Origin of the sequence: Agarivorans sp. QJM3NY_33 (assembly GCF_050870865.2) — a bacterium.
Taxonomy (GTDB): domain Bacteria; phylum Pseudomonadota; class Gammaproteobacteria; order Enterobacterales; family Celerinatantimonadaceae; genus Agarivorans.
Map to the genome: position 1 here is coordinate 1,932,571 of NZ_CP194039.2, position 115,343 is coordinate 2,047,913.

112 protein-coding genes, 1 tRNA gene, 1 pseudogene and 1 riboswitch (2 of these 115 only partly in view) are annotated in these 115,343 nt (G+C 43.0%); of the genes and pseudogenes, 79 read left to right on the plus strand and 35 right to left on the minus strand.

The genetic code is table 11. The features are described 5' to 3' along the window. The 27 genes and pseudogenes from ACRRSY_RS08770 to ACRRSY_RS08900 form a co-directional block, all read left to right on the plus strand. Window positions 1-939, plus strand: the 3' portion of a protein-coding gene (locus ACRRSY_RS08770) for an SLC13 family permease (protein WP_432462960.1). Its footprint begins 792 nt before the window's first position; 939 of the gene's 1,731 nt are visible here — the last part of the coding sequence; its start codon lies off the left edge, out of view; it ends in the stop codon at window positions 937-939. 116 nt (window positions 940-1,055) lie between these two features. Further along, window positions 1,056-1,661: an adenylyl-sulfate kinase gene (gene cysC / locus ACRRSY_RS08775; protein WP_432462961.1), complete on the plus strand. Its 606-nt coding sequence runs from the start codon at window positions 1,056-1,058 to the stop codon at window positions 1,659-1,661. A 159-nt stretch (window positions 1,662-1,820) separates the two neighbouring features. Beyond that, window positions 1,821-2,792, plus strand: a complete 972-nt coding sequence (locus ACRRSY_RS08780; RefSeq protein WP_432462962.1) for a DHH family phosphoesterase — start codon at window positions 1,821-1,823, stop codon at window positions 2,790-2,792. Window positions 2,793-3,061: 269 nt separating this feature from the next. Then, window positions 3,062-3,577, plus strand: coding sequence for an outer membrane beta-barrel protein (locus tag ACRRSY_RS08785; protein ID WP_432464713.1), 516 nt, complete (start codon window positions 3,062-3,064; stop codon window positions 3,575-3,577). Between the two features lie 15 nt (window positions 3,578-3,592). Next, window positions 3,593-4,093 (plus strand): transcription/translation regulatory transformer protein RfaH, encoded by a 501-nt coding sequence (rfaH, locus tag ACRRSY_RS08790; protein ID WP_432462963.1) that lies wholly within the window; start codon window positions 3,593-3,595, stop codon window positions 4,091-4,093. Window positions 4,094-4,352: 259 nt separating this feature from the next. Next, the gene (locus ACRRSY_RS08795; protein ID WP_432462964.1) at window positions 4,353-7,013 is read left to right on the plus strand and encodes an SLBB domain-containing protein; all 2,661 of its coding nucleotides are present in this window, start codon (window positions 4,353-4,355) and stop codon (window positions 7,011-7,013) included. Between the two features lie 75 nt (window positions 7,014-7,088). Further along, a complete protein-coding gene (locus tag ACRRSY_RS08800; protein ID WP_432462965.1) occupies window positions 7,089-8,084 on the plus strand; it encodes a Wzz/FepE/Etk N-terminal domain-containing protein in 996 nt (331 codons plus the stop codon). Window positions 8,085-8,255: 171 nt separating this feature from the next. Beyond that, on the plus strand, window positions 8,256-9,326 hold the full coding sequence (gene rfbB, locus ACRRSY_RS08805) for a dTDP-glucose 4,6-dehydratase (RefSeq protein WP_432462966.1): 1,071 nt from the start codon (window positions 8,256-8,258) through the stop codon (window positions 9,324-9,326). Continuing rightward, window positions 9,327-10,217, plus strand: coding sequence for a glucose-1-phosphate thymidylyltransferase RfbA (rfbA, locus tag ACRRSY_RS08810; RefSeq protein ID WP_432462967.1), 891 nt, complete (start codon window positions 9,327-9,329; stop codon window positions 10,215-10,217). Then, on the plus strand, window positions 10,217-11,098 hold the full coding sequence (gene rfbD / locus ACRRSY_RS08815; RefSeq protein ID WP_432462968.1) for a dTDP-4-dehydrorhamnose reductase: 882 nt from the start codon (window positions 10,217-10,219) through the stop codon (window positions 11,096-11,098). Before rfbA ends, rfbD begins: the two co-directional genes overlap by 1 nt. Window positions 11,099-11,101: 3 nt before the next feature. Then, window positions 11,102-11,647 carry a dTDP-4-dehydrorhamnose 3,5-epimerase gene (gene rfbC / locus ACRRSY_RS08820; RefSeq protein WP_432462969.1) on the plus strand — a complete coding sequence of 182 codons (546 nt, stop codon included), beginning with the start codon at window positions 11,102-11,104 and terminating at the stop codon, window positions 11,645-11,647. 9 nt (window positions 11,648-11,656) lie between these two features. Then, window positions 11,657-12,064 (plus strand): sugar 3,4-ketoisomerase, encoded by a 408-nt coding sequence (locus ACRRSY_RS08825; protein WP_432462970.1) that lies wholly within the window; start codon window positions 11,657-11,659, stop codon window positions 12,062-12,064. Further along, on the plus strand, window positions 12,057-12,581 hold the full coding sequence (locus tag ACRRSY_RS08830) for a GNAT family N-acetyltransferase (protein WP_432462971.1): 525 nt from the start codon (window positions 12,057-12,059) through the stop codon (window positions 12,579-12,581). Before ACRRSY_RS08825 ends, ACRRSY_RS08830 begins: the two co-directional genes overlap by 8 nt. Beyond that, complete coding sequence (locus ACRRSY_RS08835; RefSeq protein WP_432462972.1) at window positions 12,578-13,684, plus strand: DegT/DnrJ/EryC1/StrS family aminotransferase; 1,107 nt, start codon at window positions 12,578-12,580, stop codon at window positions 13,682-13,684. Before ACRRSY_RS08830 ends, ACRRSY_RS08835 begins: the two co-directional genes overlap by 4 nt. Window positions 13,685-13,707: 23 nt before the next feature. Further along, on the plus strand, window positions 13,708-14,931 hold the full coding sequence (locus ACRRSY_RS08840) for an O-antigen translocase (protein ID WP_432462973.1): 1,224 nt from the start codon (window positions 13,708-13,710) through the stop codon (window positions 14,929-14,931). Continuing rightward, window positions 14,931-15,791, plus strand: coding sequence for a glycosyltransferase (locus ACRRSY_RS08845; RefSeq protein WP_432462974.1), 861 nt, complete (start codon window positions 14,931-14,933; stop codon window positions 15,789-15,791). The genes ACRRSY_RS08840 and ACRRSY_RS08845 overlap by 1 nt, the downstream gene beginning before the upstream one ends. A gap of 229 nt (window positions 15,792-16,020) precedes the next feature. Further along, window positions 16,021-16,693 (plus strand): annotated as a pseudogene (locus ACRRSY_RS08850) (ISAs1 family transposase); the annotation flags it as partial. A 262-nt stretch (window positions 16,694-16,955) separates the two neighbouring features. After that, window positions 16,956-18,254 (plus strand): hypothetical protein, encoded by a 1,299-nt coding sequence (locus tag ACRRSY_RS08855; RefSeq protein WP_432462975.1) that lies wholly within the window; start codon window positions 16,956-16,958, stop codon window positions 18,252-18,254. Continuing rightward, on the plus strand, window positions 18,247-19,170 hold the full coding sequence (locus tag ACRRSY_RS08860; protein ID WP_432462976.1) for a glycosyltransferase: 924 nt from the start codon (window positions 18,247-18,249) through the stop codon (window positions 19,168-19,170). The genes ACRRSY_RS08855 and ACRRSY_RS08860 overlap by 8 nt, the downstream gene beginning before the upstream one ends. Next, entirely contained in the window at window positions 19,163-20,362 is a 1,200-nt protein-coding gene (locus ACRRSY_RS08865) for a glycosyltransferase (protein WP_432462977.1), read from the plus strand. Before ACRRSY_RS08860 ends, ACRRSY_RS08865 begins: the two co-directional genes overlap by 8 nt. Beyond that, window positions 20,340-20,873: an acyltransferase gene (locus tag ACRRSY_RS08870; RefSeq protein ID WP_439033352.1), complete on the plus strand. Its 534-nt coding sequence runs from the start codon at window positions 20,340-20,342 to the stop codon at window positions 20,871-20,873. Before ACRRSY_RS08865 ends, ACRRSY_RS08870 begins: the two co-directional genes overlap by 23 nt. After that, window positions 20,873-21,730 carry an ATP-grasp fold amidoligase family protein gene (locus tag ACRRSY_RS08875; protein WP_432462979.1) on the plus strand — a complete coding sequence of 286 codons (858 nt, stop codon included), beginning with the start codon at window positions 20,873-20,875 and terminating at the stop codon, window positions 21,728-21,730. The genes ACRRSY_RS08870 and ACRRSY_RS08875 overlap by 1 nt, the downstream gene beginning before the upstream one ends. A gap of 42 nt (window positions 21,731-21,772) precedes the next feature. Further along, a complete protein-coding gene (locus ACRRSY_RS08880; RefSeq protein WP_432462980.1) occupies window positions 21,773-22,558 on the plus strand; it encodes a glycosyltransferase family 2 protein in 786 nt (261 codons plus the stop codon). A gap of 2 nt (window positions 22,559-22,560) precedes the next feature. Beyond that, window positions 22,561-23,481, plus strand: a complete 921-nt coding sequence (locus ACRRSY_RS08885; protein ID WP_432462981.1) for an NAD-dependent epimerase/dehydratase family protein — start codon at window positions 22,561-22,563, stop codon at window positions 23,479-23,481. Between the two features lie 6 nt (window positions 23,482-23,487). Then, window positions 23,488-24,054 (plus strand): sugar transferase, encoded by a 567-nt coding sequence (locus ACRRSY_RS08890; RefSeq protein ID WP_432462982.1) that lies wholly within the window; start codon window positions 23,488-23,490, stop codon window positions 24,052-24,054. A gap of 181 nt (window positions 24,055-24,235) precedes the next feature. After that, the gene (locus tag ACRRSY_RS08895) at window positions 24,236-26,185 is read left to right on the plus strand and encodes a polysaccharide biosynthesis protein (protein WP_432462983.1); all 1,950 of its coding nucleotides are present in this window, start codon (window positions 24,236-24,238) and stop codon (window positions 26,183-26,185) included. A 161-nt stretch (window positions 26,186-26,346) separates the two neighbouring features. After that, a complete protein-coding gene (locus ACRRSY_RS08900; protein WP_432462984.1) occupies window positions 26,347-27,513 on the plus strand; it encodes a nucleotide sugar dehydrogenase in 1,167 nt (388 codons plus the stop codon). A gap of 74 nt (window positions 27,514-27,587) precedes the next feature. Here ACRRSY_RS08900 and ACRRSY_RS08905 read toward each other — a convergent pair whose 3' ends face one another. From ACRRSY_RS08905 to ACRRSY_RS08915, 3 genes are read right to left on the minus strand one after another with little or no spacing between them, the layout of a single operon-like run. Continuing rightward, window positions 27,588-29,738 (minus strand): YjbH domain-containing protein, encoded by a 2,151-nt coding sequence (locus ACRRSY_RS08905; RefSeq protein ID WP_432462985.1) that lies wholly within the window; start codon window positions 29,736-29,738, stop codon window positions 27,588-27,590. Next, on the minus strand, window positions 29,731-30,639 hold the full coding sequence (locus ACRRSY_RS08910; RefSeq protein ID WP_432462986.1) for a capsule biosynthesis GfcC family protein: 909 nt from the start codon (window positions 30,637-30,639) through the stop codon (window positions 29,731-29,733). The genes ACRRSY_RS08905 and ACRRSY_RS08910 overlap by 8 nt, the downstream gene beginning before the upstream one ends. Before the next feature lie 33 nt (window positions 30,640-30,672). Then, the gene (locus ACRRSY_RS08915) at window positions 30,673-31,341 is read right to left on the minus strand and encodes a YjbF family lipoprotein (RefSeq protein WP_432462987.1); all 669 of its coding nucleotides are present in this window, start codon (window positions 31,339-31,341) and stop codon (window positions 30,673-30,675) included. Between the two features lie 407 nt (window positions 31,342-31,748). Here ACRRSY_RS08915 and ppiC point away from each other — a divergent pair, with 407 nt between their 5' ends. After that, entirely contained in the window at window positions 31,749-32,027 is a 279-nt protein-coding gene (gene ppiC, locus ACRRSY_RS08920; protein ID WP_432462988.1) for a peptidylprolyl isomerase PpiC, read from the plus strand. A gap of 92 nt (window positions 32,028-32,119) precedes the next feature. Further along, window positions 32,120-32,491 carry an AAA family ATPase gene (locus ACRRSY_RS08925; RefSeq protein ID WP_432453549.1) on the plus strand — a complete coding sequence of 124 codons (372 nt, stop codon included), beginning with the start codon at window positions 32,120-32,122 and terminating at the stop codon, window positions 32,489-32,491. Between the two features lie 73 nt (window positions 32,492-32,564). On the opposite strand, the gene ACRRSY_RS08930 is transcribed toward ACRRSY_RS08925, so the two are convergent. After that, window positions 32,565-34,346, minus strand: a complete 1,782-nt coding sequence (locus tag ACRRSY_RS08930) for an AMP-dependent synthetase/ligase (RefSeq protein WP_432462989.1) — start codon at window positions 34,344-34,346, stop codon at window positions 32,565-32,567. 698 nt (window positions 34,347-35,044) lie between these two features. Between ACRRSY_RS08930 and galE (ACRRSY_RS08935) the strand changes: the two genes are divergently transcribed. From galE (ACRRSY_RS08935) to galK, 3 genes are read left to right on the plus strand one after another with little or no spacing between them, the layout of a single operon-like run. Next, window positions 35,045-36,064: a UDP-glucose 4-epimerase GalE gene (gene galE / locus ACRRSY_RS08935; protein ID WP_432462990.1), complete on the plus strand. Its 1,020-nt coding sequence runs from the start codon at window positions 35,045-35,047 to the stop codon at window positions 36,062-36,064. Window positions 36,065-36,118: 54 nt separating this feature from the next. Next, on the plus strand, window positions 36,119-37,201 hold the full coding sequence (locus ACRRSY_RS08940) for a UDP-glucose--hexose-1-phosphate uridylyltransferase (protein ID WP_432462991.1): 1,083 nt from the start codon (window positions 36,119-36,121) through the stop codon (window positions 37,199-37,201). Next, window positions 37,194-38,363: a galactokinase gene (galK, locus tag ACRRSY_RS08945; protein ID WP_432462992.1), complete on the plus strand. Its 1,170-nt coding sequence runs from the start codon at window positions 37,194-37,196 to the stop codon at window positions 38,361-38,363. The genes ACRRSY_RS08940 and galK overlap by 8 nt, the downstream gene beginning before the upstream one ends. Window positions 38,364-38,551: 188 nt before the next feature. On the opposite strand, the gene ACRRSY_RS08950 is transcribed toward galK, so the two are convergent. Continuing rightward, window positions 38,552-38,627: transfer RNA gene (locus ACRRSY_RS08950), tRNA-Arg, on the minus strand. Window positions 38,628-38,985: 358 nt separating this feature from the next. Next, window positions 38,986-40,128, minus strand: a complete 1,143-nt coding sequence (locus tag ACRRSY_RS08955) for a flagellar assembly protein T N-terminal domain-containing protein (RefSeq protein WP_432453544.1) — start codon at window positions 40,126-40,128, stop codon at window positions 38,986-38,988. A 105-nt stretch (window positions 40,129-40,233) separates the two neighbouring features. On the opposite strand from ACRRSY_RS08955, the gene ACRRSY_RS08960 reads away from it, so the two are divergent. From ACRRSY_RS08960 to ACRRSY_RS08970, 3 genes are read left to right on the plus strand one after another with little or no spacing between them, the layout of a single operon-like run. Beyond that, window positions 40,234-40,818: a FlgO family outer membrane protein gene (locus tag ACRRSY_RS08960; RefSeq protein ID WP_432453543.1), complete on the plus strand. Its 585-nt coding sequence runs from the start codon at window positions 40,234-40,236 to the stop codon at window positions 40,816-40,818. After that, on the plus strand, window positions 40,799-41,275 hold the full coding sequence (locus tag ACRRSY_RS08965; RefSeq protein WP_432453542.1) for an LPP20 family lipoprotein: 477 nt from the start codon (window positions 40,799-40,801) through the stop codon (window positions 41,273-41,275). The genes ACRRSY_RS08960 and ACRRSY_RS08965 overlap by 20 nt, the downstream gene beginning before the upstream one ends. A 58-nt stretch (window positions 41,276-41,333) precedes the next feature. Further along, a complete protein-coding gene (locus ACRRSY_RS08970) occupies window positions 41,334-42,080 on the plus strand; it encodes a FlgO family outer membrane protein (protein ID WP_432462993.1) in 747 nt (248 codons plus the stop codon). A 760-nt stretch (window positions 42,081-42,840) separates the two neighbouring features. Here the strand turns inward: ACRRSY_RS08970 and flgN are convergent. The 3 genes from flgN to flgA form a co-directional block, all read right to left on the minus strand. Continuing rightward, entirely contained in the window at window positions 42,841-43,260 is a 420-nt protein-coding gene (flgN, locus tag ACRRSY_RS08975; protein ID WP_432453540.1) for a flagellar export chaperone FlgN, read from the minus strand. Between the two features lie 7 nt (window positions 43,261-43,267). Beyond that, a complete protein-coding gene (flgM, locus tag ACRRSY_RS08980; protein WP_432453539.1) occupies window positions 43,268-43,591 on the minus strand; it encodes a flagellar biosynthesis anti-sigma factor FlgM in 324 nt (107 codons plus the stop codon). A gap of 76 nt (window positions 43,592-43,667) precedes the next feature. Further along, window positions 43,668-44,348, minus strand: a complete 681-nt coding sequence (flgA, locus tag ACRRSY_RS08985) for a flagellar basal body P-ring formation chaperone FlgA (RefSeq protein ID WP_432462994.1) — start codon at window positions 44,346-44,348, stop codon at window positions 43,668-43,670. Between the two features lie 174 nt (window positions 44,349-44,522). Here flgA and ACRRSY_RS08990 point away from each other — a divergent pair, with 174 nt between their 5' ends. From ACRRSY_RS08990 to ACRRSY_RS09090, 21 genes are all read left to right on the plus strand, one after another. Beyond that, window positions 44,523-45,434: a chemotaxis protein CheV gene (locus ACRRSY_RS08990; protein ID WP_432462995.1), complete on the plus strand. Its 912-nt coding sequence runs from the start codon at window positions 44,523-44,525 to the stop codon at window positions 45,432-45,434. Between the two features lie 18 nt (window positions 45,435-45,452). After that, window positions 45,453-46,277 (plus strand): CheR family methyltransferase, encoded by an 825-nt coding sequence (locus tag ACRRSY_RS08995; RefSeq protein ID WP_432462996.1) that lies wholly within the window; start codon window positions 45,453-45,455, stop codon window positions 46,275-46,277. Window positions 46,278-46,459: 182 nt separating this feature from the next. Beyond that, a complete protein-coding gene (gene flgB / locus ACRRSY_RS09000; RefSeq protein ID WP_432453535.1) occupies window positions 46,460-46,858 on the plus strand; it encodes a flagellar basal body rod protein FlgB in 399 nt (132 codons plus the stop codon). Beyond that, on the plus strand, window positions 46,858-47,277 hold the full coding sequence (gene flgC / locus ACRRSY_RS09005; protein WP_432453534.1) for a flagellar basal body rod protein FlgC: 420 nt from the start codon (window positions 46,858-46,860) through the stop codon (window positions 47,275-47,277). Before flgB ends, flgC begins: the two co-directional genes overlap by 1 nt. A gap of 10 nt (window positions 47,278-47,287) precedes the next feature. Further along, on the plus strand, window positions 47,288-47,959 hold the full coding sequence (locus ACRRSY_RS09010; RefSeq protein WP_432453533.1) for a flagellar hook assembly protein FlgD: 672 nt from the start codon (window positions 47,288-47,290) through the stop codon (window positions 47,957-47,959). A gap of 30 nt (window positions 47,960-47,989) precedes the next feature. Beyond that, a complete protein-coding gene (gene flgE / locus ACRRSY_RS09015) occupies window positions 47,990-49,327 on the plus strand; it encodes a flagellar hook protein FlgE (protein ID WP_432453532.1) in 1,338 nt (445 codons plus the stop codon). Window positions 49,328-49,483: 156 nt separating this feature from the next. After that, on the plus strand, window positions 49,484-50,230 hold the full coding sequence (gene flgF / locus ACRRSY_RS09020) for a flagellar basal-body rod protein FlgF (protein WP_432462997.1): 747 nt from the start codon (window positions 49,484-49,486) through the stop codon (window positions 50,228-50,230). 16 nt (window positions 50,231-50,246) lie between these two features. After that, complete coding sequence (gene flgG, locus ACRRSY_RS09025; protein ID WP_432453530.1) at window positions 50,247-51,035, plus strand: flagellar basal-body rod protein FlgG; 789 nt, start codon at window positions 50,247-50,249, stop codon at window positions 51,033-51,035. Between the two features lie 26 nt (window positions 51,036-51,061). Next, a complete protein-coding gene (gene flgH / locus ACRRSY_RS09030) occupies window positions 51,062-51,736 on the plus strand; it encodes a flagellar basal body L-ring protein FlgH (RefSeq protein WP_432453529.1) in 675 nt (224 codons plus the stop codon). 26 nt (window positions 51,737-51,762) lie between these two features. Next, window positions 51,763-52,863 (plus strand): flagellar basal body P-ring protein FlgI, encoded by a 1,101-nt coding sequence (locus ACRRSY_RS09035; RefSeq protein ID WP_432462998.1) that lies wholly within the window; start codon window positions 51,763-51,765, stop codon window positions 52,861-52,863. Window positions 52,864-52,865: 2 nt separating this feature from the next. Then, the gene (gene flgJ / locus ACRRSY_RS09040) at window positions 52,866-53,876 is read left to right on the plus strand and encodes a flagellar assembly peptidoglycan hydrolase FlgJ (RefSeq protein ID WP_432462999.1); all 1,011 of its coding nucleotides are present in this window, start codon (window positions 52,866-52,868) and stop codon (window positions 53,874-53,876) included. 5 nt (window positions 53,877-53,881) lie between these two features. Beyond that, on the plus strand, window positions 53,882-55,855 hold the full coding sequence (gene flgK, locus ACRRSY_RS09045; protein ID WP_432463000.1) for a flagellar hook-associated protein FlgK: 1,974 nt from the start codon (window positions 53,882-53,884) through the stop codon (window positions 55,853-55,855). Window positions 55,856-55,861: 6 nt separating this feature from the next. Further along, entirely contained in the window at window positions 55,862-57,073 is a 1,212-nt protein-coding gene (flgL, locus tag ACRRSY_RS09050; RefSeq protein ID WP_432463001.1) for a flagellar hook-associated protein FlgL, read from the plus strand. Between the two features lie 283 nt (window positions 57,074-57,356). Next, on the plus strand, window positions 57,357-58,172 hold the full coding sequence (locus ACRRSY_RS09055) for a flagellin N-terminal helical domain-containing protein (RefSeq protein WP_432463002.1): 816 nt from the start codon (window positions 57,357-57,359) through the stop codon (window positions 58,170-58,172). Between the two features lie 566 nt (window positions 58,173-58,738). Then, complete coding sequence (locus ACRRSY_RS09060; protein WP_432463003.1) at window positions 58,739-59,545, plus strand: flagellin N-terminal helical domain-containing protein; 807 nt, start codon at window positions 58,739-58,741, stop codon at window positions 59,543-59,545. Window positions 59,546-59,630: 85 nt separating this feature from the next. Beyond that, entirely contained in the window at window positions 59,631-60,053 is a 423-nt protein-coding gene (locus tag ACRRSY_RS09065) for a flagellar protein FlaG (RefSeq protein ID WP_432463004.1), read from the plus strand. A gap of 21 nt (window positions 60,054-60,074) precedes the next feature. Next, window positions 60,075-61,538 (plus strand): flagellar filament capping protein FliD, encoded by a 1,464-nt coding sequence (fliD, locus tag ACRRSY_RS09070; RefSeq protein WP_432463005.1) that lies wholly within the window; start codon window positions 60,075-60,077, stop codon window positions 61,536-61,538. Window positions 61,539-61,540: 2 nt separating this feature from the next. Beyond that, window positions 61,541-61,948 (plus strand): flagellar export chaperone FliS, encoded by a 408-nt coding sequence (gene fliS / locus ACRRSY_RS09075; protein WP_432463006.1) that lies wholly within the window; start codon window positions 61,541-61,543, stop codon window positions 61,946-61,948. An 8-nt stretch (window positions 61,949-61,956) separates the two neighbouring features. Then, window positions 61,957-62,268, plus strand: a complete 312-nt coding sequence (locus ACRRSY_RS09080) for a hypothetical protein (protein ID WP_432463007.1) — start codon at window positions 61,957-61,959, stop codon at window positions 62,266-62,268. Between the two features lie 14 nt (window positions 62,269-62,282). Then, entirely contained in the window at window positions 62,283-65,159 is a 2,877-nt protein-coding gene (locus ACRRSY_RS09085; protein WP_432463008.1) for a motility associated factor glycosyltransferase family protein, read from the plus strand. Between the two features lie 100 nt (window positions 65,160-65,259). Next, entirely contained in the window at window positions 65,260-66,147 is an 888-nt protein-coding gene (locus tag ACRRSY_RS09090) for an IS982 family transposase (protein WP_432463009.1), read from the plus strand. A gap of 123 nt (window positions 66,148-66,270) precedes the next feature. On the opposite strand, the gene ACRRSY_RS09095 is transcribed toward ACRRSY_RS09090, so the two are convergent. Then, window positions 66,271-67,284, minus strand: a complete 1,014-nt coding sequence (locus tag ACRRSY_RS09095; RefSeq protein WP_432463010.1) for a hypothetical protein — start codon at window positions 67,282-67,284, stop codon at window positions 66,271-66,273. A 28-nt stretch (window positions 67,285-67,312) separates the two neighbouring features. Continuing rightward, window positions 67,313-67,708: a hypothetical protein gene (locus tag ACRRSY_RS09100; RefSeq protein WP_432463011.1), complete on the minus strand. Its 396-nt coding sequence runs from the start codon at window positions 67,706-67,708 to the stop codon at window positions 67,313-67,315. A gap of 244 nt (window positions 67,709-67,952) precedes the next feature. Between ACRRSY_RS09100 and pseI the strand changes: the two genes are divergently transcribed. The 8 genes from pseI to ACRRSY_RS09140 are packed head-to-tail and all read left to right on the plus strand — an operon-like array spanning window position 67,953 to window position 75,025. Next, window positions 67,953-69,008 (plus strand): pseudaminic acid synthase, encoded by a 1,056-nt coding sequence (gene pseI / locus ACRRSY_RS09105; RefSeq protein WP_432463012.1) that lies wholly within the window; start codon window positions 67,953-67,955, stop codon window positions 69,006-69,008. Beyond that, window positions 69,009-69,992 (plus strand): UDP-2,4-diacetamido-2,4,6-trideoxy-beta-L-altropyranose hydrolase, encoded by a 984-nt coding sequence (gene pseG, locus ACRRSY_RS09110; protein ID WP_432463013.1) that lies wholly within the window; start codon window positions 69,009-69,011, stop codon window positions 69,990-69,992. After that, window positions 69,986-70,504 (plus strand): GNAT family N-acetyltransferase, encoded by a 519-nt coding sequence (locus ACRRSY_RS09115; RefSeq protein WP_432463014.1) that lies wholly within the window; start codon window positions 69,986-69,988, stop codon window positions 70,502-70,504. Before pseG ends, ACRRSY_RS09115 begins: the two co-directional genes overlap by 7 nt. Before the next feature lie 4 nt (window positions 70,505-70,508). Then, the gene (locus ACRRSY_RS09120; RefSeq protein ID WP_432463015.1) at window positions 70,509-70,754 is read left to right on the plus strand and encodes an acyl carrier protein; all 246 of its coding nucleotides are present in this window, start codon (window positions 70,509-70,511) and stop codon (window positions 70,752-70,754) included. Next, on the plus strand, window positions 70,751-71,491 hold the full coding sequence (locus ACRRSY_RS09125; RefSeq protein WP_432463016.1) for an SDR family NAD(P)-dependent oxidoreductase: 741 nt from the start codon (window positions 70,751-70,753) through the stop codon (window positions 71,489-71,491). Before ACRRSY_RS09120 ends, ACRRSY_RS09125 begins: the two co-directional genes overlap by 4 nt. After that, window positions 71,488-72,837: an AMP-binding protein gene (locus tag ACRRSY_RS09130; protein ID WP_432463017.1), complete on the plus strand. Its 1,350-nt coding sequence runs from the start codon at window positions 71,488-71,490 to the stop codon at window positions 72,835-72,837. Before ACRRSY_RS09125 ends, ACRRSY_RS09130 begins: the two co-directional genes overlap by 4 nt. Continuing rightward, window positions 72,834-73,895, plus strand: a complete 1,062-nt coding sequence (locus ACRRSY_RS09135; RefSeq protein WP_432463018.1) for a LuxE/PaaK family acyltransferase — start codon at window positions 72,834-72,836, stop codon at window positions 73,893-73,895. Before ACRRSY_RS09130 ends, ACRRSY_RS09135 begins: the two co-directional genes overlap by 4 nt. Next, complete coding sequence (locus tag ACRRSY_RS09140; protein ID WP_432463019.1) at window positions 73,874-75,025, plus strand: acyl-CoA reductase; 1,152 nt, start codon at window positions 73,874-73,876, stop codon at window positions 75,023-75,025. The genes ACRRSY_RS09135 and ACRRSY_RS09140 overlap by 22 nt, the downstream gene beginning before the upstream one ends. A 399-nt stretch (window positions 75,026-75,424) precedes the next feature. Here the strand turns inward: ACRRSY_RS09140 and ACRRSY_RS09145 are convergent, their stop codons facing one another. Both ACRRSY_RS09145 and ACRRSY_RS09150 read right to left on the minus strand, forming a co-directional pair. Next, on the minus strand, window positions 75,425-75,694 hold the full coding sequence (locus tag ACRRSY_RS09145; protein WP_432463020.1) for a radical SAM protein: 270 nt from the start codon (window positions 75,692-75,694) through the stop codon (window positions 75,425-75,427). Window positions 75,695-75,776: 82 nt separating this feature from the next. After that, the gene (locus ACRRSY_RS09150) at window positions 75,777-77,114 is read right to left on the minus strand and encodes a radical SAM protein (RefSeq protein ID WP_432463021.1); all 1,338 of its coding nucleotides are present in this window, start codon (window positions 77,112-77,114) and stop codon (window positions 75,777-75,779) included. Between the two features lie 176 nt (window positions 77,115-77,290). Between ACRRSY_RS09150 and ACRRSY_RS09155 the strand changes: the two genes are divergently transcribed. After that, window positions 77,291-78,844: a sulfatase-like hydrolase/transferase gene (locus ACRRSY_RS09155; RefSeq protein ID WP_439033353.1), complete on the plus strand. Its 1,554-nt coding sequence runs from the start codon at window positions 77,291-77,293 to the stop codon at window positions 78,842-78,844. Here the strand turns inward: ACRRSY_RS09155 and ACRRSY_RS09160 are convergent. The 11 genes from ACRRSY_RS09160 to pseB all read right to left on the minus strand — a co-directional run bounded on the left by ACRRSY_RS09160 (window position 78,841) and on the right by pseB (window position 91,004). Further along, on the minus strand, window positions 78,841-79,950 hold the full coding sequence (locus ACRRSY_RS09160) for a glycosyltransferase (protein WP_432463022.1): 1,110 nt from the start codon (window positions 79,948-79,950) through the stop codon (window positions 78,841-78,843). The genes ACRRSY_RS09155 and ACRRSY_RS09160 overlap by 4 nt on opposite strands. A gap of 16 nt (window positions 79,951-79,966) precedes the next feature. Beyond that, window positions 79,967-81,541 carry a CDP-glycerol glycerophosphotransferase family protein gene (locus ACRRSY_RS09165; protein ID WP_432463023.1) on the minus strand — a complete coding sequence of 525 codons (1,575 nt, stop codon included), beginning with the start codon at window positions 81,539-81,541 and terminating at the stop codon, window positions 79,967-79,969. After that, a complete protein-coding gene (locus ACRRSY_RS09170; protein WP_432463024.1) occupies window positions 81,534-83,099 on the minus strand; it encodes a CDP-glycerol glycerophosphotransferase family protein in 1,566 nt (521 codons plus the stop codon). Before ACRRSY_RS09170 ends, ACRRSY_RS09165 begins: the two co-directional genes overlap by 8 nt. After that, on the minus strand, window positions 83,092-83,838 hold the full coding sequence (locus ACRRSY_RS09175) for a sugar phosphate nucleotidyltransferase (RefSeq protein WP_432463025.1): 747 nt from the start codon (window positions 83,836-83,838) through the stop codon (window positions 83,092-83,094). The genes ACRRSY_RS09170 and ACRRSY_RS09175 overlap by 8 nt, the downstream gene beginning before the upstream one ends. Further along, a complete protein-coding gene (locus ACRRSY_RS09180; protein ID WP_432463026.1) occupies window positions 83,820-84,440 on the minus strand; it encodes a gamma-glutamyl-gamma-aminobutyrate hydrolase family protein in 621 nt (206 codons plus the stop codon). The genes ACRRSY_RS09175 and ACRRSY_RS09180 overlap by 19 nt, the downstream gene beginning before the upstream one ends. Continuing rightward, on the minus strand, window positions 84,437-86,770 hold the full coding sequence (locus ACRRSY_RS09185; protein WP_432463027.1) for a PEP-utilizing enzyme: 2,334 nt from the start codon (window positions 86,768-86,770) through the stop codon (window positions 84,437-84,439). The genes ACRRSY_RS09180 and ACRRSY_RS09185 overlap by 4 nt, the downstream gene beginning before the upstream one ends. Then, on the minus strand, window positions 86,760-87,290 hold the full coding sequence (locus tag ACRRSY_RS09190; RefSeq protein ID WP_432463028.1) for an adenylyl-sulfate kinase: 531 nt from the start codon (window positions 87,288-87,290) through the stop codon (window positions 86,760-86,762). The genes ACRRSY_RS09185 and ACRRSY_RS09190 overlap by 11 nt, the downstream gene beginning before the upstream one ends. 48 nt (window positions 87,291-87,338) lie before the next feature. Next, complete coding sequence (locus ACRRSY_RS09195; protein WP_432463029.1) at window positions 87,339-88,088, minus strand: class I SAM-dependent methyltransferase; 750 nt, start codon at window positions 88,086-88,088, stop codon at window positions 87,339-87,341. A 68-nt stretch (window positions 88,089-88,156) separates the two neighbouring features. Next, entirely contained in the window at window positions 88,157-88,864 is a 708-nt protein-coding gene (gene pseF, locus ACRRSY_RS09200) for a pseudaminic acid cytidylyltransferase (protein ID WP_432463030.1), read from the minus strand. After that, window positions 88,857-90,014: a UDP-4-amino-4,6-dideoxy-N-acetyl-beta-L-altrosamine transaminase gene (gene pseC / locus ACRRSY_RS09205; RefSeq protein ID WP_432463031.1), complete on the minus strand. Its 1,158-nt coding sequence runs from the start codon at window positions 90,012-90,014 to the stop codon at window positions 88,857-88,859. Before pseC ends, pseF begins: the two co-directional genes overlap by 8 nt. Window positions 90,015-90,017: 3 nt before the next feature. Then, the gene (pseB, locus tag ACRRSY_RS09210; protein WP_432463032.1) at window positions 90,018-91,004 is read right to left on the minus strand and encodes a UDP-N-acetylglucosamine 4,6-dehydratase (inverting); all 987 of its coding nucleotides are present in this window, start codon (window positions 91,002-91,004) and stop codon (window positions 90,018-90,020) included. Between the two features lie 329 nt (window positions 91,005-91,333). Between pseB and ACRRSY_RS09215 the strand changes: the two genes are divergently transcribed. From ACRRSY_RS09215 to ACRRSY_RS09225, 3 genes are all read left to right on the plus strand, one after another. Beyond that, window positions 91,334-92,812: a sigma-54 dependent transcriptional regulator gene (locus ACRRSY_RS09215; protein WP_432463033.1), complete on the plus strand. Its 1,479-nt coding sequence runs from the start codon at window positions 91,334-91,336 to the stop codon at window positions 92,810-92,812. Between the two features lie 101 nt (window positions 92,813-92,913). Then, window positions 92,914-93,957 carry a sensor histidine kinase gene (locus tag ACRRSY_RS09220; protein ID WP_432463034.1) on the plus strand — a complete coding sequence of 348 codons (1,044 nt, stop codon included), beginning with the start codon at window positions 92,914-92,916 and terminating at the stop codon, window positions 93,955-93,957. 1 nt (window position 93,958) lies between these two features. Further along, window positions 93,959-95,293: a sigma-54-dependent transcriptional regulator gene (locus tag ACRRSY_RS09225; RefSeq protein WP_432463035.1), complete on the plus strand. Its 1,335-nt coding sequence runs from the start codon at window positions 93,959-93,961 to the stop codon at window positions 95,291-95,293. A gap of 65 nt (window positions 95,294-95,358) precedes the next feature. Here ACRRSY_RS09225 and ACRRSY_RS09230 read toward each other — a convergent pair whose 3' ends face one another. After that, window positions 95,359-95,550, minus strand: coding sequence for a PEP-CTERM sorting domain-containing protein (locus tag ACRRSY_RS09230; protein ID WP_432463036.1), 192 nt, complete (start codon window positions 95,548-95,550; stop codon window positions 95,359-95,361). A gap of 664 nt (window positions 95,551-96,214) precedes the next feature. On the opposite strand from ACRRSY_RS09230, the gene cmk reads away from it, so the two are divergent. The 6 genes from cmk to pyrF all read left to right on the plus strand — a co-directional run bounded on the left by cmk (window position 96,215) and on the right by pyrF (window position 101,325). Further along, entirely contained in the window at window positions 96,215-96,895 is a 681-nt protein-coding gene (cmk, locus tag ACRRSY_RS09235; protein WP_432459177.1) for a (d)CMP kinase, read from the plus strand. A 105-nt stretch (window positions 96,896-97,000) separates the two neighbouring features. Next, on the plus strand, window positions 97,001-98,674 hold the full coding sequence (rpsA, locus tag ACRRSY_RS09240) for a 30S ribosomal protein S1 (protein ID WP_432456190.1): 1,674 nt from the start codon (window positions 97,001-97,003) through the stop codon (window positions 98,672-98,674). A gap of 109 nt (window positions 98,675-98,783) precedes the next feature. After that, window positions 98,784-99,068 (plus strand): integration host factor subunit beta, encoded by a 285-nt coding sequence (locus ACRRSY_RS09245; RefSeq protein WP_432453502.1) that lies wholly within the window; start codon window positions 98,784-98,786, stop codon window positions 99,066-99,068. A gap of 93 nt (window positions 99,069-99,161) precedes the next feature. Beyond that, complete coding sequence (locus ACRRSY_RS09250) at window positions 99,162-99,452, plus strand: LapA family protein (protein WP_432453501.1); 291 nt, start codon at window positions 99,162-99,164, stop codon at window positions 99,450-99,452. Then, window positions 99,452-100,621: a lipopolysaccharide assembly protein LapB gene (gene lapB, locus ACRRSY_RS09255; protein WP_432453500.1), complete on the plus strand. Its 1,170-nt coding sequence runs from the start codon at window positions 99,452-99,454 to the stop codon at window positions 100,619-100,621. Before ACRRSY_RS09250 ends, lapB begins: the two co-directional genes overlap by 1 nt. A 5-nt stretch (window positions 100,622-100,626) precedes the next feature. After that, window positions 100,627-101,325, plus strand: coding sequence for an orotidine-5'-phosphate decarboxylase (gene pyrF / locus ACRRSY_RS09260; protein ID WP_432463037.1), 699 nt, complete (start codon window positions 100,627-100,629; stop codon window positions 101,323-101,325). Here the strand turns inward: pyrF and rrtA are convergent. Both rrtA and queC read right to left on the minus strand, forming a co-directional pair. Beyond that, the gene (gene rrtA, locus ACRRSY_RS09265; protein ID WP_432453498.1) at window positions 101,314-101,889 is read right to left on the minus strand and encodes a rhombosortase; all 576 of its coding nucleotides are present in this window, start codon (window positions 101,887-101,889) and stop codon (window positions 101,314-101,316) included. The genes pyrF and rrtA overlap by 12 nt on opposite strands. Window positions 101,890-101,928: 39 nt before the next feature. Next, complete coding sequence (gene queC, locus ACRRSY_RS09270; protein WP_432453497.1) at window positions 101,929-102,591, minus strand: 7-cyano-7-deazaguanine synthase QueC; 663 nt, start codon at window positions 102,589-102,591, stop codon at window positions 101,929-101,931. Between the two features lie 66 nt (window positions 102,592-102,657). On the opposite strand from queC, the gene queE reads away from it, so the two are divergent. Together queE and galE (ACRRSY_RS09280) are read left to right on the plus strand one after the other, a co-directional pair. Then, on the plus strand, window positions 102,658-103,332 hold the full coding sequence (queE, locus tag ACRRSY_RS09275; RefSeq protein WP_432453496.1) for a 7-carboxy-7-deazaguanine synthase QueE: 675 nt from the start codon (window positions 102,658-102,660) through the stop codon (window positions 103,330-103,332). Between the two features lie 54 nt (window positions 103,333-103,386). Beyond that, entirely contained in the window at window positions 103,387-104,400 is a 1,014-nt protein-coding gene (galE, locus tag ACRRSY_RS09280) for a UDP-glucose 4-epimerase GalE (protein ID WP_432463038.1), read from the plus strand. A 44-nt stretch (window positions 104,401-104,444) separates the two neighbouring features. Here galE (ACRRSY_RS09280) and ACRRSY_RS09285 read toward each other — a convergent pair whose 3' ends face one another. Next, window positions 104,445-104,852 carry an H-NS family histone-like protein gene (locus tag ACRRSY_RS09285; RefSeq protein ID WP_432453494.1) on the minus strand — a complete coding sequence of 136 codons (408 nt, stop codon included), beginning with the start codon at window positions 104,850-104,852 and terminating at the stop codon, window positions 104,445-104,447. Between the two features lie 178 nt (window positions 104,853-105,030). Next, window positions 105,031-105,202: riboswitch (Lysine riboswitch) on the plus strand. A gap of 59 nt (window positions 105,203-105,261) precedes the next feature. Here ACRRSY_RS09285 and ACRRSY_RS09290 point away from each other — a divergent pair. Then, window positions 105,262-106,830, plus strand: a complete 1,569-nt coding sequence (locus ACRRSY_RS09290; protein WP_432463039.1) for a Na+/H+ antiporter NhaC family protein — start codon at window positions 105,262-105,264, stop codon at window positions 106,828-106,830. A 43-nt stretch (window positions 106,831-106,873) separates the two neighbouring features. Continuing rightward, window positions 106,874-107,458 (plus strand): thymidine kinase, encoded by a 585-nt coding sequence (locus ACRRSY_RS09295; protein WP_432453492.1) that lies wholly within the window; start codon window positions 106,874-106,876, stop codon window positions 107,456-107,458. 21 nt (window positions 107,459-107,479) lie between these two features. Here ACRRSY_RS09295 and ACRRSY_RS09300 read toward each other — a convergent pair whose 3' ends face one another. The 4 genes from ACRRSY_RS09300 to ACRRSY_RS09315 form a co-directional block, all read right to left on the minus strand. Beyond that, window positions 107,480-107,860 carry a MerR family transcriptional regulator gene (locus ACRRSY_RS09300; RefSeq protein WP_432453491.1) on the minus strand — a complete coding sequence of 127 codons (381 nt, stop codon included), beginning with the start codon at window positions 107,858-107,860 and terminating at the stop codon, window positions 107,480-107,482. Window positions 107,861-107,960: 100 nt separating this feature from the next. Further along, window positions 107,961-109,217, minus strand: coding sequence for an outer membrane protein transport protein (locus ACRRSY_RS09305; RefSeq protein WP_432453490.1), 1,257 nt, complete (start codon window positions 109,215-109,217; stop codon window positions 107,961-107,963). 442 nt (window positions 109,218-109,659) lie between these two features. Next, window positions 109,660-110,379 carry a DUF3379 domain-containing protein gene (locus ACRRSY_RS09310; RefSeq protein ID WP_432453489.1) on the minus strand — a complete coding sequence of 240 codons (720 nt, stop codon included), beginning with the start codon at window positions 110,377-110,379 and terminating at the stop codon, window positions 109,660-109,662. Continuing rightward, entirely contained in the window at window positions 110,372-110,938 is a 567-nt protein-coding gene (locus tag ACRRSY_RS09315) for a sigma-70 family RNA polymerase sigma factor (protein WP_432453488.1), read from the minus strand. Before ACRRSY_RS09315 ends, ACRRSY_RS09310 begins: the two co-directional genes overlap by 8 nt. A gap of 142 nt (window positions 110,939-111,080) precedes the next feature. On the opposite strand from ACRRSY_RS09315, the gene ACRRSY_RS09320 reads away from it, so the two are divergent. Further along, on the plus strand, window positions 111,081-111,365 hold the full coding sequence (locus ACRRSY_RS09320; protein ID WP_432453487.1) for a YfcZ/YiiS family protein: 285 nt from the start codon (window positions 111,081-111,083) through the stop codon (window positions 111,363-111,365). Window positions 111,366-111,372: 7 nt separating this feature from the next. Here the strand turns inward: ACRRSY_RS09320 and ACRRSY_RS09325 are convergent, their stop codons facing one another. The 3 genes in view from ACRRSY_RS09325 to ACRRSY_RS09335 are tightly spaced (each overlapping or abutting the next) and all read right to left on the minus strand, a layout consistent with a single transcriptional unit that may run on beyond the window. After that, the gene (locus tag ACRRSY_RS09325; protein WP_432463040.1) at window positions 111,373-112,983 is read right to left on the minus strand and encodes a BatD family protein; all 1,611 of its coding nucleotides are present in this window, start codon (window positions 112,981-112,983) and stop codon (window positions 111,373-111,375) included. Beyond that, window positions 112,984-114,828, minus strand: coding sequence for a VWA domain-containing protein (locus tag ACRRSY_RS09330; protein WP_432463041.1), 1,845 nt, complete (start codon window positions 114,826-114,828; stop codon window positions 112,984-112,986). After that, on the minus strand, window positions 114,828-115,343 hold the 3' portion of the coding sequence (locus ACRRSY_RS09335; RefSeq protein ID WP_432463042.1) for a VWA domain-containing protein. It continues 489 nt past the right edge of the window; 516 of the gene's 1,005 nt are visible here — the last part of the coding sequence; its start codon lies beyond the right edge, outside the window; its stop codon occupies window positions 114,828-114,830. The genes ACRRSY_RS09330 and ACRRSY_RS09335 overlap by 1 nt, the downstream gene beginning before the upstream one ends.

A 115,343-nucleotide genomic window follows, 5' to 3' on the forward strand; every position in this document is an offset into this window, starting at 1 on the left:
AGCGGTGATGTTACTAAAGTCATGCAATTGAATCAGTTTTCGGGGCTACAAACTTTCGCTGATTCAAATGGTTTATTGGGAACAAATCTAACCGAAGTAGTGATTCGACCTGAGAGTATCTTAGTGGGTAAAAGCCTAAAAAAAATGGGTTTTCGCGCTCTTTTTGATGCAGCTGTCGTGGCAATCAAACGCGATGGCGAACAAGTGTCTGGCAAGCTAGGCGAGTTAGTGCTGCAAGCCGGGGATTTTTTAGTGCTGGCAGTGGGAGACGATTTTAAATCTCGGACCAATTTAACTAAGAATTTTATTGTGGTTAGCGGTGTTGAACCGGACACACGGCTCAATGGTTGGTCTGAACTAATTGCCATTGCAGGCTTTGCTATCGCCGTCGTCGCAGCTGCAGTTGGTGTGCTGAGCCTATTTAAGGCAATGGTATTGTTACTCGGCGGTTTATTATTTTTCCGATGTCTAACCCCAAGCGAGATTGTTCGGCGTTTTCCCAAAGACATATGGCTTATTGTTGCTTCTGCGCTGACTTTGTCACAAGCTTTGTATAATGTAGGTCTAGTCGCTTTACTTACCGATAGTTTTGGTCAAATTTTAAGCCCGCAGTGGGTGATGGTGACCCTAATGATTATGTATCTACTCACCTGGCTTTTTACCGAATTAGTGACCAATAATGCAGCTGCTGCGCTAATGTTTCCGGTGGCTTATGGTGTCGCAAATGCAATTGGTGCGAATCCAATGACTTTTATTATGACCGTTGCCTTTGCTGCTAGTGCGAGTTTTATCAGCCCTTACGGCTATCAAACTAACCTAATGGTGTATAACGCTGGGCGTTATAATTTAAAAGACTTTGTAAAATTGGGCTTACCGGTGGCGATTGTTTATGCTGTGGTTGTGATTAGTTTAGTGCCACTATTGTTCCCTTTGCACTAGCTGGTTAAAGAGTAAAACGCTTTAGTGGTGACACGGAATGAGTAATCTTAAAGCGTAACTCATCACTGACCGGAGAGCTTCCCCACTCGGGTTTTGTTTAATATTTTGAGGTTATTATGAATAATAAAAGTGAAAATGTAGTTTGGCATCATCACAGCGTAAGCCGAGATTTACGGAGCACTCAAAAAGGACATAAGCCATGCGTGCTTTGGTTCACCGGTTTAAGTGGCTCAGGTAAATCTACTGTTGCAAATGAGGTCGATTACTTATTGCATCAGCGAGGTGTTCATACTTATGTACTTGACGGGGATAATGTTCGCCACGGTTTAAATGGTGACTTAGGTTTCTCAGATAAGGATCGGGTAGAAAATATTCGCCGAATTGGGGAAGTTGCAAAGCTGTTTGTTGATGCCGGTATTGTTGTTTCAACTGCATTTATCTCACCATTTAAAGTGGACCGGAGTATGGTTCGCAAGCAGCTCACGGAAGGTGAGTTTTTTGAAGTGTTTATTGATACGCCGATCGAAGTCTGTGAGTCGCGAGACCCAAAAGGTCTTTATAAAAAGGCTCGTGCGGGTGAGATTAAAAACTTTACTGGAATTAGTTCTGCCTATGAGGCCCCAGAGCAAGCCGATGTGCATGTAAAAACTGAGGGTAAAACGATTGAAGAATGTGCAGCGGTGGTCATTCAGGCCTTGCTAAAAGCAGGTATTATTGCCTAGAGGCTATCGAACAATGTGAAGGCTTGTCATGCTTCGAGCCGCTGTTTCCTTCGCCCTCGGTGATTAAAAGGACTTTAATTCTAACCAGAGTTTAACGGTAAAGCTTAATCGCTACCTTCTATTCGCTTGCGAAACGGCTAACTTAAGAAGAGGTTTGTTGTGAGATACATTGATATTTTTAACGGCGATGCTGATGGTATTTTGGCGTTGTTGCAATTGCGTTTAGCCGATCCCCAGCAAAGTTTGTTGGTCACCGGAGTGAAGCGGGATAATCAGTTAGCGCTTAAGCCGCAATATCGACAAGGAGATATTGTCACGGTTCTTGACCTGTCTTTAGAAAAAAATATTAATGGGGTGAATCGAGCTCTCGCCGCTGGTGCGACTGTTCATTATATCGATCACCATCGCTCTGGAAATATTCCACGCCATGATTCGTTAACCACGAATATCGATACGAGTGTCGATGTGTGTACTGCGTTATTGATTGATCAGCAACTGAAAGGTCGATTCCATCTGTGGGCGATTACCGCAGCTTATGGTGATAATCTGGTTAATGTAGCGGAGGGCTTGGCACTGGCTCAAGGTTTAAGTGTTCCGCAGAGAATCCAGTTAAAAGAGTTAGGAGTGTTAATTAATTATAATAGTTACGGGCATGCTATTGCTGATTTGCATATTGCACCTGCCGATCTGTATCAAGCCTTGCTAGCTTACCATTCTCCCTTTGATGCAATTGCCGATTCTGACTCTCCATATCATCGTTTAAAGATCGCCTATGCTGAAGATATGCAACAAGCCCAACTCGCCGAGGTTTATTATCAGAGCGATATTTTAAAAGTTGTTCAGTTGCCTGATCAAGCATGGGCGCGACGGGTGAGTGGGGTATTAGGAAATGATTTGGCAAATGGCGATCCTGAGCGGGCGCATATCGTACTGAGTCAAATCTGTGACGGTAATTTTATGGTGAGTCTCAGGGCGCCGCAAAATAATAAGCAGGGGGCAAGTCACATATGTAGCCAGTTTAAGACGGGTGGTGGGAGAGAAGGTGCGGCGGGGATTAATTGCTTAGCCCCCAACAGCATAGAAGCATTACTCGCCATCACTGAACAGTTTTATACGGAGCGAAATTGTTAAATAACTAACCGTATTATTGGTTTTTATTAACAGCTTATTTATAAATAATTTTGAGCAATAAATTTATTTAATCAATTTGTAAATAAAAAACGTTCGTTTTCAAACTCCCTGTCTACTATAACCATTTGATTTTTATTGTTTATTTTATCTTCTTAATTAGTATTACAGTTTTTGTTGATTTTTACTGGGACTCTTCGCTACTTTTTCCCTCGATTTACTGTGATATACTTGCGACGATTTTAACTTGGGTTTAGGGAACGTTCTCGGTGATGTGTTTAAAAAAAATGCTTTGTTTAGTTGTTGTTAGTGTTAGCTTTTTTTTCAGCGCAGTGGCAAATGCGAGCTATTACGGTGGTGCGATATTAAGTTATTCTTCAGCGGAATATACTTCAGCAGCAGAGGCGCAGACGGCCGACGGTAATCCGTTTATTTTACAAGCTCAACTGGGACGATTTTTTAATGATTATATCGGCTTGGAAGGTCGCTATGGTTTATCGACAGGGCGTTCTGACGGCATATCAATTGATAGTCTAGCTTCTTTATTAGTAAGAGCGAATCTACCAGTGTCAGAGCAAACGGCTATGTACGCATTGTTAGGTGCTTCCTCCGCGAAACTAAATCAACAAAATGTTGGCAGCAGTACCGAAAGCGGTACTAGTTTTGGTTTAGGCGTACATTACGCATTTGACTCGTCGCGCGCGATGACGATTGAATACCTCAGTAGTTTGAATAAAGATAAAACTAAGGTTTCGGGACTAAGCTTAGTCTTTCAGTACCGTTTCTAAATTTTAGATATGAATATGCTACAAGCCACTTGGTATCTACTTTATTGTAAAGCAGGCCAAGAGGCTCGCGCGCAATTCCACCTCGCTAATCAAGCTTGCGTTTCGTATTGTCCTTACATCTCGGTAAAGCGCATTATTCAAGGAAAACCTAAGCTAAAACAAGAAGCTTTGTTTCCTAGCTATTTGTTTGTGCAACTGAATGCCGAAAGTAATTTTAACGCGGTGCGTTCAACTCGAGGTGTGATTGATTTTGTGAAGATAGGATCAAGCTATCAAACAGTTTCTGATGACTTAATTGCGCAGATAGGAAAGCGTGTGAGCGAAGATTGCCAGCCCTCACGAGAAACCGCATTCCAGTGTGGGGAAAAAGTAAAGGTTCAAGATGGAGCTTTTCAATCACTTGAAGCTATTTACCAGAGAGCTGATGGTTTAGAACGATCGGTACTGCTGGTTCGTTTATTAAATCGGCAAACGACTATGCTGGTTAACAATAATGAGATTTGTCGCGCCGGTTAAATTCGCGTTGTTAAAATGTAAGTTTGTGTGGATGGCAAATTGGGGGCCGAAACTTAAGGGCGGTAGCGTGTTTAATTCGAGTCCTCATTGGGAGGCTAATATTTTAATTAATGCATTTGGTTGCTCAAAATACAGCCATATGAATAGCTTTGTAAGTTTACGTAAGCAGTACAGTTGAAGTAATATGTGCCTAGTTAATATTAACGTTTTAATTTGATTGAAACTCCGCAACCTAGTTTGATAAAGAGAACATAACGGAATGAAATTTGGACTAAGAAGTCTTATCGCGATCTGCTTGCTAGCTTGTTCACAGAATGTCTTCGCTGTAAATGTTAGCCCAGAACAAATGCAAATGCTTAAGACACTTCCTGCAGAGCAACAAGCGGCACTAGCGAAACAATATGGGGTGGATGTTTCTCAACTTAATTCTTCAAATGGGATTGAGGATGAGGCTTTGGCTGCGCCAAAGCTTTCAGAAAAGCGGAATAGTGAAGAAGCAGCGGAACAAAACATAGCGAAAAAGAATAGTGCAGGCCAAGTTGAAGAGTTACAGCGCTTTGGTTTAGATGTATTTGCTACACAACCCGCAACGTTTGCGCCACTCAGTAATGTTCCGGTCACTGACAATTATCGCCTCGGGCCGGGAGACACTTTAGTTGTTCAGCTCTTTGGTAAAGAAAATAACAAATTTGAATTTAGGGTTAATCGTTATGGCTCAATTAGCTTTCCCGAATTGGGCCCTGTTAATATCGCGGGCTTAACTTTCTCTGAGGCGAAAGACTTACTAAGTCAAACTATTTCTGAGAAGAAGATTGGGGTTCGCAGCAGTATTACCATGGGTGAACTGCGCAGCATCGAAGTTTTTGTACTCGGTGAGGCCTATCAGCCGGGGAAATACTTAGTGAGCTCTCTGTCCACGATGACGCATGCGCTATACGCGAGTGGTGGGGTAAACGGTAAAGGTAGTTTAAGAGATATTCGTTTACTGCGAGACGGAAAGTTAGTCAATCGTTTGGATGTTTATGACTTGCTGATTAATGGAGATACCTCCGATGACTTGCAGCTTCGCTCTGGTGATGTGATCTTTATCGCCCCTTTGGGCCCTACTGCGAGTATTGATGGCGAAGTGGTTCGGCCTGCAATTTATGAGCTAAATGACCATGAAACGGTTAAAGATCTGGTGTCGATGGCGGGAGGATATACAACCAAAGCCTATAAAAACTCAGTGAGTTTTGAGCGGATCACCAATGATGGATTAATTGATTTAAATACTCTCGATTTAAACAATCAAACAGATTTGGCCAAACGGCTGAAGAATGGCGATTTTTTGAAGGTAGAGGCCATTGTAAAACACACCAAAAATTACATCGCGGTGAAAGGTAATGTGGTTCGTGAAGGGCGCTATCAGTGGCGAGCTGGCATCAAAGTCTCTGACTTATTCCCGAGTATACATCGCAGTTTGTATCAAAGTAGTGACCTTAACTATGCCTTGGTGGTAAGACGTAATCCAGATCAAACCATCAAGGTGCTACAAATCAATTTAGGTCAGGCAATTACTAATAAACAGTCGCAAGATAATATTCAACTTAACGCCGAAGATGAAATATTGGTCTTCACTAAGCATGATTTGGCTAAGTTTGACGAGGCTTTCGCCGTCGTGACCAAGGACAAGGATGTTTTGTCAGTCGATGCTGCAGAAATGAATGCAAAAGTTGAAGAGACTGAACAGCAACAGAACAAAACCGTTGGTGATATTCAAGGGGACGAAGAGTATAACTTTGAGCGCGCATCTGAGTTAACGCGTATCCCAGTAGAGCAAATTAAAAAGGCATTTGCCTCAACCCGAGAAAAATTACTTGCGCCAGTGTTGACCTTGCTGCAAAGCCAGTCCTCTTTGGGTGACGACGCTCATCTAGTTGAAATTTTTGGTGAAGTTAAATTTCCTGGGGTTTATCCGATCACGGATAAAAATACGATTCGGGACTTAATTACTGCTGCTGGTGGCTTGAATAATGGTGCCTATGCTGAGCATAGTGAGCTTTCTCGTACCGTGGTTCGTGATGGTCAAGCTCAAGTAAATGTATTGCGTTTAAATCTGAATGATGCCTTACAAAATAATCCCGAAGATAATTTGGTGTTGAAGTCGCGCGACCGACTTAACGTACTGGCGATCCCCAATTTACGTAAACAACGAACAGTGAACATACAGGGGGAAGTGCGTTTTCCTGGAACATACGTGATTAAACGTGGTGAGACTTTGGGGGCGGTGATTAAGCGAGCGGGTGGTTTGACCGATTACGCACATGAAGATGGTGCAGTATTTACTCGCGAAGCGCTACGTTTACGTGAGCAGAAACAGATTGATGCCTATGCTGAGACAATTCGTCAAGAGGTGGCTAAAAAGAGTTTAAGGCAAAGGAGCCCCAGTAGTTTTTCTGCATCGGCCCCCCCTTCCGAACAGTTAGCGCTGATTGAGGAGATGAGTACCACTAAAGCCTTGGGGCGAATGGTGGTTGATTTACCGGCTATTTTAAATAACGATGCTTCGAAAGATTTTATGTTGGAAGATCAAGATTTACTTTATGTGCCGCAATATCGTAATACAGTCACGATTATGGGCGAAGTGCAGATCTCGACATCTTATTTGTTGGATGAGAAATATACATATAAAGATTATATTAATTTCGCTGGCGGGACCAAGAAACAAGCCGATGAAGATCGCGTGTTTGTGGTAAAAGCGAACGGAGCAGTATATAAGCCGGAGTCAGGCTTCTGGTTTAAAAATAACTCTCAAGACCTACAGCCAGGAGATACCATTGTGGTGCCGATTGATACCGATTACCGCGATGCTTTAAGTATGTGGACTGCGGTCACTCAAATTATGTATCAAATTGGTGTAGCGGTTAACGTCCTTAAGTAACTGGACCTTATTTCGGCCTTGGGCTTGCGCTAAGGCTATTTGTTTTATGAAAAATTATCGGTATTTGATTCAACTATGAAAAGCAGTGCGCCACAACAACATCAGCAGCGGTTTCCAGATTATCCGCCTCAATTTCAGTTACCAGAAGATGATGAGATCGATTTACGGGAGTTATTTGCTGTTATTTGGCGTGGCAAATGGCTCATTTTAGTCTGCACCATGCTTTTTGCGGTGGCAGCAGTCATTTTTGCAATTAATCAACCCAATATTTATCGTGCGAACGCCTTGTTGGCGGCGACCAATCAAGAAAATAATAAGCTTAATAGTATGGCTTCGCAGTTTGGTGGTTTGGCTTCTTTAGCAGGGATAAATCTTGGTAGTGCAGGTGGCACTGACCAAACAACACTGGCTATTGAAGTGTTGAAATCCAGGCAGTTCTTTAGCGAATTTGTTAATAAATATCATATAAAACCACAGTTGATGGCAGCATTATCGTGGGATCCTATTAGTGGACAGCTGGATTTGGATCCTGAACTGTATGATGCAGACTCAAAGACCTGGGTGCGCGAGGTAAAGCTTCCGCAACAGCCCGAACCATCGATGCAAGAAAGTCATGAGTTTTTTTTGAAAGAGGTGTTGAGCGTTTCGACAGACAAAGAAACGGGACTAGTTACCCTTGCAGCTGAGCATATTTCGCCAGTTGTTGCCCAGCAGTGGGTGAGTTGGTTAATTGAAGATATTAACCAAGTGGTGAAACAACGTGCTCGTCAAGAAACCATGGCAAATATTAATTATTTAAAAGAGCAGCTGGAAAAAACTTCGGTTGCCCAGATGCAGAGTGTATTTTATCAACTGATTGAAGAACAAACGAAAACCTTAATGTTGGCCGAGGCCAATGAGGACTTTGTGTTTAAAGTGATAGACCCACCAGTGGTTGCAGAAAAAAAAGTAAAACCTAAGCGGGCGTTGATTTGTGTTTTGGGCACTCTGTTGGGCGGAATGCTTGGGTTCGTGGTAGTTTTGATTCGCTTTGCTTTTAAACAGCAGGACACCTCTATACAAGCTCATTAGGTAGAATTAGCATTGTTGTAAGAACCTTATGATTTAGTCGAAGTTAATAAGACTTAATTTAATAAGGTGTGCTTCAAGCGGTATGGCCGCCAAGGCCTTAAGCAATTCTATTTGAATCATCACCGTAAATTTAGAATAGACGGTCAGGAATAAGGGAAAGAGCAGTATTTTATGAAAATTTTCGTTACTGGCGGCGCGGGCTTTATCGGTTCAGCGGTTATTCGTCATATTATTAAAAATACCACTGACAGCGTTGTTAATTTGGACAAACTTACTTACGCAGGGAATTTGGAGTCCTTGAGTGAAGTAGAAAATGACCAGCGTTACGTATTCGAGCAAGTGGATATTTGTAACCGTACCGAACTGGATCGAGTATTTACAGAACAACAACCCGATATGGTGATGCACTTGGCTGCAGAATCGCATGTCGATCGTTCTATTGATGGGCCAGCAACATTTATTGAAACCAATATTGTTGGAACGTATACCTTACTTGAAACCGCTCGCTGTTACTGGAACAAGCTTGATAGCGAACGGAAAGACACGTTCCGTTTTCATCATATATCCACAGATGAAGTATATGGTGACCTAGAAGGTACAGACGATTTGTTTACTGAAGATACGTCCTACGAGCCTTCAAGTCCATATTCAGCCTCCAAAGCCTCAAGTGACCATTTAGTGCGCGCATGGTTACGTACCTACGGTTTACCAACCATAGTGACTAACTGCTCTAACAATTACGGCCCATATCACTTTCCGGAAAAGCTGATCCCACTTGTAATTCTTAATGCTCTGGAAGGTAAAGATCTTCCAATCTATGGCAAAGGCGATCAGGTCCGCGATTGGCTATTTGTAGAAGATCACGCACGCGCGCTCTACAAAGTAGTGACAGAGGGTAAGGTTGGAGAAACTTACAACATCGGTGGCCATAATGAAAAAGCCAACATCGATGTGGTTAAAACCATCTGCTCAATTCTGGAAGAGCTTACACCAATTAAACATTCAAAACTCAATATTCAAAACTACGAAAGTTTAATTACTTTCGTCAAAGACCGCCCCGGCCACGATGTGCGCTATGCCATTGATGCCAGCAAAATAGCCCAAGAGCTGGGCTGGAAGCCAGAAGAGACATTTGAATCAGGCATTCGCAAAACGGTTGAATGGTATTTAAGTAATCAAGAATGGTGGTCTCGTGTACAGGACGGTTCTTATGCCGGAGAACGCTTAGGAACAGGTGCATAAATGAAAGGGATTGTTTTAGCGGGAGGCTCAGGCTCGCGGCTTTATCCATTAACGTGCGGTGTGTCTAAACAGCTTTTGCCTGTTTATGACAAGCCGATGATATTTTATCCAGTTGCAACTCTGATGTTGGCGGGTATTCGTGATATTTTGATTATCACTACACCAGAAGATAATCAAGGTTTCAAGCGCTTGCTGGGCGACGGTTCTGATTTTGGTATTAATATCGAATATGCGATTCAACCTAGTCCTGATGGTTTAGCACAAGCATTTATCATTGGGGAAGAGTTTATTGGCGATGACAGCGTGTGCTTAGTGTTGGGCGACAATATTTTTTATGGGCAGTCCTTTGGTAAGCAGCTAAATAGTGCGGCAAAATTGGCCGCTCGAGGTATTGCGACTGTTTTTGGTTATCAGGTTAAAGACCCTGAGCGCTTCGGGGTGGTTGAGTTTGACGATAATATGCAAGCAATCTCAATAGAAGAGAAGCCTGCACATCCTAAATCCAATTACGCTGTGACCGGTTTGTATTTCTATGATAACCGCGTGGTTGAAATGGCAAAGATTATCAAGCCATCCTCACGAGGGGAGTTAGAGATTACCACTCTAAATGAAATGTATCTAAATGATAAATCCTTGCGCGTAGAGTTGCTTGGGCGTGGTTTTGCTTGGTTAGACACAGGTACTCATGAAAGCCTTCATGAGGCTTCTTCATTTGTGCAAACCATCGAGAATGTACAGGGCTTGAAAGTTGCCTGCTTAGAAGAAGTGGCATGGCGTAATGGTTGGCTTTCTAGTAAAAATGTACTTGCTCGTGCAGAGACTATGATGAAAAACGAATATGGACAGTATTTGTATCGTTTGGTCAAAGAAAAGCTAAACAAGGAAGGGTAATGCGAGTTTTAATTACTGGTGGGCGAGGTCAAGTTGGATGTTGCCTAACAGAGCAACTATCAACCAATAAAAATCATGTAGTTTTATCAGTTGATAAAGATGAGCTTGATATAACAAACCAAGACGCAGTCAACACAATTGTTAAAGAGTTTTTACCAGCGATCATTATTAACGCTGCTGCACATACTGCAGTAGATAAAGCGGAAGAAGAGGTTGAACTTTCTTACGCAATTAATCGCGATGGTCCGAAGTTTTTAGCTGAAGCCGCCCAGGAGCTAGGGGCGGCCATTTTACATATATCTACGGATTATGTTTTTGAAGGTAATAAAAGCGATGAGTACTTCGAAACAGATATAACTAATCCTCAAGGTGTTTACGGAGCCAGTAAGCTTGCTGGCGAAGAAGCAGCTGCCTTAGCCTGCGAAAAACACATTATTCTTCGCACTGCATGGGTGTTTGGTGAACATGGCAATAATTTTGTCAAAACCATGCTGCGCTTAGGAGCTACTCATGATGAGTTAAGCATAGTAGGTGATCAATTTGGTGGCCCTACTTATGCTGGGGACATTGCAAAAGTGCTGATTGAAATTGCCAACTGTATATCAAAGGATGAAATAGTTGAGTACGGTGTGTATCACTATTCGGGTTTACCTCATGCCAGCTGGTACCAATTCGCTGATGTTATTTTTGACTCAGCGGTTACGCAAGGCGTACTAACAAAGAAGCCTTGCTTGACGAATATAACAACATCACAATACCCAACACCCGCAAAACGACCTAGCAACTCGCGAATGAGCACTCAAAAAATCTCAGATGCATTTACCTTAGAAGCGAGTGACTGGAAAGCCGCATTAACTAATATTAAAGCATTCACGGAATAACATATGAAAGTTATTAATACCAAAATTCCAGATGTAAAAATTATTGAACCAAAAGTATTTGGTGATGAACGTGGTTTCTTTATGGAAACTTGGAACCAAAAGCAGTTCGAAGAATTAGTGACTGGTAAGCCAACGAAATTTGTACAAGATAATCATTCAAAATCCAAAAAGGGAATTTTGCGTGGGCTTCACTACCAAACGGAAAATACGCAAGGTAAGTTAGTCCGTGTGGTGTCTGGAGAAGTTTTTGATGTAGCTGTTGATATTCGCAAAGGTTCTCCTACTCTTGGGCAATGGGTGGGTGAGTATCTTTCCTCTGAAAACAAACGCCAACTTTGGATTCCTGAAGGGTTTGCTCATGGATTTTATGTTACTAGCGATGAAGCAGAGTTTGTATATAAATGTACTGATTACTATAATCCAAGGGTTGAAAGAGTCATTTTATGGTGCGATGAAACGTTAGCAATAGATTGGCCAGTTTTTAGTGAGCCGTTATTATCCAATAAAGATATGATGGGTATTAAATTTAACTGTGATGTTAATTTATAAGTAGATTAAATGAGCCTAATTAATTTAATTAAGTTTGATATTCTTGGTGATTCACGTGGTAGTTTAATATCACTAGAACAGTATAATAATATACCTTTTGATATAAAAAGAATTTATTATATTTTTGATACTCAGTCTAATATCTCAAGAGGCTTTCATGCTCATTATAATTTAGAGCAAGTTGCTATCTGTCTGAAAGGTAATGTCACGTTTTTAATTGATGATGGAAAAGATAAAGAGAAAGTGACTTTATCATCACCAGATATTGGTTTGCATATAAAAGGGCTTAAATGGCGAGAGATGCATGATTTTTCAGAAGACTGTGTGCTAATCGTTGTTGCGAGTGAGTTATATGATGAAGCTGATTATATTCGAGATTACACTAATTTTTTAGAGTTGGTAAGTAATAATGCTTAAAGGAAAGACTATACAACTTCGCCTTGTTCAAGAAGAAGATGCTGAGTTTATTAATGAACTCCGAGGTGATGAAAAATATAATACATATCTGTCGAAGTCTGACATAAGTGTAGAAAGTCAAAAGATATGGATAAGGGCTTATAAAAAGCAAGAGCAACTACAGAAACAGTTTTATTTTATTATTGAACGATATGATGGAACAAAGTGTGGAACAGTTCGACTTTATGATTTTAAGACTAATTCTTTCTGTTGGGGTAGTTGGATTCTAAATCATGAAAAAACACGTTATGCAGCTTTAGAAAGTGCGCTTCTTGTTTATGAATTTGGCTTTGAAAATTTGGGGTTCGAAAAATGTCATTTTGATGTTCGAAAAAATAATCATGCAGTAAACAAGTTCCATGAAAAATTTGGGGCGCGATGTATCGGCGAGACTGATTCAGATTATTTATATGAAATATATCCAGAAGATATTAAATCAATGGAAATTAGGTATGGAAAGATATTGGGCAAACAATGAGAGTTAATTTTTTAGATTTGAAGCGTATTAATGCTCAGTACCAAGATGATTTGAAACAAGCATGCAGTCGTGTCATTGATTCTGGATGGTACATTATGGGTAATGAACTTAGCCAATTTGAGTCCGAATTTGCAGAGTATTGTGGGACAAAACATGCTGTAGGTGTGGCCAATGGCTTAGATGCGCTAATTTTAGTTCTTCGTGCTTGGAAGGAAATGGGTAAACTTGTAGATGGTGATGAAGTTATCGTTCCTGCTAACACATACATTGCGAGCATTCTGGCCATTACTGAAAATAGATTAACGCCAGTATTGGTTGAGCCAGATCCAAATACTTATAACCTGACCAAAGAAGGTATAGAAGAGGTAATCACTTCCAGAACCAAAGCAATATTGCCTGTGCACCTTTATGGCCTAATATCGCCAATGCCTGAAATTATGCAAATAGCAAAAGATCACAGTTTGTTGGTATTGGAAGATTGTGCCCAATCTCACGGTGCAATGATTGATGGAAAGAAATCAGGTGATTGGGGGGATGCTGCAGGCTTTAGCTTTTACCCTGGGAAAAACCTTGGTGCATTAGGTGACGCAGGCGCAATTACGACTAATGATGATGGGCTCGCACAGACACTGAAAGCACTGCGTAATTATGGTTCACATAAAAAGTATGAAAATTTATACCAAGGCATAAATAGCCGCCTAGACGAAATTCAAGCGGCTATGTTGAGAGTGAAACTTAAGTACTTGGATGTAGAAACTTCTCGTCGACAGGCAATTTCTAAACGTTATAGAGATGAGATTAATAACTCATTAGTTGTATTGCCAAAAGTTGAAAGCGAAGCAGCACACGTTTGGCATTTGTTTGTAGTGCGTTGCGAGCTGCGAGAGTCACTACAAAATTGGCTTTCTCACTATGGTGTACAAACGCTGATTCACTATCCTATACCACCACATAAACAAGCTGCTTACAATGAATTGAACCATCAATCAAAGCCGATTACTGAAATGATCCACCAACAGGTAATATCACTTCCACTAGATCCATCCATGAGCGATGAGGCCGTTACGAAAGTTATTCAACTAGTTAATAAGTTCAAGGTGTGAAGCGATTACTCAAAGTCACAGCTATGACAGGGTTATTAACCCTGATTAAAATGGCAATGGGTTTTGTTATCGCGAAAGTGGTAGCAATTTATACAGGCCCAACAGGTATGGCGATGTTGGGTCAAGTGCAAAGTATGGTAGGAAGCTTAAACGGGATCATTAACGCACCCGTAGGTAGCGGTGTCGTGCGCTTTACCGCAGAGCACAAAGATAATGGTTTTGCCGCTTGTACGCCGTGGTGGCGGGCGTCACTTCAGTGGATGATGATCATTTCTGCGATTGCTATACCTACAGGGTTACTACTTGCTGATAATATTGCAGTGTGGTTATTTCAAGACTCTACATTAGCATGGGTAGTAATGGCAACTGTTTGTGTGTTGCCATTATCCGCTATTGGCACGTTATGTAATTCGGTGATTAATGGTCAGCAGTTATATCGCCGTTATGTTGGTCTTGGAATGCTCTCAGCATTGCTATCTGGTTGTATAATGTTGTTAATGATTGCCATGTATAACATACAAGGTGCTTTATTGGCAGCATCTGTTCAGTCCGCTTTAATTGGCCTCGTGATGTTAATTGTCAATTTAAGGCAGCCTTGGTTGAGGTTATCTTTTTGGTGGGGGGAAACTGACACAAAGGCACGTAAAGCGATCGGTGGCTATATGTTGATGGCTATTACTAGCGCATTAACTGTACCAGTGTCATTAATATTAGTTCGAAATATTTTAATTGCCCAAGTAGGTTGGGATGCTACAGGGCAGTGGCAAGCGGTATGGAAGATCTCCGAAGTGTATTTAGGAGTGATTACAATGGCACTCGGTACTTATTACTTGCCGCGTTTATCTTCGCTAAAAGGCGTGGATGCTATTGTTAATGAAATAAATAAAACGACGCGTATTATCATTCCAATTGTTGCTACTATGGCTTTGGGTGTATATTTATTGCGCGATATCGCTATTTCTTTGTTATTTACCGAGGCATTTAGAAGTGCACGTGATCTTTTTGCTATTCAGTTAATAGGCGATGTTATTAAGATTACTGGTTGGTTATATGCCTACCCGATGCTTTCTCGTGGCGCAACAAAGTGGTTTGTGCTTAGCGAAGTGTTCTTTTCTGTTACTTTTATTGGCCTTACATACTTTTTTGTTCAGGATTTTGGTGTGATTGGAGCTAATTTGGCATATATGATGAACTATATTTTATATTTTGTGTTTGTTTTTGTGTTTGTAAGAAAGTTTTCTGAATAATGACTATAAAAAAAATATCCATTATATCGCTTACATACAATAATTGGCGTTTGCTTGAAAAGGCAATAAAATCTGTATCGACTCAAAAAATTGATGAAAGATATAAGATAGAATATATCATATCAGATGATGGAACAGAAGATTTTAATTATGAGCATGTAAAGAAGATTTTGGAGTCGACATTATTAAAATTTAATATTATTGTGAATGAGAGTAACATTGGTACTGTAGCCTCTTTTAATAATGCGATTAAGCATGCTGAAGGTGATATTATAATCCCTCTTTCTGCAGATGATGAGTTTTATGATGAATACGTTGTAAATGAAATTATCAATGCATTTGAAAATAAAGATATGGATATTATTACTACTTTAAGAGTGCCTGTTATTAATGAAGTTGAACTTCAAGCGATACCTAGCAAAGAAAAAGTCAAGTTATTCAATAGTTCTGAGAAACTCTTAAGAGAACTTTTGTTTTCAAATAATATTATTTCAGGGGCATCAACTTATTACCGGCGTAGTGTCTTTACAAAAATTGGTTTTTTTGATGAGAAATATCGTTTACTAGAAGATTACCCTTTTTATATCAAAGCTTTAATTCTTGGTGTTAATATTGATTTCTTGAATATTAAGTCTATTAAATATGGTGTGAATGGGGTAAGTTCAAATAATGTTGTTAACCCTGCGCTAAGAGAGGATTATAAAAAATTAAACCTATATATTCTCAATCTCCCCCTTATTAATATTATTGATTTTAGGGGGGTTTCATTTAAAAAAATTATGACAAGAAAAGAACGATATAAAAACGCTTGGAAGTATCCAGACCAATTGTTTTTGATGTTATTAAAAAAGTGGTCATGATTTATCCTAACCGATAGGAGATCATGAAAATCTCTATGGAGCAGGCCTGATTGAAGGTCTCTGTTCACACCAGGAAACATTTCATGAATATGCTTATTTCTAAAGGTATTGTGGCGTATTGAGTTCTCAATTTTCGAGCTTCACTAGTTAGCGTTATCACATACCCGCCAATCATGGCGTTCCGTAAACATCGACCATAGGAATGATGGGAATGATAAGTGTGATTTGATTACAGAAATGCTTTATTGAATGGATGAAAGACTGCTGTGAGTTGGCCAAAGGAGAAGTGGTTGCCATCGACGGTAAAACGATGAGGGGCTCTTACGATGATTCTCGCGGTCTCGGTGCTATCCATATGGTCAACGCGTTTGCCACTGAAAATGGCGTGAGCCTTGGACAGCAAAAAGTGTATCTGAAATCGAATGAGATCACTGCCATTCCAAAGCGACTTGAATTGCTTGATATATCGTGACTGTTTAGTCACGATTGATGCGATGAGCTGTCAAAAAAATTGCACAAAAGATACTTGATAGTGACGCGGACTATCTTTTAGCAGTTAAAGGTAAGCTTCAATAAGGCAAGAAGACGAGGTAGTGAAAGAGTCAGAAGTGGTGGTGAAATACTACATCAGCTCGAGTGATTTAAATGCTAAGGAATGGTTAAATGCAACGCGTTCACATTGGTTGGTCGAGTCGATGTATTGGTCCCTAGATTCGGCATTTGGTGAAGGTGCTTGCCGAAAACGTGCGGAAGAGAGTGCAGAAAATTTCACAAGGATCAGGCAGATGTGTTTAAACATGCTTAAGTGTGAAACAACTTTGAGAGCGAGTATTAAGCATAAAAGAGCGATATGTGCGATGGATTCTGAGTACCTTTTGAAGGTGCTGGCAAGCCTTTATTGACGGGGATGTTCATGATTTTTTCGTTAAGAGAAAATCGCGACAACGAACACCTTTCTTTAGTCCTTGCGGAGCAAGGGGCTTTGTAATCTTGGTAATTTTTCCCGGTGCTCATATCCTTCAACAAAGAATATTTCAATATGATATTACCAAAGTTATTGATTCGCTGATATACAAAAACTACAGATGACTGTAGTTGTTGAATCCTGTATCTTTTAGTTAAATGTACATATTAAATATCGTAGATATTTTTATTAGAGATTTTATGTTTAAAACTGATTTTGCAATATTTTATGCGGTTAATTTTGAATCAGCGATAATATGCTTAGTGATTTCATATTTATTATTCGGGTTGTTAGTGTATAGACAAATATACAGTGTATTTGATCCGGCCTTTTTCTTTTTTATATTATCCGCAAGTGGTTACTCTGTAGTCATGCTTCTTTGGCATAAAGAAAAAATATCTGATTATTATTTCTTCTGCTTTATGATTAGTCAGGTTCTGTTCTATTTAGGGTGGAATATTTTTAGCCCAAGGTGGAAGAAACAAATAAATAGAAAAATCAGAATTGATTCTTTTTCCATCGTGTTGTATTACATTAGTTCTACTTTATTTATTTTGCTTCAATCCTATGTATATAAGATTATGGGGTTTCCAATATTTATGGATTCTAGGTTAGATGCTTTTTCTTCTGGTGGAGGTATTGGTATACTAGACCGTATTATATTTGTGTCATCTATATTTAGTTTCAGTTTTGCCGCATTTAGACTGGTATATTTAAAAGGATGGCGATTCTTTGATGTTATTATATTGATTTTCTTTATGTTTACTAAAATCGTCAGTGGCTCAAAGCTGAGTGTTTTAGAGGCGGTTTTTTTAATAGGCTTAATACTTATGTTTCATTCTAGAAGTGTAATGAATAAAAGTATTGAAGTTCGGGTTCAAGGTAAGCTGTATTTCTTTGTTCTATTATCTATACCGATTGCTTTAGTTGTAACCTATATTCAACAATCTTCAATGTCAGAGCAGCCTCTTGGAGTAGGTATTTTAATAGGTAAATTACTACTTAGGTTTGTAAATACAGGAGATATATTCTATCTTGCTTGGGTTGATGATTATCTTCGTTATATACCAGATAGAGCTGGTTTTTTTGCATTATTCTCAGATTCATTAGGTGCAGCTAGATTGGTCCCTAGAAGTGATTTACCTCAGCACCTAGGGTTTTCCGTAATGCTTGCTCACACATCAACAGAAAACACTATAGGGCCTAACGCGAGGTTTAATGTTTTTGGTCTACATTATTTTGGTGTGCTCGGACTGTTTATCTACTCACTAATTTTAGGTGTATTAGTTGGTTATTTAAGAAATAGAGTTAGATATAGATTGCCATTTACTACGTCCAGTCTAATGTTATACACACTTTTAGCTTATATTGCCCTTTATATAGAACAGGATTTTAGTAGTATGGCCTTGAAGTACTTTTTAAATCTTGCGATTTTTAGTTTCTTGCTTTTTCCATTTGTTTATTTAGTTTCTCGATATAGGAAAGACACTTATGTCTAATATTGCTATTTTAATGTCTACTTATAATGGCCAAAGATTTTTAAAACAACAAATAGACTCTGTTCTTGCTCAGTGTGATGTAAACGTCACTTTATTTGTTAGAGACGATGGTTCTTCAGATAACACTAAAGTTATTTTGAAAAGTTATAATAATAACTTCGAAAATGTTAACGTGATATTTGGAGGCAATGTTGGAGTGGCAAGGAGTTTTATAGATTTAACTGTACATGTTTATAAGAACTTTGCTCCTTTTGATTATTATTCATTTTGTGACCAAGATGATTTTTGGTTACCTTCAAAGTTGAAATCAGTAAACGAAATAATGATTAACGCATGGCCATGTTTAGCTGTTAGTCGATTTTATGTTTCTAATGAAAAGTTAATGGTATTGAAAAAATCAACATTAACAAATAAATTTGAGCTTGGTAATCTCATCGTTGAAGGTCAAGTTCCTGGTTGTGCGATGCATTTTAATTATTCATTGTTAGAAATATATGTTAATGTAGTTTCAACGCCGGAAGGAAAAAATACATACATACATGATTATTTATTGTTAATTATTGCATCATTAAAAGGAAGGGTAATCATCACAGATTCCGAAGAAATGCATTATCGTCAACACGATAATAATGTTATCGGGTCAACTTACGGGGGTGTATCTAGAATGAAAAAATACCTTAAGTATATTAAAGGTATAAAATATCAAAGAACATTCGTTGATGAAGCTAAAATGTTAGTTTATCTGCTTGATGGAGCTAATGAATCAAAAGAATTATGTTTGGCTATTGATGCTGGTGGTAACTTTTTGGAAAGACTAAATTGTGCAAAATCAGGATTGCTATTCAAAAGAAGTATACTTTCCAATATCGTTTTTAAAATATTGATTATTGTCGGGGTGTATAAGAAGTATGACTAAGAATATAGTGGCTTTTTGTGGTGAAACCTTTTTTAAGGGTGAGTTTAATAAAAATACTTATGTTGCTAAGCCAACTTCTGCCGCATTCTTACAGGACATATTTGGCCAGAATAATATATATGTAGTATCGCCTTTTACAGATGAAGTATTAAGTGGGGGGATAAGTTCAGTTGTTGATGAAAGTTTTTTTTATGAAGCGCCATATTACTCTTCAACTAAAGACTTTTTTGTAAAGTTATTGTTAAAGCCAAGTTTCTATCGAGAGTTCGTCTCCTTCTGTGACGAGATTATCAGTATTCATAAAGGTAGTTACTTTTGGGTTAGAACGCCTTCAATTGGTAGCATTTTTTTTGGTTTGCGTGTGCTCCAGCATGATCAGACACTCCTTCATCATATGTGTGCTGACGCTTCTAGTACGTGGAAGGACGCGAAGTACAAAGGACTGAATAAGCTACTGGCATATATTACATCACGCTATCTTCGCTTTTTGTTGGCGAGGATATGTTCCCATCCTAATGCGATTAATTTTTGTACGGGTGATGTGCTGGAAAACTTCAGTAGAAAATACTCTGCTAAAACACATCAATTTGTTGATGTAATGGTTAAAAGCGTGGATGTATCTGGACTTAAGCCTTACCAAAAGATGCCTGGTAAATTAAACCTATTATTCGTTGGTCGCATGGTTGATGATAAAGGTATCTTTGATCTGATTAAAGTTCTCAAGCAGTTGAAAGAGAATGTGAGCCTAACGTTTGTTGGCGATGGTCCGGACCTTGAAAAAGCTAAGCTGCTATCGGATAGCGAAGGTCTTTCAGACGTTATTACTTTTACTGGGCAATTGCCTCACAGTGAATTAGCGGCTGTGTTTCATAAATCAGACTTGATCACAGTGCCTTCCAACAATAACTATGAAGGTTTTCCACGAGTAATAATGGAAGCGTGGTCATTTCATAAGCCTGTAATTGTATCGAATGTAGGGGGAATCAATGCTTTCGTCAAAGATGGAGAAAATGGAATTATTATTCAGCCTGGTCAGGTTGACCAACTTCGACAAGCATTAGTCGAGTGCCTAAACGACGAAAATTACGAACGAATTTGTGAGGGTGCAAAAAAAATTGCTGATAAGTCTTTTCAGGCTTATTGGATTCATATGCTTAAAGATAAACTTGGTGGCTATGATGTTTCTGCATAAGTTTGGCTTGTTTTATTCATGGTTAGTTTGGGCTGTGACTTTTTTCTTGCCCGATATTGCTGTTTTTATGAGATGCCGGGGTTGGCTGTACGCTCGAGTTATGAAAAAATCTGGGCGTAATTTCCAAGTGTCTAGTGGTGCGAGATTATACAGCATCAAAAGACTATCTGTAGGCGATGATGTTTTTATTGCAACTAATGTGGTTGTGAATGCAGGTACAGATATCATATTAGGTTCTCAAGTGATGCTAGGTATTGGTGCAATATTGGTTTCGGGAAATCATACGCTTTGTAATGGTTCATATCGGTTTGGACAAATGGCTCGAAGTCCCATAGCGGTTGGTTTTGGTTCTTGGATTGGTGCTAATTCAACATTAGTAGCTGGTGCTTCTATACCTCCGAGTACATTGATTGGTGCTAATTCAGTAGTTACAAAGCCTTTACAATTTAGTGGGACCTATTGTGGAGCACCTGCTAAATTGATTAAAAAAAATGATGTAGGAACATTGTGATGGGGAAGCTTGTAAATAATGCGCTGATTTTCCTCTCGATAGTGATGCCTCTTAAGTTACGAATCTATATATTTTTCCTTTACAAACATCGTTATCCGGTAAGCTTTAGCTCTCCTACCACTTGGAGCGAAAAGATCCAGTGTAGAAAACTAACGTTAGGTGTGTCAGACAGTATCTTAGCGGACAAATTTGAAGTCCGAAAATACGTCGAGGATAAAGTTGGTTCACACATCCTAATTCCTCTTTTGGGCGTATATGATCAGTTGACAGAAGATGACTTGCAATCGCTGCCCTGTGACGCTGTTATTAAAACTACTCATGGTAGTGGGGCTCAGCATATTCATTTCTTGTCGAAAGGTTGTGATTTCGATGCAGTCATCTCAAAATTCAGGGCTGCTCTTAACGATTCTTATCGAGGTTCTTTTTTTGGAGAAACTCATTACGATATGATTCATCGACGGGTTATAGCAGAGAAGAAACTTGATTTCGGTGGTGATTCTCCACCAGACTTTAAATTTCATGTGTTTAAAAATAAAGAAACTACTACTTGGATCCTTCAAGTGGATTTTGACAGGTTTACTGACCACAAGCGTAACTACTATGATACTGAGTTAAATTTGTTGGATTTAAAAGTTATTTACGAAAATGGTAGTTTTGATTTACCTGAAGCTAATGTGATTGTTAAAATGGCTGATATTGCTATCAAGCTCAATGATACTAACTGTTACTCTCGAGTTGATCTTTATCTTCATGAAGGTCAAATATTTTTCGGAGAGATAACTCTTACACCTGGAAGTGGTTTTGAGCGCTTTAGTAATAAATCTTACGACGTTGCCTTAGGAAAACTTTGGCAATAGTTTAGGCAACAAGAGCTTTAGAAAGATAGAAATTTGTAAAATATGAATGTTGAAACAACGATAATTACTCCAATTTTTAATGCCGAAGATTTTTTGGAAGAAACATTAGAATCTATTCGACTACAAACGTATCAACAATGGGAGGCTTTGTTAATTAATGATTGTTCAACGGATAGCTCTTTATCTATCGCACAGAGCTTTGTCGAGAAAGATAGTCGATTTAGAATTATAAATAGAGTGGAGGGAGGTGGCGCCGCTAAGGCTCGTAATGACGGTATTCGAGAGGCTCAAGGTCGCTTTATTGCCTTCTTAGATAGTGATGACGTTTGGTTGCCTAACAAGTTGCAAGAACAGCTAGATTTTATGAAGTTTAATGATATAGCTTTTTCATTTTCATCTTATCAGTTTTTAACTGAAGAGGGTCAGGTAACTACCACAGTTAGGGCACCAAAGGAAGTTACTTATTCTAAGCTACTGAAAGGAAATGTTATTGCCTGTCTAACAGCTATTTATGATACAAACAAGCTGGGAAAGGTATTAATGCCGGATATTCGTAAGCGCCAGGATTTTGGGCTTTGGTTGAAAATCACCAAAATGGGTATTAAAGGTTATGGCTTGCAAAAGCCTTTAGCTTATTATCGTTTGAGAAAAGGTAGTATTTCTTCGGCTAAATTTAATACAATGCTTTACACTTGGAGTTTATATCGAAATATTGAAAAACTATCTATAATTCACTCGCTTTATTACATAAGCAACCATTTAATAGGTGCGACATTTAAGCGAGCTAAAAATAGCCTTTTTAAGGCCGCTGAAGTTAAGGTTCGTTAATTATGAATACTTTAGTTACTGGAGCTAGTGGCTTTATAGGACGCACATTGCTTTCCCAGCTTTCTAATGAGAAGGTTACGGGGTTGGCTAGAGGGCCTAAGGCGTGCTCTTCTGCTGTTAATTGGGTTTCTTTTGACCTTGAGGAGCTGCTAGAAGGTAAAACGATCCATGGTGAGTATGACACCGTAGTTCACTTGGCAGCTAGAGCTCATATACTTAATGATAAGAGTAAAAAACCGCTAGAGGATTTTCTGCGCTTCAATAAAGACGTCTCACTTGAATTGGCTAAACAGATGTTTCATAAAGGAATGAAACGATTTGTGTTTGTTAGTTCTATAGGTGTTAATGGCTCCAAAACGAGAAAAGGGGAAATATTTTCCGAGGACTCCATCCCAATGCCTGTAACAGATTATGGGAAGTCTAAATTTGAAGCTGAAAATGGTTTGAGAATTTTATCAGAAGAATTGGGGTTTGAGTTAGTCGTTATCAGGCCCCCGCTAGTTTATGGAAAAGGGGCTCCCGGTAATTTTGGTCAGTTAATTAAGCTGATGAGAACCCGCTTACCTCTTCCTTTTGGCTATGTTTATAATCGCAAAAGTTTTGTTTCTGTTAATAATTTAGCGAATTTTATAGCTATTTGCTGTAAACATCCTAATGCTAGTAATAAAACATTTTTGATCGCAGACGACGGGACTATTTCAACGCGAGATTTGTTGGTAGAGCTTAGTGATAACAAAACGCTTCTGTTGCCAGTACCTTCGTTCATTCTTCATTCTTTTTTGTGTTGCCTAGGACGAAAGAAGATGTCCACTCAATTATTATCGGATTTAGTAATTGATAATAGTTATGCGAAGCAAGAATTAGATTGGAAGCCTCTAGAGACAACAAAAGAAGCTCTTAATAAAATAGTAGCAGACTGGTAATGACGTATGGTTATATCTCTTATTTTGATTAGAATTTTTGATCTATTGGCCTCATTTTTGGGGCTACTTTTTTTGTGGCCAGTATTAGTTGCTGTAACTATCATCGGCCTATTCGACACGGGTTCTCCCATTTTTGTTCAAGAACGTGTTGGCCGCAGTAAAAAGCCATTTAAGTTGATTAAGTTTCGCACCATGTCAGTTGAAACTAAATCTGTTGCTAGCCATCTAGCTAGTAATGCTTCAATTACTAAGTTGGGTGGTTTTTTGCGTAAAACCAAGATTGACGAGCTGCCTCAGTTGATTAACGTACTCAAAGGTGAAATGAGTTTGGTAGGTCCTCGGCCAAATTTGTTCAATCAAGAAGAGCTAATCCAAGAGCGTGATGCCTTGGGCGTTTATGATGTATTGCCCGGTATTACTGGTTTAGCCCAAGTGCAAAATATTGATATGTCTACACCGCAACTGCTAGCTAAAACAGACAGATTGATGATCGATACTCTCACTCTTAAGGCCTATTTTAAGTACATTCTTATGACTGCAACCGGAAAGGGTGGTGGAGATGCTGTTAAATAGCTCAGATGTGTTAACATCATGCTTCTTAGTTAGCTTGTACCGAGCACATTAATCTGTGTTTGCTTACTGCTATAATTAGAGCGGGTACATTCTCTCCAAAATCCGTGACTCCAGTTTATTTTATTGATGCTATGGGATTTTTGAGTAAATGGATAATATAAGAATAAAAATAGTAGAATTTATGCAACGTCTTGATTTTATTTGGCAGCTGTCGCGAACTCGTAAACGTATTGTTGGTGTTTTGGTTGATGTCGGGTTAATTTTTTCGGCTTTTCATTTAGCCCTGTTAGTACGTTTAGGTAATAGCCACTTTTTGTATAACCCTGCCGTGTGGGGCATGGCCTTAGCGGTTAGTTTTGTCACTGTATTGTTGTTTGCTCGTCTTGGTTTATATCGAGCTGTCATTCGATTCCTCACTTTTCAAGCGCTTTTTGTTGTTACCGCTGGTGCCATTATCTCTGCTATTTTACTAGCTGCATTAAGCTTTTATATGAGTGATCCGCTTCCTCGTACAGTCCCTATCATTTATGGTGCATTTTTGGCTTTGTTTTGCGGTGGGCCAAGGGTGATTGTGCGCTCCTTGGTCGCTCAAAGTTATGCAAAACAAAGTGAAGAAGTACTGATTTATGGCGCAGGAACGGGCGGTAGGCAGTTGGCTATGGCATTGCGTAGCAGTGGCCAGTATCGTGTTCGCGCCTTCATCGATGATGATCTTACCTTAAGGAAAACCGTCATTCTTGGTTTGCCGGTTATGCAACTCGATGATATGGCCTGTTTAATTGAAAAGTACAAAATATCCCAAGTGCTATTGGCCTTACCTAGTGCGAGTAGAGCCCGTCGTAAAGTGATCTTGGATGAGCTAGCCAAGTTACAGGTTGAAGTTAGAACCGTACCTGAAATGACGGATATTGTTTCAGGTAAAGCTAAAATCGATGAGCTTCAAGAGGTATCAATTGAAGATTTGCTCGGGCGAGATCCCGTAGCCCCCCAACAAGTGTTACTGGAAGCCAATATTAAGAACAAAGTAGTAATGGTAACAGGGGCCGGTGGTTCTATTGGCTCAGAATTATGCCGTCAAATCGTGATGAATTCGCCTAAAGCCATTGTTTTGTTCGAATTATCAGAGTTTGGTTTGTATCAAATCGACCATGAATTATATCAAATCAAAGTCGAACAAGATTTAGATTTTGAAATTATTCCATTAATGGGGTCGGTACAACGACCTCATCGTTTAGAAACGGCAATGAAGTCGTTTAATGTGCAAACGGTATATCACGCCGCAGCTTATAAGCATGTGCCCTTAGTTGAGTTTAATGTTATAGAAGGCGTGAGAAATAATATCTACGGAACGTATTATACTGCTTGCGCCGCGATTGAAGCTAAAGTCGAATCTTTCGTGCTTATCTCTACTGATAAAGCTGTGCGGCCCACCAATGTAATGGGAACCACTAAACGGATGGCGGAGCTGGGCTTGCAAGCATTGGCTAAACAAGAGAATAGTAAGCCCAATGGTACTCGTTTCTGTATGGTTCGTTTTGGTAATGTGCTTGGCTCTTCTGGTTCGGTGATTCCTTTATTCAAGAAGCAAATTACTAAAGGTGGCCCTGTTACAGTTACTCACCCGGATATTACACGTTATTTCATGACGATTCCTGAAGCGGCCCAGCTGGTTATTCAAGCGGGAGCGATGGGCAAAGGTGGCGATGTATTTGTATTGGATATGGGGGAATCGGTGAAAATTACCGATTTAGCCATCAACCTAATCCGCTTGTCTGGATTAGAGCTTAAGTCTGAGTCTAACCCGCATGGTGATATTGAAATTAAGTACACAGGCTTGCGGCCAGGTGAAAAGCTTTATGAAGAGCTGCTGATTGGGGACAACGTAAATAAAACAGCGCATGAGCGCATTATGACCGCACATGAAGTAGATTTACCCCTTAATGAGTATGTGGAATTGCTTGATAAGCTTGATCTAGCTTGTCATAGCGTTGACCATGAAAGAATTAGAGAGCTTTTGTTAGAGGCTCCCACCGGATTTAATCCAACTGATGGAATTGGTGATTTAGTTTGGAATCATGATAAAACTCAGCAGTTAAATTTGGTTGATGTAAGCAAAGTTGTTAATTCGTAGAATTAATGGGCTCTCTTGTCATAGTTTATGTCTTTCTTTGTAGGGTATTCAGGAAACATCATTTCATAATTATCCAAATTAAACCTAGCTTAGCCATTAGTTTTAGTTAAAGTAATGGTTAGTGGGTACCAGTTATATTAAGTTTATTAGAGAATAATATAATGAAAATAGCAGTGGCAGGAACGGGCTATGTTGGCCTATCAAACGCGATGTTACTCTCTCAACACCATGAGGTGGTGGCAGTTGACATTGTTCCTGATAAAATTGAGATGCTTAATCATCAGAAATCACCAATTGCCGATACAGAAATCGAAAGTTTTTTAACCAATAAAGTGTTGGATTTTACGGCCACGTTAGATAAACAGCTGGCCTATAAAGGCGCAGATTATGTAATTATCTCTACGCCGACCGACTATGATCCTGAAACCAACTACTTTAATACCCAGTCGGTCGAAGCGGTGATTAAAGATGTACTAGAGATTAATCCTTCAGCGGTGATGGTGATTAAATCCACGGTACCGGTTGGTTATACCAAGTCCGTTCGTGAAAAATTTGCTGTAGATAATATTATCTTCTCTCCAGAGTTTTTGCGAGAGGGCAGAGCACTGTACGATAATTTGCATCCTTCTCGAATTGTGGTGGGCGAGGTTTCGGAGCGAGCGGAAATTTTTGCTAACTTGTTGGTCGAAGGTGCGATAAAAGAAAATATTGACGTATTATTGACCGATTCAACCGAGGCGGAAGCAATTAAGTTGTTTGCTAATACTTATTTGGCGTTGCGCGTGGCTTATTTTAACGAGCTAGACACCTATGCTGAGACCCATGGTCTGAGTAGTCGTCATATTATACAAGGTGTCGGTCTAGACCCTCGTATTGGCAGTCATTATAACAATCCTTCTTTTGGTTACGGGGGTTATTGTTTACCTAAAGATACCAAACAGCTATTGGCCAACTATAAAAACGTACCCAATAATATTATTGGCGCAATCGTGGATGCAAATACCACCCGCAAAGATTTTATCGCTGACTCGATTGTGAAGCGTAACCCGCAACGAGTCGGAGTATATCGCCTGATCATGAAAGCGGGCTCAGATAATTTCCGGGCCTCGAGTATCCAGGGGATTATGAAGCGGATTAAAGCCAAGGGTATTGAAGTTGTGATTTACGAACCGGTGATGGCGCAAGATGAGTTTTATCGCTCAAAAGTCGTACGTGACCTAAACGAGTTTAAACAAAGCTGCGACGTGATTATTGCTAATCGGATGGTGGATGAAATCAAAGATGTTGCCGATAAAGTCTATACTCGGGATCTGTTTGGCAGTGATTAATATTTTAATTTGATCTAAATAAAAAAGGCGCTTAGAGCGCCTTTTTTATTATTTTAAGAAATCGTAGGTTGGTCTTAGTGAGTGCCTACGCTGTTTCGTCCTTTGGCCTTGGTGAGGTCGTATAAGCTGTACTTACGTATAAGTTTTTGACCACCGTCACGTGTTAAGGGCACCCAGCTAAAGGCGGCATATTTGGTGCTGGAACGAGTGAGCATCATGTCGAAAGGAATTTTAATGTAAAAGCCTTTGTTAAAGCTGCCTTCCCCGTAGTCTTTCGCACTTACATCGGTTTTGGTGAAAAATATACCAGCGATAGTACCGTTGTCGAACTCTCTTGATAAATCAACCGTGAAGCCGCGATCTCCAGAGAGATATTGACCCGCAGATAGCTCGGTATGGATGTTGTACCACGGGGTTTGCCAATAGAGTGCAGCATGGCCTGTGGTCACTTCGTAATCTCTAAAGCCGAAACCACGATTAAAATCACGCTGTTTGACTCGGTTCATATCTACCCCAAAGGCGAACGGGCTGTTATAGGGCCGGTACAGCCACTCACCGCCAATTCCGCCGTACATAAACTCAAGGTAACCCCCATAATATTGGGCATAAAGGCTTTTACCATAACTATCGAACCAAGTGAGTTGTAAGTTTGATAAGCCTACATCACTATCGGTGAGGTATTCGCGAATATAGGTGCGAGAGCGGGGGATTGCACCGGTGGTTTGATCAACTTTGTAATTAAACTTGTCGTAGTTATCCGCAATTGTCCATGAGGTGACCCCATCAGCCTTGAGCTTATCAGTGAGTTGGTACTCACCGGCCAAATGTAGCGATAATGCATAAAAGTAGAACGTTTCTGGGCTACCGAGGCTTTGGGTTAAACCGGGGTATAAGGATACGTTCCAAGGTTTGCGTTTGACCTCGGTGATTGATTGTTTGTCATTTGATTGATGGTCACCATAATGCGCCTGTGTTTCCGCATATTTTAATGTTTGCTGAGGCTCAAGTTGATGGTTGGCCACTTGTAAAAATTGATCTCGCTGAATGGTAGTTTGATAAAGCGGTAAATTTTGTGCGTTTTCTATAATATCAAACTCGGTGACGGACTCGGGCAGTCGATTACTGAGTATCCGGGCGATCCGTTGATCCGCTTCGCTACGATCTCGGTATTTTATTTGCTCTCCGGTAATACTCGCTTGCTTTTCGCTGATGACTACTTGTTTTGCTAATAGGCCCGCATTATCTGCAAGCGCTTCCACTAGTTCATCATAATCGGTGGTTGCGTTACTCGTTACCATTTGGGCCTTAATTGGCTCTGGTGGTGCATCAAGTTTGATTTGATTGGGAACGGTTTGATAATTGGTGCGTAGGGTAAAACCTGCCATTACAGTATTGCCTCGCTCGTAACCGAGGCTAAATTGCACATAGTCTCCCCAAGAATATACCGCGCCAACATTAATCGGTAAACTTTGGCTAAATTGATTATTTAAGCCTTCGTTTTGATAGTCATTCGAGTCATATTCAAGTTTAAGACTTAAACCCTGAATGGGCGTTTGATACTCCAAGCCGGCAAATAAACCGACTTGCTCACCACGGAAAAAATTACCAAAACCGACTTTGCCGCCTCGGTCATCATCACTAGCGGTCCAGGCTGGTCGATTACAAGCCCCTTCTTTAAGCTTACAGAAGGGATTGCTGATGCTGCTGCCATGGGCTAAGTAGCCCCAGCCCATGCCGAGAGTAAAATCAAGTTTGCCCCAGCGTTTACTCGCTGCGAGATATTCACTAGAGAATAAGCCTGTTCCACCAATATCTCGGAATCCAACGGCGACTTCAGGTAAATAATAGGATTCTTGCCAAAGCCTAAACTTGGCATCGAAGCCTTTATCTTTATAACTTTGATCGCCACTATAACCGGGGTAAGGGCTATATAAACGGTTTTCTACCGAGGTGTAGCGAATCACCCCTTCGAACCAGGGCACGGGGGTGACAGCAACTGCCCCCCGAATGTAAGGGTCAACGTAGTTGATATTAAACGCAAACTCACCCTCTGGGCTCATTCTTGCCGACGGCATTTGCATCAGGCCTGCGCCACCATAGTCTGATTGGCTGGGGGCTGCCAAGCTAATATTGCTACAGAGCGCACAACTGATGGCGATGCTGACCAAGGAGATAGTATTGTTGCTTGCTATTGCGTTTATTTTGGGACGGTTGAATTTATTCACCTTGAGCGCTTCCTATGTATTGGTTCTGTAAAAGCTCAAGGTAGAGCTGGTTGATTTGTTGGTATTGCGTTGAAAACAGCTGAGACTTCGCAGGCACATAAATGATGCTACCTGGCGCAATTGGCTGGCTTTGCTGTTTGTTCCAATAAGCGATTGGCAGTTGTTGAATACTGCTATCGGGTTTAATCAGCCAAACATAGCTATTGTCCGCAAGATCGAAGGGCTGATAAGCTCTTAGGTACTTGGTGATATCTTGTTTGGGCTGGTGTGCCAGTTGTTGTGTCGGAATAAATCCAGTCATGTGGACAGTGCTTGGCCGAGTTGGAATGACCAATTGGTCATGCGCCTTAAGCAAGTAGTTTTGCTCTGGTGCCGCAAACACGCGATCGGGGTGCACAGGTACCGTATAACGATTAGTGGGAATTATTGCAGAAACTTGTTGTTTGACTAGGCGCCATTGCTCGGCATATTTATCCTGCTCCATTTGTTGCTCAATTAATGCCAACAATTGCGTTTTTTTATCTTGGTAAATGGCTTGGTTGGTCGGACGTAGCCAAGCCATGGCATACCAATAATCATTGTCGCTGAGTTCAACTTGCATCATCACTTGGCTTAAACGTGAGTCAACGGGCAGAGTATAGTCTTGAGTTGCTTGGCCTTGTTGAACGCTAACCACCATCGATGTGGCTGTTTGCTCATTTGCTGGCGCTTGACTTAAAGTTTCGGCGTCGCTTGTTACTATATGAAGGCTGGCAAGGGCTAGGCCTACATAAAGCAATTGGCTGGCGGCTTGAAAGGCTTTGTTATAAACCCGACGGCTCAGCGGTAAGTCCTTTGGTTGAGATGAAATAGCCAGATTTGGAGAGCTGCTCTCCTGTCGTTGGTTACGCAATAAGCGCATAAAATTCTTCCTTGTTAGCTCTGCAATGACGAATTAAATATCATCGTAATAAGGCATTAGCGTTTCTAAAAATATGATTGGTTGGTCGGGGCCAAGCTGTTGTTCGCTGCGCCAAACCACTTGTTTGTGATTGCTTTGTTCGACCCAGTACTGATTCGTGGTGTGAAAGTTGAGGCTGGGTACCGCTAATTGTTCGCTAACCCTTTGCACTTGTCGCTCGCTACCCGCGATCATTTGTGTGCTGGTTTCATGTAATGTGAAGGTGGAATGACTTGATACGTTGAATAAACCTTCAGAAATAAAATCTCGGGTGGCTGAGAACGTGGCTTGTTTGCTTGCCGAGATTAATCCTAAAGTGAATGGATTTTGCCCTTGGTAGCGTACCCCGCTATTTGCAAAAGGGAGGCCGTCACTGCGAATGATTTGTCCGTTGCGGGTAACCAGAGTTATCCCATCGGTGGCAGCCCAAATTCTTTGGTCTTGATTGGCTTTGGCAAGGGCGATATAGGTTCGAGGATGCTCGCCGTATTTAATATAGAGGGCAGCGAAGCCCAAATCGAGACGTTGTTGTTCAGTGAGTTGCGCTTCGGGGAGGCCGTTGATGGCGATATCGACTAGTTCTTGACCACTTTTATAGTCTTGAGTACACCCTAACATGGTGCTTGAAAACAGGGCTGAAATTAATAATTTGCTTAAACGCATTTCCATTGCCTAAGGCTGTAAATATGAGCTTAGCTTAGCATTAGATGACAGCCGCTAAAAGAGTATGCTGCTGATTATCTTGACTCTTTAGTTATTTTGTTGATTGTTTACGCAATGCTTGTTGGTCTTGGGGGCAGATTTGAGTTGTAAGGGGGGCGCGGGACTATTGATCGCCAAGCTGCTAAACTTTGTCGATAGTTTATCGTAATAACTGAACTTGGGATAAGCCTTAGCGCCAATACGGCTTTTAAACTTTTGTTTGCCTTAAATTGGTTTGCAATCTCGGTATAGTGAGCCAATTTATCTTGCTGAGAACTTTAAGTTTGGTATTCGCTCACAGCTGTCAACAACGTGATTACTATCGCTTTGTTGACGCTCATTATTCTAAGTGGTAGATAGGAAAATAGATGGCAAGTACCGCAGCTGCTTTACATATTTTGGTAAAGCACAAACAACAAGCAGAAGACATTATTCAGCAACTTAAAAAAGGGGCTAAGTTTCAAAGCTTGGCCAGGAAATATTCTTCTTGTCCTTCAGGGAAAAAGGGCGGTGATTTAGGTGAGTTTCGTCGCGGCCAAATGGTGCCGCAGTTTGATAAGGTGTGTTTTAGTGGCGAGCTATTGGTGCCTCATTTGGTGAAAACCAAGTTTGGCTGGCACGTGGTTAAAGTGCTTTATCGAACCTAATTCGTTTATTTGGGCGCATGGTTTAAGATGAAGGGAGCGAACCATGGCGGTTTTTATCTAGGTTGGTCGAGCTAGCCTGAGGTTTCTCTGATATGCAGACTTTAACATTGATCCGCGGCTTACCCGGTAGCGGAAAATCAAGCCTTGCTGCTAGCTTAGCTGCGGTGCATCTCGAAGCCGATATGTACTTTGTCGATGCGCTGGGAAACTATCATTATCGGGGCGAAGAAATTGCACAGGCCCACCAGTGGTGTCAGCAGCAAACCGCGGCTTATTTAGCTTTAGGTAAGGATGTGGTAGTGGCTAATACCTTTGTTCGGCAATGGGAAATGGCGCCTTATCGCGCGTTGGCTAAACAATACGGTGCAACGCTCAAGATTATTTGCTGCACCGCAAATTATTCGAATATTCATGGCGTGAGTCTAGATACCATTGAAAAAATGCGTCAGCAATGGGAAGCCTAGTTTATCTCATTCTTCACAAATGAATCGACTGATAAAAAAGACGCCATTCGCGTCTTTTTTATCGCTTGTATATTTATGCGGGAGCCCGCTCTGCATACATGGCATTAATTTGTTCGGCAAAGCGATTCTCGATCACGGCACGGCGTAGTTTTAGGGTAGGGGTTAATTCACCTTGCTTCATACAGAATTCTCGAGGTAACAGGGTAAATTGTTTCACTTGCTCAAAGCGAGCGAGGTTGGTTTGTACCTGCTTGAGTTTGCTAGATATGAGGGCTTTGATTTCAGCATGTTCTAATAACTCGCTACGATGTTGCCATTTTATCCCGAGCTGTTTGGCGTGTAACTCCAAGGCTTCAAACGCGGGGACGATTAGCGCCGAGACAAAATGTCGTGCATCGGCAATAATTGCCACTTGTTCAAATAAGGGTTCACGGATCAGTGCGCCTTCTACCCGTTGCGGTGCTATATACTTACCACCCGAGGTTTTCATTAATTCTTTGATTCGCTCGGTCAATACCAGATTACCTTGTGCATCGATGGTTCCCGCATCGCCAGTATGCAACCAACCTCCAACAATCGTTTCGGCGGTGGCTTCTGGTTTATTAAAGTAGCCGCGCATGACGGTAGGGCCTTTGAGTAAAATTTCTCCTTGCTGGGAAATTTTAACTTGTAAGCCTTCGAGTGCTTGGCCAATCGAGCCCAGCTTTTGATGTCCTTCAGTGTAACAGGCGATGGTTGCGGTGGATTCGGTCATACCATATCCATAAATAATGGGAACTTCTATGCTTTGAAAGAACCGATTGATGTCATCGGCCAAACGCGCACCCGAGCAGGGGAGGATCCGCGCGGGTCCAAAGAAGCCGCGAATTTTGCTTAATACTAATTGGTTGGCGATTTGGTAGCGAAGCCTTAACCAAGGCGACTGCTTAGTTTGGTTTTGCTTGGCCTGCAGGCAGCTTTGGGCCACCGACATTGCCCAATAGAACAGGGTTTGGCGTGGTTTGGATGCCGTCGCGACTTTTTGCAAAATAGCTGCGTGAATTTTTTCGTATAAACGCGGTACGCTGCACATCAGTGTGGGTTGGGTTCTTGGTAAGGCTTGTTGTACCTGTGAAGGGTCTTCCAAATAGACGTTGGTTGCACCTTGAGATAGAACGTAATAGGTCCAGGCGCGTTCAAAAACATGACTAAGCGGTAAAAAACTTAATGAGGTATCGTCGCTTGTGACTTTGATCCGTTGTTGATGCATGGCAAAGGCTGCGGAAAAATTCGCATGATCGAGCATCACGCCTTTGGGATCGCCTGTTGTGCCAGAGGTGTAGATCAGCGTTGCCAAATCATCTGTTTGAAGGTTTTTTTGGCGAGCGTTAAACTGTTGTTGATCGGCGCTGTTGGCTAGGCTTAGTAGCTGTTGCCAGCTAAGAATGTTGGACTGTTCCGTATATTCGCTGTCTTCAAAACAAATTACGGTTTCGATGTGTCCAGCTGCAAGTAACTCCACACCAGATTCAACTTGTTCGGCTTGCCCTACAAACAAGATCTTACAATTGGCATCAGCTAAGATGTATTGGCTTTGTTCTAGGGTATTGGTGGGGTAGATGGGCACCACGCAGCCACCAGCCGCCAAAATACCGACATCCGCAATGGTCCATTCGGGCATGTTGGGCGACATAATCGCCACCCGTTCACCCTGCTGGTGACCTAAGTGAATTAAACCTTTGGCAATTTGAGTCCATTGCTGAGAAAAATCTTTCCATGAAAAACATTGCCAAGCTTGGTCCCGCCAGATCTTGAGCGCGACTTGTTGCGCTTGTAATTGCGCTTGCTGGCTGAGCAAGGTAACGATGTGTTGCATGTGTTCTTACCTGTAAATCGATGAAGGCAAACTGCCCAAATGTGGCTGCATTTTAGTGAGATTTAGTTCGGCGAACAAGTGTAAGCTAAAGTTATTTTGGAATAATGTTTCATTTAGTGAGCTACCCGCATCAAAGCTTGGCGATTTGCACAGAATCTGGGAGCTTGCGCGATGCTGTTTTCCCTGTTTATTCTCTATTTACCGCTTACATTGCCAAATTATCCGGTTAGATATTTTGGCAACAGAACTCGATACCCAGCGTTATGGCTGGTTAACAAAGTTCACCATTGTTCTGAGTTCATGCCTTGTGATCACTCGAGGGTGCTTGCGTAGCAATTTTCTGAATAGAATTACCAGTTAAGGTAAACGTTAACACTAAGGTTGTTGGTTTTTTAATTTTAAATTTAATGAGGCGGGTGCTGAAGATGAAGGATCTACTTAGCCTTTAAGCCTTACTTTATTGGCGGATTTAACCATTTATACGGCCTGTATACCAGATTTTGTAGCAAAAATGTTTCGTTAACTTTAATTATCAACTTTAATATTTACCAAAGGATGACCGAGATCTCAACTCTTGAAGGAATGGAGTGGAAACGTTTACCCTTTCGTGTTTCAATAAAGCCATTGGTAAGTTGAGCGGTGTATTCAATTTGAATCGAAGCACTTTCAGCTGCAGCGCATTGTAAATGGAGAATGTGATGAAAAAGATCTTGGTGACTGGCGGTATGGGCTACATTGGTAGCCATACTTGTGTGCAGATGATTGAAGCTGGCTTTACGCCGCTTATCTTGGACAACCTATCAAATAGTAAACTTGAAGTGCTTGAGCGGATCGCCCAACTCAGTGGCCATAAACCAGATTTTTATCAAGGTGATGTACGTGACCGTCGTTTATTAGACCAGATTTTCAGTGAACACCAGATTGAATCAGTGATCCACTTTGCTGGTTTAAAGGCGGTGGGGGAGTCGGTACTGAAGCCTTTTGAATACTATGATAACAATGTTTATGGTTCGTTAGTTTTAGTGGATGTGATGCGCCAGTCAGGTGTAAAAAGCCTGATTTTTAGCTCTTCTGCGACAGTTTATGGCGAACCGGAAAATATGCCTATTGATGAAAGTTTTACGACCGGCGCGGTAACAAATCCCTATGGTCGAAGTAAATACATGGTGGAAGAATGCTTGCGAGATATTCAGCAAGCCGCGCCTGATTTGAGTATTGCCTTGCTACGTTACTTTAATCCAGTTGGTGCTCATCCGAGTGGTTTAATCGGGGAAGACCCTCAGGGGATCCCTAATAATTTAATGCCATTTATTGCTCAAGTGGCGGTAGGACGCCGGGAAAGTTTGTCTATTTTTGGCGATGATTACCTCACCGCCGATGGTACTGGGGTGCGTGATTATATTCATGTCATGGATTTAGCCGATGGACATATCGCAAGCTTAAAGGCGGTGGCTCAAACGGCCGGCTTGCATATCTTCAATTTGGGCACAGGAAAGGGAAGTTCGGTCTTGGAAATGGTGAAAGCCTTTGAGGAAGCCTGTGGACATCCAATTCCCTATCAAATTTGCCCTCGTCGCGGCGGTGATATTAGTGAATGTTGGGCCGCGACCGATAAGGCGGCACAGTTGTTGGGCTGGAAAGCTAGTCGAAGTATTGAGCAGATGAGTGCTGACACATGGCACTGGCAATCGAAGAATCCTAATGGTTATGAGCAATAAACATTTATTTAGAGTGCGTCTAGATCGACGCCTTTAACGGAGTAGAGAACAATTATGTTAGATCAGGTATTTGACCCAACTGAACATCCGCATCGTCGGTATAACCCCTTAAGTGGCCAGTGGATTTTAGTTTCACCGCATCGGGCTAAGCGCCCATGGAGCGGTCAAGATGAAACGCCCTCAAAGGAAGCACTGGCCAGTTATGATGCGGGTTGCTTCTTGTGCCCTACTAATACGCGTATCTCTGGGGACAAAAATCCAGACTACCAAGGCACTTATGTTTTTAGTAACGATTTCGCTGCTTTGATGACCGATTCTCCTGATGTTCCAAAATCAGACAACCCTTTGTTTGTGAGTCAACAAGCGCGGGGTTTAAGTCGAGTGATTTGTTTCTCGCCAGATCACAGTAAAACTTTACCCGAGTTGCCAGTGAGCGCGATCCGCGGCGTCATCGATACTTGGAATGAACAGATTGAAGCGCTGGGTAAGGACTATTTATGGGTACAAGCCTTCGAAAATAAAGGCGAAACCATGGGCTGTTCGCAACCGCATCCACATGGACAAATTTGGGCAAACAGTTTTTTACCCAATGAGATAGAGCGCAAAGATCAACATTTGCGAGCTTACTATCAACAATATGGACGCAATTTACTCTTGGATTACGTGACACAGGAGCAAGTGAAAGGGATCCGTACCGTGGTTGAAACAGAACATTGGTTAGCGGTGGTGCCTTATTGGGCAGCTTGGCCATTTGAAACCATGTTGCTGCCCAAAACTCATATTCGCCGGATGAGTGAATTGTCGAACGAACAGCGTGATGATTTGGCTCTTGCCATTAAAAAATTGACCAGCCGTTATGATAATTTGTTTCAGTGTTCCTTTCCTTATTCGATGGGCTGGCACTACGCGCCTTTCTTTAAAGACGGGGATACCTCAACAGAACATTGGCAGTTGCATGCTTTGTTCTATCCACCTTTGCTGCGTTCTGCCAGTGTTCGCAAGTTTATGGTGGGTTATGAAATGTTGGCGGAAAGCCAACGAGATTTGACTGCGGAACAAGCCGCCGCTCGTTTACGAGATCTAAGTGACGTGCATTATAAACAACAAGATCAACCACAAGGGGTTAACCATGACTAATCGCACTCAACGATTGATTGACAAAGTCTCCGCGGCTTTTATGGAAATGACCGGGGCCTCTGCGAGTTACTTTATTCAGGCGCCAGGGCGAGTGAATCTAATTGGTGAGCATACCGATTATAACGATGGTTTTGTATTGCCCTGTGCCATTGATTATCAAGCCGTCGTCGTGGCAGCACCGCGGAGTGATAGCATGGTACGAGTGATATCGGTAGATTATAATAATCAAATTAATGAGTTTGATATTACTCAGCCCTTGCTGTTTGACCAAAACTGTATGTGGGTGAACTATGTTAGAGGCGTGATTAGCTGTCTATTAAATAAAGGCTATCAATTGGGTGGTGCCGATATTGCCGTGAGTGGCAATGTCCCACAAGGCGCGGGTTTAAGTTCATCGGCTGCTTTAGAAGTGGTGATTGGACAAACCTTTAAGACTCTATTTGATTTAGCTATTACTCAGCAAGAAATCGCTTTAATTGGTCAGGCCGCGGAGAATAACTTCGTCGGTTGTAATTGCGGCATTATGGATCAGCTGATTTCGGCAGAGGGACAGGCCAATCATGCATTATTAATTGATTGCCGCTCTTTAGAGACTACCGCAGTCGCCATGCCCGAAGAAATGGCGGTGGTGATTATTAACTCCAATAAAAAACGCGGTCTGGTTGACAGTGAATACAATACTCGCCGCGAGCAGTGTGAAGCAGCGGCACGCGGTTTGGGGGTAAGCGCTTTACGGGATGTGAGCGAAACCTTATTTAACGAGAAAGCAGCGACGCTTGAGCCGATAGTAGCCAAACGAGCTAGACACGTCATTACTGAAAATGCCCGTACTTTGGCCGCAGCCGAGGCCCTAAAAGCCAATGATATGGCTAAGCTGAGTGTGTTAATGGAGCAATCACATGCCTCGATGCGTGATGATTTTGAAATTACCGTGCCTGAGGTGGACGCGCTGGTGGATATTGTGAAGCAACAAATTGGCGCGCAAGGCGGAGTAAGGATGACTGGTGGTGGCTTTGGTGGTTGTGTTGTTGCTCTTATGCCACCGTCTTTGGTCGATGGTGTATGCCAAGCGGTCGAGCAATATTATCAGGCTCAAACTGGTTTAAAAGAAACTATTTACGTGTGTAAAGCGATGACGGGCGCGGGAACTATCGTGTCATAGCTGTTCATTCGTTGACTGCTCTATTTGGGCGCAGGGTTAGCGATGAGCCGTTGTTATCATTTACTTGGTGTTTTTCAACATAAACCTCGACGTCGTTCGAGGTTTTTGATTTTCTAAGTTGTTATACATCTACGAGTCTCGGCAAAATTTTAGTTTGCGCCGAAGATCTTGAGGAAAGTAAAACGAAATGGCGTCCCCTGCGAGATTCGAACTCACGTCTAAGACTTAGGAGGTCCTTGTTCTATCCAACTGAACTAAGGGGACGGGATGGTTCTGCAAACCCTATATTACAGTACTTGGTGTTGCGGCGTTCATTATACCCAGCTTTAAACGTATGAAAAGCTTCGGCTAACTGTTTGATTACTTCGTCGCCAAGTTAAAAGCTAGGGATTTTACGTTTCCCAGAGCATTAGCATAAGATGAACTACAAGTATGTCACTTGGTTTTATAAGCCAAGTACGCTCAAGCTTTCTTTCAAGGAAAAAGGACCGGGATCTTTGGCTCCTTCGGAGCGGGTCGAATATTTAGTTAAGTCATTTTTTCATCGTTCGTGGCTTAGCCTCTGTTCAATGGATCCTAAGCGATTGGTATGGCAATCATCAAAGACAAACAGAGCTAACTTTTATTGTTTACTCACCAAATCGCCAAGTTGGATGTTAGCAGTCATGGTTGGATCGACGGCGACCACAATGGCACTTTGTTGGTAAATCTGCTCAATGCGTACCATGCTATCGGCAATATGTTGTTCTTGTCTGGGAATGTCCCATTGTCCCCAATGATAATTTTGATGGATCAGACTTAATAACATCCCCGGATTTAGTTGATTGGCATGACCTAGGTTAATTTGCCAGCGGTCCGGTCCTAGAACCTTCACGATACTCCCCTGTAAAGGCTGGCAGGCGAGTAAGGCATCCACCTCCGAAATCACCGTTTGCAGGGTATCATTCACCGTTTGCCCATAAGCTGAGCGCCAAAATTTAGCCGAGTGAGGTGAGACAATTTCACGCGCGTCAAATTCCCAAGGGGCATTCACCGAAAAACGTTTGTTGTAAATCTCTTCTAAGTCGATGGCGTTATAGACTCGCACATTAATAATGAAATAGCGTTGGGGGTAACTAAAGTTAAAGTGTTTGGGAGCGTAGTCTTGATCTAGTGAAATATTTTCCAGCTCGATCCCTAAAAGGTATTGGGCACCATAACGATGAGCAATATCTTTAATCGCAATAAAGTCATGCACTCCCGGTTGATGGTAATTTAATGGTAATTTGGGAGGGTGCTTAATATTAAACTGACTCCCTAACTGGCGGGCAATATCATAGGTCCGTTGCTCCACGGCGGGTGATATTTCGTGAATTTGTCCTACTCGTACTTGATTCTGTTGTTTTAAGTAAGGAGGGAGTAACAACAGGTTTTTACTAAAGCCACTGGCTTTACATTGGCCTGTAGCCGGGAAAACATCGGCCTGTAAAACCACAAAGTACTGCTGTCCCCGACGGCCTTCATCTAATACTTTTAAGTTATGCAACGAGCCTTTCGAGACAACTTCCAATTGATCAAGGGTGAGTCTGCCTTCGGTCACCTGACTAATACTGGTTACCGAGGCGCCAGAATACAGAAGTAGCTGTTTGACCGCTTCTTGGGTGGCATTGCTGCGTGCCTGCTCAACATCTTGGCTGATGATGGTCGCGTGACCTTTTGCCTCGTACCACACTGCTTGACTGGGAATGCTAACTAGCATCGCGATCATTAAAATTAATAGTTTCATAAGGCCCTCCTCGTCACTAACTAGCAATAACTGTACCTAACAAAAGCGTTATTTTTTTGACTGGAATGGTTATTGCTTAATAGTGTTTAGTCGGAGGAGATTACTATGCGTTATACGACTTTACTACTGGCGGTGCTTGCGTTACAAGGATGCAATACCAGCTTACACCATATTACTAATTATCCTTATGTTGAACCAAGGGAACAACAAGATGCAGTATTGTACGCACATGTCGATAATCTTTCTAAGCAGTTAACCGATGATTTAGAGTTGAGTGCTACAGATACGGTCGCGATTAGTTCAGTGGTTGATTTGGACAACTTGCAATCCAGTGATGGATTTGGGCGGCAAATTGCAGAGGCAATGTTTGCCGCTTTATCCCGAGAGGGGATCCATACGGTTGAGGCAAGACTCACCGGACGTTTACAGATGGACCCCGGCTACGGTGAATTTTCTTTATCGCGCGATGCAGAACTTTTACGCGAACAAATGCAAATAAGCTATGTGGTGGTTGGTAGTTTTCAACGAACAACCTCTGGCCGGCATGTGAATTTGCGGCTAGTTAATTTAGCCAGTCAACAGGTGGTGTCGGCCGCTTATCAATTTATTCCAAATAGCGCAGGAGCAAGCTCTCCTCGAGTCACAAGCATGAATGGGAGCTTACAACGCCATGAACAAACTGTACTTTAAAATATGGTCTTTTAGCTTAGCACTATTGTTATTGCTATCTTGTACTCCGACGACTCAGGTCAAGCAGGTTGAATGGACTTATCAGCCTCCTGGCGATTTTACGGTAGTGAATGCGGTTGGTTATGCGCCAATTAGTCAACAAAGGGGAGCCGATAAATCAACCAAGCAATTACGGGCGATGAAAGCCTCTAAGCTGGATGCTTACCGTGAATTATCCGAGCAAGTTTATGGACAACACATTGATAGTACCGCTACTGTGAGTGATTTGGTGTTAGGCAATGAACGTTTAGCGGCTTCGGTGGCTGGGGTAATTCGAGGTGCGAAGGTGATTAATGCCTATGCTGTTGATGATGTGTATGTGACCGAATTACAACTTGATTTTAGGGAGGTATATCGGGTTACTATGTCAATGGCTCCAACTCGGCACCTAGAGAGTCAAAAAACCATACAATTTTAGTAAAGAATTTCGCTTTCATGCCGATATCTTAAGCGTAATGGACGATTAAGGACGTGACATGAAAGGTATTATACTGGTTGCCATGACCACCTCGATGTTGTTGGGGTGCTCCAATAGCTCTTCGATGCAGAAAGTGATGGTGGTGGATCCTTCGAATAACGTAAGTCCGGTTAAAAATGCGCGTTATCTAGAGGGACTAGTGGACGAAGATGGCCAACTGTTTTTAAGCAGTGCACCGAGCCGCTTAGCAAATCCGCCAGAGACTATGAAGAGTGACCCTGATGCTAAAAAAACATTGACCGATTATGTCAATATGATGTCACAGCGTTTGGTTTCTAGCTCTCAATTTGTAAACGCAGACACACCAATCGGGGTTGCCTCATTTGTGCCTCTTGATAACCTACGTACCACCGACCTGTTTGGTATGCAAATTGCCGAAAGTTTTGTGTATGAGATGCAGCAAAGTGGCTTTTCTGTGATTGACTATAAAACCACTGGCTTTATTCGTATTACGCCTGAAGGTGATTTTGTTTACAGCCGAAATGTGAAAGAGTTAGCTAAACGTTTACCAATAGAATACCTGTTAGTGGGCACTTTTAGTAAGTCTAACGATGGGATCTTAGTGAACGCGAGAATTGTTGGTGCTCAATCTAAAGTGGTGGTTGCATCGGCGCAAGAATGGATCCCCAATGAAGTTTACCAAAGTAAAGTGCCAACTCCAGTGAAGCGCGATGGTGTGATGATCATCGAAGCGCGTAAACAAGCTGCGAGTAAACCGATGGCTCCAATGGGGGAGCGGGGGTAGCGTTTCTCGTCTATTACATTCATGGAAAACCGCACCTTGCAGTGCGGTTTTTTGTTTTTAAAGTCTGCCTATCTTTTTCGATTGATTTTTGTCTAATATAAAAAGTGTTTTAACTAAGCCTGAAATATGAAATTCAGTCAGTGAAGCTCTCTTCATAGAGCGAATGTTGCATTTTACTGGGTGATACTTTTTGCGGTGACTTTCGATATATTTGCTCTCTGTTCCGTTCGCCTGACAGCTTTTGGTTTAACAATCAATAATAAATAATCATGGTCATACTCCTATTTTTAACGGCATTAAAATCTAGTGCTTAAGTTGCTATCAATGGTGGCTTACCATTGATGGTTATCAAGGGGCATAACTATTAGTGGATAAAGGACTATATCGATGCAGTCGGAACGCTCGCAGTGCATCTGAAGTAGTGAAGCTGATTATATGACTAGGTCCTTTAGGGATACCTTTCACGCTATTACCTTGCCGTCAAAAGTAAGACCATGAACTTGATGATATCCCCTATTTTATTCAGCGAATGGAGATCTCACGGTGAAGAAATAATATATCGTAGAACAATTAGGCCTTATGGATTAGAGGGAATGGCAGATGATATTTGTTTGCCGTAAAACCTCTGGTAGTTTTTACTATTGGCGGAGTATATTTGTGGGATTTGAAGTCAATGAAGCTAAGCTAGCGGTTTAATTTAGGGGGGAGCTTTCTTATGGGAGTAAGGGGCCTAATTACATGGTCGTTCGAGTAATTACAGCTAGGCTTTAAAGCCTTTTCCCATACGCTGTGAGCTATGTTTTTTGCCTAATTTATCGTAAGTTGTGGCATTTTGGTTTTGTAGCTGGTCAATTACCGCGCTCAGTTGGCGAACTTTTTCGTTGCTTGCTTGAATAATTTCGCCATTAATAGTGTTTAACTCTTGGCACTGCTTGAGTAATTGTTGGATCCGCTCAACTTGCTCGGCTAACTCAGGAACGTCAATTAATTGTTGAGTTTGTTCCGACGACTCTAAATCATGATCAGCCTGAGTGATTGCAGTTAAAGCTTGTTCTTTTTGAGACGCGATTGCGTATAAGGCAATTGTATCATCACCAGCTAAGGCGTGCTTTTCTTGTTCCAAAAGAGAAAGCAGCAAATTAAGTTGCTGCTCTTGAGTATTCAGTAGGGCTACGATCATTGGCTAATTATCCAAAAGCTTTATTAAACTCACTTTCAAAGTCACCCATTTTTTGGGCTACCTTATTGGCATCAATTTGATAAGTACCATCGGTCACAGCTTGCTTGATTGATTCTAACTTAGAACTTCTGCTGTCAGAATCGTTGAGCAAATTCTGCTGAATACGGTTGAGTTGTTGTGCTTCGTTGGTAAGCATAACTGAATCCTGGGCTGCAGCAGAACTAGCAGTTGAACGTTGTTCAGTGCTTTCTTTCGTCCCTTTGTCGGTGACTCGGTTAGAGTCAAGCTGACTTGGACGGCTTCCACCTAAGTTATTAATGTTTAAAGCCATAATGGCGCCCCACAGTTAATCAATTTTCGTATTCAATATAGCTATCGGCTTTCAATGTCAAAACTTGAGAAAAAATTTAAAGTTTTATCTCAACTAAACCTAAGGCCTTTATCCGACCAGTGACTAGGCGTTGTGACTTATTGTTTCTCACTTTTATGGTATCACCGATACTACCACTAGACAAAGCCGTTCCCTGAGTGCTAACACTTAAACCGCCTGCACCGGCTGAAATTATCACAGCATCTCCTTTACATACTAAGCAAATATCGCGCCCATTTATTATTTGGTCTTTTCTTAAACTCCGTTTAAGCTTAGCACCTAATAGCGAGCTAAGTTCGGTAAAGTAGCTTCCGCGTAAGCGATTTTCCGGTAAATAAGATAGACTTAAGTGTTGTTTAGTTAATACGGCTCCTTCTTGAAGAGGACCGTTGGCAATCACAACCAATAATAATACTTGTTTTCTGACAGGGATGTATAATCGCCAATTGGTTTCGTCTGTGCAACTGACGAGAACACTAGTATTACGCCTTATCTCACCGTTTGCTAAGCTGTAGCTAAAGCCACTAGGGCAGTTAGGTATAGCGATGCGTTCATCCAATTGATTAGCGGTTAACTCAATTTTTTGATCGGGCTTGTGAGTGATGTGAGAGTCGACAAAATCGATAGCTGATTGTTCCAGCTGCTGGTGTAACTCGCTAGTGTGAGCTATAAGACTAAAGAAAATTAATAGTAACGCGGTGATAAATTTTTTTAGCATTTCTTATATGATACCGATTAAAGCAAAGTAACAATTGGCTTTTTTGTCTATGCTTAACAAGTTGGCACTAGGTTAAACGGCGTCAAAAAAACGGCTATTAAGTAAGATTAAGTATTAGTATACAGGGGTAAGCAAAGTTAATGCCCTTTTCTAGGTCTAAGGAGTGACAAACGTATGGCGGGTATTTTAGATTCGGTAAACCAACGGACTCAGTTGGTTGGGCAAAATCGCCTAGAATTGTTGTTGTTTAGGTTAAATGGTTCTCAGCGCTACGGTATTAATGTTTTTAAAGTGAAAGAGGTATTACAATGTCCTCCGCTAACTGCATTACCTAAGCTTAATCCTGTGATCCGCGGTGTGGCGCATATTCGAGGTCAAACCATCTCCGTTATCGACTTAAGTTCAGCGACTGGCGGCCGACCTATCGAAGATCTTTCTAAGTGTTTTATTATTATTTCTGAGTATAACCGTTCGGTCCAAGGCTTTTTAGTGGGCTCAGTTGAAAGAATTGTTAATATGAATTGGGAAGATATTCTGCCACCACCAAAAGGAGCTGGTAAATTTAACTATCTGACAGCGGTTACCGAAGTAGAAAAAGAATTGGTTTCTATTTTGGATGTAGAAAAAATCTTAGACGAAATTTCTCCTGTAAGCACTACCGTGAGTCAGACGATTGTCGATGAAGCAACCGAAAATGTTAAAAACGACAAAAAAGTATTGGTGGTTGATGATTCATCGGTTGCGCGTAATCAGGTTAAAAGAGCGGTGACGTCTTTGGGTGTTGAGACGATCCTTTGCCAAGATGGGCGTGAAGCTTATGAATTATTGGTGAACATGGCAAAAGATGGGCCGATTACTGATCAAATAGCTTTAGTTATTTCAGATATAGAAATGCCAGAGATGGATGGTTATACATTGACCGCAGAGGTGCGCTCTCATCCAGACTTGAAGAATTTACATATAATCTTACATACTTCGCTCAGTGGAGTATTCAATCAGGCGATGGTAAATAAAGTTGGTGCTAATGCCTTCGTTGCTAAATTTAATCCTGACGAGTTGGCTGCGGCTGTTCGTCAATCGTTATAGAAGAGTGTGGACGCATTTGTGAGAACAATCACTGACGATGTATATAAACAGTTCTGTGGCTTTTTAGAGAAGCAATGTGGAATTGTATTAGGCGATAACAAACAGTATTTAGTGAAAAGTCGTCTGTCTCCGCTAATGGCTCAGTACTCTATCGCAAGTTTAACCGAGTTGGTTCAAAAAGCGATGAGTTTACGCGAGCGAGATCTCCGTGCTTCGGTGGTCGATGCGATGACAACCAACGAAACCTTATGGTTTCGTGATACTTATCCTTTTCAGTTATTGGGTGATAAGCTTTTTCCTGAATTTCAAAAACTCACTCGGCCAGTTAAAATTTGGTCGGCGGCTAGTTCATCGGGACAAGAGCCTTATTCAATCATGATGACCGCTCTTGAATATCAAGCGAGAAAACCTGGTGCTTTATCGATGGGCGTTCAAGTGGTAGGGACCGATATTTCGCCGTCAATGTTGGAACATTGTAAGCGTGGAGAATACGATTCTTTAGCTTTAGCGCGTGGTTTATCGCCTGAACGTAAACGTCAATTTTTTGAAGCCACCAGTGATGGTCGTTTTCGAGTGAATGACAAAGTTAGAAAGAATGTCAATTTTCGCCCCCTAAATTTACTCGATAGTTATTCATTAATGGGTAAGTTTGACATTATTTTCTGTCGAAATGTGCTTATCTATTTTAACGCTGAAGTAAAATCTAAGATTTTGAATCAATTTGCTCAGGCTTTAAATCCTAATGGCTATTTGATGCTGGGCGCTTCCGAGTCAATTACTGGTTTAACCGATCGATTTAATATGTTGCGATGTAATCCCGGCATTGTATATCAACTGAAATAATTTCAACGATAGAGCGGCAGAATAGGCAACTCTTGCCGCTTTTTGCCGCTAAAGGTCCTTAAGTATTCAGTGCTTCGCCTTACTCAGGCTTTACTTTCCTATTTACTCTGTATTCCCAACGTCAAAAAAACACTGGCACAGCTTTTGCATTTTTCCATTTGTAATTGTGTGAAGAGGTGTGTATGGCAATAACTTTCGATAAAGCATTAGGTGTTCATCAGTATACGGTTGGGGTAAGAGCTCGGCGGTCTGAGGTTCTCGCGAGTAATATCGCTAATGCCGATACACCTAATTATAAAGCACAGGATATTGACTTTAATAAGGCTTTTGCAGCCGCTAAGGCTGGACAGCACAGTGGCATGCAGCTTACCAATGATCGTCATATGGGCGGTGGTAGCAGCCAATTTTCAGAATTGGGTTTTCGCATCCCCAACCAGCCCGACACGGGCGATGGTAACACCGTCGATATACAGCAGGAAAAAGCAGATTTTATGCAAAATGGTCTGGAATACCAAGCTGGTATCGGCTTTTTGTCTAGTAAATTTTCTGGTTTACGTAATGCGATTAAAGGAGGTCAATAATGAGTTTCTTCAACGTGTTTGATATCTCGGCTTCAGCGATGAAGGCCCAGTCGGTGAGATTGAATACTACCGCCAGTAATTTGGCGAATGCTGACAGCATCAGCTCTAGTATTGACCAAACCTATCGTGCTCGAAAGCCAGTGTTTGCTGCAGAGTTAGAACGTGCGGGTAACGCTCAAGGCGAGTCGGCAAAAGTTAAAGTTGCTGGTATTGTCGAGTCGGATGCCCCTTTGCGTAAAGAGTATTACCCAGAACATCCCATGGCGAATGAAGATGGTTATATCTTTAAACCAAATGTTAATGTGATTGAAGAAATGGCCGATATGATGAGTGCCTCGCGCTCCTATCAAGCGAATGTGCAGGTCACTGAAGCTGCGAAGCAAATGCTAAATAGCACTCTCAATCTGGGTAAAAGTTAAGGAGTAGGTCGTGTCTACTATTGATCCACTACAAGGTAACCGTTGGCAACCTGAGTCGATTGTTCCGGAAAGTAATAATAATCAGTCATTAGGGCAGGAAGACTTTTTCGCGCTATTGACCACCCAGTTGCAATATCAAGATCCGAGTAAGCCAGTTGATAACGCTGAAATGATCGCGCAAATGGCTTCCTTCCAGACTTCTGAAGGTATCGCCGAGCTGGGAACCAAATTTGACACGATGAACTCGATTATGAATTCGTCTGCAGCTTTGCAAGCCTCAACGCTAGTGGGGCAAAAAGTATTGGTACCCTTGGACTATGCCCACAATACGGGCAGTGGTTTTGAAGGGGTAGCGGTGACAGGCGCTGCAACGACCAATGTTAAAGTGACGATTGAAAATGAAGCTGGAGAAGTCGTTACAGTTATCGATTTAGGTGAGGGGAGTGGCAATATGAACTTCTCTTGGGACGGTACTGATTCCAACGGGAATCAAATGCCAGATGGAAAATATAACGTCAAAGTAAATGGCGTTCAGGGCGGTAAAGAGATCAGTTTACCCACCGCAACTTTCGCGAATGTAAGTAGTGTAAGTTTGGCTGGTGGTACATCTGGCGTAGTCGTCAATTTAGAAGGTTTGGGTGGTATCGCGATGAGCGATGTCCTTGAAGTTGCCAAAGCCTAGTAAAGTATATAAACGATAGGAGATTGAGAGATGTCATTTAATATCGCGTTGAGCGGCATCAATGCCTCGCAAAAGGATCTTGACGTAACCGCGAATAACATTGCGAACGTCAATACCGTTGGTTTTAAAGAGTCGCGGGCAGAGTTTGCCGATGTGTATGCAACATCGATTTTCTCAAATGCTCGTACTGCAGTGGGTAACGGAACCAAAACGGTGGATGTTGCACAGCAGTTCCACCAGGGAAGTTTGAACTTTACCCAGAATGCTTTGGATTTAGCGATTAGTGGAGAAGGTTTTTTTGTTACGGCTGCTGATTTGACTACCCAGACTCGCGAATTTACGCGTGCTGGTGCCTTCAAATTAAATGCGGATAACTTTATTGTGAATTCGCAAGGCCAGTATTTACAGGGATATACGGTTAATAACAGTGGTACTCCTTCGGCAGTGAGTATGGCGGCGACAAACGCCATTCAGATCAGCGCTGAAGTTGGTACACCGACCCAAACCAGTGAAGTCAATATGAGCTTTAACTTGCCCTCTAGTGGCACGACTCATGATATTGGTGACTTCGATCCTTCTGATAGTAATACTTATACCTCAGCAACTTCGGTGACTGTGTATGATTCTCAGGGTGGTTCTCATGTTGCGGAAACCTTCTTTGTAAAAGATTCCTCTGTGGCAAATACTTGGCATAAGTTGATCTATGTTGATGGTGAACCGACCGACGTGAGTGGAGGCACTGCTCATGTGCCAAACGCGGGTAATACCAACGCGACGATTCCGGCTTCGGCTACTTTAACATTTGATAGTACGGGGGCCTTAGCATCAACAGTGCCTGCGGTTATTGAAACGGTCGCTTTAGGAACTGCGCCACCAAATGGCCCTGGTGGGGTTTGGGATGCGGCGACGGGTTCGGTAGATTCTACGCAAACGCTTATCTTTAATTTGAACGGACCGACTCAGTATAACGCAGCTTTCGAAGTGTCTAGTCTTTCGCAGGATGGATCGACAGTTGGTAAATTAACTGGGATTGATATTGGGCCTGACGGTTTAGTGGTTGCGTCTTATAGTAATGGTCAAACTTCGAATATTGCTAAAGTTTCAGTGGCTAAGTTTGCGAACAATCAGGGCTTATCACAAATCGGTGATACATCCTGGCAACAAACACAATTAAGTGGTGAAGCGATTGCAGGTGAAGGTAACTCTGGCACTTTTGGTAAAATTAACTCTGCTTCCTTAGAACAAGCCAACGTGAACCTCACTGAACAGTTAGTTAACTTAATTAGTGCGCAACGAAACTTCCAAGCGAACTCTCGAGCACTGGAAGTGAATTCAACTCTACAGCAAACTATTATTCAAATTCGATAATCATATCGGATGACATAATAATAAAAAGGCAGCCTTTGCTGCCTTTTTATTTACTTGATTTATATGGTTTTTTATTGGTTTTGTCATAAGTTTTTATTGTTTGGCACCATAATTGCTCTATTTCTCATGAGTCAGCTATTTGACGAAGGGAATAAGATGGACCAATTACTTTATATATCGATGACCGGCGCAAAACAAAATATGCAGTCGCTCGCGGTGCGAGGCAATAATCTAGCGAATGCAAACACGACTGGCTTTAAAGCCGATCTAGAAAACGCACGAGCGATGCAGGCATTTGGCCCTGGTTTACCGTCGCGAGTATTTGCCATGACTGAGACCCCTAGTCAAAATTTTGCCAACGGTATGTTAAAAACCACGGGTCGTGATTTAGATGTTGCGATTAAGGGAGAAGGTTGGATTTCGGTTCAAGATAAAGATGGTCAAGAAGCATTGTCTAGAAATGGCAACTTTACGATTTCGGCGGCAGGGGTTCTACAAACCATGCAAGGTCAGCCAGTGTTGGGTAATCAAAATGCACCGATTATTATCCCTTTACCTGTTGAAAAGCTTGAAATTAGTGAAGATGGCACCATCGAAATACGACCTGAAGGTGCGCCAGGTGATGCCCTGGAAGAAGTTAACCGAATCAAATTGAGTAAGCCTTTTGCTGGAGATTTAAGCAAAGGCGGTGATGGTTTATTTAGAAGTACCACAGGTGCTGTATACCAACCAGACGCTACGGTTGAACTGACTAAAGGTGCATTAGAAGGCAGTAATGTAAATCCAGTCCAAGAGATGACTCATATGATTAGCATGCAACGCCAATTCGAAATGCAAATAAAAATGATGAAAACTGCTGAAGAAAACGAAAAAGCGACTAACAGTTTGTTGCGCTTAAGCTAGCAATAAGGAGTGTACTATGCATCCCGCATTATGGATCAGTAAAACTGGCTTAGATGCCCAGCAAACCAATGTATCGGTTATTTCTAATAACCTCGCTAACGCTAGTACTATTGGTTATAAAAAAAGCCGAGCGGTGTTTGAAGATTTACTTTATCAAACTGTGAATCAGCCTGGCGGGCGTTCTTCACAAAACACCAAAATGCCTTCCGGTCTAATGATTGGCGCCGGCGCAAAGGTGATTGCCACCCAAAAGAATCACGATCAAGGTAATGTGCAAACCACGGACAATTCCTTTGACATGATGATCGACGGTCGTGGCTTTTTCGAAGTATTAATGCCTGATGGCACGACTGCTTACACTCGTAATGGTCAATTTAGTTTGAATGACGAAGGCACGATAGTGACTCCGGGATCTGGTTATCCGCTGCAACCCGAAATCCAAGTACCAGCCGATGCACAAAGTTTTACGGTGGGTGAAGATGGTGAAGTGAGTGTTCGCTTGCCCGGTCAAACCGATAGTCAGGTAATTGGCCAAATTACCCTGAGTGACTTTGTGAATCCTTCGGGCTTAGAGCCTCAAGGTCAGAACTTATATTTAGAAACTGGTGCCAGTGGTGCACCGCAAAATGGGATTGCTTCCGAAAATGGCCTTGGTTCTATTCGCCAAGGAGCCTTAGAAACATCCAATGTTAATGTTACCGAAGAGTTGGTGAATTTGATTGAAGCACAGCGTGTTTATGAGATGAACTCAAAGGTTATATCTACCGTCGATCAAATGTTAAGTTTTGCAACTCAACAATTGTAAACACAGATCAGAGAGAGGGATGACTGATGTATAGATTAGTCGTAGCGTTGATGAGTATAACGATGGTGGGATGTGCAAGCGTCAATCATGCCGTGGTTCCCGATGACCCGACTTATGCACCTGTTTATCCAGAAGAAGTTGCAATAGAAGCGCGCGTGACTGGTTCGTTATTCGCTGAAGCTGTTGCAAATAACCTATATGCAGACAAAAAAGCCCATCGCGTTGGTGATATTATTGTGGTTAACCTTGCAGAACGAACTCAAGCAAGTAAGTCGGCTAGTAATGATTTAGCCAAAGATAAAAATTTCAATCTCAATCCAATTACCGTACCGGGCGGGGTGGCAACCATTGGTGGCAACCCAATTGAGCTTGGCTTAACTCAAAATAGTGCCTTTACTGGGGAAGCTGATGCCGCTCAGAGCAACAGTTTAGCAGGTAATATTTCAGTGAATGTGGTCAAAGTATTGGCCAATGGCAACATGCTCATTAGTGGTGAGAAGTGGCTGATGCTTAATAATGGCAATGAATATATTCGCTTAACCGGGATTATTCGTTCCGATGATGTGTCACCAGACAATACCATTCCTTCATTACGTATTGCCAATGCGAGAATTCAATATGGTGGTACTGGTGATTTTGCCAATACGACCGAACAAGGTTGGTTGTCTAAGTTCTTTAATAGTCCTGTATGGCCGTTTTAAGCGTCGTTAGCTCGAGGAGTCGTCCCATGTTTAAACGCAGCATTATGATGTTCAGTATCGCTTTGTGTTTGTTGGCAAACACCGTGAGTGCTGCGCGAGTAAAAGATGTCGCCGATGTCGCAGGTGTGCGAGCCAACCAACTCACGGGCTATGGCTTGGTGGTTGGTTTACCTGGCACTGGTGAAAAGAATAGTGAATTTGCTAAGCAATCATTTGCGACGATGTTACGCAACTTTGGCATTGTATTGCCTGCGGGCACAAATTTAAAAATTAAAAATGTCGCGCCAGTTGCTGTATATGCAGAGCTTCCCGCTTTTGTGAAACCGGGGCAGACCATTGATATCACGGTATCTGCGATTGGTGAAGCGAAGAGCTTACGTGGCGGCGCATTGATTCAGACTTTTTTAAAGGGGGCCGATGGTGAAGTGTATGCCTTGGCTCAAGGCAGTCTTATTGTTGGTGGTTTTGGTGCTGAAGGTGCGGATGGTTCCAAGGTGATCTCTAATACTCCTACGGTTGGGCGTATTCCCAATGGTGCGATTGTTGAACGAGCAGTGCCTTCGCCATTTATGAGTGGTGATACCATCACTTTTAACCTAAAACGTTCTGATTTTACTAGCGCGAAACGTCTTGCCGATACCATTAATAGTTTGGTTGGGCCTAATACGGCGACACCGATGGATGCATCTTCGGTACAGGTTTTCGCGCCTCGAGATCCTGGGCAACGAGTCGCCTATTTATCAACCTTAGAAAATCTTACTTTTGAACCTGCATCAGAGTCAGCCAAAATTATTGTCAATTCACGTACTGGTACCATTGTAATTGGTAAAGATGTGCGCTTATTACCGGCTGCCATCACTCATGGCGGGCTGACGGTGAAAATATCTGAGACCCCGGTTATTTCGCAGCCAAATGCGTTGTCTGATGGCGAAACGGTAGAAACGACAGCGAGTACCATTGAGGTGACTCAAGAAGATTCTCGGATGTTTAACTTTGACACCGGTGCATCTTTAGATGATTTAGTTCGAGCGGTTAATCGGGTGGGGGTTGCGCCTGGTGATTTGGTCTCCATTCTGGAGGCGCTGAAGCAAGCTGGTGCCATTCAAGGCGAGTTATTGGTGATTTAATCATGGCAATGGACGCAGTCAAACAAAGTGCAAACTACAATGACTTGGCCAGTTTGGATGAGCTCAGAAGTGCAGCTCAGAAGGATCCGAACAAGGCCTTAAAACAGGTTGCAAACCAGTTTGAAGCATTGTTTATGCAGATGCTGTTAAAACAGATGCGTAAAAGTAATGCCGCGTTTGAAAGCGATTCACCACTGAATAATCGACATACCCAAACCTACCGAGACATGCATGATAGCCAAATGGCCTTGGAATTATCGTCTTCTGGCGCTCTAGGTTTAGCGGATCTTATCGTTGCGCAACTTAATCCCTCGGCCGCAAATATTACGCCTGCCTCGGTATTACGAGGGGGCCAGGAGATTGATTTAACGGCTCGCTCGCTTGAGCAGCCTTCAGCACTTGGCAAGGATATTGCTGTATCGACTCATGTAACGGCAGCAAGTAGTGAAACTTTAGAGAAAACTCACGCTAATCTGGATATAGACTCGAATCAAACGGGTTCGGAGTCATCGGAACGGCAAACATTTGCCACGCCGAAAGAATTTATTGAAACCCTATTGCCGCTTGCTAAAAAGCTGGCTGTGGATAAAGGGGTGGAGCCAATGGCGATTGTTGCACAGGCGGCTTTAGAATCTGGCTGGGGCAAAAAAGTGATCACCAATCATGATGGAACAAGTAGCTATAACCTATTTGGAATTAAAGCAGATAGGCGCTGGCAGGGAGATAAGGCAATGGTAAACACTTTGGAGTTTAGGGATGGGCAAGCTAGACAAGAGCGCGCTGCGTTTCGTGCTTATGATTCCTATGAAGCCAGTGTGAAAGATTATTTATCTTTTATCGATGGCCCTCGTTATCAGCAAGCCTTGGCGAATGGTATGGATGCTAAGCAGTATGCGCGTGAGTTACAAGCCGCTGGTTATGCGACCGACCCTCAATATGCGAGTAAAATTAGTCAAATTTTGGATGGTCAGCATTTTGATGATTATCGTAACACCTTGGTTGAAGGGGAGTAGATAGCATGGCAATGAATGACTTACTCACCATTGGTTCGTCTGGGCTTGCTGCCCATCAGCGTTTGCTGATGACCACCGGTAGTAATATTGCCAATGTGAATACCCCAGGCTATAGCCTACAGCGAACTTTTTTTACCGCTGATACCTTGGGAGGCGTGAGAGATGGAAATACTTCTCGGGTACTCAATGGTTTTGCTCAGGCACAAATGTTCCGCGATACCTCAACCTTGGCAAACCGCAATGCCTATTTAGATTCGGTGAGTCAAATTGATGCCATTGTGAGTGATGATGCCTTATCTCTTAGTTCGAAATTTGATGATATGTTTACTCAATTGCATGCGACCACCGATAATCCGACGGCGTTATCAACCCGAGAACTAGCCTTAGCTCAATTTGACGCACTCACCGAACGCTATCGAACATTAAATGAGCAATACCAGCTTCAAGAAAAAAATATTAGTCAAGATTTGATCGAAAAAGCCAATGAATCGAATGCTTTGATTGTGAACATTGCCGACATCAATAAAGAAATTGTAGCATCTGGCGGAAGCCCGCTAGACGGTGATGTAGCGGTATTATCTGATAAACGAGATCAAGCGATTAATGATTTAGCCGAATTGATTGATATTAATACGATTGTGCAAGATGACGGTTCAACGTTGGTATTTATGCGTACCGGTCAGGCTTTGGTGTTGCAAGATGATTATACCACATTGAGCATGGTTGACGGTGACCCCGATAGTACCCAAAAAGAGATGACTATTTCTCTTGCTGGTTCGAGTCGAATTATAGGCCATGAAGAAATCGGTAGTACGATTGGCGGTTTGATGGAGTATCGGAAAACAACGTTGGATGTGAGCCGTAATCAGCTTGGTCAGTTGTCTATTTCGATGGCCGATGCTTTTAATGCCCAAAATAAATTGGGCATGGACCTAAACGGTGACATTGGAACAGACATATTTACTTTGCCCACTTTTGCGGGAAAAGAATTTTTAACAAATACTGCTGCGGGGTCGATCTCAGGCTCCTTTATCTCTGGAAAAGGCAGCGAAGTCACGCCTTACGATTATCGGATAAGCTTTCTTTCGGCAAGCACTTTTGAAGTACAGCGTTATGATGGTGATAGTACTGTAGGTTCAGTGGTTACTGGCTCCATTCCGCCAACAGCTTTCGAGCTTGATGGGATGGAGTGGGATTTTTCTTCGGGGCCCTTTGCTGCCGGTGATAAGCATTTAATTCAGCCGACGCGTGACGTGGCCGCACAAATGACGGTGAGTATGAGTCAACCTGAGAAGTTGGCCCTCGCGGCTCCTATCAGGGTTGAACGTGACTTAGTTAATCGTGGCAACGCGACAATAAGTATTCAATCTGTTTATGATACTGACCCGACCACTTCCGATTTCACAGTACCTGGTGGCTATGATCCAGCGGCTCCCCATCAAGTTGTGATTAATGCTGGTGGTGACTATGAAATTTATGACGATAGCGGCACGTTGTTGGCAACCGCCGCCGCTGCAACCGCTGGTCAGCAACTGTTTGCTAATGCCGTTCCGCCTTTAACGCCGGGTTATGACATTAATATTGATGGTGATGTGCAAGAAGGTGATGTATTCACCATGGACTACAACACCGATGGTTTCAACGATAATTACAATGCCTTACGCTTAGTTGATTTACAGCAGAAAGACTTGGTTAGAAAGAGCTTGGCTAGTACTGGTGACAACAAAATGACCATGAATGATGCCTATGCTAGCTTGGTGAGTTTTATTGGTGGTAAAACCAGTGAGGCTCGAGTGGCGGCGTCAGCTGCTACATCTTTGTTGGAGCAGAGTACCCAGCGGCATAATTCTATCTCGGGGGTCAATCTTGATGAAGAAGCATCTAACTTGATCCGCTTTCAGCAAGCTTATGCTGCATCGGCACGTGTCATCAGTACAGCCCAAGAAACTTTTCAAACACTATTAAGTTCATTGAGGTAATTTGTTATGCGTGTATCGAGTATGAACTTGTATCAAAATTCTTTGAATGGCGTGCTTAATTCTCAGCAACAAGTTGAGAAAATGAATGAGCACTTAATTACCAATAAAAAGTTGCTGACTTCTGCAGATGGCCCTTCAGATATGAGTAAGTCAATGTTTTTGAGCACCGAAATCACTCTGACTGAACAGCATTTAAAGAATGGGACCTTATTGGAGAATGCACTTAATTTTGAAGAGTCCACTCTAGATGGCATGATGACAGCGATACAAAGAGCCAGGGTTTTAGGGGTTCAATCTGGCGATGGGATTAATAGTGAAGGTGAATTTAATTCTCTCGCCGAAGAATTAACTCAAATTCGAAGTCAATTGGTTGACTTCATGAATAGCCAAAATGCGGATGGTAATTACGTATTTTCTGGCTTTCAAACGCAGAAAAAGCCTTATGTTTATGATGGTCAGTACTATCAGTATCAAGGTGATGCGGGTGTCAATGAATTGAAAGTCTCGTCCTCTGTTTATATACAAAGCAACGATACTGGCCAGGAACTATTTGATAATGTCTTTAAACGTTTTGTCACCAATGATGTCAGTGCCAATATTATCACTAACATTGATGACCAACGAGCTTACAATTCTTTTTTTAATCAGAATTATGACCCGATTACACCTGCTAATAATGTTTTTCAAGTTCAAACGACAGCCGGTGGTCCCGATACTTATGAAATATTAGATGGCAGCGGCGCATCTTTGGTTCCAGCCGTTACTGGTAATTATGTCGATGGTGAATTTATTAATTTTAACGGTATCCAAATAACCGTGACAGGAGCCGCCCCATCAACTGAGCAATTTGAATTGGCTGCACCTGAGAAAGATAATATTCTAAATATACTGACCGATTTTATTACTGTGCTGAAAGATCCTTCAGTGTCGAAAGCCGATTTTGTTGACGGACAAAGTGATTTTTTTGTCGGTGTTGACAATGCAATGGAGCGTGTTAATACCACTCTTGGCTCTATTGGTGCTCGGGGGAATTCACTCGATTCTGTGCGTTCAGCTGCCTCGTCAATGGATGTAATCAACCAAAAATCAAGAGCTTCACTAAGTGAAGTTGACTTCGCAGAGGCGGTGAGTAATTTACAAAAAGCCGAACTGGCGCTCAATACCTCCTACTCATCTTACAGCCGTATCAGTCAATTATCACTATTTAACTATTTATAGTGTTAAAGTTTATTTGTTTGTTGCCGATAAGATAAGATTGGTCGGGATTTTAAAATGGTTTGCTGTGATGTTTTAAAATAAAAACCTAAAGATTTTCTCTCATCAGTCGTTAAAAAGGGTGCTTCAATAATGAAGCACCCTTTTTAGTTTAAATGGATTAAAACAAATTAAAAAACCGCTAAAGAGTATTGAAGCAAGGCCGTTATATAGGTAAGTCAGAAAAAATAATAACTGACAAAAAATAAAACCTATAAATGGTTAAAATATAGATAGGAGAAATATCATGGCTTTATACGTTAATACAAATGTGTCATCGCTTAATGCACAGCGTCAACTTTACAATTCCGGTAATGGTTTAGATACCGCATTTCAACGTTTATCATCAGGTTTTCGTATTAATAGCGCGAAGGATGATGCTGCGGGTTTGCAAATATCTAATCGGATGACTTCGCAAATTCAAGGTCTAGACAGGGCCGTGATGAATGCTCAGGATGGTATCTCGGTTGCGCAAACCGCAGAGGGAGCAATGGACGAAGTGACCTCAATGTTGCAACGAATTCGAGTGCTATCCATTCAAGCTGGAGATGGTGCCAACAGTAACGCTGATTTGTCGGCGCTACAAGCAGAAGTCAGCCAGCTTAGAACTGAAATTGATCGGGTTGGCACTAGCACTAAGTTTGGTCAGACGGTATTGCTAGATGGCGCCTATTCAGCGGACTTTGTTGTGGACGCCGATGGTTCTGACTCAATTACGGTTTCTATTGGTACCGCTATTTCACAAACCGGGCTTGGTGTTGATTCCATCGATTTATCTGCAGGTGTTGCGTCTACCGATATCGATGCATTAGACAGTGCGATTGCTCTGGTTGATAAGGAACGTGCGGGTCTAGGTGCCATTCAAAACCGTTTCCAATCGACTATTCGCAACTTATCTAACATCTCGGAAAATGTGACAGCTTCTCGTTCACGGATTAAAGATACGGATTTTGCGAAAGAGACGGCTCTATTGACTAAAAATCAAATCTTGCAGCAAACCTCGACGACTATTTTGGCTCAAGCAAACCAACGTCCTCAGGCTGCGCTATCTCTCCTTGGATAAGAAAAAAGAAAGGACGGTGGGAGTTCAATCCACCGTCCTCAGGCTGTAATCGCGCAATTAGTACTCTTAGGAGGCTCAATTCCATACCAATAATAAGTTGCGCTTTAGTTTCGCTCTCAATCTCCTATCGTTTCGAGCGATACGGTCAAGTGATGCATACTCACTTGACCTTTTTTTGCAGCGGTTCAGACTGCGTAAGTAAACAAGCAAGTGTTATGCCAAATCTGAGTGACAGACAATTGACCTAAAATTTAGGTGCGTTGCTTGCCATGAGAGCGTTATGGTTGGCTTCTATCTTGTTTTAATCTCGGCAATTTCGCTTACAAGGCCTTTCTCCGCAAGGACTTGCCACATAAGCGGCAACTTTTTTCCGCTTTTTTTATTTTTCTCCTAAAGCTTTTTTTCTTGATGCCGCTAACAGATATGAAGTTAGTAAAACTTTGGTCCATTTTAAGGTTGTCTTGGTTTATGGTTAATAAGCTAAGGGTTCAACAATCTAGTAAATGGGAAGAGATTATCCGGTCATAGTTCAGGCTAGGATGATGAAATTTTAGGAGGCTCAAATTATGGCATTAGTCGTAAATAGTAATGTGTCGTCATTGAACGCACAACGTCAACTGTATAACTCCGGTAGTTCCTTGGATACTGCCTACCAGCGTTTAAGCTCAGGCTTTCGTATCAACAGTGCCAAGGACGATGCAGCAGGTCTACAAATCTCAAACCGTATGACATCACAAATTCAAGGTCTAGACCGAGCAGTAATGAATGCCCAAGATGGGATTTCTGTGGCGCAAACTGCGGAAGGTGCAATGGATGAAGTGACCAATATGCTACAGCGTATTCGAGTGTTATCGGTGCAAGCAGGGGATGGTGCAAACAGTGCCGCAGATAATTCAGCCCTACAAGCTGAAGTCAGTCAGTTGCGTACGGAAATTGACCGTGTCGGAACGAGTACCAAGTTTGGTGGTACAGCACTTTTAGATGGTAATTATGACGCTAGTTTTGTGGTGGATGCCGATGGTTCAGACACTATTAGTGTAACTGTTGGTCAAGCGATCTCTCAAACTGACTTAGGTATTGATTCGATTGACTTGGGTGCAGGTACAGTTGACATTGCAGCCGTAGATAGTGCAATTCAATTAGTGGATAAAGAGCGGGCTAGTTTAGGTGCGGTGCAAAACCGTTTCCAATCTACTATTCGAAATTTGTCAAATGTTTCTGAAAATGTGACAGCTGCGCGTTCTCGGATCAAAGATACTGATTTTGCTAAAGAAACGGCTGAGTTGACAAAATCTCAAATATTACAACAAACTAGTACCTCTATTTTAGCGCAAGCAAATACACGACCACAGGCTGCATTGTCGTTGGTTTAATCGCCAAAAATGTAATGAAGAAAGATGCAGCCACGCTTATACTATATATTATGAGCGTGGCTTGCTTTTTTGAGGAGGCTGGAAAATGGAAAATAATATTGGTTCAGTACTTTCTTCTGTCATCGTTCCCAGTATCGTGAATGAGCAAGAGGCAGAAGTCATTCAAGGATCTTCAATAGAAGTGGCACAGTTATCGCTTCAGAAGCAACAACAAGAAGTCAAAGAGCAGCAAAGCACTGAGAAAGAACAGCGACAGGTTGACGATAAAGAGCAAGTTGAAGAAGTGGTGGCTTCTATTAATCAGTTGCTCGAGGTGCAAAATCGCGATGTTAAGTTTGTTGTTGATGAACGTGATGGGCAGTTTTTCACTTCGGTTTTAAATAAAAATACCGACGAGTTAATTCGAGAAATTCCCAGTGAAGAATATCGGCAATTACAAGAAAGGTTAAGAAATTTTCAAGAAGCAATTGGTGAAACAACCGGGTTGTTTGTCGATCAATTAGTTTAAATTTAGACGTGAGTAAATGTCATGACGGGTATTTCAGCAGCAGGTATTGGTAGTGGTTTGGACTTAGAGGCTCTCATCGAGGTCTCTATTGACGCAATGAGAGTCCCACAGGAAAGCCGTCTTCAGGAAAGGCGCGATACTTTAGACGTCACGTTATCTGCCGTTGGCGCAGTGAAGTCTGCTCTAAGTGCATTTAAAGACATACTCGATCAGGCAAAAGATAAAAATAGTTTTTTCCCTCGTTCTGCATTTGTTGATGGTGCCTTGGCTTCATCGTCTTCCTCGGATGATGATGAGCAGAGCATTTATAACGGTGCCTATAGCGTTAGCCTCGGAGATGATACGGTGGACGGGCGTTACGATGTAGAGGTGTTATCCGTCGCACAAGGTTCTCGAGCGACGGTTCAAACGGAATATGCCAGTAGTAATTCCGTTATCGCCAGCAGCGATGGCGAATTGACTTTTGCAGCTGGTTCTGGTAGTGATGAAGAGTCGTTCACTGTCGCGGTGACAGCCGGGATGACCTTATCTCAGCTTCGGGATGGAGTGAATCAGGCCAGCGGCAATTTTGGTGTGACAGCGAATTTAATTGATACTGGAAGTGGAACTCGGTTGGTTTATGACTCAGCGAAGAGTGGTGCTGATGACGACACAAATGATAGCAATGGTAACCCAAATGATTTACGGATTAGTTCTAGCGGTGTAGCAAACACTTCCCTAGATAGTTTTGTGGCAGCTACTATTGTCACTCAAAGAGCCTCCCAAGCTAAAGTTTCGATTAATGGTATTGAAGCGGTGAGTGATACCAATAGTTTTTCTGATGTTATCTCTGGTGTTACAATTAACGTCAAATATTTGACTGCCTCGAGTACCTCCTTAGCAGTTAAGCCGAATGATAATGCAGCTGTTGATAGTGTGAAGTCTTTTGTTGACGCTTATAACAAAGTGATTGATGAAATCGAAAAGTATAGTAAACCCGACGAGGTCAAGGAGGGTGAGGACAATGACCGTAAAGAGCTGAGCGGGGATGCGATGTTTCGGTCGATAAAATATTCTCTAGGTAAAATGTCCACCAAAGGTTACTCTGATATCAATGATGAGACTCGTGTTACAACGCTTTATGCTCTAGGTATTGATATTGATACGGAAAATGGCGGTAAGTTAACCCTAGATGAGTCTAAGCTATCGGAATGGGTTGAAGGTGATTTAGATAAATTGGGCGAACTTTTTGCTGGGGATGATGGAATAGCCAATACCTTTTATAGTTATGTTGATAATTATGAGAAATATGGAGGGGTATTGGAGACTCGCGAGGATTCTGTGAAAAGTCAGCTTCGAGATCTAGATAAATCTGATCTCGACTTAAAAGAACGAATGGCGAGTTATGAATCAACTCTTCGCTCTAAATATACGGCGTTTGACCAGATGATGGGCTCATTGAATAGTCAAATGAGTTATATTTCTGCTAATTTGGGAATTAAGTAAGTATGTATAAGCGTGGAATAAATCAATATCGGCAGGTAGGGATTAAAGATCAGCTCGCAACCGCTGAGCCGCATAAGGTGACGCAAATTTTAATGCAGACCGCCTTAGAAAATCTTTCTGTGGCCAAAGGTTGCCTTGAACGTAAGGATATAGCCAATAAAGCAAAACCTATTGCTAAGGCGACCTCTATTATTAGTGCTTTGCGTGAAACCCTCGATCATCAAAAAGGAGGGGAGATCGCCACCAACTTAGATAGCTTATATACCTATATGCTAGAGCTAATATCAGATGCTTCGGCCAACAATGACGCAGTAAAAATAGAAGAAGCCATTAGTATTTTTTTGCCGATTAAATCTGGCTGGGACCAAATTCCCGAGTCTGCTAAACAAGAAGCATATCAACAACGCTAGGAGAGCTTATGCCAAGCTCTGCTGTCGCCGAGTTATTGAAGCAAGCTGAGGACCAGCTTGTTCAAATCGAAAGCCTATTTACTCAAGAACAGGTTTCTCCTGTCGCTGTTCAGGCTTTGCTCGATAATCATCAACGGTTGTTTAGTGACTTTTTTGCAACTTCTCCTTCTCTTTTACCTTCTGAAAAGCAAGCTATCGTTACTCATGTTAAGCGGATGGAAAGTTTGCTAAAAACTTCTGCCGAGCTAAAACAGCAAGTAGAACGACAAATGGGTACCTTGAAGCGCAGTAAACTCATCAATAAAGCCTACGGAAAATAGTTTTAGGGGATCAGATGCTAAGGAATGTTGAATACCAAATTCATGCGGATGAGCAACAACAAAACCAAATTGAAGCCAGCATGGCACCGTTATTGGAACGTAGACGCCGTGCCAGTTTTAAGGCCTTGCAACAACATAGCCCTCAATTAGCGGAAACTCTAGGGCGTTATGAGGTGCGTGATTACTTCCCTTTGGTGACTCGAAAGAGCGGTTTGAATATCACTTCTTCCAGCCAAAGTCGTTGCCTTTATCATATCGATCCTGAAGAGCTGGTGACACAACAGTTACATGACTTTTGTAAACAGGCTCTAAGGGTCGACCTTAGCGAAAGCACATTGCCTGTCCAACGCCAAGTGAGCCAAGCGCTGACACTTAATCGGCGTTTTGCTCACTTTAAAGATAGCTATCAAGATCCCGATGACGATACCGATGCGCTGGTGATTTTAGGCGTGGGCCTGGGGCTACATTTGTTGCCCTTGCTTGCCCTTAAAGCCTGGAAAAAAATATTAATTATTGAGCCTAATGCCGATCTGCTTTGGGCGTCTTTGTATAGTGCTCAGTGGAAAGAGCTATTTGGCCAAGCTAAAACCCAAGGCTGTGAGCTGGCTATTGTCGCGGGTTTTGCTGGCAAAGAGAATTACAGTCAAATCCAAACTTGGCTTACTCAGCAAGCGGTAAGCTCGTTCTTTGTATTTAAGCACTATAACTATCAAGCGTTTAACTTGCTTGAGCATAAGTTAGCTAGCAAAGAATTGCTGTTTTCTCAGTTGCAAGATATCGAGCTGGAAGAACACAGTGAATGTGAATTTGAGTGTTGCTTTTCACTGAGTCATTTTTTGTTTGATTGGGCGGATGAGTCAAGTATTGCCGATAACGAAGCTAAAAAGCAGGCGCTGCAGCAGCAGTCGCGCGCGAGTTTGAAAGCATTCAGACAGCTATTTCCCGATATTTACCAAGCTTATCAACGTTATCAATGCCAGCGTTGGCATATTTTTGTACAACCTAATGGCGAGTTTAATTTGGTCGATATTAGGCAAGGTCTAAGCTTATTTCAATTTTCGGCCCAACAAGAAAGTACTGAATACTTTAATTATTTTCAAAATGGACCCAAATTAGATCCTCTAGAATGTAAAAAGCGTACCGGTAAGCCCAGTCCTTATTTGCATTTTAAATATGGTGAGCAACTTAAAACCTATGTGCGCAAATTGCCACAGCATCCGGTGGCGCAACTGCCAAAAGCGATTCCCTCGTTCATCATGTACGGTTGTGGTATGGGCTATCATGTGGAGCAGTTGCTACAGCAACACCAAATTACTCACTATGTGCTCTATGAGCCGGTTCATGATTATTTTTACGCGTCTCTAGCTCTGATAGATTGGTCGGCCTTATTGGCAAAATGTAATGCCAGTGGTTCAACCCTGTATTTTAATGTGGGGGACGATGGTAGTTACATGTACGAGGATCTGCTCAATCAGTTTAAGGGGGCAGGGATTCATATTCTCTCTTATACCTATTTTTTCATAAGTCATTTTGCTCCCGGCTTTCGCGAAAATGTAAAAGAAACGCGTGAAAAGCTGCGGGTGGTGAGCAATGTGGGTGAATATTACGACCATTGTTTTTATAATCTTACTCATACTACAGAGTCGTTTCGTCGAGCCTGCCATTATCAATTAGCCAATAAGCCTGTTAGTTTTCAGCACCAGCTAAAAGATATTCCGGTGTTTTTAGTGGGTAATGGACCCTCTTTGGATGACAGCATTGAAACTATACGAGCGAATCAAGATAAGGCGATTATTATTTCCTGTGGTACTAGCTTGAAGGCTTTGTATCATTATGGCATTAAGCCAGATTTCCATGCCGAAGTAGAGCAAACCAAGATGACTTCGGTATGGATTTCTCAAGTACCGGATCTAGATTGGGTCAAGGACATTAACTTACTCACGGTGAATGGTATTCATCCTGAAGTATCAGATATGTTTAAGCAAAGCTTTATTAGCTTGAAGGTTGGTGAAGCTGCGACCATGGCTTACGATCTATGTGCTGAAGAGTTTGCTCAATTTCAGCAGATTTCTCATTCCTACCCAACGGTGACTAACTCGGCTTTGTCTAATGTATTGGCTCTCGGTTTTAAACAGGTTTACCTGTTTGGCGTTGACCTAGGCGCTAAAGATCCCACATTTCAGCATAGTAAATTATCAGCCTATACGAGAAAGAGGGGTGAACAGGTATATCAAAATATGGCTGAAAACATGACTGATTATAAAGTGAAGGGAAATTTTCAAGGCTTAGTCCACACTAAGCACGAATTTAAATTTTCAGCAGAAGTTTTGAAACAAACTCTAATTGAGTATGACGATGTGAAATGTTTTAACTGCAGTGATGGGGCGTTTATTCACGGTAGCCAGCCCTTACCATTAAATCAAGTGGTGTTAAATCAAGCTGTAGACAAAGAAGGTTTTATTCAGCAATTGGGTGAGCAAGCCTATAGCAAGGATGTTGCTGGTTTGGTGGCTAAGTTTGAGCAAAACTATGCTAAAGAAAATTACGACAAGCATTACTTTAAAGTGCTTAGGTTATTTGAGCAGGATTGCCATACTCAAAACGAAGTCTTGTGTATGTTAGATGAGCATGCCGACTTAATGCGTCAAGCCATTGAAGATGAACAATCGTTGTATTCCTTTTTAATGTACGGTACTAGCAATTTCATGCTGACTTACCTGACTCGTTTGGCCTTCTATTGCCAAGATGCCAACTTGAGTTTGCAGTACTTTCACTATGCTAAAAATTTATGGCTTGAGTACCTTCGTGAAGGACGAGACTTTTATATGCAACACTTCGGTGAGTTTGATCAGACGGAAAATAACATTGTTTTCGATAAAAATGCTATCTGATGTTAACTAACCTGAACTCGGGATAAAAAGAAGGGAACTAAAAGCTGGTTCTGCGATCAGATCTTTCGACCAAGAGAGAACCATCGCAAAGGAACCAGCTATGCATAAATTAGTGGACTTATTTTGTCATGTCGATGACTTTTGTAAGGCTTTTCTACCTCAGTGGCAAAAACTTCAGCTTGAAAGCGGCGAACGTAAGCGAAACCGCAAAGGTCGAATGTCCGAAAGCGAAATCATGACAATCATTATCGCTTTCCATATGTCTCATCAGCGTGATTTCAAAAACTTTTACCTTGGAATCGTACGCCGTCACTACAAGAGTGATTTTCCCACACGACTCAGTTACACACGATTTCTTGAAGTAATGTCTTCTGTGCTCGTGCCATTGAGCTCTTTTTTTACTCATGTTAAAGGAGAGCCGACAGGCATTGCGTTTATTGACTCTACGAGTATTAAGGTCTGCCACAATTTACGCATTCCAAGGCATAAGGTTTTCAAAGGAACTGCGGCAAGAGGTAAAGGTACAATGGGCTGGTTCTATGGGTTTAAGCTTCACATCATTACCAACCATCTCGGCGATATCGTTGCAGCCAAACTTACACCTGCTAATACCGATGATAGAAAGCCTGTCCGGGAACTATCAAGAGGCCTTTTCGACAAGCTGTATGCAGACAAAGGCTATATCAGTAAAGCACTTACCGAAGATTTAAAAGAGGACGGAATTACCCTAATTACGACCCACCGTAAGAACATGAAACCGAAAGTACTTGCCGCTTGGGATAGAGCGATGTTGTCAAAAAGGTTCATTATCGAAACCATTAATGACCAACTGAAAAACATCTCTCAGATAGAGCATTCCCGCCATCGGAGCCTGCATGGATTTATGTTGAACCTACTTGGAGGGCTAATCGCATACAGTCTGAAACCAGAAAAGCCATCGCTAAACATCACGAGCGCTGAGAAAACAGGGTTGATGGCGATGGTTTAAACCGATCTGAGGTTAACTAGATAAGTTTAATTGCTTTTTTACGCTGAATAAAAGCCACTAATAGTGGCTTTTAATTGTCTGAATGCGGTTTGTTTAAAGCAAACTTTGGTTGGCATTAATTACTTAGCTGATGGTGGTATACTGCTCTAATTGGCTTTTAATATCTTGTAGCCACTCAGCCTCAATACTTTGTTCGAAGTGCTGTAAGGGCGTAATAAACCGCGTTTCAACGAAGTCCAACATCGCCTTATCTACTTCAACCTTCTGAAATGCATCTTTATTTAGCTGGCTTAGCCCAAGCTGTTCGCCTAGCCTAGCAAAGGCTTGTTGGTCGCTATACTCAGCTAAGCGACGATGGAACCAGCGATAAGTATTGGCGTAGGGGGAGCGTAGCGTTTCAAATTCCTGTTTACGAGTTGCTTTATACTCGTCAAGTTGGTCGAATGCCGCTAATAACTGTGCAGAGTGAGCGTTTAATGCCGCGAGAAGTGGCAGTTTATTACCCAATGAGGAGTTAGCTGCTTGTTGTTTTTCATTAATTTGATTAATGCCTTGTTCTGGAATCGCCAGCTGTAACTGTTGTTGGTATTTTTGCCAGAAACTGTCTGGAGTTTGCCGAAGTTCATCAACATTAAGAATCACCACCTTTGCAAAGTGCACTTGGTAGGCCTCAATAATCGCTTGAATATCCAGCGTCGCTTCAATCAGTGCTCGCTGTTGTCGGAAAAATTCTGCGAAACTAGCGTAAGCACCTTCCTTAATCGATTGCTCGTGTAGAGAACGCATGTAAGCAAAGGGGTTGCGCACCAGCAGCAAAATGGTATCGGTGAGTTGAGCCTGAGCAATTAGCGAGGCTGAATTTTTATGGAGATCCCAAAGTTTGGCTTGGTGTTGTGGTTGATTACAGTAAGACCACGAAAAGCCTTCGGAGCTTCCCATTAAGATGTTTTGGCTAGGCGGCAATTGAATTGGGTTAATTGGTATTTGAGTACCCGCTGTGGTTTGCTTACGCGCCTGATTCATCAACTCATTTAGGTTGAGAGAATCGTATAGGGGATCTACCGACCAGACGTGCTGAAGGTAGGTACTGGCACATTTAGGAAGTCCCACATGCACAAAGGCGAGGGTGTTGCTCATGATAAGGTCCTTGCGTTGTGGTTTTTAGTTAGCCCAGTTGTACGACTAAGTCGGTATAGTATTCACAGAGTAGTTGTTGATCTGTTCCCATGAGTGAGCGATATACCTTGCCAGGAAAGGCAATGGTGAGTTGGCCTTTTTGCACAAAGGTTTGTGGTGGCTCATGTTCAGTTTGTTCGTGATGGACCCAGCTGCCGCCGGCTTGTGCAATAAAAATCTGGCCAACATAGGCGCCTACCATGTAGGAAATGGTAAACAGCTCTTCATCACTTACTTCATCGATGTCTACTTTGCCGATAATGTCATCCACTTTGCTGAGACTAGCTGGGCTACCATCTAGCTCGATTTGGAAGTTCGTTTGAGCAAAGCTGATGGCATCTTTGGCGATGTCGGCCATTAATTGATTAATATCCAGTTCTGACATTTTTTTGTCCCTATGAGTCTGAATTCAAAAGTCAGCAAGTACTATGCCTATAAATTGAAGAAGGAAGGTGATTGTTAGCAGTGTAAATTAATCAGTTTGCGCTGCAAGTCTTCATCAGGAAAACATCTTGTTTTTTAATAAAATTTGGTCTTGCGCATGACTTGGCTCGTGAAGGATGACTTTAGCGAGGGCTGAGTATAAGATAGCGGTCAACGTGCTTTTGTTACTAGGTTGGACTGTATTAATGGATCAAATGGTCTCCATTGCCGGACGAGAAATCGGTGTTAATTATCCCCCCTTCGTTATCGCTGAATTATCTGGAAATCATCAACAGAGTCTTGCTTTAGCCAAGCAGATGATAGCTGCCGCCGCGCAGGCAGGGGCCGATGCGATTAAATTGCAGTCCTATACTGCCGATAGTATGACGCTGGATTGTGATAACGAAGACTTTGTGATCCAAGAACAAGACAGCCTATGGAAAGGGCAACGCTTACATGCGCTTTATCAAAAAGCGGCTACCCCTTATGAGTGGCACGCCGAACTGTTTAGTTATGCACATAGCCTTGGGCTGATTGCGTTTAGCTCTCCCTTCGATAAGCAGGCGGTGGATCTGTTAGCCAGCTTAAATGTTCCCTGCTATAAAATCGCCTCGTTTGAACTTACCGACTTGCCTTTAATTGCCTATGTGGCGCAGCAAGGACAACCGGTGATCCTGTCTACAGGAATGGCTTCCTTGGCCGAGATTGAAGAGGCGGTAAATACGGTGAAAGCGCAGGGGAATCAGCAAATTATTTTACTTAAATGTACCAGTACTTATCCGGCTAGTGCAGCCAATAGTCACCTGCGTACTCTGCCACATTTGCAGCAAAGCTTTAATTGCGTGGTGGGGCTTTCTGATCATACTCAAGGCATTGGTGCCGCGGTAGCCAGTGTCGCCTTAGGGGCCTCGGTGATTGAAAAGCACTTTGTATTAGACCGTCAAGCTGGAGGAGTGGATGCAGCTTTCTCTTTAGAACCTGCAGAGCTAGGCGCTCTGTGCGAGGCGAGTAAAGTGGCACAGCAAGCTTTAGGGCGAGTTTGTTATGGTGGCAGCGAAGCAGAAGAGCAGGCTAAATATTATCGGCGTTCAATTTATTTAAAGCGGCCCATTGCTGTCGGCGAAGCCTTTACTGAGCAAAACATTCAAGTGGTTCGCCCGGCCAAGGGTTTAGCGCCAAAGTACTGGGATATGGTACTGGGTAAAAAAGCCCGTCAAGCGCTGCCTGCGGGTACGGCTTTAAGCTGGGAGCATCTTGCATAAATGCATCTGGTGTTTCGTTGTGACGCAAATGCACATATCGGTTTTGGTCATGTTAGCCGTTGCCTAAGTTTGGCTGCTGAGGCCTTAAGGCGAGCTCATCAAGTGAGCTTTATTAGCCTTAGCCCCCTAAGCCAAATGCTTCAGCTTGATCCGCGTATTCGCTGTTATCATGCAGCAACAGAGGCCGAACTAAGCCAGCAACTCACCCAGTTGTCGGTGGATTGTTTATTGCTCGATGGTTATCACCTTAGCGCTGTTGATTTAGCTTTATATCAGGGCTTAAGCCGCTATACGGTGTTATTGGATGATGTGCAACAAGCCTGTCCGCTAGCTGTCGATTGGGTGTTAAGCCCAGCGGGTGGCCGCAACTTAGCCTATTACCAACAACACTATCCTCAAGCGCAGTGGCTTTGTGGTTATGATTATGCCTTGGTAAACCAGCATTTTTTAGGGGCGCAAGTGGCTTATCAGCAGCGTCGCTTGAGCTTAGTCAGCTTTGGCGGAAGCGATGTAAAAAAGCTTACGCTGCCGGTGGTGGATTACCTATGCCAACAAGGCCTTAGCGATGTTCATGTGGTGGTGACCGATGCCATGGGAGCGCTGGTGGATGAACTGGGCAACTACTCGGTGAGCATTCATCAAAATTTGTCGCCCTTTGACATGGCGAAATTGATGGGACAAGCCAAAATGGCGGTGGTGGCAGCTGGCTCCACTTTATTTGAACTCGCCTGTTGTGGTGTGCCTTCAGTAATTTGCCAAGTGGCCGATAATCAAACTAATGCGGTGAATGATTTTACTCGAGATGCTGGCTTTATTGGCCTTGATTGTCGCCAGAATTTTTCGCTAGAGAAGTTGGCTGTAGCTTGGCAGACGATAAACCAACAAGATTTATTAACGTTGCATCAACAAGCCAAAATGATGGTGGACGGCCAAGGTGGTAGGCGGGTCATTCAGGCAATAGAGCAGGGGGATGGCGAGTGTTGAGCTACTCTTCGGCAAATATCACCTTACATAGTATTCAAGCCGAGCATATAGAACTGCTGCGGGAATGGCGTAATCACCCCGATATTCGCTCGCAAATGCGTGACCAAAGTTTGATCAGTGCTCAGCAGCAGCAACAGTGGTTTGCCAGTTTAGCGAAGAAAGTTGATGAACAACATTTTATTGCCTACTACGCAGAGCAGCCCATGGGTTATGCCAACCTTAAGTTGTTACAGCCAGGTATTTATGAAACCGGCTTGTACGTTGGTTTAGAGCGTTATCGAGGTAGTGTGGTGAGTTTCTTATTGGCGCTGTGCCAAATTGATTACGCCTTTGAGCGGCTCAATGCCCAAGCCTTACATGCCGAGGTAAAGCGCAGTAACCACGCGGCGCAGCGTTTTAATCAACAGTTGGGTTATCAAGTTGTGGGTGAACAAGCGGGCTACCAAGTAATGCATTTAAGCCCTGAAGATTATCAATGCGCCAGAGTGCGCCTAGCTAGATTTATTAGATAAGATTATGAACAATAAAGAAAAATTAATTAATTGCTATGTACAAGCCTTAGCGCTTGAGGCCTCACAAGTGAGCGATGAGCTTAGTTACAACAGCATTCCCGAGTGGGATTCTACGGCGCACATGTTGTTGATTGCCGAGTTAGAAGGCTGTTTTGAGGTGATGTTTGATATGGACGACATTATTGATATGAGCAGCGTGGCAAAGTGTCAGCAAATCTTAAGTAACTTAGGCGTTGATTTTAGCCAATGAGTGAACAAGGGTGGGTGATGATCAGCGGTGCCAGCCGCGGCATAGGCCAAGCCTGCGCCCTTAGTTTAGCTGCAACTGGGGCTAGTTTGTTTTTGCTGGGGCGCAATAGCGAGCGACTTCACGCCGTGGCGGAGCAGTGTTTGGCTAAAGGAGCCCGACAGGTTGAATACTATAGTGTGGAACTATCTGACGCTGAGCAAGTAAAACAGAGCTTCGTAAAATTTATTCAGCTAAAGGCTAGTTTACAAGGTTTGGTGAATGCGGCAGGCATCATGCAGCCCCAGTCCTTGATGACCACCAGACTCAGCAGTATTGAACAGCAGCTGCAAGTTAATAGCATTGCCCCTTTGTTAATGGCGCAATATGCCAGCCGTTTAATGTTAAGAAATAAGCAAGGTAGCATCGTGAATATTTCTTCAGCGGTGGCAGAACAAGGGGCGGCTGGTCAAGCAGCTTATGCCAGCAGTAAGGCGGCGGTCGATGGTTTAACTAAGTCTTTGGCGCGGGAGTTAGGGCCATTAGGTATTAGAGTGAACGCGGTACGTCCGGGGATTATCGATACCGATTTGTTAGCGGGCTTAACGGAGTTGCAACGCCAAACAACTATCGCCCATTGCGATTTGCAGCGCATTGGCCAAGCCGAAGAAGTGGCTGAAGTAGTAAATTTTTTACTCAGCGCTAAGGCGAGTTATGTGCATGGACAAATTATTGCCGTTGACGGTGGTTTGTCCTTATGAACTTGCGGCCAAGTGAGCAAATCGCTTTATATGCCGATCAGCCCATCACTTATGCCCAACTGTTAGAGCGGACTGAGTCGTTCGCGCAAACCCTACGTCACCAATCAGGCCTTAAGCGGCCTTTAGTGCTGCTTAAACTGAGTAATAGTGTGAATGCACTCGTGGCCTATGTTGCCTGCTTACAAGCCGATTTCCCGGTTATTTTATTGGCAGAGCAGCAAGACTCCGCACAACTTGAGCAACAATTTCAGGTTAATCTAAAAATTACTGCGTCAGCCGAGCAATTAAATGTTGAATGCCTAAGCCACTGCGCCTTGCCAATGGCTGATGAGCTAAGTGTATTGCTCACTACCTCGGGCAGTACCGGCGAGGCTAAATTGGTGATGTTATCTCGCGCTAACTTAGTTAGTAATGCTCAAGCAATAAGAGAATATTTAGACATTGGCCCCGAAGAACGGGGCTTAACAAGTTTGCCGTTCAACTATTCTTACGGGCTATCTATTGTAAACTCTCATCTCTTGGCGGGAGCCAGTTTGGTGGTGAGTGAGCCCGATATTTTAAGTAAACAACTGTGGCAACGTGCTAAACAGTGGCAAGCCACTAGCTTTGCTGGGGTTCCCTTTTCTTATGAAATGCTGTGTCGTATGGGCTTGGCGCGCGCCTTGCCAAGCTCTATAAGCACCTTGACCCAAGCTGGGGGGCGCTTGAATAGAGGCCTTGCCGAGCAAGTGGCAGCCTTTGCCAAGCAGCAACAAAAGCGTTTTTTTATTATGTATGGCCAAACCGAGGCCACCGCCAGAATCGCCTATTTACCCGCAGAGCTTGCTAGCACTAAAGCGGATAGCATTGGCCAAGCCATTCCCGGAGGTCAGCTAAGCTTGCTTGACCCCTCAGGGCTGATTATTCAACAAGATGAACAGATCGGTGAGCTGTGTTATCAAGGCGCTAACGTGATGCTGGGTTATGCGCAAAGCCCTACAGACTTAGCTCAGCCAGCGCGGCCAAGCCGCTTGTTAACCGGAGATTTAGCGCTGCGGTGTAATGGTTTGTTCTATATTACCGGGCGTCTTAAGCGGATGATTAAACTGCGTAGTCACCGTTTTAACCTCGACCAGTTAGAGCAGCAGCTATCGGACTTACTCGCTGTAGTAGACTTGGCCTGTTTTGGTGAAGATGATTATTTGCAGTTGGTCAGTAGCCAGCCAATTAGCAGCGATAAGCTGCGAGCCGCATGCCAACACTTGCATATTTCACAGAGCTTAGTCCATGTTCATCGTGTCGCGAGCCTGCCCAAACAAGCCAATGGTAAAATTGACTACCAAGCACTTAAGGGCTTAAGCGCATGAAGCATTTGTTAGCAGCCCCTGTGTATCAGCTTCCCCAAAAGCAAAAACAAGCCCTGTTGTTGGCACGCTTAAACCAGTTAAGTGCTCGCCATTACGTGCATTGTCCAGAGTACCGTAATATTTTACAGGCCAAACATCAGCCGATTTTAGCTGCAGATTACGCTCAACTACTGCCCTTAGCGGTGCGTTTGTTTAAACAACTACGTTTATCTAGTGTGACGAGGGAGCAAGAGTTCAAGTTGATGCATTCGTCGGGCACCACCTCGCAGGTGGTCTCGCAAGTAGTATTAGACCGCGCCACCGCCAGCCTGCAATCTCGAGTATTAGTTAATATTATGAAGCAGTGGTTGGGGCCTAAACGTCTGCCTATGCTGATTATCGACCACGATGGCCTAACCAAGAACAAGCAAGGGTACTCGGCACGAGGCGCGGGGGTGCAAGGCCTTTCATTTCTGGGGTTTGATCACTGCTACGCACTTGATGAAAACATGCAAGTTGATTGGCCTAAGGTGGAGGCGTTTTATCAGCGCCATCAAGCCGGGCCAGTATTGATTTTTGGTTTTACTTTCATGCTTTGGCAGCATTTTATTAAGCCATGTCAAAGCCTTGGTAAACACTTGGCTTTTCAGCAAGGCGTGGTATTACACAGCGGCGGGTGGAAGAAGCTGCAGGCTCAGGCGGTTGACCGTGCTACTTTCAATCAAACATTAACATCCACCTTGGGGCAACTTAAGATCCATAACTTTTATGGCATGGTAGAGCAAACCGGCAGTATTTTTGTGGAATGCGAACACGGGCATTTGCATGCGCCGGTGTACGCCGATGTGCTGATTCGCTCGCTGGATGATTTGAGCGTAGTGCCCATCGGCCAACAAGGCTTAATTCAAGTCTTATCGGCTTTGCCGCAAAGTTACCCTGGACACAGTTTACTGACCGAAGATCTGGGACAAATTTTAGGGGAAGATGATTGCCCCTGTGGCCGCTTAGGTCGTTATTTTGAAGTGCTAGGGCGTTTACCAAAAACGGAGGTGCGAGGATGCAGCGACACCTTCCAGTAGCCGGTGTGCAATTTCTATTGGGTGAAACAGGCTGGCAAGGGTTTTGTGAGCAAGCTTTTCCTGCCTTTGATGAGGCTAGCCTGAGCTTTGTTAAAAGCTTATCGCAACAGCTATTAGCCGAAGCTAAGCCTTACCCCAATCTAGCCAGTTTAGGCTTTTTTCTACGCCCCGCTGCAATTGCTCAACAGCAGCAACGTTTGCAGCGGGCGATCAGCCAAGGGCGAGGCTTAGCATTTCATTTAAGCCCTTCTAATGTAACAACTGTTGCGGTGTATTCTTGGATTAGTAGCTTGTTGAGTGGCTGTCCTTCGGTGGTGCGCTTAAATTCACGCTTAAGTGCAGAGCAAGAAGCCTTATTAGCTGTATTGCAAGCTTGTCTTAAACTCCACCCGATAGTGGCTCAGCGAGTACGTTTTATTCAGTATCAACATGATGACTCAATTAACCGTGAATTGAGTGCCCAGGCAAAGGTGAGATTGTTGTGGGGAGGCGATCACACTCTGGCCCTGTTTAAGCGCTATGCCACCATGCCCGATTGCCGAGACTTATGTTTTGCCGATAGACGCTCTTATGCGGTAGTGGACTTAGATTATTGGCATGCTTTAGGGGGGCAAGCGCAGCAGCTGCAACTTGCTGGTCTAGCCAGTGATGTGAGTAATTACCAACAGCTTGCCTGTTCGTCTCCGATATTAATCTTAAGCGTGGGCAGTGCATCGTTATTGGCATCTTTCAAACAGCAACTCAGTGCTGCCTTGCTGGTGCAGCAGCCAGACTTTCCGAATCCAATAGAGCAGGAGCTGACACTTCAGCTTCTGGCGGCTCAACAAGCCGATTTAAAGGTTGAGCAGGTGCAAGCCTGGAATTGGCTAGAGTTGCCGGCCAAAGCGATGCCACCGCACTTAAAGCCCGAAAATGGTAATCTTTTGTATTGTCACTTTCCGCATGCTAAGGATTTAGCCCAATTTAGCTTTAGCGCTAAACCTCAAACCTGTGTGATGCTGGCTGATGAGCCTTTGCGCCAGCAATTTCCTCAGTTATTGCCAGCAGATCGCTATGTAAGGCCATCAAAGGCCTTACAACACGAATGGCTGTGGGATGGTCAGGATTTGCTGCAACTGCAAGGTGAGTGATAAGCGAAATGTTATTTAAAGCTGATCGTTTGAAGCACTTTGTTAAACATGTGTCAAATATACCTCAGCTAGCTTCCAACTGATATTACATGGTTCCGTCATAGAGACCAATTACATTAAATCTATTTTTGAAATAAAGCTGAATATCCTGCTTAATTTCATTTTCGAATGTTCTAGATGAGATCAGTATATCTGATACTTGTTCGCTAAATTGTTCGCTAAATTGTTCGCTAAATTGTTCGCTAAATTGTTCAGTAAATTTAGTACGGTAATCCCCTCGAAAATTAATCCCATGCAAAAGTAGAATTTTCTCGTATAGTAAATACAGGAGATTCAACATTGAATATTTCGTTAAATGGCTTAATGCCATTACTAATAAATTTAATTTTGTGCCCTTTCTTATATAGAGAATGGCAAAAAACTAGCGAAGTGCGGGTATATTGTAGGCTCTCCACCACTAAAGTTTAGAGACCATTTCCCTGTCTTATTGAGGAAATCACTTAGTTTTGAAAGTTGCTTGTCTACCTCTGTAGACCACTTTTTAGGCGGGCTTATAGGGTTGGCAAAGCAATATGGACATCTTAAATTGCAGTTTAACCATAGGGTTGCGTTAGCTTCAAAATCAACGTTACGATGGATGTTTGTTGCTTCTTGTTCTGAATAAATCAACGTTACGATGGATATTTGTTGCTTCTTGTTCTGAATACATCAACATTGGTTAAACCTCTTTTCTAATTGTATCTGCAAGTGTTTATTCAACTTCTATTGACTCAAATTGATTTTTAAAGTTTCCGTCATATAAGCGAATAACATTGAACTGTTCTCCAAAGCTAAGCTCTATTTCCTCAAAAATATTACTTTCAAAGGCTCTGGACGAAATAATAATGTCACTACATTTAGGTAAAGCGGGGTCGCTCAATACCGCTTTCTTAACAATTCGCTTATTTAACATTTCTCGGCCCTGGCGCAATGGATTGGTATCGATGATTCCTGCTATTTTTTCCATCGGGAAGTTCCATCTAGCAAGCTGACGCATTAAGACTAAAGCATGTACACCACCTCCCCAAAGATACACTACATTGCCCTTAACTTTACTTTTTAGCTCGTCTGTAAATGCTTTTTCTGCGCCTTCCCATTTTTTTAGGGCTTCTGGTTTAGGTAAAGATATTTGTTCCCATTCTGGATACTTCGATTGATCCCATAAATCGTTTTCTTGCAGAAATTGTTCTTGAGGAATAGTGAGTCGACATGAGCAGCGTTTGGCAGGGCAAATAACCGGTTTAGGGCTTACCTTTTGTTGAAAGTCATCAGCACAAGTTTCGGAGTAAATATTAGCCAGCGACTTTTGTTGTAATTGTTCGCAAAGGTAAACGCCGCCAGTTCTCAGAGATACATAAAAGGTTTTACGACCAGCCTCGCATACTTTGAACGTGGGGATGTAGTAGCCGTGCTCCATCATATAACGCGAGCGCAAATCTGCGACTTCGGCAAAATCAGCTTTTTCTTGTTCGCTATAATCAAAGGGAAACATCTGATCTTGATATTCGCCTTGGAAGACACTGAATCGAAAATCGACATTTAGATTTTCATAGCGTTCTCTAATTGCTTTAGGATCATCCGCACGATCGGGATAGAGAACATAATTTCCAGAGGTGGCCACTCCCTTGCTTTGTAAATAGCGAATATTATCGTCAAACAACTTATCTAAACGCTGGTTTTTTTCATGAATAGGGTGATATGAGAACAATACTCGCTCAAGGGATTGAATGGATTGGTCGTCAAAAACGTCAAATAACGGCACCGTTCCATTAGTAAAAAATTGCACCTTATGGCCTGCATTTGCTAATCGGACACAGAAATCTGCAAACCCTGGGTAGATAGCGGGCTCACCTCCACTGAACACTAAGGTCCATGTTCCTGTACGGTTGAAAAATGCTTCCATCTTTTGTAATTGTTCTTCAAGCTCTGATGGCCAAACTTTTGGCGGTTGAATTGGGTTTGCAAAGCAGTATGTGCAGCGTAGGTTGCAATTTAGCCAAAGAGAAACGTTTGCTGAGTACATTGTTTTCATTTGTATATCCGTGTTCATGAAAGCGCCATTATTAAGCCGCCAAAAAAACGTTTTTATTTACAAGCAGTTTTTATACCATTAACTGACTAGACTACTCAAGTTTATATGGTAGATACCGATAAAGTTAGGGAGTTACCATTTGTTCTTTATTCGCGAGAGGTTGTTACTTGTCTGAACCTAGAAATGTGTTTGTAATGATTATTGATACCCTTCGAGCGGATGCTGTAAAAGGATTTTGCGATCAAAGGGAAAGCGTTAACTTTTTGGAGAGAAAGTTACGCAGTGGTACTCGGTTGAGCAACTTTATTAGTTCTGCTGGTACAACCCGTATTAGTGTGAATAGCATCTTTAGTGGCTGTTACGGTGGGACGACAGGGTTGAACTACCAAAATTGTCACCAAGAGTTTGAACAAGCGCGTCATTTTAGTATGACTGAGATGTTTAAATGTCAGGGCTATCAAACCATCGGTATGACTCAAGGCCATATTAGTGTCATTCCTAACGGTTTTGACCACCTTTATACTGAGCAACAAACTTTTTCAGTTGAAAATCTTAAAACGCATCTATCCCACTCATCACATAATTTTGTTTATCTACATTTTTACGGGGTGCATGACCCCGCATTTGGTTTTCCTGAACAAATGACTCGAGAAAATTATGAAGGTTTAGTTGACTCGGTTTCAGATGAGATTGAACTTATTTGGTCGCAGGTGATTAATGAAAATGATGTGGTGGTAGTGTTAAGTGACCATGGATGCCAACTTAGAGAATCGTTCGATCCCAATTGGCGGTTTTATCTTGATGAAGAGCCAACAGCAGGGTGCTTTCTTAGTGATCAGACTTTAAAAAGTGTATGTAGTTTTATTGCGCCGGGATTGTTCCCTCAAAAAAAACTCAGTACTTTAACTAGGGGAATAGACGTACTTCCTACTTTACTTGATGCATTAAACTTACAAGTTGTTCCTGTACAAGGTTGTAGTTTGTGGCCAAGCATTAAATTAGATCTTAAGTGTAATATTCCTTATGCATTTGCCGAAACCGGCGGCGTTCAAAAAGCAGATGGGCTAGCTCCATCGATGTGCATTCGAAGTAATGGCGAGAAGTATGTTCGCTACACCACTCATGGAGAAAAACTGTATAACTTAGCCAAAGACCCACGTGAACAAGATAACTTGTTAAAACCTTCAGGCGATGGCGGCAAACTAAAAGAGTTGCTAAAGCAGCAAGTCAACGACAATAAGCAATTTTTGGCTCAAGCAGTTAAGCATTACCCTGAAGACTGGTTACTACAGAAGAATCGCTGGCCTAAGCCAAATATTTATAAAGGACAGCGAAAATTTGCTTTTTCAGGCCTTTTTGATGAACAGACAAAAAAGCATCTGCGCCAACAGATCGGGTTTGTAGAAAAGCAATGGATGGATAATAAGTTTAATATCGCAATTTATGGTGCATCTGAGCATTCAAAGACATTTATTGAGCAAATCCCTAGCTCCTTAAGTAAGCAATTTGTAGCGGTGATTGATGGAAATAGGCAAAGGCAAGGAGAGATGTTTTTGGGCTTGCCAATTGTTCATGTCTCCGAATTCGAACAGTCGTATGCTCCAGACATCGTATTAATTGGCCATCATGTATTGGCAAACGATATGTATGTCAGTTTAAAAAATGTGTGTTCCAGCCAGCCTCGTGTTTTTAATATTTACAATCTTCAGGAAGAACTTCCACTTTGGTGGGATAATGTCTTGATTTAGCGGAGTCTTTCACATTGTATTTGTGACAGTGTAATTGAATCCTGGTCTTGTAAATTTCGCTGGGCATCTTGATAGTTCGGAAATATGTCGAGGGCTTGTTGCCAGTATGCTTGCGCAGGTAATCCAAGTTTTTTTTGTGCTAGCCCAAAGTTATTCAATCCGGCTACTGAGTCTGGATATTTATTAAGATGAGCTTTTAAATGTTGTGTAGCTGTTTTTACTTGGTTTAAAGCAAGGTAGAGACTGCCACGATAAAAGTCGAGATCGTTGTCGGGTTCTATAGGCCAAGGATGCTTTGCATATTTAAGAGCCAGACAAAATTCTTTTCTAAAAATATGCTGCATACAAGCCATATAGTGCTGGGTTGCTTGATCGATATTTCTGCTTTGATATACAGCCAGTAAGTGAGTGACTTTATATTTGTTTAGTATTTTATAGGTCGCTTCTCTACTGGCTAAAGGATCGGAACTCAACGAGCCAGATGTTATGCGATAGTTCATTAGTAGCTGGTCTAAATGTTTAAAAGTGAAACCAGCAAGACTACATTTTAGCCAATAGTCATAGTCCTCCGAAGTCCTAAGGCTTAAATCATAGTCGACATTTCTAAAGCAATTTTTATTGATCAGCGGGTGGGCTGGCATGAAATTTCTTTCAAATAGCCGAGTGAAATTTGCATCTGCTGATAGATGGCTAGGGATTTTTTTTGTCAGCGCTTGACGCTGCCCTTTTTCATCGATGATGTTGTAGCTATCGATGACTAAGTCATAGCTCTTAGTTTCGGCACATTCTAATAATATGCTTAAACGCTTGGTGTCGAATACATCATCACTATCTAACCACGTCAGGTACTCGCCTTTCGCCTGCTGTTTAATGGTTTGTCTAGCGTGGGCCACACCTTGATTGTGAAGGCCTTGAATTACCCTAATTCTTGGGTCGTTATAGCTATTTAAAATGCTTTGGGTATTATCGGTACTGGCATCGTTATAGATCAAAATTTCTAGATTCTGATGGCTTTGCTGTAGAGCACTCTTTAGCGCTTCGCCAATAAAGCGCTGGCAGTTGTAGGCGGCAATGCCGATGGTAATTAGAATGTCTGTCTTATTCATCGTAAGTTTCGTTCCATTACCAGTTGTAGTACAGCCATTCTGGGTGGCGTTTATTACTGAGTAGGTAGTCGATGTTATCCAGCAAATATTGTTCACTATGGCCTAAGTTAAAGCACACTTGCTGGCGATAGTTGGCTATTTGTTGTTGCCATTGCTGAGTGTTTGCTAGCATGGCTTGAATTTGTTCTACCATTTGCTGGCAGTTGTTTACTACTTTGCCAATCTGTTCTCGGTCGCGAATGAAGGCAGAGCGCTTCAAGAAAACTTCTCTTACTTGTTCGTCTTTTGCCGAGAAAAATATCACGGGTCTTAGGGTGGATAAGGCATAGGTGTAAGCGGTAGAAGAGGTGTCACTAATCATTACCGCAGAGGCATTATAACTATCCATGTAAAAGGTTTGTTGCCCGTCTAAACGCAGCCGAGGTTCTTGCTCACATAAGCTTAAAATATCGATGAAGGGTTGCGCTAGCTCATCATTTCGCCCGTCTTTTAACATTTTTAAATCATTGGGGTGGGGCCGAAAAATAATGGTTTTATCGGGAAAATTAGCTAATAAGCTACGAATAATCGTTACACCATGGGGCGATGAGTAGGTAAGTTGGTGGTGCTGCACCGCATTTAACGACAGCGTGGGTGCGTAAATAATACTATCGATAGGGCCTTGATATGAGTCGGCGTGTTTGAGGTTGTCATCTAAGCGGGTATAGCCGCCGGGAATTAAGCAAATGCGGTTTTTGGTTTGCTGTTGCTCTATCAGCTCTTGCATCCATTGAAAGGTGGCCCGGGTGGAAGCAAAGATGAAATGCGGATCGGCGCTGTCGAGGCGATCTTGTATCCACTGTGGCTCTAAAATAAAGTCGAAGCTGGTATGCAGAATATTTAACTTGGGCTTATTACTGGGGCTGCACTCGATGAAGTGGGCGGTAATACAAGCGTCAATCTGCTCTAGTTGCTTGGCGCTGCTCGGCCCCATGTAGAGCTTAGTAAGGCCAAAGTTGTCGCCGTTAAACTCTTCATCCATTAGGGTTAGCAGATTATATTTATTTTTTAGTGGTTCGACTAAACCGCCTAGATGGCGCCTAAATCCACCGCCTCTGCCATAAAAACCAAAGGCGAGGGTTGCCTTATTTGGGTCTAAATTACCGAGTGCTTGCTGCCAAGTATCACCAAAGCAATGCTGTTCCAGCGCGTACATATCAGTGCACTGAGGACTAACAAAAAAGTCTCTAGCTTGGTTTAAACAGCGACTGAAGATGAGCTGTAAAATGGGAATACTAGGGTCATCATCTACTGCAAATATTTTGTCAGAAGCAATGTCTTGTTTTAACAAGCGCTCTATTGCCGCTTGGCGATATTGGGCTGTTGAAATGGCAATAATGTATTTAGTGATGCCTTTATCTTTTGCGGCGTCGAGCTGCTTCGCCGAGATTATCTGAGCACCTAAATATTCTCCCTGTTTAAATTCATCAACCACGTATTTTAGTTGGAAATCACTACTTGGAAATACCTTGGAAAGGTTGTGGGCGAATACGCCTGCGCCCACCAGCGCGATGTTATGGCGCTCAGTTGAGTTGTGAGTAGGCTTAGTCATCGTCACTCCAATTAATATAGAGCCAATCTGGGTGGCGCTGCTGATTTAAGATGTAGGATAGGTTGTCGCTAAAATATTGGGCTGCCGTTCCTGGGTTAAAAATGGTTTGGCGTCGAAAGGCATTAATTTGCTCCGTGATAAGCGGGCTGCCTAGCATGCTGGCGACGACTTGTTGCAATTGAGGAATGCTTTCGACTACTTGCCCCAGTTGTTCACGGTCTTGAATAAACTTTAGTTGTTTCGCCAACTGTTGTTGAAGCTGAGATTCTTTGGCGGAAAAAAACACCACCGGACGTTGAGTTGTAAACGCATAGGTAAATGCCGTGGATGAGGTATCCGATACTAAAACCGCACTGCGGTTATAACTGTCCATATAGTTAGTGGCGTTGTCGTCGATAAAGCAGTTACTCTGTTGCTCGCAATATTGCATCAAGCGCTCAAAAGCTTGGCTAATTTGGTCTTTCCTGTTGAGCTGATAAAGCCGTAGATCGCTAGGATGCGGGCGCACGATGATCCGCATTTGTGGAAAAGCCTCTAGCAAAGCCTTAACGATGGCTACGGCATGCTCCATCGAACTGGCTAAGTCACGATGGGGGTAGTCGGCTAGCGCTAGGGTGGGGGCGTATAAAATACTGTCTTGCTGTCCTTGGTAAGCCTGCGCCAACTCGATATTGCGGTCTAGTTGTAAGTAGCCACCGGGAATAATACATAAGCGATTACGCAGTTGGTGTTTCTCGATTAATCGCCGATACCATTCAAAGCAGGCTTTGGATGAAGCAAATAGATAGTGGGTATCGGGCTCGCCGATGCGAGCGGCATGGTAATCGCCGGTGAGATTAAAGTCGTAAATCACGTGAGAGAAGCTGACTCTAGGGACGGACTTTGGCGCACAGGCAAACACATGAGCGGATATAACTAAATCTAACCAGTGTTGCTGGCAAGCCGAAAAGCTGCTCATGTAAAGATGCCGTTTGGCTTCTTCGGCTTGGTTCATGGTTTCATCAGAAAAACTGAGCAGATTATATTGATGCTCAAGATGAGGAATTAACGGGCTAATATGTCGGCGAAAGCCTCCGCCTCTGCCGTAGTAGGCAAGGCCAATATTGGCTTTATTGGGCTTAAGCGTGGTTAATACTTGTTGCCACTGAGGTTCTAGAAAGTGTTTTTCTACGTCCTCCAGTTGACCTGAGTCGCTAGAGCATAGTTTGGCAACGGCCTGTTGCTGATATTCGCCGAATAGTAGCTGCAAAATTTGTAAGCCAGGATCGTCGGCGATCCGCATGATTTGTTGCGCTGCAATCCCCTGTTGGCGCAGGCGTTGATAAGCTGCTTGTTGGTGTTCGGGGTGAGAAATGGCTAGCAAAAATTTACTGACACTGCTGATATGGGCCTGGCTAAGTTGACTGACCTTATATACGGCTAAATCGAGAAAAGGGGACTGGCGAAATTCATCAACGAAGAAACGTGTTGGCAGACCGTAGTGACGACATAGGGCTTCTAAATTAGTAGCAAAATTGCCGGTGCCTACTATGGCGATGCTTAGCTGATGTTTAGTCATCGCACTTAATCCAAGAACACTGGGCGACCTGCTGCTTGGCAACCGCCAAATCTTGTAAGGTGTCTACTTCAAACCATTCATCATTGATGGCCACCGTAGCAATTTTATTGCCGCGTTGGATGAGTGCCTGTAATAGGGTGGTCATGTCGAGTTTGGCTTGTTGCTCGGGGCTGAGTTCGGCCAAATACGCTGTTATTTGCAGCCAGCCTTTGGCGCTTAGTTTAATCAAACCCATGTATTGGCCGTTAATCTCGTTGAGGTGGGAGACTCTGCGCCCAATATCGGTAAGGTAGTGGTTTTCGGCGGCAAAGCTTTCGGCGTCGTCTAAGGGGTTGTCATAGCGCGCTTGCCATTGGCTTAGCCAATTTGGATCGTAGGCAATGGCAATATCATCTTGGTTCTTCAACAGTCTTGAGACTGCGTCACTCGAATAGATGATGTCGGAATAGGAAATAATAGTGTCTTGCTCACTTAAATAGTCTTCAGCCATCATCATAGAACTCACCATATTAGAGCTGGCCCAATTGGCATTATGAAAGCGCTGGCTAAATAGCTCTGCAAAGCTGTCGCTGTAATAACCTGTAGTAACGGCGATTTGCTGAATACCTGCTTGATTTAAGGCTTGGCGCTGCCAGTCGACTAAACGCTTGCCTGCCACCCGAGTAAAACATTTGGGTTGTTTCGCAGTCAGGTCACCCAGTCGAGAACCTCGACCCGAAGCTAAAATAAGTGCGCGCATGGATACTCCTGCTGAACAAAAAGACGCTGTAATAATTGAATACTCCGCGCTTGAGCGGCGTGAGGACGCTCAGGATGCCACATGATACCGAGCTGTTTGGCCTGTTTATGTTGGATTGCTTTAATCACGCCGTCGTCAGCCCGAGCCCATACTTCAATATTGGGATCGTCGAGAGACTTAAAACCGAAGTTGTGAAAGCTATTTACACTAATGGTTTGCTGGTTAATTTGGATGGACTGTCTGGGGCAAACATGGCCAGCGGTGGCTTGCAGTGGGTTTCCAAGGCTTTGCAAAAGAGCTTGCATACCGCGACATACCCCCACTAACGGCTTATTGTGCTCCAGCGCTAGCTTAATTAATTGTTGTTCGGTTTGACTACGTGGATCGGCCAATTGTGGGTCAAACTCGCCGCCGCCAGTTAAAATGACCCCAGCTGGTTTGATTTGCTGCCAAAGTCGCATCACAAGCTCTGCGTGGTTAGGGACTGGAATCGCTAATATATCGGCTTGCTGCAATAGCTGTGGCCAGCGTTGGTCTAAGCAATCATGCCATTCTTGATGGGGGCCTAGTTGGTGTTGCTGAGAGACAAATACGCTAATCATGCGTGAATGGTTACTTTTTTGTTGGCACAATCGATGTGCAGCCGCTTAGCTTTGGACCACTGTTGGTAAAGCGCTTGTCCTGCGCCAATAATGGCCGGTAAACCCAACTCGTTGGCACGGATCGCCATGTGCGAATTGCAACCACCAAACTCGGTGATAAGGCCGGCGATGCCTTTGGCAAACAGCCAGTCAAAGCCAGGATCGGCACTGGGTATACAGACGATTTTACCTTTCAAGTCTTCAAGTACGCTGGCATCACATACTTGCCCGGTAGCGCTGCCATGGGTAATGAAATTAGGCTCACTGGCTAACAATTGAAAATGGTAAATATCTTCAGCATTACAGATCAGTGCCGGTAAGTTAAGTTGCTGAGCCAGCTGCTGTTTTTGCTTGCCCTGAGCAATGGATTGACTCAAGGCTTGGGCTGGGTTTTCGGCATTGCCAATAAAGTTACGGATCACATTGATGTCGGCATAGGCCATGTCTTCTCGAGAGAAGTGATATTGCTCACCGAGTTTGGCAATATCTTCAATCGCGTCACTGAGTGATTGAGTAAAGACGAACTTGGCAAATTCACGGCCTTCAATGGCGGAACCAATGAAGTGGAAAAAGGAGTCCACACTGTGGTTGATGCCATGCTGCTCAAGTAGAGTGTGCAGCTTTTGATATTGTTCAGCTTCAAGTTGGAAACTATTTGGTTTCGCTGGCTCTTCTGGCGGAGCATTCCAGTCAAAATATTGCTCTGGCGCTACATCGTAGCGCGGTGAATTGATGTCGTAAGTGCCAGGGCGCAGGTGGCCGTATTTCGCCAAAAAGTGCTCTTTATCCAACTGATTGAAATCTTTACTGAGCTGGCCACTAACCGTTTGTAATGAAAGTAGATATTGCTGATATTGTGCGGCACTCATTACCTCTTCATTGACTAAGGATTGCAGCAGTTGAACCGCAATAAAGCCGGCGCGAGCTAGCCCGGCAAAGGGTAATGTGCCATAACGTTTGCAGTCTTCGAGTAGCCAATAGATGCGCTGCTGTGGATCGTCAATTTGTTGATTAACAATCGCTTGGCGCTGTTTTAGTTTTTCAATGCGATGTAGATCTTGGATCCACAGGCCCGAACGAGGGTCGATGATTCTATTGGTAAGGTTGCGTAAACTAATGGCCAAGGTTTGGCACTCTAGTTCAGAGAAGCCAGCGGCTTTTAGCCCCGCCATACCTTGTTCGATATCTAGGCTGTAACAAGATAAAACGATATCAAATTCAACTTTGTCGTGAAAACTGGGGTTGCTGATTAGCCGATTGAGATAGTAATCCACCAGTTTATCCGCTAATGCTGCGGGTAAGTCGTTAGGAATAAACGAATTGAAGCTGGTTCTTACATCGATATAGGGCAGCCCCTTTAAGTCAACCATTAAGGGAAAACTACGCAGGTTTTTATAACCATAGTTATTTCGTTGGTAGGCCCAAGTGCTATCGGTGATCAAATCTTTATATAAACTCAATGCCATGGGCTTGGGACGTAAGCCAATGATTTCAGCGGGGTTCCAATCTGGCATCACACCCAGTACCGAGCGTTGCCCACTAAGGTAGGGATGGGGCTTAAATAATTGCTTTAGTTTAGTTTCTATATCTTGTAGGGCTTGCTCGAAGGGCACCTTAGCGGCCGAGCTGGCAACGATTAAAGGGCGCACTTGTAACAGCACCGGCTGAGCTTGCTGCTCAACAAAGGCAAATTCGATATCTAATTCAACATCGGGAAAGATTTGTTTCAGTTGTTGAGTTAGCTGCCACAGTGTTTGATGACGAGGGCAAGCATATTTAGGAGCGGCTAGGTAGTGAGTAATAATCTGGTTACTTTCGCCTGCCGTAACGGTATCGGTGTGTCCATCGTTGGACTCGCTAATGACGAGATAAGGCGCACCGGAATCAGGAATACAGCTAAACACCACGCCACAGTGACTCACATTATTTAATTGTGGCTGAATAAACACCACTTCGTCGGGGCTTAAATGCTCTTGATAGCTGGCAAATACTCGCTCTATGGCATGGCGCAGTGCTTCGGCAGTAGATATTTTAGCGACACTTTCAAACTTGCCAGCGTTGGACTGTTTACTGCAGTCTTCTTGTGAGCAACTGCTGCGAACAATGACTTGCTCACTGCCTAGTTGACTTAGTATTTGCTCAAGTTGTGCATTACTAAGGGCATTAAAATCGGCATACTTTATTAACACGCCATCCAGTAATGTGGCGCTAAGTTCGCAGCCTTGCAGTGAAAGTAGCGTACCCCCTTTGCTGGTAAAACTCATTGGAGGATGGTTGATACTATCGAGCATACTGAGATTTTCCTGCATCTTGTTGATTTAGGTATTCAAGCAATTCTTTGGCCATGTTTTCTGGTGTTTGACTGCCGCTGTCAAATATTATTTCCGGTGAAAGTGGGTACTCAATTTTGAGTTGGTCTTGTTCGGTATGTGATTGATGAAAATCACTACCTGGAAGATAAAGGCCTTTTTTGTTTCGTTGTATCAATACTTCACTACTGGGTTTTAATAGTACTTCGGTATAGCGAGTCATGTTGGCTCTATTCCAGGCATGTACCTCACGATACATGGCTACCACCGACACAATAACTAAGTGACCTTGTTCGGCTAGCATATGCGCTAAGCCTGCATATTGCTGAGAAAGTGCTTTTCTTCCTGCTAAAGAGTAGTCGTGATTGTTGAGAGCTTGGCGCAGCTTATCGCCGTCAAGTAATACCGGTTGATGTTCTTGAGTGATTTGCTGCAATGCCTTAGCTAGAGTGGTTTTACCCGAGCCTGGCATGCCGGTTATCCAAATTACTTGTCCTTTCATATTGCGTTCTCAGGCATGGCAAGGCTTAAGCCAGCCCTGCTGGTTAAATTATTTTAACTGAGCACACCACATTCTGGTGGTGTAGGGCACTTTGATTTTATCTTCAGGATAAGCATCAACCAAGGCTTGAATGGCGTCGATAATTTGTGGGAATTTATCACCTGCTTGGCGCTCTAGCGTGGCGTGCGAGCGCCACGCTTCTACTAAGTCTTCTCTGCTCTGCATATGGTCGATGTTGCCTTCGATGTAATGCACTTCTTCAAACAAACCACTTTGGTTGATGATGTCGGTTTGATCTTCGCGGCGACTCCCGTAGCTATAGCCGTCGATGTGAGATTTGATGACATCTTCAATCTTACTTTGGAAGGGGTCATCTAAATCACGATGATTCCACATACAGGCAAACCAACCTTTATCTTTTAAGATGCGCTTGGTTTCTTGCAAGGTCACTAAACGGTCTGTCACGTTAAACGAAGAGCCAAAAGTGACAAGATCGAAGTAGTTATCTGCTTGGCCTGTATTTTCACCGGTGCCTTCAAACCAACTTACTTTAGGCTCATCTTGGGTTTCTAGCTTGCCGTATTTACGCATTTCATCGTTGGGTTCTACCGCAATAACCTTGAGCTGTCGTTTTAGCAGTTCTTTAGTGAGGTGAGCCACCCCTGCACCAACATCGCAAGCTTGTGAGTCGGGGCTAATATTGCCAAGTTCAAATAGGCGGTCAATAGCATCTGCCGAGTAAGTGGCGCGTTTTAAATAGGCTTTGGCTAAGTCGGTGTAATCCCATTCTGTTTTCATTATTTGTTCCCATAGTCTGCGCTTATGCGCTGTCGATTCTGTTGGCTGAATAATAAACTGCTTATTGCTCAGTCCGCGGTATTTTTTAAATTCATCGCTTGATATAAGTATTCGGCCATTTGCCAGTCTTCTTGAGTATCAATATCCTGAACCTGATAGCGGGAGAGGATGATGGCCTCAGAGCTGGTGCTAAACATGCTAGCTCCGTTTTCTAGGGCTGCTCGCCTCCACCAGTAAAACTGGCCGGCATCATGATAGGCCTCGGTTAAATCTTGTGAGCGTTTCGCCATGAACTCGGGGTAAAAAGCTTCCACTCCGCCCGTTGGACACAGCTTTATTGCTCGCTGAATAGGAAATGCAAAGCTGGTGGCGGAGAAGCTAGTTTGTACAAGCGCCTTGTTCAAGGCTTGCTTGCCGGCCCTTAAACTCTCTTTGCAAATAAAAGGAGCGGTGGCATACAGGCAGCAAATGCTCGAGTAAAGTGACCTATCTGGGTCAACAACGTCAACCGCATGTTTTATCACTTCGGTGGTGCCGGTGTAATCATCGGCTAGCTCTTTGGGGCGAATAAATGGTGCACTAGCCCCATAGTGCTCGGCGATGGCAATAATTTCTTGGATATCGCTGGAGACGATTACCTCATCAAACAGTTGACTCTGTACGGCGGCTTCTATCGACCAAGCAATCATTGGCTTGCCACAAAAATCTTTAATGTTTTTCTTAGGGATGCGTTTACTTCCGCCCCTTGCAGGGATCACGCATAGGCTCTTATTCATTCATTATCTCCAGCAAAGACCGTATCACTCGTTGCTGTTGTTGATCACTTAAATCAGGGTAGACGGGTAGTGATAAGGCATTAGCAAAGTATTGTTCTGCGCCAGAAAATGTGTTGATGGCGGCATCACTTATTCGATGATATGGCTGGCGGTAAATCGGCATATAATGCAACTGACAGTGAATCTTCTTATCGGCTAACCCCTGATATACCACATCTCTTTTATTGTTCGGAATAAGCACTACCACTAGGTGGTGGGCACTTTCGCCTTCAATATTTTGCTCTAGAAGTGTTAAGTTGCTGACGGTAAGCGCGGATTGGTAATTTTGAAATATCTGTTTTCTACGTTCAATAAAAAAGTCAATTTTTGCCAGCTGGCTTAAACCAAGTGCAGCGTGTAAGTCAGATAGTCGGTAGTTATAACCCAAATGCTGTTGCTCGTAGTACCAGCTAGGTTGTTCAGCCTGCTGGAGCTCTGATGGCTCTTTGGTGATACCGTGAGAAGCCAGCTGTTTTAGTCGTTTAGCGGTGTTGGGATCATTAGTGGTTATCATCCCACCTTCGGCACTGGTAATGCTTTTAACAGGGTGAAAACTAAATACACAGCAATCGCTATATTGGCAATTACCGATTTTTTTTCCTTGATAACTTGCGCCCAGCGCATGGCAAGCATCTTCTATTATGTTGATCCCTAGGGGATGACATAACTTGAATATTTCTTGCATGTCGCAACTATTGCCCGCCAAATGCACGACAACAATGACTTTGGGAAGTGAGCCGATTTGCTTTGCCTGTTGTAATTTTTTAGTTAAAGCAGCGACTGAAATATTTCCAGTATTAGCATCAATGTCAATAAAGCTAATAGAGGCACCACAATACAGTGCACAATTGGCCGATGCAACGAAACTGATGGCCGAGGTCCAAACGATGTCACCAGAGATTACACCTAAAGATAAGCAAGCAAGGTGAAGCGCTGCGGTTCCGTTACTACAGGCAATTGCATGGGTGCTGCCTACGTAGTTTGCTAAAGCCTGTTCAAACTGAGCGACTTGAGGCCCTTGGGTTAGAAAGGGGGAATTTAAGGCGTCTACTACTGCTTGCACATCATCTTGGTCGATTTGTTGCTTACCGTAATAAATAGGATCGCTCATGGCTTATCGAAGCTCTTTGATTTGTTCGTTTGTGAGGTAATGTGGGTTAGATAGGGAATTGTACTCCATACCCACCTTGACCTTTTTACCGCTTTCACCTAGAGCGTTTTTTTGGAAATCGTTGGTACGGCTGCTAAAAGAAATAGAAGGTGCGATCACGTAATGGTCGTCAAACTCAAAAGTATGATAAGAGTCATCGGCGGGACACATGACTTCGTGAAGTTTTTCACCGGGGCGAATACCAATGATATGGCTGGCCAGATTGGGAGCCATGGCTTTGGCTAAATCTACAATGCGAACAGAAGGGATTTTCGGCACAAAAATTTCGCCGCCGTGCATTCGCTTAAAGTTATCGACCACAAACTGAACCCCCTGTTCTAAGGTGATCCAAAAGCGGGTCATATCTGGGTGAGTTATCGGTAGTGATTCGGCTCCTTCATCAATCAGCCGTTTAAAGTAGGGGACTACACTGCCACGAGATCCGACAACATTGCCGTATCTTACAACCGAAAAACTAGTGTCTTGGTCACCAGCAATATTATTGGCGGCAACAAATAGCTTATCTGAAGCTAGTTTAGTCGCGCCGTAGAGGTTGATGGGATTCGCTGCTTTGTCAGTAGATAAGGCGATAATTTTTCGTACCTTATTGTGTAAGGCGGCGTTAATCACATTTTCTGCACCATTAATATTGGTTTTGATGCATTCCATGGGATTGTATTCAGCAGCGGGAACTTGTTTTAACGCGGCCGCATGAATAACGTAATTAACCCCGCGCATCGCCATGGTGATACGGTCTCTGTCTCGCACATCGCCAATAAAATAACGCATGCAAGGTTGGTTGAAGATTTGTTGCATCTCAAATTGTTTTAATTCGTCACGAGAATAAATAATAACGCGTTTGGGCTGATATTTTTCTAATAGTAACTTAACAAACTTTTTACCAAACGAACCGGTACCTCCAGTTATTAATATCTGTTTGTCATTAAACATCCACTATTCCCACTTTCAAATTTGATCATGCATTGTCATATATATTACGAATTATGCAAAGCTTATACCTAGAAGCCTATCCAATTTCGATCACTAAACATAGTCACCGTGGCTCTATTTGTTCATTTCTTCAACGGAATCCACAAATTCTTTTACCGATACAAGCAATTGTTTATGCTTTCTAGTCTCACACTTATTATCTAGCGTCATATTTTTGTCGGTTTTGCAGCTTGCGGCTTGCGAATTTTTGACGCCTGTTTACAATAGTTGCAATCGATATAGAAAATGTGATGTCGCAAGGTAGCTGAGATTATATGCAGAGATTAGGGATGCAAGCATCCAAAATGGTTTTAGTGTTGGACGGAGAGCCGACGCGAGCAAAAGAGCTTGAAACGGTGCTGGGTTTTATTGGTCAACAGTTTAGCATTTGTGAGCGTAGCAGTATTGAGCAGCAACTCAACGGCATTGAAACGGTTATTGTTATCAGTAATGAGACCCCTCAGGCATTTGATATTATCAGCCAGTTTCCTCAGTGCCCTTTTATTAGTGTTGGTGACGGTGACGCGATTGATACAGTACCAAACTTAATTGGCCATTTAGACCGTCCTTTCAGTTATGAGCAGCTGACTCAGCTATTACACCATTGCGATGCTTATCTGACTCATTTACCCGGTAAAGTCTCGCCAGCTAAAAGCGAAAGGTTAAAGCAAAACTTGATTGGTAAAGGGATTGCTATTCAAGAGATCCGCCATCTAATTGAACAGGTAGCAAGTAAAGAAGCCAATGTACTGATCCTTGGTGAATCAGGTACCGGTAAAGAGGTGGTTGCGAAGGCGATTCATGACCATTCACCGCGTAGTGGTGGTCCGTTTGTTCCAATTAATTGCGGGGCGATCCCTCCTGATCTGCTCGAAAGTGAGTTGTTTGGGCATGAAAAAGGCGCATTTACCGGCGCCTTTGCTATGCGTAAGGGGCGTTTTGAATTAGCCGAAGGGGGGACGCTGTTCCTCGATGAAATTGGTGATATGCCAATGCCAATGCAGGTTAAGTTACTGCGAGTATTACAGGAGCGCCAGTTTGAGCGAGTTGGTGGTAGTAAAGAGATTCACGCTAATGTCAGAGTCGTGGCGGCTACTCACCGTAAATTAGAACGAATGATCGAGCAAGAGAAGTTTCGAGAAGACTTATATTATCGTTTGAATGTTTTTCCTATTGAAATGCCTTCGTTACGGGAACGCCAAGATGATATTCCACTATTATTGCAGGAATTAGTCAATCGCCATGAGGAAGAACATGCTGCCGTAGTGCGTTTTACGCAACGAGCGGTGGAGTCCTTGATGCAACATCAGTGGCCGGGTAATGTTCGTGAGCTATCGAATTTAGTCGAACGCTTGTTGATTTTGCATCCAAATCAGATCGTTGATGTGAATGATTTACCACCTAAGTATCGGCATATTGAGGCTGATGTTTACGAACCCAATTATAGTCCTGAGTTAGCCGAACGAGATGCCTTGCTCGCGATATTTAGTGATGAAGATGCTTCGGTATTTTCAGAGCCAAACCCAGAACTGTTATTTCCGGTCGAAGATGAGGTCGAATTGGCGGACGATGGCTGGGGAGGGGGGCAGCAATTACCAGATGAAGGTGTCAACTTGAAAGAGTTATTGGCTGAATTGGAAGTCGACCTGATCCGTCAAGCACTTGAGCAGCAAGATGGGGTTGTGGCTCGCGCCGCCGAGCAACTAGGGATGCGCCGAACCACCCTCGTAGAAAAGATGCGAAAATATGGTTTAAATAAAGACGGCTGAGTTATTTCCCATGTAATGCACTGAATAATAGTCTTTTTTTTGTGGCATGATATTTGATTGTACAAGTACTGATAACGGTTTTATGACGCGGAGCAATTGTCATGCCTTCAGTACTTATACAACAGCAACCAGCTAGTCTTTCTGAGCATAATCTTGCTCAAATTTTTGATGTAATGCCCTCTGGCTTGATCTTGCTAGACAATAAAGGTTTTGTCTCTCGCGCTAATCCAGTCGCTAAACAACTGCTGGGAGATGATATTGAGCAGCGGCGATGGGCAGAAGCCGTTCCCAAATTATTTGCACCGAAAGCCGATGATGGTCACGAGTTATCTCTGGTTGATGGGCGGCGAGTTAAGTTGAGCTTGTCCCCATTACAAGATACGCAAGGCCAACTCATTGTTCTCACTGATATGACTCATACTCGGCAATTGCAGGCGAATGTTGCAAAGCTCCAGCGAATGTCAGCACTTGGCAATATGGTTGCGTCATTAGCCCATCAAATTCGAACCCCACTCTCCGCAGCAATGCTATATGGCTCAAATCTTTCTAATAAAACCTTATCCGATGCGTCTCGAGAAAGCTTTCAAATCAAAATGATGGCCCGTTTAAATGATTTAGAAACGCAGGTCAATGACATGTTGTTATTTGCTAAAAGCGGCCAAAAAATGGTTGTGAGTACGGTGTCCGTTCAACAACTATTGGAGCAGTTGCAGGCGGCAACTGATGCTTGTGTTCGCCAATATAAAGTGCAGTTGAGTATCATTTGTTGTCCGCAAGAGATCGATATTTTGGTGAATGCGAACGCTTTGGTGTCGGCGCTCGCGAATCTTATTGAAAATGCAGCGCAACTTAGTGAAGAAGGTCAAGAGATCCGAGTCTCGGCTGGATTGAGGGAGCATATGTTGGTGATTGCAGTAGAAGATCAAGCCGGAGGGATAGCTATGGACCAAGCGGATAAGATTTTTGAACCCTTTTATACGACCAAGCAAAATGGTACAGGTTTAGGCCTCGCCGTTGTGAAATCGGTGGTTAAGGCTCATCAAGGCGATATTTGTTTAGAGGATACTCCATTAGGGACTCGTTTTTTGGTGAGCTTACCACTTGCTGAACCTTATCATCATGAGCTTGCTGTGGGAGGGCAATAATATGAGTCAATCTAGAATTCTCATCGTAGAAGATGATTCTGGTCTTCGTGAAGCTTTGGTGGATACTCTGTCTTTGGCGGGTTATTTATGTGAACAGGCGAATAGTGCTGAGGCGGCCTTACTCACGCTCGCTAATGAACCGATTGATCTGGTGATTAGTGATGTGCAAATGGGCGGTATGGATGGTTTGAATTTATTAAAGAATATCAAACAGAAATGGCCACAACTCCCAGTATTGCTGATGACTGCTTATGCAAAAATTGATGATGCGGTTTCGGCGATGCGTGATGGCGCGATCGACTATTTATCAAAGCCCTTTGCACCTGAAGTTTTACTCAATCAGGTTGGGCGTTACGCGCCATCAATTAAGGTTGAAAAGCGGGAGCCTATCTACGGTGATCCATCTACCGAAGCCTTATTAGAGTTGAGCAAAAAGGTGGCTGCATCAGAAGCCTCTGTCTTGATTAGTGGCCCTAGTGGTGCCGGTAAAGAAGTACTGTCACGTTATATTCACGATAGCTCGGCACGCGCCGAGCAGCCCTTTGTCGCGATTAACTGCGCGGCTATTCCGGAAAATATGTTGGAAGCCACGTTATTTGGTTATGAAAAAGGCGCTTTTACGGGGGCGATTAAAGCCTGTCCTGGCAAGTTTGAGCAGGCGCAGGGCGGGACTATTTTGTTGGATGAAATCAGCGAGATGGATCTTGCTTTGCAAGCCAAGTTACTGCGGGTGTTGCAAGAGAAAGAAGTAGAGCGTTTAGGCAGCCGCAAGATGATCCAACTTGATGTACGTGTTATCGCAACCAGCAACCGAGATATGCGTGAGATTGTTAGTCAAGGACGATTTAGAGAAGACTTGTATTATCGTTTAAACGTGTTTCCATTATCGTGGCGGCCTCTGAATCAGCGTCCCGGCGACATATTACCTCTGGCGCAGCATTTGCTGTTTCGTCATAGTAAACGTCACTGTGAGCTGAGTTTAAGTGCCCAACATAAGTTATTAAACCATAGCTGGCCAGGCAATGTACGAGAACTGGACAATGTAATGCAAAGGGCGCTTATCTTGGCTAATGCCGAAATAATTGATAGTGACTGCTTGGTGATCGAGAACCAATTAGAACCCAGTCAAATACAATCGGTACTGGCTGAATCAACCGCCAATAGCGAGCCTTTAGGTAATGAATTGCGTCAGCAGGAGCAACAGATTATTTTAGAGACGCTAAAATCCTGCAAAGGAAAGCGTAAAGATGTGGCCGAAAAGTTAGGCATTAGCCCAAGAACCTTACGTTATAAACTGGCTCGAATTAAAGACTCGGGGATTGAGTTGCCAGCTTAACTTTAAGTGCATCGGCCTACCGGTGTTGGTAGGTTGAAGACTTAAGCACCAACACCATGCATGCGCTAGGCTGTTTGCTTAAGCCTAAAACCGCCAAGGAAAATCAAAGCAAGTGCCATAAGCAGGATTGTTTGCGGCTCAGGAACTGAGCTTGTGCCTATGCCGAGAGTATAAAGTTGGAAATACTCGTTGCTGTGGATTGCACCGTCTTGTTCTTTGACTTGAATTTTGTTGAAGGGGGCGCTGATAAAACCCATAAATAACTCAATATTGAAGAAGCGGTGGTGAACATCGTTTGGCCGATATTGCTCTCATCATTGAAAAAGTTGATGGTGAAGGTACTGGCTTTCGAGTCGTCTTCATCGCCAGAGGCAAGCGCCTGAAATAGTATGTCAAAGTTTTCATCGTCATTAACGCCCTAGGATAAGCCATCTCAGACCCTCGTTGAGGTGTAAAAATATGTGGACTGGTTGCGGGGTTACCAACAGCAATTGGCATTGTTGATAGTGATGTTGCCACTTTGACTAACAAGATATTGATTGGTTAAACCAGAACCTCTTGCGAATTGCTCCTGCTGCCACGCATTGCCGCCAGAGGCTGTGCTGGTAATATTGGCAGAAAGGGGGGTGTGAAACAAGTAACAAAACTGTCGCGATCAAAGGAAATTTTTCATCGAAAATTAATCATCTTTATTGAATTTTTATATAAGCTTTTTAATTTATAGTTTCTTTTGTTTTTACGTGTTATCTAAATCAAAATCATTGATGTATAAGGTTTTTATTCTGGCTGGCTCGTAACTTTTTATTAAAATGTGCTTGTTATCAAAAAAGCTGAAGCGAAATATTTCCATTTCACGTACAATGAGGCGCATTTTTAGCTGGGGCCTTTTAGGCTCATGTTGTTTCATGTTGAGGGGGACTGATGACTCAAAACGTTCCGGTAGTGACTATCGATGGTCCAAGTGGGGCAGGTAAGGGAACTCTATGCCAACGTTTAGCGAAGCATTATCAATGGCAATTGTTAGATAGCGGTGCCATTTATCGGGTATTGGCGCTTGCGGCCATTCATCATAACGTAGAATTAGACAATGAAGAGGCCTTGAGTTTATTAGCCGCACATTTAGATGTCCGTTTTGAAGCGCAGGATGGTCAAACCATCGTGATTTTAGAAGGTGAAGATGTCTCTTTGGAAATTCGCCAGGAAACCGCGGGGAATGCAGCATCTAAAGTGGCCGCTTTTCCGCGAGTAAGGGAAGCGTTGCTGCGGCGTCAACGTGGCTTTAAAGCTGCACCCGGTTTGATTGCCGATGGTCGCGATATGGGAACAGTGGTATTTGTTGATGCTCCCGCTAAGATTTTTTTGGACGCTAGTGCGGCAGAACGCGCGCAACGACGTTATAATCAGTTGCAAGATAAAGGCTTTGATGTTAGTTTTGACCACCTTTTGAGCGAAATTGAAGAACGAGACCAACGAGATAGAAACCGTTCGGTTGCTCCTTTAGTTCCTGCTCAAGATGCGTTAGTCATTGATTCTACGTCACTTTCTATTGATGACGTCGTTTCAATGTCGATAGATTTTATCGACAAACAATTAACCCAGTAATCACTGGGACTTGGTGCGCCTATAACATGGATGAAATAGGTGTTTATTATTAACCCCATTTAGCGGGATTGCTGAGTGGCCGTTTCTATATGTGTAAATTATAAAATGACTGAATCTTTTGCTCAACTCTTTGAAGAGTCTCTACAGAATTTGGAATTTCGTTCTGGTTCTATTGTTAAAGGTACTGTAGTAGGTATCGAAAACGGTATGGTATTAGTAGACGCTGGCCTGAAGTCAGAATCTGCAATTCCTGCCGAGCAGTTTAAAAATGCTGCTGGTGAATTAGAAATTGAAGTCGGCGCGGAAGTTGATGTAGCCCTTGACGCAGTAGAAGATGGTTTCGGTGAAACTGTTCTTTCTCGCGAAAAAGCGAAACGTCATGAATCGTGGATCCAACTTGAGAGTGCGTACGAAGAGCAAGCAACGGTTGTTGGTATCATCAATGGCAAAGTTAAAGGCGGCTTTACAGTTGAAGTTAACACCATCCGTGCATTCTTGCCTGGTTCACTAGTTGACGTTCGCCCAGTTCGCGATACCGCTCACCTAGAAGGCAAAGAGCTTGAATTTAAAGTTATCAAGCTTGACCAGAAACGTAACAACGTTGTGGTATCTCGTCGTGCTGTTATCGAAACTGAAAACAGTGTTGAACGTGATCAACTTCTTGAGAACCTACAAGAAGGTCAAGAAGTTAAAGGTATCGTTAAGAACCTTACTGACTACGGTGCATTCGTTGATCTTGGCGGTGTTGACGGTCTTCTACACATCACTGACATGGCTTGGAAACGCGTTAAGCACCCAAGCGAAATTGTTAATGTTGGTGATGAAATCAACGTTAAAGTACTTAAGTTTGACCGTGAGCGCACACGTGTATCTCTAGGTCTTAAACAGTTGGGTGAAGATCCATGGGTAGCAATTGCTAACCGTTACCCAGAAGGTGCTCGTCTTGAAGGTCGCGTAACTAACTTAACTGACTACGGTTGTTTCGTTGAAATCGAAGACGGTGTTGAAGGTCTAGTTCACGTTTCTGAAATGGATTGGACTAACAAAAACATCCACCCATCTAAAGTTGTTAACGTGGGTGACCTTGTTGAAGTTATGGTACTTGATATTGACGAAGAACGTCGTCGTATCTCGCTTGGTTTGAAACAGTGTAAAGTTAATCCATGGGAGCTATTCGCTAGCACTCATGATAAAAACGACAAAGTTTCAGGTAAGATCAAGTCTATCACTGACTTTGGTATCTTCATCGGCCTTGACGGCGGTATTGACGGCCTTGTTCACTTATCTGACATCTCTTGGGATGCTCAAGGTGAAGAAGCGGTTCGCGACTTTAAGAAAGGCGACGAAATCGAAGCTGTTGTACTACAAGTTGATGCAGAACGTGAGCGTATTAGCCTAGGTGTTAAGCAGCTTGCTGAAGACCCATTCAACAACTACCTTGCAGATCTTAAGAAAGGTGCTCTAGTTAACGGTACCGTGACTGAAGTTGATGCGAAAGGTGCAACTGTTGAACTAGCTGGTGGTGTTGAAGGTTACTTACGTGCTGGTGATGTAAGCCGTGACCGTGTTGAAGATGCTTCACTGGTTCTTTCTGTTGGCGACAAGCTTGAAGCCAAGTTTGTTGGTGTTGACCGTAAGAATCGCGTAATCAGCCTTTCTATCCGTGCTAAAGATGAAGCGGATGAGAAAGAAGCAATGGCTACTCTGAACAAGAAAGAAGATGCTCAGATTGGTAACGCAATGGCTGACGCGTTCAAATCAGCGCTTAAAGGCGAATAATCAACAAATCTTATAGATTTAATTGATTGAATATTGGGGGGGACTTGTCCCCCCCAAGTTCTTTATCTACACTGGTATAAGTTCCCTTTATCAATAGCTTGGAGAATCCATGACTAAATCTGATTTGATTGAAATACTCGCGAGTAAACATATTCAATTTACCAGTAAAGAAATTGAGTCGGCGATTAAAGAAATTCTAGAGCAAATGACTAGCTCTTTGCAGGAAGGCGATCGGATTGAGATCCGTGGTTTTGGTAGTTTTTCTCTGCATTTTAGAGCACCACGGGTTGGGCGAAATCCTAAAACGGGTGAAAAAGTCGAACTCTCTGGAAAGCACGTGCCTCACTTTAAACCCGGTAAAGAATTAAGAGAACGAGTAAATATAGGTCTATAGTATTGTTTGTTGTACAAATAGACGATCTTGGCTGGTTAAATTAAGGTGATTACTGCATAATTTCCCTAGCTTTTATTTGGCTTAGGAGGTTGTGTGAAGGCGATATTTTCTACCTTACTTTTAGTTGTATTGTTTGTGCTTGCTTTAGCGCTTGGCGCTCAAAACGAACAGATCGTGAGCGTAAATTATCTTATTGCAGAATCAAGTATACGGCTATCATGGTTAATGGCTGGCCTCTTTATTAGTGGCTTCGTTTGTTGCTTGTTGTTCTTGTTAGCTTTTTATACCCGTATTCGGATAGAAAAAGTCAGCTTGAAGCGACGTTTAGTTAAGCAGCAGAAACAGTTGAATAAGTTGCAGAACGAGACGGTCAAGGATAATTAATGCTTGGCTTGTTGTTTTTGCTATTACCTGTTGCTGCGGCCTACGGCTGGTATATGGGCCAGCGCAGTGTTCGACAAAATCAACAACAACAAGCCAATCATGTTTCTAAACAATATGTTGAAGGTTTAAATCTACTCTTAGCCAATCAGTCTGACAAAGCGGTCGATTTATTTATTGACTTGCTTCAGGTTGATGCCGAAACCATCGATACTCACCTCGCCTTAGGTAACCTTTTTCGACAACGCGGAGAAGTTGACCGAGCTATTCGCATTCATCAGAATCTTATCGCCCGAGAAGGGATCGATATTGAACAGCGTAACTTAGCCCTACAACAACTTGCGAAAGACTATCTTGCCGCAGGTTTATTCGACCGCGCAGAAGCCTTATTGTTGGAATTGCAAGACGAGCCTGACTATCGGCAGTTGGCACTTAAGCAGTTGTTGAATATTTACCAGCAAACCCGAGAGTGGCAGCAAGCCATCGATATTGCCAAGAAACTTAGCCCTAAAGATCTTTCAGATGTGGCGCAACAAATCGCTCATTTTTATTGTGAACAAGCTCAAGAGTATGAAACGGCAGGCAAAACCTCCAAGAGTTTAGCCTTGCTTAAGAAAGCCTTATCTAGCGATAAAAATTGTGTTCGTGCAAGTCTCCATTTGGCGCAAATTCAAGCCAGCCAAGGGGATTATAAGACTGCGTTAAAATATCTTAATCAGATCCCAGAACAAGATATTGATTTTGCTCCTGATGCTTTAGCCATTTATAAGCGATGTAGTGAGCAGTTAGCAAAGCCTGAATATTACCGAGAATTTTTGGAATATAGCCTTGCGATTAAAGGGAGTGCTAGTGTGGTCGTTGAGCTTTCCGCGTTATATCAAGAAATGAATGGTGCTGAACAAGCTCAAGATTTCTTGGTTGACGAATTAAAGCGCCACCCTACTATGAAAGGATTTCATCATTTAATGGGGCTTCATCTTGATTCTGCTGAAGAAGGCCAAGCCAAGCAGAGCTTACAGGTACTAAGAAGCCTCGTGACCCAACAGTTAAAAATTAAACCTCATTATCAATGTCGACGTTGTGGATTTTCGTCGCATTCTATTTATTGGCACTGTCCCTCGTGTAAAAGCTGGGGCACAGTGAAACCGATAGTCGGGTTAGATGGAGAATAGAGTTAATGCAAGATCCGAAAGTATTAGTCGCCTTAGATTATGCCGATCTAAAGCAATGTATGGCCTTTGTTGAACAATTAGAGCCCGGCTCTTGTCGACTCAAGGTGGGTAAAGAAATGTTTACCTTGTGTGGTCCGCATTTAGTGAAAGAGCTTCATCAACGAGGGTTTGAGGTGTTTCTTGACCTTAAATTTCATGACATCCCCAATACAGTGGCTAAGGCTGTTGCAGCAGCGGCTGAGCTCGGGGTGTGGATGGTGAATGTTCATGCTAGCGGTGGCCGCAGAATGATGGAAGCAGCCAAAGCGGCATTAGTGCCATTTGGTGACAAAAAACCTAAGCTAATAGCGGTTACGGTGTTAACCAGTATGGAGCAAGCCGATTTAGCTGAGATAGGGATTGATTTAGATCCGCAGCAGCAAGTTGAGCGCCTTGCGACCTTAGCCAAGAAGTGTGGTCTTGATGGGGTGGTCTGTTCTGCGCAAGAAGCCGCTGCATTGAAGGCGATGTTAGGTAATGATTTTTCACTGGTTACGCCTGGTATTCGACCAGAGGGGAGCGCTCCAGGCGATCAACGACGAATCATGACACCTTCGCAAGCGATGGCTGTCGGTTCCGACTATTTAGTAATTGGCCGACCGATAACTCAAGCAGAATCGCCGGCACAAGTGTTGTCGTCAATTAACCAGCAGCTATTGGACTGAACGGTTTCGCCATAAAGGCAGCCATGATAGTTGTGCTAGGCTAAGGCCAATTAAGGTATAGATGAGATGAGCATCAATAGCGATATCGATGCCTATCATTTGTTTTATCCATGGGTCAGCACCATAGATTTGTTCGAATAATAGTTTCATCGCTAAGCCTAGCACAACAACCATCCCAATTTTTGCTCTGCCCTTGATGATATCAATACAGGCCGCATAGGCGATTAAGCCATGGATGAGAGCTGACAAACCAACATACTCGCTATAAGGTCCATAAAGTAGGGCATAGCCCCCTATACCAGAAATAATTAAACTTAATTGTAAAAACTGCCGGTTAGAGAGGCGATCATTGTAACAAAAATAAATGAGGATGAGGGCCGCAATATTCATCAGCCAATGGGTAAAATTGTTATGGCAAAAGTTACCACTTAGTAGGCGCCAATAGTGACCACCTAAAATGGCGCTACGTTGCCAACTGGCGGTATCGGCATGGGGTAACAATAACCACGAAACACTTAACATGAGCCATAAGAACCAATGTTGCTTTAGGATTAGTTTAAACATTAAAGTCCATAGTTTGCAGGGTTAAAGCGCGCAATTGGATTATCCCATCTCATAGTCTAGCGGATCGGTGACTTGATTTAAGTGAAAGGCTTCTAGTCTTTCCTGACAGGCGCCACACTTACCGCAGGCTTGCTCTCTGCCATTATAGCAAGTCCATGTTTTGCTATAATCTAGTTTCATCGCTAAGCCATCTGCTAGGATTTCTACTTTGGATAGTTCTAGGTAGGGGCTTATTACCTCAACTGCCTGATAGTTGGCGATAAGACTAACATCATTCATTTTTTTGACAAATTCTGGACGGCAGTCAGGGTAGATGGCATGGTCTCCAGAATGCGCGCCGTAAAAGACTTTTTTCGCACCGATTGAAACGGCATAAGCTATTGCTAACGACAGTAAAATCATGTTGCGGTTAGGGACCACTGTCGATTTCATGGATTCTTCTTGATAATTGCCTTCCGGTATATCGATGTCTGAAGTGAGCGAAGAGCCAGCAAGTAACTGATTGATACTACTAATATCGACAATCTTATGGTTAATTGCTAAGTCTGAGCAAACATTTTTGGCAAAGTCGAGCTCTTTGAGATGGCGTTGTCCATAATTAAAGCTTAAGGCATAAGCTTGTAAGCCTTGCTGTAAAGTTTTATGCAGCACGGTATAAGAATCCATTCCACCAGAATAGATAACAACGGCTTTTTCTTTCATTGTTTGCTCTTTAAAATGTGTTTTAATACAGAGTTAGATTCTCGCTTATTATCTATTAGGATACAAATGTCGCAACGCTATTTACCGATCAACGAAATTTTTGAAACCATTCAAGGAGAAGGTTACTACACTGGCGTTCCCGCTATATTTATTCGGTTGCAAGGATGCGATGTTGGTTGTTCGTGGTGCGATACAAAGCATACTTGGGGGCTTGAACCCACACAACAGTGCGAGTTTGGTGAGATTATCGGTGTGTCTGGGGATAAGCCGCGTTGGGCCAATGCTTCTGTAGAGAACTTAGTGGCACAATTACAAACGTATTCGGCAACGCATGTGGTGCTTACTGGTGGTGAGCCCTGTATTTATGATTTGAGAGACCTTTGTGAACGCTTGTTACAACGTTCTTATACGGTGCAAGTTGAAACCAGTGGCACTTACCCTATTTTAGTTAGTAGCAAGGCTTGGGTCACTGTATCTCCCAAAGTGGCGATGCAAGGAGGCAAGCCTATCCTTGAGCAAGCTTTGTTGCGGGCTGATGAAATAAAGCATCCCGTGGCCAGAGAAAAAGATATTGAGAATTTGCATGAATTGTTGTCTGGCGTGTCTGGTGATAAAGATTTGACGATTTGTTTGCAACCGATAAGCCAACAAGCTCGTGCCACTCAATTATGCATTCAAACTTGTATTAAGAATAACTGGCGTTTGTCATTACAAACCCATAAATATCTGGGAATAGATTAATCTGTCTATTGTTACTTTCTAATTAAATAAATTTCAGCGTAATTAAGGATTATTATGGCTATATTGGTTACTGGTGGTGCCGGATATATTGGCAGTCATACTGTCGTTGAGTTATTGACCCAAGGTGAAGAGGTTATTGTGGTCGATAATTTGTGTAACTCACATCTTGCCGCACTCGACCGAGTGGAGCAAATAACAACAAAAAGACCTATTTTCTATCAACTTAATGTTATGGATAAATCGGCATTAGATGCCGTTTTTAGTAAGCATGATATTAGTGCGGTTATTCATTTTGCAGGCTTAAAAGCAGTGGGGGAATCGACAACGATACCCTTGCATTATTATCAAAATAATGTATCAGGAACCTTAACTTTATGTGAAGTGATGGCAAAGTATCAGGTTAAAAATTTAGTATTTAGTTCTTCTGCGACGGTATATGGCGACCCACACGAGGTTCCCATCTTAGAAAGTTTTCCGACTGGTGCGACAAATCCTTATGGTCGTTCTAAATTGATAGTAGAGCAAATGTTAGGGGATTTATATGCGTCAGACAATAGTTGGAATATTGCTTTGTTACGCTATTTTAATCCAGTTGGTGCACATCCATCGGGTTTAATCGGTGAGGATCCAAATGGTATCCCTAATAATTTGGTGCCTTATATTACGCAGGTTGCAGTGGGTCGCCTAGCACAATTGAGTGTCTTTGGTGATGATTATGATACCGTTGATGGTACTGGGGTGCGTGATTATATTCATGTGGTTGATTTGGCCAAGGGGCACTTGAAGGCGCTTACGAAGTTAGCAACTAAACCTGGGTTAGTCACCTATAATTTGGGCACGGGACAAGGCTATAGCGTGCTGGAAATGATTAAAGCTTTTGAAGCAGTCTCAGGTGTGACGATCAACTATCAAATTTCAGCTCGTCGTCCCGGAGATATTGCGAAGTGTTACTCTGATCCGAGTCTGGCCAAACAACAGTTGGATTGGCAAGCAGAATTAACCTTGGATAATATGGCTGAAGATTCTTGGCGCTGGCAGCAAGCAAATCCGCAAGGATTTAGTGCTTAACTATAATAAATAAAAGCGAGCTTTAAAGCTCGCTTTTCAATTACTTAAATAAGGAAATCCGCTTTGGTTTTGCCTTCATTTTTAATCGCTTTTTGAATCGGTGAAGGTGTGCGGCCTTGTCCGGTCCAAGTTTTCTCTTCGCCATTTTCGTCTACGAATTTATATTTTGCAGGTAATGGCTCGCGTTTTTTTCTTTCTTTAACGGGAGCTTGTTCAATCATCGATAATAATTCATTCGGATCGATGCCATCTTGTTCTAGTAAGGCTTTGTATTTTTCTAATTTTTCTTGTTTTTCTCGTTGTTGCTGTTCTTCTTCAGCGCGAACTTGGTAACGTTCATCTAAAATAGATTTAAGCTTGTTGTAGCTTTCTTCTATCTGTTCAATTGATAATTCTTTAGTCGCCGCTTTCAGGCTTCTAGCATTTAAAAATACTTTGATAAAATCGGTCATGTTTGTCCCGCTTATATTAATTAGCTTTATTTAATCGACATCTAAATTTTAATTAGATCTATGCGCTTGTCAATTATGTCTTTATAAATAATGAAATGAATATTTAAATAGGTCGCTTTTTCCTTTTAAAGTTTAGGTTGAAAATTCTGTATATAAGGGTAAAATCCAGCTCCTAACGCTAGTATGTAGAGGTGCTCTGACCAAAAGTAGTGCAAAATGGGGTGATGCCATTGGTTTTGTACAAAAGGGGTCAGTGCCGAAGTAATAGGTGCTATCAACGCCGATTGCTGGTGCAGTATTTAATAGATGCTGCATTGTCATAGTAAAAACTATGGAGAGCTACAGGGTTTTTAGCTGCATCAAGTGCGGCGGGCTCGGTTTGCTCTCAGAAATAATAGACCGAGAAGCCATGCAAACACTTTCTTATTCAGATTCTTTATTGTCAATTTTGCCGCCAACTATTGCCTTATTAGTGGCGCTAATAACCCGTCGCGTTATTACCGCCCTATGCTGTGGTATTTTAAGTGGTGCATATTTGCTCAGTGACTACTCCATTAATGATAGTTTTGTTTATCTATCTCAACTAGCTGTAGGCTTGGTTTGGGATGAGGGCGAAGCTAATTTCTGGAATTTGCAAATCATTCTGTTTTTATTATTGCTGGGGGGGATGACCAGTTTAATGAGTGCAGCTGGCTCCACTCAAGCCTTTGCCGAATGGGCAAAACGAAGAATTAAAACTCAGCGCCATGCCACCATCGCCACTGCTTTATTAAGCTTTGTGGTATTTGTGGATGACTACTTTCATAGTTTGGCGGTTGGCAGTGTCGCTCGTCCTCTCACCGATCAGGCGGGCGTCTCGCGCGCCAAGCTTGCTTATTTATTGGATTCCACTGCCGCGCCGATATGTGTATTGATGCCTTTATCGAGTTGGGGCGCTTATATCATTGCTTTGGTTGGAGGCTTGTTAGTCAGTCATGGAATCACCAATATTACGCCCTTAGCGGCTTTTGCTACCATGATTCCCTTAAATTTTTATGCAGTTTTTGCTTTACTAATGGCCCTAACTGTCGCCTATTTTAATCTGAATATTGGTCCCATGAAGCAACATGAAGATGCGGCCGCGGCGGGGCAGTTATTTGACCCAGCCAAGGGCACGCCACCAGGCAGCATAAACCATGACTTTCAAGCGAGTAATGGCTCACCTTTAGGCTTGGTATTACCGATCATCATATTAACGTTGGTCACTTTTAGCTGTTTTGTTGTAACTGGTGCAGCAACTATTGAATCGCAGGTCTCCTTTAGCCTGTTACTGGCATTGGAAAATACAGATGTTACTTTATCGCTGGTGATTGGAGGTGCTGCCGCATTGTTGCTAAGTATGGGCTTTGCTGCCAAACAGAGTTTAAGCCTGCAGCAGATTATTAATGCTCTCTGGCTTGGTATTAAAGCGATGAGCCCGGCGATTGCTATTCTGTTGTTTGCTTGGTCAATTAGTGGTGTGATTGGTGATATTGAGACGGGTAAATACTTGGCCTCGAGACTCACTGGTTCGATAGATCCAAGCATGTTACCAGTGTTGCTGTTTATTCTTGCTGGTGTGATGGCTTTTGCTACGGGTACCAGCTGGGGGACATTTGGTATTATGCTGCCCATTGCTGCAGACATGGCGGTGGCCAGTGATGTGAGTCTCATATTGCCGATGTTGTCGGCGGTGTTAGCTGGGGCGGTTTTTGGTGATCATTGCTCGCCGATTTCGGATACCACTATTTTGTCATCGACAGGTGCTGCCTGTCATCATTTAGACCATGTGGCGACTCAACTTCCCTATGCTTTATTAGTTGCATTGATCAGCATTGCTAGTTACATCGTGATGGGAATCACCGGAAATGTGATGGCGGCCTTATCGATTGGTCTAGGCTTATTTGCTATCTCCACCGCGGGTTTATATTATCTGCAGCAAACACCTGTCAAAGCTTAAAGGCTAGGCAGATCGAACAATAATTTTAGGGACTTTGTTGTAGATGGCTTCATTACATTTTAAATATGCGGCAATGAATTCGGGAAAATCGACTCAATTAATTCAGGCTCATTTTAATTATCAGGAGCGAGGCATGAACCCATTGGCTTTGCTTCCTGCAATGGATACAAGAGATGGTGAAGGGATCATCAAGGCTCGAGTCGGCTTGTCACTGCGTGCCGAAACTTTTTGCACACAACAAGATCTGTTTGAATTAGTACTTACTAAACAGCGCCAACAGTCTTTAGATGTGGTGATAGTTGACGAAGGGCAGTTTTTAAGTCGCGCTCAAGTCTACCAACTTGCAAACGTTGTTGATGAGCTAAATATACCAGTCATGGTTTATGGTTTGAAAACGGACTTTTTAGGGGAGTTGTTTGAGGGGGCTTATCATCTGTTATGCTTGGCAGATAAACTTGAGGAACTGAAAAGTATTTGTTGGTGCGGCAACAAAGGGCATTTCAACGCCAGAATAGATCTCAATGGACAGGTGGTTCATGAAGGTAAACAGATCGAAATTGGTGGTAATGAGCGTTATGTCTCTTTATGTCGTAAGCATTTTATTCAAGGGAATGCGGGAGAGCATTAAGGCTTATTGATCTTTGGTGGGTCATTTAGAGAGTGCGTCGTGGCAACGGCGCTCAGCAGATTTAAGTTCCATTAATACAACTTGAATATCTTCTAATTGCTGCAATAAGCTGTGTTTTCTCGATTTTATTTTTTCGATCAATTGCAATACCTCATCACTGTTATTTAGTTTGGCATCGTAAAGATTAAATAATTCTCTGATTTCACTTAGCGAAAATCCTAAACGTTTACCTCTTAAAGTGAGTTTGAGTCTTAATTTGTCATGTTTGTTATAGAGACGTTTGTTGCCAAGGCGCTGTGGCTCAAGCAATCCTTGGTCTTCATAATAACGAATACTGCGGGTACTAATGGCAAATTCTTTGGCAAGTTCACTTATGGTAAATAATGTTGAGCTACGACTCATGTTTCCTCTGTTAACGGTTACTTTTCGAGGGGAATTAACGGGCTTGCTCAAGCCTCAGTAAAAGGTAGCCAGACTTAACTGACTACCTAAATTTAAATGTCTAGAAGCTATGGTTATATTGCATCGCAAAGATGTAAGCATCGCCTTTTGAGATAAATTCTACACCTTCTTCGTTAAAGCCACCTTCTTTACCTTGTATATAAGTAAACCCGGTATCGAAGCTACTGTACTCACTTAAGCTATAGGTAAATCCTAGTCCGTAATTGTAGCGATCATTATCGGGGATGCTGATGGTTTTATGAGTGCGCGAAGGACTTTGGTCGTAAGCCATTCCTGCGCGTAACTGCCATTGTGGGTTCAGGTACCAAGTGCCACCAAGTGCAAGTCGATAAGAGTTACTAAACTTCTCGTCTTTTTGCAACATCGTCGTGCCTTCAGAGTTGGTTGCTCTGATCTCCTGAAAGGTGCTCCAACCGGTCCATAAGTAGCTGTAATGAATTGCAAAGGCCTGATTTAATCGGTGATATCCAGAGAATTCAAAAATGTCGGGCAGGTTCAGGGTGAGCTCTCCCGGGATCACTTGTCCCCCAGTACCATAGGGGTTACTACTTAAGCCTTCAGGGATCTCTGAAAAGTAATCCCCGTCAAAGTCCAAGTCGACTTTAGAACGATAACTCACTCCAAAACGGTGGTCTTGATTAATTTCCCACATTGCACCAATGTTCCAGCCATACCCCCAACCATCACCCTCTACTGAGGCTGCGGTACCCGTCGCGGGAAAGGGACTACTACTACTGCCAAAGTTACGGATCAGCTTGGCGGTACCGTAAACAGCATTTACGCCGGCGCCAATGCTAAGCTGGGAATTAATTCGATAAGACACATTTGGGTTAAAGCTCATTGTCACCAGTTCGGTGTTACCACCGATCTGACCTGCAGCATAGTCACTGGGGTATTCGGTTGAAAGCCCAAAATTGGTAAATAGGCCAACTCCCCAAGCCCACTTGTCATTCAAGGGTTGAATGAAATATCCAGCAGGGACCAGTGCACTAGGAGCGACATCTTGATTGCTTAAGGCATTATCAAGACTAGCTACGCCATTGTTACCTTTTACATAAACGTCGGGCGAGATGTAGCTGAGCGCTCCGGATACGGCAATGCTGTCAAACATCGACATGGCTGCTGGATTACGAGCGAGAACTGCAGCATTGTCGGCGATTGCAGCTTCTCCGGCAAAAGCGCGGCCTAAACCGCTTGCGGAGTGTTCAACTAACTGAAAACCTGCCGCGTGTATCTGTGTTGCGGTTAGTGCACTTGATGCGGTGATAAGCGCGAGTGGCAATATCCTTATCTTCATCGTTTCCCTCTCTAATACGGCAAAAGTTTATCGTTATGGGTCTTGGTTAAGCTTTGCTTATCTATTTTGCTCCATTTTTTCAGGCTAAAAACGGTTTAGCTGAACTTTTAAAGCAAACAAACACCGTGAATGATTGTTTGCTTAAGTCGCATTCTTCGACCCTACTTGCTCTGTTTTGTATCAAGCGCTGACAAACAGTTGCAAATAATCTCGAAAGATAAGCAGGCCTCTAGTGAGCTGACCTCTGACCAGATTAAGAGAAAATGAACAAAATGTTAAGCTGATGTTAATTGAGAATGTTAAAAGTTGGAGCTAACGCACAAAGTTAAACAAGTGTTTGATAATGATATTGGCCGATGTGGAGTGCTTGAGCTTGCCTCAATAAAAGAAATACTTCTAATAAAATAGTAAGTTAAGCTGAGTTCTCAGCTTAACTTGATGACTAAATCGATTGATTAAGGTCTTGAGTTAAAATTTCTACCGATTTTTCTATTGGTTCGTTGCGCTCACCAACCACGACTAAGCTGGCGTTTTGTAAGCGGGTGACGGTGCCGCGCATCTTTTTGTCAGCAAAATTTTCTTCCATCGCTAACTCTGTGGATTGAGGAACCACAAAGACATTAATGTTCGAGCCCATCTTGCCTTTCATCACCATATGAAAGGCTGGGCTGCCACCATAGGAGCAATGATTCACATAAACCACTTCACCGGGCAGTTGTTTAAAACTGGCTCCGTAGCGTTCAAGCTTGGCATTTACGGTTTGCAGGGATGGTTGCTCATCGACCCCGTTAATAAAGGGCATTTCTTCGTAAACATGGTTCAGGGCTATTTGCCCAATGTCTCCGGGAGCGGTTGTGTGCCAGTTTATCAAGCTAAAACTTAAACCCAGAACAAAGGCGACAGAGGCGGCCATTGCCATATGGAAGCGGGTTTTACGGCGGTAACGCGATTGTGAATCGTCAAAACTCTGGCGTAAAATGAGCCGTTCAGCAAGCCCTTCTGGAACCTCCACGTTGAAAGCTTGTTCCAGTTTATTTTCGAAGTGCTGCATTTCGTCATAAAGTTTTTTGTTTTTAGCCGTTTGATTGGCTTCCTGAATGAACGCTTCATCACGCTCACGAGGATTGGTATACAGCTGGCGGCGGAATTCTAGCTCATCCATTACTTTGTCCTCGATTTTGGTTATCTTCTAAGGCGTCTTTTAACTGATTACGCGCACGGAATAAGCGAGTCATAACGGTGTTCTTATTTAGCTCTAACATCTCGGCGATTTCATCTCCATTAAACCCGCCGATGAGTTGTAGTAGCAAAGGCTCTTTATATTCCGGTGCGAGTTTATCAATTTGTCGCCTTAACCACTCATTTTCAATTTGTTGCTCACTCGAAAGTGAGTGGGCATCAGCGACCGAATGGTCTTCAATATCCACTAAGTTCAATTGCTTACGTTCAAATCGGCGTGCATTTTCACGTCGCAATATAGTGATCAACCATGATTTAGCGGCCTTTTCATCCTTTAAACTATCGAGCGAACGCCATGCTCGGAGAAAAGTCTCTTGCACAATGTCTTCAGCGATATGTTTGTCACGAACTAACCAGTAGGCGTAACGGTATACATCTCGATTGTATGCCTGAACGAGGGCTTCATAACGTTTTTGTTTTGTTTGCATACCCGATACGACCGAGGCACTAGGATTTTTCTTTCGAAAAAAATTAATTTGCATGTAAATTCCTAGATAATACCTTACCTACTAATCTGTTATGATGACTCACAATAAAACATCCGAGGCTCATGTTATCGTCGCTCCAGTTTCCATGTAGATGGAGTGTTATAACTAAGGCTGACCGTAAAATAAAGGAAAATAGATGAAAACTAAGTTAGAAGAATCTAAAACTTGCTGTTGTGTCGATGTTGGCGCAGTGATTGATGGTGAAGACTGTAGTGTTGTGTTAGAAGAATTATTCGCCGATAAAGCTCAGGCAGAAAGTCGTTTAAATCTGCTGATTGAAAAAGCGCGTAAGGCAGAGTCAGATCCTTGTGAGATAACGAGTGAATTCACAGAAATAGAAGGTGGTGTTCAACTTAATGCATCATTTACCTTCTGTTGTCAGGCAGAAAGCCTAATTTTTCAATTAGGCTTAAACCGCTAATTGTGATTCATGGATTGAGCGAGGCAAGTGATTGATGGGCTTGCTTTGCTTGATTTTCTAGCGTGTTTTTCATAGCTAAGCAACGCTGATAGTAGTCCTTTAAATCTAAGTCTGGTTGATTCTCTTTGCCCCAGTTGATCGCGCTCAGCTCTGCTTGTAGATCCGAAAACTGTTTTGTAAGCTGTTGTTGGCTTACCCAGCGATTTAGCATCTGTTCGGCTAGTTGTGTTTGATTTTGTTGGCAGTATGAGCTAAAGCTTGACCATGAGTCTGAGGGCTGCTCTTTGGCTTGAGTGTGTCGGTCTTTAGAGACCTTATGCTTATGACTCTGTGGTTGATAACGCCACCAAATGAAAATGAGCGCAGCGAGGGTGCTTAACCACGCCAAGGCAAAGAACCAAGTCCATAATGACGTCTTACTCGCTCGCTCGTCGCCCTGTGCTGTGGTGATGGCGCTGGTCGTGCTTGCGGGTGGCATCGAGTTAAGTTGGCTACTCATTGGTGCTGGACTCACTTTAATTTCTCGTTTCTCAATTTCAGCATAGGCGAGCTTATCTTTACTTAGGTCCCACCACGGCAGCTTCCATGCGGGTAGCGTTAATTGGCTACTATTGATGGGGATGAGCGCTACGTGCAGGGTACGCTGCGCAAAAACGATGCCGTCTTTAACGATGGTTCTATCTTGATAGGGTTCGGGGTATACCCGAAAATTATCACCATAATCGAGTTCAATCTCTGGGAGTTGTTTTTCGGTGATACCAGCGACGGTGAGATTAATGATCCGAGTAAAGGCCTGGCCTTGTTGGTAGTCACTTTGTAGCGGCTGAACTTCTTCGCTGAGTAGCAAATCGCTGGACGGTAGCCAAGTTCCTGGAAAGTTAGCTGGCGGTGGGTTTACCTTGAGTGATAGGTTTTGCGCTTCAATATCAATAGGTCTGGTACGATAGTTTCCATCATTAACCAAGCCGCTTAAATGTGCCCCCTTGATGTCAAATTGACCTGCCTTTTCTGGGGTGATCAGCCATTGGCGGATCAAGGTTCGATAGCGTTTTCCATCGACGATTTCTAAGTCTTGTTTGTCATCCCCTAGTTTGTCTATTTTAGCGTTTAGCATGTTAGGGGCAATAATGTTGGCTTGGTCTAAACTATTCGCGACCCAAATTTTACTGGTGTAGCGAACCGGTTGTCCTAAGTAGACTTGGTGCTGGTCGATGCTGACCTCCATGCGCACTTGATCGTTACTGGGATCTAGTTTGTCGATAACTTTAGCTTTTAACTTAATGGGAATGGTCGCTTGTCCGCCAATCGTAAAGGAAGGGATCAAATAACTACCTTCTTCACGCACCAACAGGGTGGTCGTCCAGCGGGTTTGGGTGGAAGACTTTCCGTTAATACTGGTGTGTTGGCGGCCAGTTGCGGTGCTACCTACCACAAAGTTTTGTCTTAGCAAGACCGACGGGTCAAATTCGTTAACTGGCAGAGTATCATCGGCAACAACCTCTAAAGTAAAGGCTTGGCCTACTGCCACAGGGTTTTGACTGACTGAGGCGGTGACTTTAGTGGTGGCATAACTGCTAAAGCTAAGTAAAAGAGTGAATAGTAAACTGAGCGCTTTCACTTACCAATTCTCCTGATTGTTGCTGGGTTGGCGACGACGTTTTTGATATTCGAGGTACATTTTGTTTCGTAGCAGCAAGCTGGGATCATTGGGTAGTGTATTGAGCCATTGCTGTAACTCTTTTTGGTCGAGCGTTGCTTGGTCTTGGGCATTTGTCGGATGAGCCTGCTGCGCTGTTGATGTTTCTGTTGGTTGTTCTTCACTGGCTGGTTGCTCTGCTGCTGACTGCTGGGTCGAGTCTTGGTCCGCCTGTTGTGGATCTTGTTCTGTTTGTTGCGCGGCTGTTTGTTGTTCGGTCGATTCTGACTCGGAGGAAGACGAGGACTGTTGCGGCGTTTGTTCAGATGACTGCTGCTGGGCCTGCTCTGAGTCTTGAGCTTGCTGGTCTGACTGTTGTGCTGATTGTTGCTGTTGCGACGGTTTAGATTGCTCAGAATCTTGCTGTTGCTGTTGCTGTTGCTGTTGCTGTTGCTGTTGCTGTTGCTGTTGCTGTTGCTGTTGCTGTTGCTGTTGCTTTAATTTTTCTATTAAAGCCTTATTCTCGGCCGCTTCAGGGAATTCAGGCTGCAAACTTAAGGCTTGCTGATAAGCGTTAATGGCTTGTTGATAATCACCCAATTGGGCAAGCGCATTACCTTGATTAAACCAGCCTGTGGCGCTATGGTCTTGCGCAAATAGCTGTTGGGCTTGCTGATATTTCCCGGCTTTGTAGAGTGCCGAAGCTTGCCATTGTGGATCGCGAAATTGTTCTGCGGCTTGCAGATAGTCACCTTGCTCGAAAGCCTGTTGTGCTTGTTGAGCTTGATTTTGCCATAAATCGATGGCGAAACTGGTTTTGGGCACGCCCAAGCAGGTGATGAATAAACAAACCAAAAGTAGGTCTGCGCGCCGGAGGTTGAGCAACAGCAATAACATGATTAACGGCAATAGCAGATAGCCAATATCTTTGCGGCCTTGCGTTTGTTGGTTAGCACTTTGCTGTGAGTTCGCTTCTCGGTGACGTAAGGATGCTAAATTTTCAATATCGCTATTATTGGCACTGATAAATTGGCAAATACCGCCAGTTTGCTGGCATAAGGGGAGGAAGTTTTCGGCCTTTATTTCTGGGATCACAATGCTGCCGTATTGATCCTTAAGCATGCTGCCGTCTTCTAAGGGAATGGGGGCGCCTTGTTCGGTGCCTACCGCCAGCATCGAAAAACGCAAGTGCTGTTTTTTTAGTATGTTCAGACTATTTTGTATTTGCTGTTCACTTAGACCATCGCCAATTACCACCACATCACCTTGGTTATATCCCGCTTGCTGGATCAATTCGGCAGCTTTACTTAAAGCAAGGGGCAGCATAGAGCCATGCACTGGCATTAATTCTGGTTTTAAATGTGGCACCAAGTTGGCTAAGGTATTGCTATCACTACTCAAGGGGCTCAGCACAAAAGCATCGCCAGCGTAGGCGATTAAAGCGGTCTCGCCGTCTCGCCATTGTTTGAGTAGATCGAGGGCTTTAAACTTCGCTAGTTCGACCCGGTCGGGTTTTACGTCACGGGCGCGCATCGAGTAGGACATATCCATAATTAATACCCGAGCGCTGCCATCTCGATAGAGCGGGATATTATCTGTCACGATACTGGGTCCAGAGAGACTGATAATAATGCAGCCCAATAGACTCGCTAAATGCCATTGTGAGTGTTTTGTATGGCTGGGTTTACTGAGTAAGTATTTCGCCATACCGGGGCTCAGTAGTTGTCCCCAAGCCGATGATTCTCGACGTTGTTTGTTGATTAACAATCCCAGTAATATGGGACTAAGCAGTAACCACTCGGGGCGTAAAAAGCTAAGTGACCACACTAATTTGGCTCCTTGAAGTGAAAGCGGCGATTGAATATTGGACGGGCCAGCATTGCCAACAATAGGATGATCACAAAGGCAAGCGGCCAATAATATAACTCGTACTGTGGCCGGTAATATTGCTGAGCTTCAGAGATTGGATTGAGTGCGCCAATGGTTTGATAAATTTTCGCCAAATCTTCGCTGCTGCGCGCGCGATAGTATTTACCGCCAGTGAGTTTGGCGATTTGTTGCAGGGTGGCTTCGTCTAAGTCATGCGAAGGATTGACTTTACGTGTTCCAAACAAAGTTTGTTGGTAGAGTTCGTCGGCACCAATACCAATGGTATAAATCACCACTTTGTTTTTTGCTGCAATTTCAGCCGCTTGTATAGGCTCAACGGTGCCTGAAGTATTTTGACCATCGGTTAGCAAAATTAATATCCGCTGTTCCGCGGGATGATCCATGAGTTGCTTGATGCCTTGACCAATCCCCTCGCCGATGGCGGTTCTATCACCCACTAAACCATGAACTAG

Coding starts and splice junctions, on each gene's coding strand:
- ACRRSY_RS09225 (WP_432463035.1), top strand. CDS start 93,959: ATGAGTCAATCTAGAATTCTCATCGTAGAAGATGATTCTGGTCTTCGT.
- ACRRSY_RS09085 (WP_432463008.1), top strand. CDS start 62,283: ATGCTAAGGAATGTTGAATACCAAATTCATGCGGATGAGCAACAACAA.
- flgK (WP_432463000.1), top strand. CDS start 53,882: ATGGCAATGAATGACTTACTCACCATTGGTTCGTCTGGGCTTGCTGCC.
- ACRRSY_RS08970 (WP_432462993.1), top strand. CDS start 41,334: ATGAAAGGTATTATACTGGTTGCCATGACCACCTCGATGTTGTTGGGG.
- pseG (WP_432463013.1), top strand. CDS start 69,009: ATGCATCTGGTGTTTCGTTGTGACGCAAATGCACATATCGGTTTTGGT.
- fliD (WP_432463005.1), top strand. CDS start 60,075: ATGACGGGTATTTCAGCAGCAGGTATTGGTAGTGGTTTGGACTTAGAG.
- ACRRSY_RS09310 (WP_432453489.1), bottom strand. CDS start 110,379: ATGGATGAGCTAGAATTCCGCCGCCAGCTGTATACCAATCCTCGTGAG.
- ACRRSY_RS08855 (WP_432462975.1), top strand. CDS start 16,956: ATGTTTAAAACTGATTTTGCAATATTTTATGCGGTTAATTTTGAATCA.
- ACRRSY_RS09295 (WP_432453492.1), top strand. CDS start 106,874: ATGGCTTCATTACATTTTAAATATGCGGCAATGAATTCGGGAAAATCG.
- ACRRSY_RS09320 (WP_432453487.1), top strand. CDS start 111,081: ATGAAAACTAAGTTAGAAGAATCTAAAACTTGCTGTTGTGTCGATGTT.
- rfbC (WP_432462969.1), top strand. CDS start 11,102: ATGAAAGTTATTAATACCAAAATTCCAGATGTAAAAATTATTGAACCA.
- pseI (WP_432463012.1), top strand. CDS start 67,953: ATGGATCAAATGGTCTCCATTGCCGGACGAGAAATCGGTGTTAATTAT.
- cysC (WP_432462961.1), top strand. CDS start 1,056: ATGAATAATAAAAGTGAAAATGTAGTTTGGCATCATCACAGCGTAAGC.
- ACRRSY_RS08860 (WP_432462976.1), top strand. CDS start 18,247: ATGTCTAATATTGCTATTTTAATGTCTACTTATAATGGCCAAAGATTT.
- rfaH (WP_432462963.1), top strand. CDS start 3,593: ATGCTACAAGCCACTTGGTATCTACTTTATTGTAAAGCAGGCCAAGAG.
- ACRRSY_RS08900 (WP_432462984.1), top strand. CDS start 26,347: ATGAAAATAGCAGTGGCAGGAACGGGCTATGTTGGCCTATCAAACGCG.
- cmk (WP_432459177.1), top strand. CDS start 96,215: ATGACTCAAAACGTTCCGGTAGTGACTATCGATGGTCCAAGTGGGGCA.
- ACRRSY_RS09065 (WP_432463004.1), top strand. CDS start 59,631: ATGGAAAATAATATTGGTTCAGTACTTTCTTCTGTCATCGTTCCCAGT.
- ACRRSY_RS09125 (WP_432463016.1), top strand. CDS start 70,751: ATGAGTGAACAAGGGTGGGTGATGATCAGCGGTGCCAGCCGCGGCATA.
- ACRRSY_RS08830 (WP_432462971.1), top strand. CDS start 12,057: ATGCTTAAAGGAAAGACTATACAACTTCGCCTTGTTCAAGAAGAAGAT.
- queE (WP_432453496.1), top strand. CDS start 102,658: ATGTCGCAACGCTATTTACCGATCAACGAAATTTTTGAAACCATTCAA.
- flgC (WP_432453534.1), top strand. CDS start 46,858: ATGAGTTTCTTCAACGTGTTTGATATCTCGGCTTCAGCGATGAAGGCC.
- ACRRSY_RS09090 (WP_432463009.1), top strand. CDS start 65,260: ATGCATAAATTAGTGGACTTATTTTGTCATGTCGATGACTTTTGTAAG.
- ACRRSY_RS09155 (WP_439033353.1), top strand. CDS start 77,291: ATGATTATTGATACCCTTCGAGCGGATGCTGTAAAAGGATTTTGCGAT.
- ACRRSY_RS09290 (WP_432463039.1), top strand. CDS start 105,262: ATGCAAACACTTTCTTATTCAGATTCTTTATTGTCAATTTTGCCGCCA.
- ACRRSY_RS09080 (WP_432463007.1), top strand. CDS start 61,957: ATGCCAAGCTCTGCTGTCGCCGAGTTATTGAAGCAAGCTGAGGACCAG.
- ACRRSY_RS09140 (WP_432463019.1), top strand. CDS start 73,874: ATGCAGCGACACCTTCCAGTAGCCGGTGTGCAATTTCTATTGGGTGAA.
- galK (WP_432462992.1), top strand. CDS start 37,194: ATGACTAATCGCACTCAACGATTGATTGACAAAGTCTCCGCGGCTTTT.
- ACRRSY_RS09305 (WP_432453490.1), bottom strand. CDS start 109,217: ATGAAGATAAGGATATTGCCACTCGCGCTTATCACCGCATCAAGTGCA.
- ACRRSY_RS08835 (WP_432462972.1), top strand. CDS start 12,578: ATGAGAGTTAATTTTTTAGATTTGAAGCGTATTAATGCTCAGTACCAA.
- ACRRSY_RS09160 (WP_432463022.1), bottom strand. CDS start 79,950: ATGAATAAGACAGACATTCTAATTACCATCGGCATTGCCGCCTACAAC.
- flgL (WP_432463001.1), top strand. CDS start 55,862: ATGCGTGTATCGAGTATGAACTTGTATCAAAATTCTTTGAATGGCGTG.
- ACRRSY_RS09165 (WP_432463023.1), bottom strand. CDS start 81,541: ATGACTAAGCCTACTCACAACTCAACTGAGCGCCATAACATCGCGCTG.
- ACRRSY_RS08915 (WP_432462987.1), bottom strand. CDS start 31,341: ATGCGTTTAAGCAAATTATTAATTTCAGCCCTGTTTTCAAGCACCATG.
- ACRRSY_RS09095 (WP_432463010.1), bottom strand. CDS start 67,284: ATGAGCAACACCCTCGCCTTTGTGCATGTGGGACTTCCTAAATGTGCC.
- ACRRSY_RS09055 (WP_432463002.1), top strand. CDS start 57,357: ATGGCTTTATACGTTAATACAAATGTGTCATCGCTTAATGCACAGCGT.
- ACRRSY_RS08910 (WP_432462986.1), bottom strand. CDS start 30,639: ATGCGCTTATTGCGTAACCAACGACAGGAGAGCAGCTCTCCAAATCTG.
- ACRRSY_RS09195 (WP_432463029.1), bottom strand. CDS start 88,088: ATGAAAACAGAATGGGATTACACCGACTTAGCCAAAGCCTATTTAAAA.
- ACRRSY_RS08965 (WP_432453542.1), top strand. CDS start 40,799: ATGAACAAACTGTACTTTAAAATATGGTCTTTTAGCTTAGCACTATTG.
- ACRRSY_RS08840 (WP_432462973.1), top strand. CDS start 13,708: ATGACAGGGTTATTAACCCTGATTAAAATGGCAATGGGTTTTGTTATC.
- rfbD (WP_432462968.1), top strand. CDS start 10,217: ATGCGAGTTTTAATTACTGGTGGGCGAGGTCAAGTTGGATGTTGCCTA.
- ACRRSY_RS08800 (WP_432462965.1), top strand. CDS start 7,089: ATGAAAAGCAGTGCGCCACAACAACATCAGCAGCGGTTTCCAGATTAT.
- pseC (WP_432463031.1), bottom strand. CDS start 90,014: ATGAGCGATCCTATTTATTACGGTAAGCAACAAATCGACCAAGATGAT.
- ACRRSY_RS09035 (WP_432462998.1), top strand. CDS start 51,763: ATGTTTAAACGCAGCATTATGATGTTCAGTATCGCTTTGTGTTTGTTG.
- rfbA (WP_432462967.1), top strand. CDS start 9,327: ATGAAAGGGATTGTTTTAGCGGGAGGCTCAGGCTCGCGGCTTTATCCA.
- ACRRSY_RS09215 (WP_432463033.1), top strand. CDS start 91,334: ATGCAAGCATCCAAAATGGTTTTAGTGTTGGACGGAGAGCCGACGCGA.
- ACRRSY_RS08885 (WP_432462981.1), top strand. CDS start 22,561: ATGAATACTTTAGTTACTGGAGCTAGTGGCTTTATAGGACGCACATTG.
- ACRRSY_RS09170 (WP_432463024.1), bottom strand. CDS start 83,099: ATGACTAAACATCAGCTAAGCATCGCCATAGTAGGCACCGGCAATTTT.
- rpsA (WP_432456190.1), top strand. CDS start 97,001: ATGACTGAATCTTTTGCTCAACTCTTTGAAGAGTCTCTACAGAATTTG.
- flgM (WP_432453539.1), bottom strand. CDS start 43,591: ATGGCTTTAAACATTAATAACTTAGGTGGAAGCCGTCCAAGTCAGCTT.
- fliS (WP_432463006.1), top strand. CDS start 61,541: ATGTATAAGCGTGGAATAAATCAATATCGGCAGGTAGGGATTAAAGAT.
- ACRRSY_RS09120 (WP_432463015.1), top strand. CDS start 70,509: ATGAACAATAAAGAAAAATTAATTAATTGCTATGTACAAGCCTTAGCG.
- ACRRSY_RS09135 (WP_432463018.1), top strand. CDS start 72,834: ATGAAGCATTTGTTAGCAGCCCCTGTGTATCAGCTTCCCCAAAAGCAA.
- ACRRSY_RS08875 (WP_432462979.1), top strand. CDS start 20,873: ATGGGGAAGCTTGTAAATAATGCGCTGATTTTCCTCTCGATAGTGATG.
- ACRRSY_RS08825 (WP_432462970.1), top strand. CDS start 11,657: ATGAGCCTAATTAATTTAATTAAGTTTGATATTCTTGGTGATTCACGT.
- ACRRSY_RS08865 (WP_432462977.1), top strand. CDS start 19,163: ATGACTAAGAATATAGTGGCTTTTTGTGGTGAAACCTTTTTTAAGGGT.
- ACRRSY_RS08845 (WP_432462974.1), top strand. CDS start 14,931: ATGACTATAAAAAAAATATCCATTATATCGCTTACATACAATAATTGG.
- ACRRSY_RS08925 (WP_432453549.1), top strand. CDS start 32,120: ATGCAGACTTTAACATTGATCCGCGGCTTACCCGGTAGCGGAAAATCA.
- ACRRSY_RS08960 (WP_432453543.1), top strand. CDS start 40,234: ATGCGTTATACGACTTTACTACTGGCGGTGCTTGCGTTACAAGGATGC.
- ACRRSY_RS08795 (WP_432462964.1), top strand. CDS start 4,353: ATGAAATTTGGACTAAGAAGTCTTATCGCGATCTGCTTGCTAGCTTGT.
- ACRRSY_RS08990 (WP_432462995.1), top strand. CDS start 44,523: ATGGCGGGTATTTTAGATTCGGTAAACCAACGGACTCAGTTGGTTGGG.
- ACRRSY_RS09190 (WP_432463028.1), bottom strand. CDS start 87,290: ATGAAAGGACAAGTAATTTGGATAACCGGCATGCCAGGCTCGGGTAAA.
- flgJ (WP_432462999.1), top strand. CDS start 52,866: ATGGCAATGGACGCAGTCAAACAAAGTGCAAACTACAATGACTTGGCC.
- ACRRSY_RS08930 (WP_432462989.1), bottom strand. CDS start 34,346: ATGCAACACATCGTTACCTTGCTCAGCCAGCAAGCGCAATTACAAGCG.
- ACRRSY_RS08785 (WP_432464713.1), top strand. CDS start 3,062: ATGTGTTTAAAAAAAATGCTTTGTTTAGTTGTTGTTAGTGTTAGCTTT.
- ACRRSY_RS08940 (WP_432462991.1), top strand. CDS start 36,119: ATGTTAGATCAGGTATTTGACCCAACTGAACATCCGCATCGTCGGTAT.
- pseB (WP_432463032.1), bottom strand. CDS start 91,004: ATGTTTAATGACAAACAGATATTAATAACTGGAGGTACCGGTTCGTTT.
- ACRRSY_RS09060 (WP_432463003.1), top strand. CDS start 58,739: ATGGCATTAGTCGTAAATAGTAATGTGTCGTCATTGAACGCACAACGT.
- flgB (WP_432453535.1), top strand. CDS start 46,460: ATGGCAATAACTTTCGATAAAGCATTAGGTGTTCATCAGTATACGGTT.
- ACRRSY_RS09180 (WP_432463026.1), bottom strand. CDS start 84,440: ATGATTAGCGTATTTGTCTCTCAGCAACACCAACTAGGCCCCCATCAA.
- flgN (WP_432453540.1), bottom strand. CDS start 43,260: ATGATCGTAGCCCTACTGAATACTCAAGAGCAGCAACTTAATTTGCTG.
- galE (WP_432462990.1), top strand. CDS start 35,045: ATGAAAAAGATCTTGGTGACTGGCGGTATGGGCTACATTGGTAGCCAT.
- ACRRSY_RS08955 (WP_432453544.1), bottom strand. CDS start 40,128: ATGAAACTATTAATTTTAATGATCGCGATGCTAGTTAGCATTCCCAGT.
- ACRRSY_RS09285 (WP_432453494.1), bottom strand. CDS start 104,852: ATGACCGATTTTATCAAAGTATTTTTAAATGCTAGAAGCCTGAAAGCG.
- flgG (WP_432453530.1), top strand. CDS start 50,247: ATGCATCCCGCATTATGGATCAGTAAAACTGGCTTAGATGCCCAGCAA.
- rrtA (WP_432453498.1), bottom strand. CDS start 101,889: ATGTTTAAACTAATCCTAAAGCAACATTGGTTCTTATGGCTCATGTTA.
- ACRRSY_RS09245 (WP_432453502.1), top strand. CDS start 98,784: ATGACTAAATCTGATTTGATTGAAATACTCGCGAGTAAACATATTCAA.
- rfbB (WP_432462966.1), top strand. CDS start 8,256: ATGAAAATTTTCGTTACTGGCGGCGCGGGCTTTATCGGTTCAGCGGTT.
- pyrF (WP_432463037.1), top strand. CDS start 100,627: ATGCAAGATCCGAAAGTATTAGTCGCCTTAGATTATGCCGATCTAAAG.
- ACRRSY_RS08880 (WP_432462980.1), top strand. CDS start 21,773: ATGAATGTTGAAACAACGATAATTACTCCAATTTTTAATGCCGAAGAT.
- ACRRSY_RS09300 (WP_432453491.1), bottom strand. CDS start 107,860: ATGAGTCGTAGCTCAACATTATTTACCATAAGTGAACTTGCCAAAGAA.
- ACRRSY_RS09150 (WP_432463021.1), bottom strand. CDS start 77,114: ATGAACACGGATATACAAATGAAAACAATGTACTCAGCAAACGTTTCT.
- flgH (WP_432453529.1), top strand. CDS start 51,062: ATGTATAGATTAGTCGTAGCGTTGATGAGTATAACGATGGTGGGATGT.
- ACRRSY_RS09185 (WP_432463027.1), bottom strand. CDS start 86,770: ATGCTCGATAGTATCAACCATCCTCCAATGAGTTTTACCAGCAAAGGG.
- ACRRSY_RS09315 (WP_432453488.1), bottom strand. CDS start 110,938: ATGCAAATTAATTTTTTTCGAAAGAAAAATCCTAGTGCCTCGGTCGTA.
- flgA (WP_432462994.1), bottom strand. CDS start 44,348: ATGCTAAAAAAATTTATCACCGCGTTACTATTAATTTTCTTTAGTCTT.
- lapB (WP_432453500.1), top strand. CDS start 99,452: ATGCTTGGCTTGTTGTTTTTGCTATTACCTGTTGCTGCGGCCTACGGC.
- ACRRSY_RS08895 (WP_432462983.1), top strand. CDS start 24,236: ATGCAACGTCTTGATTTTATTTGGCAGCTGTCGCGAACTCGTAAACGT.
- ACRRSY_RS09230 (WP_432463036.1), bottom strand. CDS start 95,550: ATGGGTTTTATCAGCGCCCCCTTCAACAAAATTCAAGTCAAAGAACAA.
- pseF (WP_432463030.1), bottom strand. CDS start 88,864: ATGAATAAGAGCCTATGCGTGATCCCTGCAAGGGGCGGAAGTAAACGC.
- queC (WP_432453497.1), bottom strand. CDS start 102,591: ATGAAAGAAAAAGCCGTTGTTATCTATTCTGGTGGAATGGATTCTTAT.
- ACRRSY_RS09130 (WP_432463017.1), top strand. CDS start 71,488: ATGAACTTGCGGCCAAGTGAGCAAATCGCTTTATATGCCGATCAGCCC.
- ACRRSY_RS09175 (WP_432463025.1), bottom strand. CDS start 83,838: ATGCGCGCACTTATTTTAGCTTCGGGTCGAGGTTCTCGACTGGGTGAC.
- ACRRSY_RS09100 (WP_432463011.1), bottom strand. CDS start 67,708: ATGTCAGAACTGGATATTAATCAATTAATGGCCGACATCGCCAAAGAT.
- flgE (WP_432453532.1), top strand. CDS start 47,990: ATGTCATTTAATATCGCGTTGAGCGGCATCAATGCCTCGCAAAAGGAT.
- ppiC (WP_432462988.1), top strand. CDS start 31,749: ATGGCAAGTACCGCAGCTGCTTTACATATTTTGGTAAAGCACAAACAA.
- galE (WP_432463038.1), top strand. CDS start 103,387: ATGGCTATATTGGTTACTGGTGGTGCCGGATATATTGGCAGTCATACT.
- flgF (WP_432462997.1), top strand. CDS start 49,484: ATGGACCAATTACTTTATATATCGATGACCGGCGCAAAACAAAATATG.
- ACRRSY_RS09220 (WP_432463034.1), top strand. CDS start 92,914: ATGCCTTCAGTACTTATACAACAGCAACCAGCTAGTCTTTCTGAGCAT.
- ACRRSY_RS08890 (WP_432462982.1), top strand. CDS start 23,488: ATGGTTATATCTCTTATTTTGATTAGAATTTTTGATCTATTGGCCTCA.